Source organism: Streptomyces liliiviolaceus (assembly GCF_018070025.1).
Lineage (GTDB): Bacteria > Actinomycetota > Actinomycetes > Streptomycetales > Streptomycetaceae > Streptomyces > Streptomyces liliiviolaceus.
The window spans coordinates 3,551,011-3,665,411 of record NZ_JAGPYQ010000001.1; the positions used below are offsets into that span (position 1 = coordinate 3,551,011).

At 71.1% G+C, this 114,401-nt stretch carries 103 protein-coding genes and 2 riboswitches (2 of these 105 only partly in view); of the genes, 64 read left to right on the forward strand and 39 right to left on the reverse strand.

The annotated features are described in order from the left end of the window. The 4 genes from sucB to J8N05_RS15515 all read right to left on the reverse strand — a co-directional run. Window positions 1–380 carry the start of a 2-oxoglutarate dehydrogenase, E2 component, dihydrolipoamide succinyltransferase gene (sucB, locus tag J8N05_RS15500; RefSeq protein ID WP_210883319.1) on the reverse strand. It extends 1,459 nt beyond the left edge of the window, so only the first 380 of its 1,839 coding nucleotides appear in the window; its start codon is at window positions 378–380; its stop codon lies off the left edge, out of view. A gap of 66 nt (window positions 381–446) precedes the next feature. After that, complete coding sequence (gene lpdA / locus J8N05_RS15505; protein ID WP_107018272.1) at window positions 447–1,835, reverse strand: dihydrolipoyl dehydrogenase; 1,389 nt, start codon at window positions 1,833–1,835, stop codon at window positions 447–449. Window positions 1,836–2,152: 317 nt separating this feature from the next. Then, window positions 2,153–3,694, reverse strand: a complete 1,542-nt coding sequence (locus J8N05_RS15510) for a leucyl aminopeptidase (RefSeq protein WP_210883320.1) — start codon at window positions 3,692–3,694, stop codon at window positions 2,153–2,155. 321 nt (window positions 3,695–4,015) lie between these two features. Beyond that, window positions 4,016–4,873, reverse strand: a complete 858-nt coding sequence (locus J8N05_RS15515; RefSeq protein ID WP_407699910.1) for an adenosylcobinamide-GDP ribazoletransferase — start codon at window positions 4,871–4,873, stop codon at window positions 4,016–4,018. Window positions 4,874–4,979: 106 nt separating this feature from the next. On the opposite strand from J8N05_RS15515, the gene J8N05_RS15520 reads away from it, so the two are divergent. Next, on the forward strand, window positions 4,980–5,747 hold the full coding sequence (locus J8N05_RS15520; RefSeq protein WP_210883324.1) for a hypothetical protein: 768 nt from the start codon (window positions 4,980–4,982) through the stop codon (window positions 5,745–5,747). 9 nt (window positions 5,748–5,756) lie between these two features. Here the strand turns inward: J8N05_RS15520 and J8N05_RS15525 are convergent, their stop codons facing one another. Further along, on the reverse strand, window positions 5,757–7,529 hold the full coding sequence (locus tag J8N05_RS15525; RefSeq protein WP_210883325.1) for a phosphatidylglycerol lysyltransferase domain-containing protein: 1,773 nt from the start codon (window positions 7,527–7,529) through the stop codon (window positions 5,757–5,759). A 354-nt stretch (window positions 7,530–7,883) separates the two neighbouring features. Next, complete coding sequence (gene cobT / locus J8N05_RS15530; RefSeq protein ID WP_210883326.1) at window positions 7,884–8,984, reverse strand: nicotinate-nucleotide--dimethylbenzimidazole phosphoribosyltransferase; 1,101 nt, start codon at window positions 8,982–8,984, stop codon at window positions 7,884–7,886. A 211-nt stretch (window positions 8,985–9,195) separates the two neighbouring features. Between cobT and J8N05_RS15535 the strand changes: the two genes are divergently transcribed. Further along, window positions 9,196–10,413, forward strand: a complete 1,218-nt coding sequence (locus tag J8N05_RS15535; RefSeq protein ID WP_210883327.1) for a class I SAM-dependent methyltransferase — start codon at window positions 9,196–9,198, stop codon at window positions 10,411–10,413. A 7-nt stretch (window positions 10,414–10,420) separates the two neighbouring features. Here J8N05_RS15535 and J8N05_RS15540 read toward each other — a convergent pair whose 3' ends face one another. Continuing rightward, on the reverse strand, window positions 10,421–11,620 hold the full coding sequence (locus tag J8N05_RS15540; protein ID WP_210883328.1) for a bifunctional adenosylcobinamide kinase/adenosylcobinamide-phosphate guanylyltransferase: 1,200 nt from the start codon (window positions 11,618–11,620) through the stop codon (window positions 10,421–10,423). 228 nt (window positions 11,621–11,848) lie between these two features. Between J8N05_RS15540 and J8N05_RS15545 the strand changes: the two genes are divergently transcribed. Then, window positions 11,849–12,061 (forward strand): hypothetical protein, encoded by a 213-nt coding sequence (locus J8N05_RS15545; protein WP_107018265.1) that lies wholly within the window; start codon window positions 11,849–11,851, stop codon window positions 12,059–12,061. Between the two features lie 168 nt (window positions 12,062–12,229). On the opposite strand, the gene J8N05_RS15550 is transcribed toward J8N05_RS15545, so the two are convergent. Both J8N05_RS15550 and J8N05_RS15555 read right to left on the reverse strand, forming a co-directional pair. Beyond that, window positions 12,230–12,931, reverse strand: coding sequence for a class I SAM-dependent methyltransferase (locus J8N05_RS15550; protein WP_210883329.1), 702 nt, complete (start codon window positions 12,929–12,931; stop codon window positions 12,230–12,232). Window positions 12,932–13,014: 83 nt separating this feature from the next. Further along, entirely contained in the window at window positions 13,015–13,641 is a 627-nt protein-coding gene (locus J8N05_RS15555) for a DUF3043 domain-containing protein (RefSeq protein WP_210883330.1), read from the reverse strand. A gap of 323 nt (window positions 13,642–13,964) precedes the next feature. On the opposite strand from J8N05_RS15555, the gene J8N05_RS15560 reads away from it, so the two are divergent. The 5 genes from J8N05_RS15560 to J8N05_RS15580 all read left to right on the forward strand — a co-directional run bounded on the left by J8N05_RS15560 (window position 13,965) and on the right by J8N05_RS15580 (window position 20,596). Continuing rightward, window positions 13,965–14,762 (forward strand): PspA/IM30 family protein, encoded by a 798-nt coding sequence (locus tag J8N05_RS15560; protein ID WP_210883332.1) that lies wholly within the window; start codon window positions 13,965–13,967, stop codon window positions 14,760–14,762. Between the two features lie 39 nt (window positions 14,763–14,801). Next, the gene (pspAA, locus tag J8N05_RS15565; RefSeq protein ID WP_210883333.1) at window positions 14,802–15,080 is read left to right on the forward strand and encodes a PspA-associated protein PspAA; all 279 of its coding nucleotides are present in this window, start codon (window positions 14,802–14,804) and stop codon (window positions 15,078–15,080) included. 288 nt (window positions 15,081–15,368) lie between these two features. Beyond that, a complete protein-coding gene (locus tag J8N05_RS15570; protein ID WP_210883334.1) occupies window positions 15,369–16,658 on the forward strand; it encodes a sensor histidine kinase in 1,290 nt (429 codons plus the stop codon). Beyond that, window positions 16,655–17,332: a response regulator gene (locus tag J8N05_RS15575; protein WP_210883335.1), complete on the forward strand. Its 678-nt coding sequence runs from the start codon at window positions 16,655–16,657 to the stop codon at window positions 17,330–17,332. The genes J8N05_RS15570 and J8N05_RS15575 overlap by 4 nt, the downstream gene beginning before the upstream one ends. 165 nt (window positions 17,333–17,497) lie before the next feature. Then, complete coding sequence (locus tag J8N05_RS15580; protein WP_210883336.1) at window positions 17,498–20,596, forward strand: efflux RND transporter permease subunit; 3,099 nt, start codon at window positions 17,498–17,500, stop codon at window positions 20,594–20,596. A gap of 73 nt (window positions 20,597–20,669) precedes the next feature. Here the strand turns inward: J8N05_RS15580 and nadA are convergent, their stop codons facing one another. Beyond that, window positions 20,670–21,863, reverse strand: a complete 1,194-nt coding sequence (nadA, locus tag J8N05_RS15585; RefSeq protein ID WP_210883337.1) for a quinolinate synthase NadA — start codon at window positions 21,861–21,863, stop codon at window positions 20,670–20,672. Window positions 21,864–22,193: 330 nt separating this feature from the next. Here nadA and J8N05_RS15590 point away from each other — a divergent pair, with 330 nt between their 5' ends. After that, complete coding sequence (locus J8N05_RS15590; RefSeq protein ID WP_107018256.1) at window positions 22,194–22,550, forward strand: HesB/IscA family protein; 357 nt, start codon at window positions 22,194–22,196, stop codon at window positions 22,548–22,550. Between the two features lie 113 nt (window positions 22,551–22,663). On the opposite strand, the gene J8N05_RS15595 is transcribed toward J8N05_RS15590, so the two are convergent. Beyond that, window positions 22,664–24,235 carry a hypothetical protein gene (locus J8N05_RS15595; protein WP_210883338.1) on the reverse strand — a complete coding sequence of 524 codons (1,572 nt, stop codon included), beginning with the start codon at window positions 24,233–24,235 and terminating at the stop codon, window positions 22,664–22,666. A 205-nt stretch (window positions 24,236–24,440) separates the two neighbouring features. Then, entirely contained in the window at window positions 24,441–24,674 is a 234-nt protein-coding gene (locus J8N05_RS15600; protein WP_210883339.1) for a hypothetical protein, read from the reverse strand. A gap of 183 nt (window positions 24,675–24,857) precedes the next feature. Here J8N05_RS15600 and J8N05_RS15605 point away from each other — a divergent pair, with 183 nt between their 5' ends. Continuing rightward, window positions 24,858–25,832, forward strand: a complete 975-nt coding sequence (locus J8N05_RS15605) for a carbohydrate kinase family protein (protein WP_210883340.1) — start codon at window positions 24,858–24,860, stop codon at window positions 25,830–25,832. A gap of 274 nt (window positions 25,833–26,106) precedes the next feature. Here J8N05_RS15605 and J8N05_RS15610 read toward each other — a convergent pair whose 3' ends face one another. Continuing rightward, a complete protein-coding gene (locus J8N05_RS15610; RefSeq protein ID WP_210883341.1) occupies window positions 26,107–27,501 on the reverse strand; it encodes a cysteine desulfurase/sulfurtransferase TusA family protein in 1,395 nt (464 codons plus the stop codon). A gap of 658 nt (window positions 27,502–28,159) precedes the next feature. Between J8N05_RS15610 and ctaC the strand changes: the two genes are divergently transcribed. The 4 genes from ctaC to J8N05_RS15630 all read left to right on the forward strand — a co-directional run bounded on the left by ctaC (window position 28,160) and on the right by J8N05_RS15630 (window position 32,676). After that, window positions 28,160–29,119: an aa3-type cytochrome oxidase subunit II gene (gene ctaC, locus J8N05_RS15615; protein WP_210883342.1), complete on the forward strand. Its 960-nt coding sequence runs from the start codon at window positions 28,160–28,162 to the stop codon at window positions 29,117–29,119. Then, window positions 29,116–30,852, forward strand: a complete 1,737-nt coding sequence (ctaD, locus tag J8N05_RS15620) for an aa3-type cytochrome oxidase subunit I (RefSeq protein ID WP_210883343.1) — start codon at window positions 29,116–29,118, stop codon at window positions 30,850–30,852. Before ctaC ends, ctaD begins: the two co-directional genes overlap by 4 nt. Continuing rightward, window positions 30,849–31,247 carry a cytochrome c oxidase subunit 4 gene (locus J8N05_RS15625; RefSeq protein WP_210883345.1) on the forward strand — a complete coding sequence of 133 codons (399 nt, stop codon included), beginning with the start codon at window positions 30,849–30,851 and terminating at the stop codon, window positions 31,245–31,247. The genes ctaD and J8N05_RS15625 overlap by 4 nt, the downstream gene beginning before the upstream one ends. Before the next feature lie 130 nt (window positions 31,248–31,377). Next, window positions 31,378–32,676 carry a L,D-transpeptidase gene (locus tag J8N05_RS15630; RefSeq protein WP_210883347.1) on the forward strand — a complete coding sequence of 433 codons (1,299 nt, stop codon included), beginning with the start codon at window positions 31,378–31,380 and terminating at the stop codon, window positions 32,674–32,676. Window positions 32,677–32,775: 99 nt separating this feature from the next. Here the strand turns inward: J8N05_RS15630 and J8N05_RS15635 are convergent, their stop codons facing one another. After that, window positions 32,776–33,177, reverse strand: coding sequence for a response regulator transcription factor (locus J8N05_RS15635; protein ID WP_107017429.1), 402 nt, complete (start codon window positions 33,175–33,177; stop codon window positions 32,776–32,778). 188 nt (window positions 33,178–33,365) lie between these two features. Between J8N05_RS15635 and ctaE the strand changes: the two genes are divergently transcribed. The 6 genes from ctaE to J8N05_RS15665 all read left to right on the forward strand — a co-directional run bounded on the left by ctaE (window position 33,366) and on the right by J8N05_RS15665 (window position 40,811). Continuing rightward, window positions 33,366–33,986 (forward strand): aa3-type cytochrome oxidase subunit III, encoded by a 621-nt coding sequence (gene ctaE, locus J8N05_RS15640; protein WP_107017430.1) that lies wholly within the window; start codon window positions 33,366–33,368, stop codon window positions 33,984–33,986. Between the two features lie 65 nt (window positions 33,987–34,051). Continuing rightward, on the forward strand, window positions 34,052–34,861 hold the full coding sequence (qcrC, locus tag J8N05_RS15645) for a cytochrome bc1 complex diheme cytochrome c subunit (protein WP_210883348.1): 810 nt from the start codon (window positions 34,052–34,054) through the stop codon (window positions 34,859–34,861). Further along, window positions 34,858–35,925: a cytochrome bc1 complex Rieske iron-sulfur subunit gene (qcrA, locus tag J8N05_RS15650; protein WP_210883350.1), complete on the forward strand. Its 1,068-nt coding sequence runs from the start codon at window positions 34,858–34,860 to the stop codon at window positions 35,923–35,925. The genes qcrC and qcrA overlap by 4 nt, the downstream gene beginning before the upstream one ends. Further along, complete coding sequence (gene qcrB, locus J8N05_RS15655; RefSeq protein ID WP_210883352.1) at window positions 35,922–37,580, forward strand: cytochrome bc1 complex cytochrome b subunit; 1,659 nt, start codon at window positions 35,922–35,924, stop codon at window positions 37,578–37,580. Before qcrA ends, qcrB begins: the two co-directional genes overlap by 4 nt. Window positions 37,581–37,696: 116 nt before the next feature. Next, window positions 37,697–38,761, forward strand: a complete 1,065-nt coding sequence (trpD, locus tag J8N05_RS15660) for an anthranilate phosphoribosyltransferase (protein ID WP_210883354.1) — start codon at window positions 37,697–37,699, stop codon at window positions 38,759–38,761. Window positions 38,762–39,134: 373 nt separating this feature from the next. Then, window positions 39,135–39,251: riboswitch (SAM riboswitch) on the forward strand. 180 nt (window positions 39,252–39,431) lie between these two features. Beyond that, the gene (locus tag J8N05_RS15665; protein WP_210883356.1) at window positions 39,432–40,811 is read left to right on the forward strand and encodes an aminotransferase class V-fold PLP-dependent enzyme; all 1,380 of its coding nucleotides are present in this window, start codon (window positions 39,432–39,434) and stop codon (window positions 40,809–40,811) included. Window positions 40,812–40,861: 50 nt separating this feature from the next. Here J8N05_RS15665 and J8N05_RS15670 read toward each other — a convergent pair whose 3' ends face one another. Then, window positions 40,862–41,143, reverse strand: coding sequence for an Lrp/AsnC family transcriptional regulator (locus tag J8N05_RS15670; protein ID WP_107017436.1), 282 nt, complete (start codon window positions 41,141–41,143; stop codon window positions 40,862–40,864). After that, window positions 41,140–41,889 (reverse strand): rhomboid family intramembrane serine protease, encoded by a 750-nt coding sequence (locus J8N05_RS15675; RefSeq protein ID WP_210883357.1) that lies wholly within the window; start codon window positions 41,887–41,889, stop codon window positions 41,140–41,142. Before J8N05_RS15675 ends, J8N05_RS15670 begins: the two co-directional genes overlap by 4 nt. 157 nt (window positions 41,890–42,046) lie before the next feature. Here J8N05_RS15675 and J8N05_RS15680 point away from each other — a divergent pair, with 157 nt between their 5' ends. From J8N05_RS15680 to J8N05_RS15705, 6 genes are all read left to right on the forward strand, one after another. Beyond that, the gene (locus tag J8N05_RS15680) at window positions 42,047–42,286 is read left to right on the forward strand and encodes a hypothetical protein (RefSeq protein ID WP_107017438.1); all 240 of its coding nucleotides are present in this window, start codon (window positions 42,047–42,049) and stop codon (window positions 42,284–42,286) included. A 35-nt stretch (window positions 42,287–42,321) separates the two neighbouring features. Next, complete coding sequence (locus tag J8N05_RS15685) at window positions 42,322–43,671, forward strand: NYN domain-containing protein (protein WP_210883358.1); 1,350 nt, start codon at window positions 42,322–42,324, stop codon at window positions 43,669–43,671. A 353-nt stretch (window positions 43,672–44,024) separates the two neighbouring features. Further along, window positions 44,025–45,056, forward strand: coding sequence for a C40 family peptidase (locus tag J8N05_RS15690; protein ID WP_247706291.1), 1,032 nt, complete (start codon window positions 44,025–44,027; stop codon window positions 45,054–45,056). Window positions 45,057–45,282: 226 nt separating this feature from the next. Beyond that, complete coding sequence (locus J8N05_RS15695) at window positions 45,283–46,293, forward strand: C40 family peptidase (protein ID WP_210883360.1); 1,011 nt, start codon at window positions 45,283–45,285, stop codon at window positions 46,291–46,293. A gap of 32 nt (window positions 46,294–46,325) precedes the next feature. After that, window positions 46,326–47,567, forward strand: coding sequence for a hypothetical protein (locus J8N05_RS15700; RefSeq protein WP_384283039.1), 1,242 nt, complete (start codon window positions 46,326–46,328; stop codon window positions 47,565–47,567). Window positions 47,568–47,673: 106 nt separating this feature from the next. Beyond that, window positions 47,674–47,946: a DUF3253 domain-containing protein gene (locus J8N05_RS15705; RefSeq protein WP_210883361.1), complete on the forward strand. Its 273-nt coding sequence runs from the start codon at window positions 47,674–47,676 to the stop codon at window positions 47,944–47,946. Between the two features lie 23 nt (window positions 47,947–47,969). Here the strand turns inward: J8N05_RS15705 and J8N05_RS15710 are convergent, their stop codons facing one another. Both J8N05_RS15710 and J8N05_RS15715 read right to left on the reverse strand, forming a co-directional pair. After that, a complete protein-coding gene (locus J8N05_RS15710) occupies window positions 47,970–48,914 on the reverse strand; it encodes a LysR family transcriptional regulator (protein WP_210883362.1) in 945 nt (314 codons plus the stop codon). Between the two features lie 97 nt (window positions 48,915–49,011). Continuing rightward, window positions 49,012–50,259, reverse strand: coding sequence for a glycosyltransferase 87 family protein (locus J8N05_RS15715; protein ID WP_210883364.1), 1,248 nt, complete (start codon window positions 50,257–50,259; stop codon window positions 49,012–49,014). 161 nt (window positions 50,260–50,420) lie between these two features. On the opposite strand from J8N05_RS15715, the gene J8N05_RS15720 reads away from it, so the two are divergent. Beyond that, window positions 50,421–51,563: a glycosyltransferase family 4 protein gene (locus J8N05_RS15720; protein ID WP_210890204.1), complete on the forward strand. Its 1,143-nt coding sequence runs from the start codon at window positions 50,421–50,423 to the stop codon at window positions 51,561–51,563. Window positions 51,564–51,868: 305 nt separating this feature from the next. On the opposite strand, the gene J8N05_RS15725 is transcribed toward J8N05_RS15720, so the two are convergent. Next, window positions 51,869–53,665, reverse strand: coding sequence for an AMP-dependent synthetase/ligase (locus J8N05_RS15725; RefSeq protein ID WP_210883366.1), 1,797 nt, complete (start codon window positions 53,663–53,665; stop codon window positions 51,869–51,871). Window positions 53,666–53,961: 296 nt separating this feature from the next. Here J8N05_RS15725 and J8N05_RS15730 point away from each other — a divergent pair, with 296 nt between their 5' ends. The 6 genes from J8N05_RS15730 (at window position 53,962) to J8N05_RS15755 (ending at window position 59,296) form a co-directional block, all read left to right on the forward strand. Then, window positions 53,962–54,789: a metallophosphoesterase family protein gene (locus J8N05_RS15730; protein ID WP_247706292.1), complete on the forward strand. Its 828-nt coding sequence runs from the start codon at window positions 53,962–53,964 to the stop codon at window positions 54,787–54,789. A gap of 161 nt (window positions 54,790–54,950) precedes the next feature. After that, entirely contained in the window at window positions 54,951–55,472 is a 522-nt protein-coding gene (locus J8N05_RS15735; RefSeq protein ID WP_247706293.1) for an SRPBCC family protein, read from the forward strand. Between the two features lie 43 nt (window positions 55,473–55,515). Further along, window positions 55,516–56,718 carry an ArsA family ATPase gene (locus J8N05_RS15740; RefSeq protein ID WP_210883368.1) on the forward strand — a complete coding sequence of 401 codons (1,203 nt, stop codon included), beginning with the start codon at window positions 55,516–55,518 and terminating at the stop codon, window positions 56,716–56,718. A gap of 58 nt (window positions 56,719–56,776) precedes the next feature. Continuing rightward, window positions 56,777–57,313 carry a DUF5304 domain-containing protein gene (locus J8N05_RS15745; RefSeq protein WP_210883370.1) on the forward strand — a complete coding sequence of 179 codons (537 nt, stop codon included), beginning with the start codon at window positions 56,777–56,779 and terminating at the stop codon, window positions 57,311–57,313. 53 nt (window positions 57,314–57,366) lie between these two features. Then, window positions 57,367–58,320: an ROK family glucokinase gene (locus J8N05_RS15750; RefSeq protein WP_107017445.1), complete on the forward strand. Its 954-nt coding sequence runs from the start codon at window positions 57,367–57,369 to the stop codon at window positions 58,318–58,320. 199 nt (window positions 58,321–58,519) lie between these two features. Next, the gene (locus tag J8N05_RS15755) at window positions 58,520–59,296 is read left to right on the forward strand and encodes an endonuclease/exonuclease/phosphatase family protein (protein ID WP_210883372.1); all 777 of its coding nucleotides are present in this window, start codon (window positions 58,520–58,522) and stop codon (window positions 59,294–59,296) included. Window positions 59,297–59,337: 41 nt separating this feature from the next. Here the strand turns inward: J8N05_RS15755 and J8N05_RS15760 are convergent, their stop codons facing one another. Further along, complete coding sequence (locus tag J8N05_RS15760; protein ID WP_210883374.1) at window positions 59,338–60,030, reverse strand: hypothetical protein; 693 nt, start codon at window positions 60,028–60,030, stop codon at window positions 59,338–59,340. After that, window positions 60,023–60,832, reverse strand: coding sequence for an alpha/beta hydrolase (locus tag J8N05_RS15765; RefSeq protein ID WP_210883376.1), 810 nt, complete (start codon window positions 60,830–60,832; stop codon window positions 60,023–60,025). The genes J8N05_RS15760 and J8N05_RS15765 overlap by 8 nt, the downstream gene beginning before the upstream one ends. Window positions 60,833–61,005: 173 nt before the next feature. On the opposite strand from J8N05_RS15765, the gene J8N05_RS15770 reads away from it, so the two are divergent. The 5 genes from J8N05_RS15770 to J8N05_RS15790 all read left to right on the forward strand — a co-directional run bounded on the left by J8N05_RS15770 (window position 61,006) and on the right by J8N05_RS15790 (window position 66,272). Further along, window positions 61,006–61,815, forward strand: a complete 810-nt coding sequence (locus J8N05_RS15770; protein ID WP_210883378.1) for a lysophospholipid acyltransferase family protein — start codon at window positions 61,006–61,008, stop codon at window positions 61,813–61,815. A gap of 37 nt (window positions 61,816–61,852) precedes the next feature. Beyond that, window positions 61,853–63,106, forward strand: a complete 1,254-nt coding sequence (gene macS, locus J8N05_RS15775; protein WP_210883380.1) for a MacS family sensor histidine kinase — start codon at window positions 61,853–61,855, stop codon at window positions 63,104–63,106. A 68-nt stretch (window positions 63,107–63,174) separates the two neighbouring features. Beyond that, window positions 63,175–63,822 carry a response regulator gene (locus J8N05_RS15780; protein WP_107017805.1) on the forward strand — a complete coding sequence of 216 codons (648 nt, stop codon included), beginning with the start codon at window positions 63,175–63,177 and terminating at the stop codon, window positions 63,820–63,822. 143 nt (window positions 63,823–63,965) lie between these two features. Then, window positions 63,966–64,994: a 6-phosphofructokinase gene (locus tag J8N05_RS15785; protein ID WP_107017450.1), complete on the forward strand. Its 1,029-nt coding sequence runs from the start codon at window positions 63,966–63,968 to the stop codon at window positions 64,992–64,994. Window positions 64,995–65,261: 267 nt separating this feature from the next. Next, window positions 65,262–66,272: a 2-hydroxyacid dehydrogenase gene (locus J8N05_RS15790; RefSeq protein WP_210883382.1), complete on the forward strand. Its 1,011-nt coding sequence runs from the start codon at window positions 65,262–65,264 to the stop codon at window positions 66,270–66,272. Here J8N05_RS15790 and J8N05_RS15795 read toward each other — a convergent pair. Beyond that, window positions 66,215–68,110, reverse strand: coding sequence for an anthranilate synthase family protein (locus J8N05_RS15795; RefSeq protein WP_210883384.1), 1,896 nt, complete (start codon window positions 68,108–68,110; stop codon window positions 66,215–66,217). The genes J8N05_RS15790 and J8N05_RS15795 overlap by 58 nt on opposite strands. A gap of 137 nt (window positions 68,111–68,247) precedes the next feature. Beyond that, entirely contained in the window at window positions 68,248–68,310 is a 63-nt protein-coding gene (locus J8N05_RS48120; protein WP_152776879.1) for a trp operon leader peptide, read from the reverse strand. 142 nt (window positions 68,311–68,452) lie between these two features. Between J8N05_RS48120 and J8N05_RS15805 the strand changes: the two genes are divergently transcribed. Further along, window positions 68,453–69,805, forward strand: coding sequence for a class II 3-deoxy-7-phosphoheptulonate synthase (locus tag J8N05_RS15805; RefSeq protein WP_210883389.1), 1,353 nt, complete (start codon window positions 68,453–68,455; stop codon window positions 69,803–69,805). A 170-nt stretch (window positions 69,806–69,975) separates the two neighbouring features. Then, the gene (locus J8N05_RS15810; protein WP_407699911.1) at window positions 69,976–70,221 is read left to right on the forward strand and encodes a (2Fe-2S)-binding protein; all 246 of its coding nucleotides are present in this window, start codon (window positions 69,976–69,978) and stop codon (window positions 70,219–70,221) included. A 78-nt stretch (window positions 70,222–70,299) separates the two neighbouring features. On the opposite strand, the gene bfr is transcribed toward J8N05_RS15810, so the two are convergent. Then, window positions 70,300–70,779, reverse strand: a complete 480-nt coding sequence (bfr, locus tag J8N05_RS15815; RefSeq protein WP_210883391.1) for a bacterioferritin — start codon at window positions 70,777–70,779, stop codon at window positions 70,300–70,302. A 184-nt stretch (window positions 70,780–70,963) separates the two neighbouring features. Here bfr and J8N05_RS15820 point away from each other — a divergent pair, with 184 nt between their 5' ends. Then, entirely contained in the window at window positions 70,964–71,596 is a 633-nt protein-coding gene (locus J8N05_RS15820; protein WP_210883392.1) for a sulfite oxidase-like oxidoreductase, read from the forward strand. Between the two features lie 60 nt (window positions 71,597–71,656). Here the strand turns inward: J8N05_RS15820 and J8N05_RS15825 are convergent, their stop codons facing one another. The 6 genes from J8N05_RS15825 to thiO all read right to left on the reverse strand — a co-directional run bounded on the left by J8N05_RS15825 (window position 71,657) and on the right by thiO (window position 77,443). Beyond that, window positions 71,657–72,115, reverse strand: coding sequence for a DUF4396 domain-containing protein (locus J8N05_RS15825; RefSeq protein WP_210883393.1), 459 nt, complete (start codon window positions 72,113–72,115; stop codon window positions 71,657–71,659). A 112-nt stretch (window positions 72,116–72,227) separates the two neighbouring features. Next, window positions 72,228–73,097 carry a deoxyribonuclease IV gene (locus J8N05_RS15830; RefSeq protein WP_210883394.1) on the reverse strand — a complete coding sequence of 290 codons (870 nt, stop codon included), beginning with the start codon at window positions 73,095–73,097 and terminating at the stop codon, window positions 72,228–72,230. A gap of 71 nt (window positions 73,098–73,168) precedes the next feature. Then, a complete protein-coding gene (gene pknB / locus J8N05_RS15835) occupies window positions 73,169–75,091 on the reverse strand; it encodes a Stk1 family PASTA domain-containing Ser/Thr kinase (protein ID WP_210883396.1) in 1,923 nt (640 codons plus the stop codon). Window positions 75,092–75,233: 142 nt separating this feature from the next. After that, window positions 75,234–76,028 (reverse strand): thiazole synthase, encoded by a 795-nt coding sequence (locus J8N05_RS15840; protein WP_210883399.1) that lies wholly within the window; start codon window positions 76,026–76,028, stop codon window positions 75,234–75,236. A 3-nt stretch (window positions 76,029–76,031) separates the two neighbouring features. After that, complete coding sequence (gene thiS / locus J8N05_RS15845; RefSeq protein ID WP_210883402.1) at window positions 76,032–76,238, reverse strand: sulfur carrier protein ThiS; 207 nt, start codon at window positions 76,236–76,238, stop codon at window positions 76,032–76,034. Next, complete coding sequence (gene thiO / locus J8N05_RS15850) at window positions 76,235–77,443, reverse strand: glycine oxidase ThiO (RefSeq protein ID WP_210883404.1); 1,209 nt, start codon at window positions 77,441–77,443, stop codon at window positions 76,235–76,237. The genes thiS and thiO overlap by 4 nt, the downstream gene beginning before the upstream one ends. Continuing rightward, window positions 77,441–77,554, reverse strand: a riboswitch (TPP riboswitch). (Overlaps the previous gene by 3 nt.) 51 nt (window positions 77,555–77,605) lie before the next feature. On the opposite strand from thiO, the gene J8N05_RS15855 reads away from it, so the two are divergent. From J8N05_RS15855 to J8N05_RS15880, 6 genes are all read left to right on the forward strand, one after another. Then, window positions 77,606–77,950, forward strand: a complete 345-nt coding sequence (locus J8N05_RS15855) for a hypothetical protein (RefSeq protein WP_210883406.1) — start codon at window positions 77,606–77,608, stop codon at window positions 77,948–77,950. 79 nt (window positions 77,951–78,029) lie between these two features. After that, window positions 78,030–79,259, forward strand: coding sequence for an NAD(P)/FAD-dependent oxidoreductase (locus J8N05_RS15860; RefSeq protein ID WP_210883410.1), 1,230 nt, complete (start codon window positions 78,030–78,032; stop codon window positions 79,257–79,259). A gap of 354 nt (window positions 79,260–79,613) precedes the next feature. Next, window positions 79,614–79,985 (forward strand): Rv2175c family DNA-binding protein, encoded by a 372-nt coding sequence (locus J8N05_RS15865; RefSeq protein ID WP_210883412.1) that lies wholly within the window; start codon window positions 79,614–79,616, stop codon window positions 79,983–79,985. Window positions 79,986–80,103: 118 nt separating this feature from the next. Continuing rightward, on the forward strand, window positions 80,104–80,754 hold the full coding sequence (gene thiE / locus J8N05_RS15870) for a thiamine phosphate synthase (protein ID WP_210883415.1): 651 nt from the start codon (window positions 80,104–80,106) through the stop codon (window positions 80,752–80,754). A gap of 134 nt (window positions 80,755–80,888) precedes the next feature. Then, a complete protein-coding gene (gene metF / locus J8N05_RS15875) occupies window positions 80,889–81,812 on the forward strand; it encodes a methylenetetrahydrofolate reductase [NAD(P)H] (protein WP_210883417.1) in 924 nt (307 codons plus the stop codon). Window positions 81,813–81,868: 56 nt separating this feature from the next. Further along, window positions 81,869–82,858: an SCO2102 family sporulation regulator gene (locus J8N05_RS15880; RefSeq protein WP_210883420.1), complete on the forward strand. Its 990-nt coding sequence runs from the start codon at window positions 81,869–81,871 to the stop codon at window positions 82,856–82,858. Between the two features lie 42 nt (window positions 82,859–82,900). Here J8N05_RS15880 and J8N05_RS15885 read toward each other — a convergent pair whose 3' ends face one another. The 5 genes from J8N05_RS15885 to J8N05_RS15905 form a co-directional block, all read right to left on the reverse strand. Beyond that, entirely contained in the window at window positions 82,901–84,415 is a 1,515-nt protein-coding gene (locus J8N05_RS15885) for a phytoene desaturase family protein (protein WP_210883423.1), read from the reverse strand. 70 nt (window positions 84,416–84,485) lie between these two features. Further along, window positions 84,486–85,103, reverse strand: a complete 618-nt coding sequence (locus J8N05_RS15890) for a DUF4126 domain-containing protein (RefSeq protein ID WP_210883425.1) — start codon at window positions 85,101–85,103, stop codon at window positions 84,486–84,488. A gap of 433 nt (window positions 85,104–85,536) precedes the next feature. Beyond that, entirely contained in the window at window positions 85,537–86,178 is a 642-nt protein-coding gene (locus tag J8N05_RS15895; protein ID WP_210883427.1) for a TetR/AcrR family transcriptional regulator, read from the reverse strand. Window positions 86,179–86,189: 11 nt separating this feature from the next. Next, window positions 86,190–88,280, reverse strand: coding sequence for a YhgE/Pip family protein (locus J8N05_RS15900; protein WP_210883429.1), 2,091 nt, complete (start codon window positions 88,278–88,280; stop codon window positions 86,190–86,192). Beyond that, on the reverse strand, window positions 88,252–89,031 hold the full coding sequence (locus J8N05_RS15905; RefSeq protein ID WP_210890206.1) for an ATP-binding cassette domain-containing protein: 780 nt from the start codon (window positions 89,029–89,031) through the stop codon (window positions 88,252–88,254). Before J8N05_RS15905 ends, J8N05_RS15900 begins: the two co-directional genes overlap by 29 nt. Window positions 89,032–89,242: 211 nt before the next feature. Here J8N05_RS15905 and J8N05_RS15910 point away from each other — a divergent pair, with 211 nt between their 5' ends. The 3 genes from J8N05_RS15910 (at window position 89,243) to J8N05_RS15920 (ending at window position 91,628) form a co-directional block, all read left to right on the forward strand. Then, on the forward strand, window positions 89,243–89,863 hold the full coding sequence (locus tag J8N05_RS15910; RefSeq protein WP_247706295.1) for an SAV_6107 family HEPN domain-containing protein: 621 nt from the start codon (window positions 89,243–89,245) through the stop codon (window positions 89,861–89,863). A gap of 257 nt (window positions 89,864–90,120) precedes the next feature. After that, window positions 90,121–90,948, forward strand: a complete 828-nt coding sequence (locus J8N05_RS15915; protein WP_210883432.1) for a class I SAM-dependent methyltransferase — start codon at window positions 90,121–90,123, stop codon at window positions 90,946–90,948. A 275-nt stretch (window positions 90,949–91,223) separates the two neighbouring features. Then, entirely contained in the window at window positions 91,224–91,628 is a 405-nt protein-coding gene (locus J8N05_RS15920; RefSeq protein WP_189779038.1) for a DUF3040 domain-containing protein, read from the forward strand. 308 nt (window positions 91,629–91,936) lie between these two features. Here the strand turns inward: J8N05_RS15920 and J8N05_RS15925 are convergent, their stop codons facing one another. The 4 genes from J8N05_RS15925 to J8N05_RS15940 all read right to left on the reverse strand — a co-directional run bounded on the left by J8N05_RS15925 (window position 91,937) and on the right by J8N05_RS15940 (window position 97,574). Continuing rightward, window positions 91,937–94,435, reverse strand: a complete 2,499-nt coding sequence (locus J8N05_RS15925; RefSeq protein ID WP_210883434.1) for a transglutaminase TgpA family protein — start codon at window positions 94,433–94,435, stop codon at window positions 91,937–91,939. Then, on the reverse strand, window positions 94,432–95,784 hold the full coding sequence (locus tag J8N05_RS15930; protein ID WP_210883437.1) for a DUF58 domain-containing protein: 1,353 nt from the start codon (window positions 95,782–95,784) through the stop codon (window positions 94,432–94,434). The genes J8N05_RS15925 and J8N05_RS15930 overlap by 4 nt, the downstream gene beginning before the upstream one ends. Then, window positions 95,784–96,821 carry an AAA family ATPase gene (locus tag J8N05_RS15935; RefSeq protein WP_210883440.1) on the reverse strand — a complete coding sequence of 346 codons (1,038 nt, stop codon included), beginning with the start codon at window positions 96,819–96,821 and terminating at the stop codon, window positions 95,784–95,786. Before J8N05_RS15935 ends, J8N05_RS15930 begins: the two co-directional genes overlap by 1 nt. A 204-nt stretch (window positions 96,822–97,025) precedes the next feature. Continuing rightward, complete coding sequence (locus J8N05_RS15940) at window positions 97,026–97,574, reverse strand: beta-class carbonic anhydrase (RefSeq protein WP_210883442.1); 549 nt, start codon at window positions 97,572–97,574, stop codon at window positions 97,026–97,028. A gap of 452 nt (window positions 97,575–98,026) precedes the next feature. Here J8N05_RS15940 and rsmH point away from each other — a divergent pair, with 452 nt between their 5' ends. The 14 genes from rsmH to J8N05_RS16010 all read left to right on the forward strand — a co-directional run. Then, entirely contained in the window at window positions 98,027–98,983 is a 957-nt protein-coding gene (rsmH, locus tag J8N05_RS15945; RefSeq protein ID WP_210883444.1) for a 16S rRNA (cytosine(1402)-N(4))-methyltransferase RsmH, read from the forward strand. Between the two features lie 96 nt (window positions 98,984–99,079). Continuing rightward, window positions 99,080–99,646 carry an FtsB family cell division protein gene (locus J8N05_RS15950; protein ID WP_210883446.1) on the forward strand — a complete coding sequence of 189 codons (567 nt, stop codon included), beginning with the start codon at window positions 99,080–99,082 and terminating at the stop codon, window positions 99,644–99,646. Window positions 99,647–99,651: 5 nt separating this feature from the next. Then, window positions 99,652–101,628, forward strand: a complete 1,977-nt coding sequence (locus J8N05_RS15955; RefSeq protein ID WP_282108150.1) for a peptidoglycan D,D-transpeptidase FtsI family protein — start codon at window positions 99,652–99,654, stop codon at window positions 101,626–101,628. An 88-nt stretch (window positions 101,629–101,716) separates the two neighbouring features. Continuing rightward, entirely contained in the window at window positions 101,717–103,393 is a 1,677-nt protein-coding gene (locus J8N05_RS15960; RefSeq protein WP_210883451.1) for a UDP-N-acetylmuramoyl-L-alanyl-D-glutamate--2,6-diaminopimelate ligase, read from the forward strand. Between the two features lie 4 nt (window positions 103,394–103,397). Then, window positions 103,398–104,801 carry a UDP-N-acetylmuramoyl-tripeptide--D-alanyl-D-alanine ligase gene (locus J8N05_RS15965; protein WP_210883453.1) on the forward strand — a complete coding sequence of 468 codons (1,404 nt, stop codon included), beginning with the start codon at window positions 103,398–103,400 and terminating at the stop codon, window positions 104,799–104,801. Further along, a complete protein-coding gene (gene mraY / locus J8N05_RS15970) occupies window positions 104,801–105,871 on the forward strand; it encodes a phospho-N-acetylmuramoyl-pentapeptide-transferase (RefSeq protein WP_210890207.1) in 1,071 nt (356 codons plus the stop codon). Before J8N05_RS15965 ends, mraY begins: the two co-directional genes overlap by 1 nt. Then, complete coding sequence (gene murD / locus J8N05_RS15975) at window positions 105,853–107,310, forward strand: UDP-N-acetylmuramoyl-L-alanine--D-glutamate ligase (RefSeq protein WP_210883455.1); 1,458 nt, start codon at window positions 105,853–105,855, stop codon at window positions 107,308–107,310. Before mraY ends, murD begins: the two co-directional genes overlap by 19 nt. 149 nt (window positions 107,311–107,459) lie before the next feature. Continuing rightward, window positions 107,460–108,818, forward strand: a complete 1,359-nt coding sequence (gene ftsW / locus J8N05_RS15980; RefSeq protein ID WP_210883458.1) for a putative lipid II flippase FtsW — start codon at window positions 107,460–107,462, stop codon at window positions 108,816–108,818. Window positions 108,819–108,824: 6 nt separating this feature from the next. Continuing rightward, window positions 108,825–109,913 (forward strand): undecaprenyldiphospho-muramoylpentapeptide beta-N-acetylglucosaminyltransferase, encoded by a 1,089-nt coding sequence (gene murG, locus J8N05_RS15985; protein ID WP_210883459.1) that lies wholly within the window; start codon window positions 108,825–108,827, stop codon window positions 109,911–109,913. Between the two features lie 23 nt (window positions 109,914–109,936). Continuing rightward, complete coding sequence (locus J8N05_RS15990; protein ID WP_210883461.1) at window positions 109,937–110,740, forward strand: cell division protein FtsQ/DivIB; 804 nt, start codon at window positions 109,937–109,939, stop codon at window positions 110,738–110,740. A 274-nt stretch (window positions 110,741–111,014) separates the two neighbouring features. Next, window positions 111,015–112,211, forward strand: a complete 1,197-nt coding sequence (ftsZ, locus tag J8N05_RS15995; RefSeq protein WP_210883463.1) for a cell division protein FtsZ — start codon at window positions 111,015–111,017, stop codon at window positions 112,209–112,211. After that, window positions 112,208–112,945: a peptidoglycan editing factor PgeF gene (gene pgeF, locus J8N05_RS16000; protein ID WP_210883464.1), complete on the forward strand. Its 738-nt coding sequence runs from the start codon at window positions 112,208–112,210 to the stop codon at window positions 112,943–112,945. The genes ftsZ and pgeF overlap by 4 nt, the downstream gene beginning before the upstream one ends. 6 nt (window positions 112,946–112,951) lie before the next feature. Next, the gene (locus J8N05_RS16005; RefSeq protein ID WP_210883465.1) at window positions 112,952–113,686 is read left to right on the forward strand and encodes a YggS family pyridoxal phosphate-dependent enzyme; all 735 of its coding nucleotides are present in this window, start codon (window positions 112,952–112,954) and stop codon (window positions 113,684–113,686) included. 127 nt (window positions 113,687–113,813) lie between these two features. Beyond that, a protein-coding gene (locus J8N05_RS16010) for a cell division protein SepF (protein ID WP_210883466.1) crosses the window boundary here: on the forward strand, window positions 113,814–114,401 show its 5' portion. Its footprint extends 54 nt past the window's final position; 588 of the gene's 642 nt are visible here — the first part of the coding sequence; the start codon lies at window positions 113,814–113,816; the stop codon falls past the right edge of the window.

Consider the following 114,401-nt stretch of genomic DNA (forward strand, 5'->3'; position numbering starts at 1 on the left):
TCGGCGGTCGGGGCCGGCGCCGGAGCGGCGGCCTCGGCGGACGGAGTGGCCTGCGGGGCCGGCTCCGGAGCCGCGGCGGGCTCGGGAGCGGGGGCAGCCGCGGGCTCGGCGGCCGGGGCGGACTCGGCGGCGGGGGCGCCCGAGCCGTCGTCGATGACGGCCAGCTCGGCGCCGACCTCGACCGTCTCGTCCTCGGCGACCTTGATGGAGGCGAGCACACCGGCGGCAGGGGAGGGGATCTCGGTGTCGACCTTGTCGGTGGACACTTCGAGCAGCGGCTCGTCGGCCTCGACGCGCTCGCCCTCGGCCTTCAGCCAGCGGGTGACAGTGCCCTCGGTGACGCTCTCGCCGAGCGCCGGAAGGGTTACGGAAACCGCCATGGTTTCGGTTGCTCCTTACGAATTGCGGAAGTCTGTGTCGTCGCGTCGTGTGTGACCGAGGGTCGGTCAGTCGTGCGAGTGCAGCGGCTTGCCCGCCAGGGCGAGGTGAGCCTCACCCATGGCCTCGTTCTGCGTCGGGTGCGCGTGGATGAGCTGCGCCACCTCGGCGGGCAGCGCCTCCCAGTTGTAGATCAGCTGGGCTTCGCCCACCTGCTCGCCCATGCGGTCGCCGACCATGTGGACGCCGACCACGGCACCGTCCTTGACCTGGACGAGCTTGATCTCGCCCGCGGTCTTGAGGATCTTGCTCTTGCCGTTGCCCGCGAGGTTGTACTTCAGAGCGACGACCTTGTCCGCACCGTAGATCTCCTTGGCCTTGGCCTCGGTGATGCCCACGGAGGCGACCTCCGGGTGGCAGTACGTCACCCGGGGCACGCCGTCGTAGTCGATCGGGACGGTCTTGAGACCGGCCAGACGCTCCGCCACCAGGATGCCCTCGGCGAAGCCGACGTGCGCGAGCTGGAGCGTCGGGACGAGGTCACCCACGGCCGAGATGGTCGGCACGTTGGTGCGCATGTACTCGTCGACCAGGACGTAACCGCGGTCCGTCGCGACGCCCTGCTCCTCGTAGCCGAGACCGGCGGAGACCGGGCCGCGGCCGATGGCGACCAGGAGGATCTCCGCCTCGAAGGTCTTGCCGTCGGCGAGGGTCACGCGGACGCCGTCCTGCGTGTACTCGGCCTTGTCGAAGAACGTGCCGAGGTTGAACTTGATGCCGCGCTTGCGGAACGCGCGCTCAAGAAGCTTGGAGCTGTTCTCGTCCTCGACCGGGACGAGGTGCTTGAGGCCCTCGATCACGGTGACGTCGGTGCCGAAGGACTTCCACGCCGAGGCGAACTCGACGCCGATGACACCGCCGCCCAGCACGATCGCGGACTGCGGTACGCGGTCCAGCGTCAGCGCGTGGTCGGAGGAGATGATGCGGTTGCCGTCGATGTCCAGGCCCGGCAGCGACTTCGGCACGGAGCCGGTCGCCAGGAGCACGTGACGGCCCTCCACGCGGCGCCCGCCGACGTCCACGGAGGTGGCGGACGACAGACGTCCCTCACCCTCGATGTACGTCACCTTGCGGGAGGCCACGAGGCCCTGCAGGCCCTTGTACAGGCCGCTGATCACGTCGTCCTTGTACTTGTGGACGGCGGCGATGTCGATGCCCTCGAAGGTGGCCTTGACACCGAACTGCTCGCTCTCGCGTGCCTGGTCGGCGATCTCGCCGGCATGCAGCAGGGCCTTGGTGGGAATGCAGCCGTTGTGAAGGCAGGTGCCGCCGAGCTTGTTCTTCTCGATCAGGGCGACGTCCAGGCCCAACTGCGCTCCGCGCAGGGCCGCGGCGTAGCCGCCGCTACCACCGCCGAGGATCACTAGGTCGAAAACGGTGCTGGCGTCGTTCGCCACGTCACGTCCTCCATGCATGTGCGCCGGCGCCGGTCTTCACTGACCGGGCGGCGGCTGGTGTGGCCGCTCTTTCTTCGGCCCTGAGGTGGGCCCTGTCCTGCCGAGAACCCATCTTCGCACTTGTCGCCGCCGCCCGGGACGCCGGGCCGGGCTGTGGGACGTCTGATCGATCACACGAGCCCTTGAAGGGGCGCGGGGCCGTGCCGGTGTGCGGCTCCGCCGCGTGGGCGCGACCGGCCCCCACCGGCCCGCACTCGCCGTACGACGGGTGCGGGCTCGATCGGTGGGCGGGCGTCAGCCCAGATCGCCTACAGCCGTCAGCCCAGATCGCCGACAGCCGTCAGCTCGGCCAGTCGAACCAACGTACGAACGGCCGACCCGGTACCACCCTTGGGCGTGTACCCGAACGGCGCCTGCTCGTTGAAGGCGGGCCCGGCGATGTCGAGGTGCGCCCACGTGATGCCCTCGCCCACGAACTCCTTCAGGAAGAGCCCGGCAACCAGACCGCCGCCGTAGCGCTCGCCCATGTTGGCGATGTCGGCGGTCGGGGAGTCCATGCCCTTCTTCAGGTGGTCCGGCAGCGGCATGGGCCACGCGGCCTCGCCGACCTCCTCGGCGGCCTCGTGCACCGCGGAGCGGAACGCGTCGTCGTTCGCCATGATCCCGAACGTACGGTTGCCGAGCGCCAGCATCATCGCGCCGGTCAGCGTCGCCACGTCGACGATCGCGTCGGGCTTCTCCTCGGACGCCTTGGCGAGCGCGTCGGCGAGCACGAGCCGGCCCTCGGCGTCGGTGTTGAGCACCTCGACGGTCTTGCCGCTGTACATGCGCAGCACGTCGCCCGGACGGGTGGCGGAGCCGGAGGGCATGTTCTCGGCCAGCGCGAGCCAGCCGGTCACGTTGACCTCAAGGCCCAGCCGCGCGGCGGCGACCACGGCGGCGAAGACCGCCGCCGCACCGCTCATGTCGCACTTCATCGTCTCGTTGTGCCCGGCGGGCTTGAGCGAGATGCCGCCCGAGTCGTAGGTGATGCCCTTGCCGATGAAGGCGAGGTGCTTCTTCGCCTTGGACGAGGTGTACGAGAGCTTCACCAGCCGGGGCGCGGACGCGGAACCGGCGCCGACGCCGAGGATGCCGCCGTACCCGCCCTTGGCGAGCGCCTTCTCGTCGAGCACCTGCACCTTGATGCCGTGCTCCTTGGCCGCGGCCTGCGCGACGGCGGCGAAGGCCTCCGGGTTCAGGTCGTTCGGCGGGGTGTTGATGAGGTCGCGGGCGCGGTTCAGCTCCTCGGACACGGCCGTGGCGCGCTCGATCGCCGCCTTGAACGCCTTGTCGCGGGCCTTGCCGCCGAGCAGCGTGGCCTCGGCGAGCGGGGCCTTGCCGTTCTTGGCGCCCTTCCCGTCCTTGGCGGCCTCCTTGTACGCGTCGAAGGCGTACGAGCCCAGCAGCACGCCCTCGCCGATGGCGCCCGCGTCGGCGGCGTCCGAGACCGGCAGGGCGAACGCGGCCTTCTTGGTGCCGGCCAGGGCGCGGGCGGCGACGCCGGCGGCGCGGCGCAGCGTCTCCGCGGAGAAGGAGTCGTCCTTGTCCGGGAGGGCACCGAGGCCGACCGCCACGACGAGCGGTGCCTTGAAGCCGGAAGGCGCCGGCAGCTTCGTCACCTCGCCCTCGCCGCCCGAGGCGCCGAGGGTCTCCAGAACGCCGGCGAGCCTGCCGTCGTACGCCTTGTCCACGGCTTCGGCGCCCGGTGCGACCACCAGGTCCCCGGACTTGGACCCGGTGACCTTGGCGACACCGACGACGATCGCGTCGGTGCGCAGACCGGGCGCCGCGGCGGTGCTGAGAGTGAGAGCAGTCACGGTGGTGAAATCTCGCTTCCGTTGAGTTGCTGTGGCCGGCGGGGTGTGGTCGGCCCGGGGGTTGGAGTCCCGACCCCGAGCCTACGCGCGGTGTCGACGTTCGCTCCTACCAGAGTCCGTCCCCGGGGGCTGCGCCCCCGGACCCCCCTGTCGCGCTGCGCGCTCGTCCTCAAACGCCGGACGGGCTGAAGAGTCGCGGACGGTCCGCGACTCTTTCAGCCGTCCGGCGTTTGAGGACCGGGGGTTCGGGGGCTGGCCCCCGAGTCGGTGACGGGACGGGTAGGGGCGGCGGGGGCGAGGAATCCGCCGCCACGGCCTGTCCTAGGCGAAGAGACAGAACGCGACCAGCGCGACGGTCACGGCGGTCTCTTCGAGCGCGCCGAAGACGTCCCCCGTCACGCCGCCGAACCGCCGCGTGCAGTGCCGCAGCAGTGACTCGGCGGCGGCGCAGGCCAGAAGGACGGCCAGCACGGCGCCGAGGACGCCGTACGCGCCGAGGAGCGCGCCCGCGGCGGCTGCCACGGCCGTGACGACGGCCGCCGCGAGCAGACCGGCCCGCACGGGAACCACCCCCGCCACCACCGCCCCCAGCCCCTCGGGCCGAGCCCCCGGCACCCCCGCCCGCGCGGCCAGCGTCAGCGCCAGCCGCCCGACGGTCGCCGACACGACGGCCGCGAGAACACCCCGCCCCCACGAGTCCCCGTACGCCTGGGCCAGCGCGGCCACCTGCGCGAGCAGGACGAACAGCAGGGTCACGACCCCGAACGGCCCGATGTCCGACCGCTTCATGATGCGCAGCGCGTCCTCGGCGGGCTTGCCGCTGCCGAGCCCGTCGGCGGTGTCGGCGAGGCCGTCGAGGTGGAGGCCGCGGGTGAGGACGGCGGGCACGGCGGCGCTCGCCACGGCCGCGAGGAGGGGGCCCGCGCCGAGCACCAGCAGGAGCAGCCCGGTCGCGGCGGCCGGCACACCCACCGCGAGACCGGCGACGGACGCGAGCGTCATCCCGGTGCGCGCGGCCCCGCGGTCCCAGCGCCGCACGGTCACGGGGAACACGGTCAGCGTGCCGAAGGCGAAGCGGAGTCCGTCGCTCCAGGAGGCCGCCGGCGTCACTGGCGTCGTCGGCGTCTCCGGCCTCTCGGGCGGGGGACCGGGCGACGGGTTCGGCGGGGGCGTGGACACCGGCGCAGAGTACCGGTCGCCGCCCACGGAACGACCGCCGGACGGCCGCCGGGTGACCGCCGGACGACCAGGAGACGCCCACGGCAGCCGCGCATAAAGTACGCATATGGGGCATTGGTGGACGCGGAACATCATCGAGCCGGGAAAGCTCCCGCTGCTGCTGGCGCTGGCCTCCTTCGTCCTCACCTTCGTGATCACCCGGATCGTGGTCCGGCTCATCCGGGCGGGCAAGGGCCCGTTCGGCAACGTGAAGGCGGGCGGCCTGCACATCCACCACGTCGTCCCCGGGGTCGTCCTGACGGTGATCGGCGGCTTCGGCGCGGTGGGCAGCGACCGGCACGGCTTCGGCTCGGCCGTGTCCGCCGTGGTGTTCGGCATGGGCGCGGGTCTGGTGCTCGACGAGTTCGCGCTGATCCTGCACCTCGACGACGTCTACTGGAGCGAGGAGGGCCGCAAGAGCGTCGAGGTCGTGGTGGTCACGGCGGCGCTGGTCGGCCTGATGCTCAGCGGCTTCCTGCCCTTCGGCGTCAACGACCTCACCGAGGACGAACTGCAGGACCGTGCCGGTGTCGTCCTGAGCATCGCGCTCAACTTCGGCGTCGCGCTGCTGGCGCTGAGCAAGGGCAAGACCCGTATGGCGATCTTCGGGGTGATCGTGCCGCTCGTCGCCCTGATCGGCGCGATCCGGCTGGCCCGCCCCACGTCACCCTGGGCCAGGCGCTTCTACCGGCGACGGCCGCGCGCCCGGGCCAGAGCGCGTCTGCGCGCCTACCACCACGACCGCCGCTGGGCGGGACCGCGCCGCAGGTTCCAGGACCTGATCGGCGGCAAACCCGACCCGGAACCCGTACGTTCCCTGCCCGGACGCTCCTGACAGGGCCACCTACCCGTGCGCGTCCAGCCGCTTGCGGTGCAGCCACTTCGGCAGGCCCGGGGCCTCCAGGAAGCCCTCCGCGCGGGCGGCGGCGAGGCCGATGCGCGGCAGGTCGGCGCTCTTCTCGAAGAGCAGGAACCGCGGTTCCCAGATGGGCCGGTACTTGGCGTTGGCGCGGTACAGCGACTCGATCTGCCACCAGCGCGAGAAGAAGCTGAGCAGTGAGCGCCACAGCCGCAGCACCGGCCCCGCACCGAGGCGCGCGCCGCGTTCGAAGACGGAACGGAACATGGCGAAGTTGAGCGAGACCTGCGTGATCCCGATCTCGGGGGCCCGCTGGAGGAGCTGGATCACCATGAACTCCATGAGCCCGTTCTCGGAGTCCCGGTCCCGCCGCATCAGATCGAGGGAGAGCCCGCGGGGCCCCCAGGGCACGAAGGACAGCACGGCCCGCAGCTCGCCTTCACCGTCCCCCTCCTCCCCGCCGCCGTCCCGGCATTCGAGCATCACGCACCGGCCGTCGCCCGGGTCCCCGAGCCGCCCCAGCGCCATGCTGAAGCCGCGCTCGGTCGCCCCGTCCCGCCAGTCGTCCGCGCGGGCGAGGAGGTACGCCATCTCGTCGGCCGGGATGTCCTCGTGCCGCCGGATGCGTACCCGGTAGCCCGCGCGCCGCACGCGGTTGTAGGCCTGGCGGACGGTGCGCATGGCCCGCCCGTCGAGGGTGAACTCGGCGGTCTCGACGATCGCCTCGTCCCCGAGCTCCAGCGCGTCGAGACCGTGCCGGGCGTAGACGGTCCCGGCCTCCTCGCCCGCGCCCATCACGGCGGGGATCCAGCCGTGGGCGCGCGCCTCGGAGAGCCAGGGTTCGATGGCGCCGGGCCAAGCTTCGGGGTCGCCGATGGGGTCGCCGGAGGCCAGTGAGACGCCGCCGACGACGCGGTAGGCGACGGCGGCCTTGCCGGTCGGCGACCACACCACGCTCTTCTCGCGGCGCAGCGCGAAGTAGCCGAGGGAGTCCCGGTCGCCGTGCCGGTCGAGCAGGGCCCGCAGCCGTTCCTCGTCGTCGGCGGTGAGCGGGTCGACGACGCGGCGGGAGCGGAAGGCCGCGTACAGGACGGCGAGTACGAGCAGGGTGCTCAATACGTTGATGGCGACGTTCACCCAGTTGGGAGTGGTGATCCCGGGGAAGCGGGAGTCGTCGGCGGCGACCGAGACGAGCCGCAGGGTGCCGTAGCGCCAGCGGTCGGTGAAGGTCGACAGGTGCGCGTCGTGGGCGTGGTTGGTGACGGTCACCAGGAGCGCGGCCAGCAGGGAGCAGAGCAGGAGGCCGCCGACGCCGACGGCTGCCGCGAGCCTGGGGTTCGAGCGGTCGCCCTTCGCGTAGAACGCGCGGCGGCCGACGATCAGGGACGCCACGAAGACCGCCGTCAGGGCGAGGGAGATCCAGTTCTGCGGGTACCGGCGGACCTCCGGGAAGGCCATGGCGAAGGCGAACAGCAGCAGGAACGCTCCGCTCAGGGCCAGGTTGAGGATCCAGGCGGCTCGCTTGCGCCGTCGCATCGTGATCGCCAGGAACATGGTGAACACGCCTGACGCGAAGCCGGCGGTCAGGAGGTACGGGGTGAAGTAGTCCTCCGTGTTGTGGCGCCGCACGTCCTGGCCGAGGGAGAGCCAGACGGCGCTCAGGAAGTTGAGGAACGCGACGGTGCGGAGGTACCAGACGGCGGTGGCCGCGGCGGCGGTCTCCGGCTTGTGCGCGACGGTGAATCGGGCGCTTCGCATGAAAGTGGATCATATGGGCCACCCACGCGGTTGGGCTGCCGCCCGGGCGGGGCGACCCAACCATGAACTTCACCTGCGGCCCGGTGGGGCTTGCTCGCGCCGTTCCCCGCGCCCCTCAAGGACCTCGGGTGCGGGCCCGGTGGGGGTCACCCGCGCAGTTCCCCGCGCCCCTTGTCGGCGGGGCTGCGCCCCGACCGACCCAGGGGCGCGGGGAACGGCGCAGTCTTTTGCCTTTCAGGGGCGCGGGGAACTGCGCAGTCTTTTGGCTTTTAAGGGGCGCGGGGAACTGCGCGAACGGCCCCCACCGGACCCGCACCCGACCCCCGGGCCGGAGCCCGCCCACCCCCTGGTCGGCTAGTCGGCCTTCTGGCTCTCGGGCTCGTCAGAGGCCGAAGGAGCCGACGGCGCCGAAGGAGTCAAAGGCAACTCCGCCGCCAGCGCCGCAGCCGCCTGCACCAACGGCAGCGCCAGCAACGCCCCCGCCCCTTCCCCCACGGTCACCCCGTGCGAAAGCAGCGGTTCGAGCGCCATCCGGTCGAACGCCTTCGCCTGCGCCGGCTCCCCACTGCTCTGCCCCGCCAGCCACCAGTCCGGCGCCCGGAAGGCGACCCGCTGCCCGACCAGCGCGCAGGCCGCGGACACGACCCCGTCGAGCACGACGGGCGTCTTCCGTACGGCGCTCTGCAGCAGAAACCCGGTGATCGCGGCGAGATCGGCCCCACCCACCGTCGCGAGCAACTGCAACTGGTCCCCGAGAACGGGCCGCGCCCGCCGCAACGCGTCGCGCACCGCCGCGCACTTGCGCATCCACGCGAGGTCGTCGATCGCCCGCCCCCCGCGCCCGGTCACCACCGACGCGTCGGTCCCGCACAGTGCGGCGACGAGCACGGCCGCCGCGGTCGTCCCGCCGACACTCACGTCCCCGAGCACGACGAGATCGGTCCCGGAGTCGGCCTCCTCGTCCGCGACGGCGACCCCCGCCCGGAACGCGGCCTCCGCCTCCTCCAGGGTCAGCGCGTCCTCGACGTCGATCCGCCCGGACCCGCGCCGCACCCGGTGCCGTACGACCTCGTCGGGCAGGCTGTCGGGCTCACAGTCGAGCGCCATGTCCACCACCCGCACGGGCACCCCGAGCCGCCGGGCCAGTACCGACACGGGACTCGCGCCGTCCAGTACGGAGCGCACCAGGTCGTCCGCGCTCCCGGCGGGCCGCGCCGAGACCCCCAGTCCGGCGACCCCGTGGTCGCCCGCGAACAGCACCACGCGCGGACGCTCGATCGCCCGCACCGGCACGGCCGCCTGCGCGGCGGCCAGCCACTCACCGAGTTCGTCCAGGCGTCCCAGTGACCCGGGCGGCACGACCTGGCGTTCCCGGCGGGCCTCCGCGTCACGGCGTACGCCACCGTCGGGGCGCTCGATCAGGTCGGTGAAGTCGTCGAGATTAAGCGAGCTCATTCGCCGAACAGTACCGGCAGTGATCCGGCCGGGATCCGGTCGGGATCCTGACGGGCGGTCAGTGGCCCGCGCGGGGTGGGCGCGTCCAGGGCGTCGATCCCATGTGTGCCGGTTTGCAGTGGATTGTCATACCGGTTTGTATCAACTGGTAGCGGCTCATATCAGCCTCTACAGGGTCTTACCCCGTCGGACCGGCAGGAGCAGACAGACCATGCCCCCCACACCCGTCACACCCCCGACCCCGGCCACACCCCCCACGCCGCCTCCCGCAGCCGTCACGACCGCCGCCCAGCAGCCCACCGCCCAGCAGTCCGTCGCCCAGCAGTCCGTCGCCCAGCGCCGTGCCGTCTATCTGGGGGAGCTGGCCCGGGGCACCGACCGCTTCCACGAACCGCGCAGACCCGACTGCCCCTGGTGCGGCTCGGCGCGGCTGCGCACCCGGCTGCGTACCCCCGACCTGCTCCAGCACAAGCCCGGCACCTTCGTCGTCGACGAGTGCGAGGACTGCGCCCACGCCTTCCAGAACCCCCGCCTGACCGCCGAGGGCCTCGCCTTCTACTACCGCGACTTCTACGAGAACCAGGACGGCGGCGAAGAACGCCAGGAGCACGGCGGCGAGCGTCACGAGCACGAGAGCTTCGCCGAGCGGACCCTGCGCTCCCGGGCCGGCCGCCGCCGTCACGAGGCCGCGGCCCGCGCGATGCTCCCGTTCCCGGAGCCCGAGAGCTGGCTGGACGTCGGCACGGGACACGGCCACTTCCCGGCGGCGGCCAAGGAGTTGTTCACGTACACGTCCTTCGACGGGCTCGACCCCACCTCGCGCGTCGACAAGGCCCTGGCGGCGGGCCGGGTCGAGGAGGCGCACCGCGGCCGGCTGCCCGACCTGGTCGGCCGGCTGCGGGCCCGCTACGACGTGGTCAGCATGTTCCACCACCTGGAGCACAGCCCCGACCCGCGCGAGGAACTGCGTGCCGCGCTCGCCGTACTGCGCCCCGGCGGGCATCTGCTCGTCGAGGTCCCGGACCCGGACTGCGCGTTCGGCGCGCTGCTCGGCAAGTGGTGGGTGTCCTACTGCCAGCCGCAGCACCTCCACCTCATGCCGCTGCGCAACCTGCTCGACGAACTCGACGAACTGGGCTGCTCGGTCGTCTCCACCGACCGCCGCGAGCCCCACGTCCCGTACGACCTGACCGGTGCCCTGGCCCTGGCGATCGGCAACCGGCTGCCCGGCGGGGACGAGCCCTGGCGCCCCGCCCCGCCGACCGACCTCCAGCGCACCCTGCGCACGGCCCTCACCCGGGCCACCGCCCCGCTGCTCGCCTCCGCGTTCGTCCTGGACCACGCCCTGGCCCCGCTCCTGCGCCGCACCCGCTTCTCGAACGCGTACCGGATCATCGCCCGCAAGAACCCGCGCGCGAACCTCCTCTGACCGGGCCTCAGCCCTTCAAGGTCACCGCCTGGCCCGCCACCACCAGCAGCACGTGCTCGCACTCGGTCGCGAACGCCGCGTTGAGGCGGCCCAGTTCGTCGCGATAGCGGCGGCCCGAGGGGGTGGCGGGGACGATCCCGGAGCCGACCTCGTTGGAGACGGCGACCACCGTGCGGCGCGACTCGCGGACGGCGGCCGTCAGCTCCTCGACGCGCGCCCGCAGCACCCGCTCGCCGCCGCCGGCCCACTCGGCGTCGTCCCAGGCGTTCGCGGCGTCCATCGCGTCCGTCAGCCACAGCGACAGACAGTCGATGAGCAGCGCGGGCCCGTCGTCCTTGAGCAGGGGTACGAGGTCGCAGGTCTCGGCGGTACGCCAGGAGCCGGGGCGCCGCTCGCGATGCGCGTGCACCCGGGCCGCCCACTCCCCGTCCCCGTTGCGCGTGCCGCCCGTGGCCACGTACAGCACGTCCGGGAAGGCCTCAAGCCGGCGCTCGGCCTCCACCGACTTGCCCGACCGGGCCCCGCCGAGGACCAGCGTCCGGCGCGGTACGTCGGGCACGTCCTCGTACACCCCGACGGTCAGCGTCCTGCCGTCCGGGACCGTCCGTGCCCCCGCCGCCGCGAGGCGCCGCCGCAGTTCCCGGCCCGGCGGCACGTCGTGGCCGAGGTGCACCGCGATCACATCGGTGGCGGGACCCACCGCGCCCACCAGCCGCAGCCGGGCCAGCGCGTCCGGCCGCCCGACGACGTCGCCGACCACCATGTCGTACGTCTCGGTCGTCTCGTCCAGGCCCGCGGGGGCCGCGCCCGGCGGCAGATAGAGCAGCCGCTGCCCGTCCGGGCCCGTGACCGCGTACCCGGTGCCCGGCGCGTCCATCGCCAGCGCCCGCACCCGATGGCCCGTCAGCAGTGTCAGCTCCCGGCCGTCCGGCACACGCCCCGGCTGCGGCAGCCCCGCCGGTACCTCCACCGCGGGTCCGTCGTGCGGGTGCGACAGCAGGACCTGGCGCACCCCGCTGAGCGAGTGCCCGGCCCGGGCCGCCGCGAAGGCGGCGCCGGGTGTCAGGTCCAGCAACAGCGTGCCGTCCACCAGGAGGGCGGTGGCCGCGCGGGCGTCCGCACCGAGGGCCACCGCGCAGACGGCGCACGAACAATCGGGCCTGGGCAGCCCCATGGGCCCGCCGGTACCAAGCAGAGTCACTTCCACGGGCCCGATTTTCCCGTGCCGGCGCGGCTCCTGCCCGTCAGGGGGGTGCACAAGGGCGCACCTCGTGCGGGGCGCGGGGCGAGCGCGCGTGCGGAGCGCGTACACCCGGCACCGGCACCCCATGGTTCTCGACCTGCACTTTTGAACACCGGACCGGCGGCGGAGCGCCTAGGCTGACGGCGAGAGCCCGATCTTGCTCGGTACTTTGGGAACTTTTGGGAGGCTGACATGGCGGCATGGACGTGGCGGTTCGAGAAGGCCGATGGGACGGAAGTCCAGCCCGCGGTCCAGCCCGAGGAGTTCACCACCCAGGGCGACGCGGAGTCCTGGCTCGGCGAGAACTGGAAGGAGCTGGCCGAGGGGGGAGCGGACCAGGTCCGGATCTTCGAGGACGCCGCGGAGATCTACGGCCCGATGAGCCTGCACGCCGAGGCGTCCTGACCTCGTAGATCCGGACTGCGAGTCCTCGCGGACCCGTACGACCTCGTGGATCCGTACGAGCGCTCGTAGTCCGTACGAGCCCTCGTAGTCCGTACGAGTGAGAGGCCGCGACCGTACGAACCGGTCGCGGCCTTCTGCTGTCCTGCCCCGACGTGCGTCCGGCCTGCTTCAGCCCCGTACGCCGCACAGGTGCAGCAGCGCCGCCACCCGGCGGTAGGGGTCGGTCCGGCCGGCCCGCTCCTCGGCGGCCAGCAGGGCGTCCACGTCGTCCGGCACCGCCGCGTCGTCGGCGGCCGTGTCCGTGAAGACCCGCACCCCGTACCAGGCGTGCAGCGGGGCGCCGATCCCGGCGAGGGTGCCGGTGAGGGTGTCGAGCCCGTCGGCGCGGACGTCGAGCCCGAGCCGGTTCGTGTACGTGCTGGTGTCGAACGCGGTCAGCGTCCCCGCCCAGTCGCCGGCCAGCCCCGGCCGCATGGCCAGCGCGTCGGCGTTGCGCACCAGCAGGGACAGCAGCCCGCCGGGTGCCAGCATCCGGGCGAGCCCCGCGAGCAGCGCGTCGGGCTCCTCGACGTACATCAGTACGCCGTGGCACAGCACCACGTCGAAGCTGCCGGGCAGGAAGTGCACCCCGGTGTCGCGCCCGTCGCTCTCGACGATCCGGACCCGGCCGCGGATGCCCTCCGGCTCGGCGGCGAGGGACTCGCGCGCCACGGCGATCATGGTGCAGTCCTGCTCGACGCCGGTCACCTGATGTCCGGCCCGGGCCAGCCGCAGGGCCTGCGTGCCCTGGCCCATGCCCACGTCGAGCACACGCAGGCGCTGCCCGACGGGGAACCGCCCGGCTATCTGCTCGTCGAGCTGCCGGGCCACCAGCTCCTGCCGTACGACATCACGCAGAGAGCCCAGCTTGTTCAGCCAGGCCTGCGCCGCGCCTCCCGAGAAGGGTGCCGCGCTCAGGGCCGCTCTCCGCGCTTGACCTGCGGCTTCGGCAGCCGGAGGCGACGCATCTGGAGGCTGCGCATCAGCGCGTACGCGACGGCCCCGCGGCGGGGCTCGTCCGGGAAGCGCGCCGCCAGCTGCTTCTTCAGGCGGATCGCGATACCGATCGAGTCGAGCACGATCAGCACGATCACGAAGAGCCACATCAGCAGCGCGACGTTCTGCAGCTGCGCGATGCGGACCATGCTCAGGACGAGGATGACCACGGCGAGCGGCAGGAAGAACTCGGCGATGCAGAACCGCGAGTCGATGAAGTCACGCGCGAGCTTGCGCACCGGGCCCTTGTCACGGGCGGGCAGATAACGCTCGTCACCGCTGGCCAGCGCCTGGCGCTGCTTCTCCATGTGGGCGCGGCGCTCGTCGCGCTGCCGCTTGGAGGCCTCCTTGCGCGACGTCGGCGTATTGGCGACGCTGCGGCGCTGGGACTGGGCCTCACTGCGCTTGGGAGTGGGCCTGCCCTTGGGGGCCTGCGGGTCACGGATCTGAGGGGAGTCGGTCACCGACGCCTTGTCGGCGTGGGCCTTCTCGTCTTTGGCGCGGCTACGGAACACAAAACCCAAGGGTAAGGGGTGCGGAGGCATGGACGTCGGCCGAGTGGGGAACGATCCGGCAACACCGGTCGTCTGTAGGGGGACAGGAGGCCTGAAAAGGGGTGGTGGCGTGCGGGTTGCGCCTGCCGGCCGCGGGACGGCTCCGGAGTCGATCCGGACCGGATCCGGACCGAATCCGGAGCGACCCCTGGGGGGACACGTACTCCCTACGCCGGAGCAAGATCGTCGTCAGTCGTCCTTGGGGATGAGCGCATCCGTCCCCGAACAGTGCGGTAATGGATGCAGGGCCCGTACTGTGGGTTCTGTTGCAGTCGCTGGAGCCGGAGTCCGTCAGAAGGGGGCGCGCGAAGCCCATGAGCGGTGTCATGAAGCGTATGGGGATGATCTTCCGCGCGAAGGCGAACAAGGCCCTTGACCGGGCCGAGGACCCGCGCGAAACCCTCGACTACTCGTACCAGAAACAGCTGGAGCTGCTGCAGAAGGTGCGCCGCGGCGTCGCCGACGTGGCGACCTCCCGCAAGCGCCTTGAGCTGCAGCTGAACCAGCTCCAGGGCCAGTCCTCCAAGCTGGAGGACCAGGGGCGCAAGGCGCTCGCCCTGGGCCGCGAGGACCTCGCCCGTGAGGCGCTGTCCCGCCGGGCCGCTCTCCAGCAGCAGGTCACCGACCTGGAGACGCAGCACCAGACTCTGCAGGGCGAGGAGGAGAAGCTCACCCTCGCCGCGCAGCGGCTCCAGGCCAAGGTCGACGCCTTCCGCACCAAGAAGGAGACGATCAAGGCCACGTACACGGCCGCCCAGGCGCAGACCCGGATCGGGGAGGCCTTCTCCGGCATCTCCGAGGAGATGGGCGACGTCGGGATGGCCATCCAGCGGGCCGAGGACAAGACCGCGCAGCTCCAGGCGCGGGCCGGGGCCATCGACGAGCTGCTCGCCTCCGGCGCCCTCGACGACCACTCCGGGCTCGCCAAGGACGACATCCAGAGCGAGCTGGACCGGCTGTCCGGGGGTACGGACGTCGAGCTCGAACTGCAGCGGATGAAGGCCGAGCTGGCCGGGGGGTCCTCGTCCCAGCAGGCGATCGAGGGCGGTCAGGGGCAGACTCAGTCCCAGCAGCAGTCGAAGTCGGACACCCCGCGCTTCGACAAGCAGTAGTCGCTGGTCGCGCAACCGTCCCACGCCGAGGAGGGCGTCATGATCGTGCGGATCATGGGGGAGGGGCAGGTGAGGCTGGACGACGGCCACCTCGCCGAGCTGAACGAGCTGGACGACGAGCTCCTCGCGGAGACCCGGGCCGGGGACGAGGAGGGCTTCCGGCGGACGCTGGGGGCTCTGCTCGACGCGGTGCGGCGTCTGGGGGCGCCGCTCCCGGACGACTCGCTGGAGCCCTCGGAGCTGATCCTCCCGTCCCCGGACGCGAGCCTGTCGGAAGTCCGCGAGCTCCTGACGGACGACGGCCTGCTCCCCGGCTGACGTCTTTTCTCGCCCCCGCCGCCCCTACCCGTCCCGTCACGTACCTGGGGGCTGCGCCCCCAGACCCCCCTGTCGCGCTACCGCGCTCGTCCTCAAACGCCGGACGGGCTGAGGCACCCAGGGGCGCGGGGAACGGCGCGGCCAACCCCCACGGTCCCGCAGCCGACTCTCCCCGCGAGGCCCCACCCCCTGAGGGGCGCGGGGAACTGCGCAACAACCCCCACCGGCCCGCAGGTGAATGCCACGGCCCCGCCCCGCCCCCGCCAGGGCCCCGTACCGTAAAGAACCGTGAGCACACTGACGCGCGCAAGGGACTGGCTGAGGTCCCACCCCCTCGTCGCCGACGGCACCCTCGCCGCCGCGGTCCTCGCGTGCATGCTGGCCGGCTCCTTCGCGGAGCCGAACGGCCGGCACGGCGGCACGATGTGGGGCACCCGCGCCCCCGACGCCCTCGGCCTCACCCTCATGCTGCTCGCCGCGGCCACCCTGATCCTGCGCCGCAGGTACCCCCTGTGGGTCCTCGCCGCGACCGGCGCCCTGTCCGTCGTGGAGTTCGTGACCGGCGACCCCCGCGCCCCCGTCGCGATGTCCGCCGTCGTCGCCCTCTACACCGTCGCCGCCGCGACCGACCGCCCCACCACCTGGCGCGTCGGCCTGCTCACGATGACGGTCCTGACCGGATTCGCGATGCTCGCGGGCCCCCTGCCCTGGTACGCCCAGGAGAACCTGGGAATCTTCGCCTGGACGGGCATGGCCGCCGCCGCGGGCGACGCGGTCCGCAGCCGCCGCGCCTTCGTGCACGCCATCAGGGAGCGCGCCGAGCGGGCCGAACGCACCCGCGAGGAGGAGGCCCGCCGCCGCGTCGCGGAGGAACGCCTGCGCATCGCCCGCGATCTGCACGACGTCGTCGCCCACCACATCGCCCTGGTCAACGTGCAGGCCGGAGTCGCCGCGCACGTCATGGACAAGCGCCCCGACCAGGCGAAGGAGGCCCTCGCCCACGTCCGCGAGGCCAGCCGCTCCGCGCTCAACGAACTACGCGCCACGGTCGGCCTGCTGAGGCAGTCGGGCGACCCGGAGGCCCCTACCGAACCGGCCCCGGGCCTGCACCGCCTAGAAGAGCTGGTCGGCACCTTCCGCAGCGCGGGCCTGCCCGTCGAAGTGGCCCGCACCGACCAGGGCACGGCCCTGCCCGCCGCCGTCGACCTGGCCGCGTACCGCGTCATCCAGGAGGCCCTCACCAATGTGCGCAAGCACGCGGGCCAGGAGGCGAAGGCCGAGGTCAGCGTCGTACGGGTGGGCCCGAACGTGGAGATCACCGTCCTGGACGACGGCCCCGGCGACGACGCGCCGGCCCGCCTGGAGGAGAACGGCGGCCACGGACTCCTCGGCATGCGCGAGCGGGTCACCGCCCTCGGCGGCACCTGCACCGCGGGACCCCGATACGGAGGCGGCTTCCGCGTGCATGCGATCCTGCCGGTCAAAAGCCGCGCCGGAGCCACCGCGTCCACGACGACCACCGCGTCCACGACGGCCACCGCGTCCACGACCGAGGCAGCCAAGGGGAACCCCGTATGACGATCCGTGTCCTGCTCGCCGACGACCAGGCACTGCTGCGCAGCGCCTTTCGCGTCCTGGTCGACTCCGAGCCCGACATGGAGGTCGTCGGAGAGGCCTCGGACGGCGCGGAGGCGGTCCGCCTCGCCCGCGAGGAACGGGCCGACGTCGTGCTGATGGACATCCGGATGCCCGGCACCGACGGACTGGCCGCGACCCGCCTCATCAGCGCCGACCCCGGCCTCGCCCAGGTGCGTGTGGTCATGCTGACGACCTTCGAGGTCGACGAGTACGTGGTGCAGTCGCTGCGCGCCGGCGCCTCCGGCTTCCTCGGCAAGGGCTCCGAGCCCGACGAACTGCTCAACGCCATCCGCGTCGCGGCGGCCGGCGACGCCCTGCTGTCGCCCGTGGCCACCAAGGGACTGATCGCGAAGTTCCTCGCGCAGGGCGGCGACGACGACCGCGACCCCGCCCGCGCGGAACGCCTCGAAGCGCTCACCGTCCGCGAGCGCGAGGTCCTCGTCCAGGTCGCCGGCGGCCACTCCAACGACGAGATCGCCGAGCGTCTGGAAGTCAGCCCGCTCACCGTGAAGACGCACGTCAACCGGGCCATGGCCAAGCTGGGAGCCCGCGACAGGGCCCAACTCGTGGTGATCGCCTACGAGTCCGGACTGGTACGCCCAAGGGTGGAGTGAGCTCCACCCGTACGTACTGCGGGCGCGGTATGCGCCGTATAAGGAAACGGGACCTGGGGGCGAGGGGAGTGGCCCCACCGATGGCTCAGAGTGATAGGCGGATGCTCACATGAGCCCATCGCGCCGCTCCTTGAAACCAAGCCACAGAAGAGAGACCCGTCACCCATGTCCTGGCTGTCCCGCTTCAGCCTCGCCCAGCGCGCCCTCATCGGGCTGATGTCGATCATCGCGCTCCTCTTCGGGGCGATAGCGATACCGCAACTCAAGCAGCAGCTGCTGCCCACCATCGAACTGCCCATGGTGTCGGTCCTGGCGCCGTACCAGGGCGCGTCCCCCGACGTGGTCGAGAAGCAGGTCGTCGAGCCCATCGAGGACAACCTCGAAGCGGTCGACGGGATCTCCGGCGTCACCTCCACGGCCAGCGAGGGCAACGCCCTGATCATGGCCTCCTTCGACTACGGCAACGACTCCGCCCGGATCGTCGCCGACGTCCAGCAGGCCGTGAACCGCGCCCGCGTCCAGCTCCCGGACGACGTGGACCCGCAGGTGGTCGCCGGTTCCACCGACGACATCCCGACCGTGGTCCTCGCCGTCACCTCCGGCAAGGACCAGCAGGCCCTCTCGGACCAGCTGGACCGTACGGTCGTCCCCGCGCTGAAGGACATCGACGGCGTCGCCCAGGTCACGGTCGACGGCGTACGGGACCTTGAGGTCGCGGTCACGCCCGACGACGCGAAGCTGGCGAAGGCGGGGCTGACCACGGCCGCGCTCGGCCAGGCCCTCCAGGCGGGCGGCGCGACCGTACCGGCCGGGTCCTTCGACGAGGACGGCAACAACCGCACCGTCCAGGTCGGCGGCGGTTTCACCTCGCTCCGGCAGATCGAGGACCTGATGGTCACCGGCGAGGGCGGCAAGAAGCCCGTACGCCTCGGAGCCGTCGCGACCGTCGAGGAGAAGCCCGCCAGGACGGAGTCCATCACCCGCACCGACGGCAAGCCCAGCCTCGCCGTCTCCGTCACCATGGACCACGACGGCAGCGCGGTCGCGGTCTCCGACGCGGTCCAGGACAAGCTGCCCGGCCTGCGCGAGGACCTCGGCTCCGGCGCCACCCTGACGGTCGTCAGCGACCAGGGACCGGCCGTCTCCAAGTCCATCAAGGGCCTGACCACCGAGGGCGCGCTCGGACTGCTCTTCGCGGTCCTGGTCATCCTCGTCTTCCTGGCGTCGGTCCGCTCGACGCTGGTCACCGCGGTCTCCATCCCGATGTCGGTCGTCCTCGCGCTGATCGTGCTCTGGGTCCGCGACGAATCGCTCAACATCCTCACCCTGGGCGCCCTGACCATCGCCATCGGCCGGGTCGTCGACGACTCGATCGTGGTCCTGGAGAACATCAAGCGGCACCTCGGCTACGGCGAGGAGCGCCAGGAGGCGATCCTCAAGGCGGTACGCGAGGTCGCGGGCGCGGTCACCTCCTCGACGCTCACCACGGTCGCGGTCTTCCTGCCCATCGGCCTGACCGGCGGCATGGTCGGCGAACTGTTCGGCTCGTTCTCCCTGACGGTCACCGCGGCCCTGCTTGCCTCGCTGCTCGTCTCGCTGACGGTCGTCCCGGTCCTCTCGTACTGGTTCCTGCGCGCCCCCAAGGACGTGCGCGGGGCCGACCCGGAGGAGGCCCGCCGCAAGGCCGAGGAGAAGGAGGCGCGCAGCCGCCTCCAGCGCTTCTACGTGCCCGTCCTGCGCTTCGCCACCCGCCGCCGCCTCACCAGTGTGGCCATCGCGGTGGTCGTGCTCGTCGGTACGTTCGGGATGACGCCCCTGCTGAAGACGAACTTCTTCGACCAGGGCGACCAGGAGGTCCTCACCGTCAAGCAGGAGCTGAAGCCCGGCACCAGCCTGGCCGCGACCGACGCGCAGGCGAAGAAGGTCGAGCAGCTGCTCGCCGACGTCAAGGGCGTCGAGGACTACCAGGTCACGATCGGCTCCTCCGGCTTCCTGGCCGCGTTCGGCGGGGGCACGGACACCAACCAGGCCTCGTACACCGTCAAGGTCGCCGACTCGGCCTCCTTCGACGACGTCCAGGACGACATCGAGGAGGGGCTCGGCAAGCTCTCCGGGATCGGTACGACGACGGTCGCCGCCGGTGACGGGTTCGGCAGCCAGGACCTGAGCGTCGTGGTGAAGTCCGCCGACGGCGAGGTGCTGCGCGAGGCGGCGGAGAAGGTCCGCGACGAGGTCGCGAAGCTGGACGACGTCACCGACGTCACCAGCGACCTCGCCCAGTCGGTGCCGCGCATCTCGGTCAAGGCCAACGACAAGGCGGCCGCCGCCGGGTTCAACGACGCCACGCTCGGCGCGGCCGTCGGCCAGGCCGTCCGCGGCACCACCAGCGGCAAGGCGATCCTCGACGACACCGAGCGGGACGTCGTCATCAAGTCGGCGAAGCCCGCCGAGACGCTGGCCGAGCTGAAGAACCTCAAGCTCGGCCCGGTGAAGCTCGGCGACATCGCGACGGTGCAGCTGGTCGACGGCCCCGTGTCGATGACCCGTATCGACGGTCAGCGCGCGGCCACCATCACGGCCAAGCCGACCGGTGACAACACCGGAGCGGTCAGCAACGAGCTGACGACGAAGCTCGACAAGCTGAAGCTGCCGGCCGGGGCCACGGCCTCCATCGGCGGTGTCTCCGAGGACCAGGACGACGCGTTCGCGTCCCTCGGCCTCGCGATGCTCGCGGCGATCGCGATCGTGTTCATGCTGCTGGTGGCGACCTTCCGGTCGCTGATCCAGCCGCTGATCCTGCTCGTCTCGATCCCGTTCGCGGCGACGGGCGCGATCGGCCTGCTGGTCGTCACCGGCACCCCGATGGGCGTGCCTTCGATGATCGGCATGCTGATGCTGATCGGCATCGTGGTGACGAACGCGATCGTGCTGATCGACCTGATCAACCAGTACCGCAAGCAGGGGTACGGGGTCGTGGAGGCCGTGATCGAGGGCGGCAGGCACCGCCTCCGCCCGATCCTGATGACGGCCCTGGCGACCATCTTCGCCCTGCTCCCGATGGCCCTGGGCATCACCGGCGAGGGCGGCTTCATCGCCCAGCCGCTCGCGGTGGTCGTGATCGGCGGCCTGATCACGTCGACCCTGCTCACGCTGCTGCTCGTACCGACGCTGTACGCGATGGTCGAACTGCGCAAGGAACGCCGCGCGAAGAAGAAGTCCGCGAAGCGGGCGGCTGCCGCCGAGCGGGAGACCGTGGGGGTTTAGGTCACCGATTGTGCAGTTCCCCGCGCCCCTACCGAGTAGGGGCGCGGGGAACTGCACAGTCTTTTTCGGCTTTCTACGGCAGCGCCAGCATCCGTTCAAGCGCCAGCTTCGCGAACTGTTCCGTCTCGCGGTCGACCTCGATGCGGTTCACCAGGTTGCCCTCCGCCAGGGACTCCAGGGTCCAGACCAGGTGGGGCAGGTCGATGCGGTTCATCGTCGAGCAGAAGCAGACCGTCTTGTCGAGGAAGACGATCTCCTTGTCCTCGGCCGCGAAGCGGTTCGCCAGACGGCGCACCAGGTTCAGCTCCGTGCCGATGGCCCACTTGGAGCCGGCCGGAGCCGCCTCCAGCGCCTTGATGATGTACTCCGTGGAGCCCACGTAGTCCGCGGCGCTGACGACCTCGTGCTTGCACTCGGGGTGCACCAGCACGTTCACGCCGGGTATCCGGGCGCGGACGTCCTCCACCGACTCCAGCGAGAAGCGGCCGTGCACCGAGCAGTGCCCGCGCCACAGGATCATCTTCGCGTCGCGCAGCTGCTCGGCGGTCAGGCCGCCGTTCGGCTTGTGCGGGTTGTAGAGGACGCAGTCGTCGAGCGACATCCCCATGTCCCGCACGGCCGTGTTGCGGCCCAGGTGCTGGTCGGGAAGGAACAGCACCTTCTCACCCTGCTCGAACGCCCACTCCAGCGCCCTCTCGGCATTGGACGACGTGCAGATCGTGCCGCCGTGCTTGCCCGTGAACGCCTTGATGTCCGCGGAGGAGTTCATGTACGAGACGGGCACGACCTGCTCGGCCACCCCCGCCTCGGTCAGCACGTCCCAGCACTCGGCGACCTGCTCGGCGGTGGCCATGTCGGCCATCGAGCACCCGGCGGCCAGGTCGGGCAGGACCACCTTCTGGTCGTCGGAGGTCAGGATGTCCGCCGACTCGGCCATGAAGTGCACACCGCAGAACACGATGTACTCGGCCTCGGGGCGCGCGGCGGCGTCCTTGGCCAGCTTGAAGGAGTCGCCCGTGACATCCGCGAACTGGATGACCTCGTCGCGCTGGTAGTGGTGACCGAGCACGAACACCTTGCTGCCGAGCTTCTCCTTGGCGGCGCGGGCGCGCTCCACCAGGTTCGGGTCGGACGGCGAGGGCAGGTCACCGGGACACTCGACGCCGCGCTCGCTCCGCGGGTCGGCCTCGCGGCCGAGCAGCAGCAGGGCGAGGGGCGTCGGCTGTACGTCGAGTTCCTGGGTCTGGGCGGTGGTCACGACACGCACCCTTTCTGTTCTGCGGCTCGCTTGGACCGTCCGACTGGAGCGATCAAGCAGGACACGCCTTTTCGTCGAAATGACGCTATCTATCATAACCGCTTCACGTCACGTTGACGATGCCCATAGCGTCCATGTGACGTGAATCCCGTGGAGGCCGACGTGGGACCACCGGCGACTGTCCACCGGGGTTGTCCACAGGCCGTTTTCCGCTTCAGGGCGGGTGTGCGAGCATGAAGAGAGAAGACAAAGACTCGACGCCCGGCCCGGAATGAATCCGCGGCCCCGCCGGTTGAAACCGTCGGCAAGCAGTCTCCGTACAACCCGGGAGAGAAGCAGATGTCCGTATCGGACGAGACCACCACCGTGAGCGACGGCATCCTCCTGTCGGACGCCGCCGCGGCCAAGGTCAAGGGCCTGCTGGAGCAGGAGGGCCGCGACGACCTGGCACTGCGCGTCGCCGTCCAGCCCGGCGGCTGCTCCGGCCTGCGGTACCAGCTCTTCTTCGACGAGCGCTCCCTCGACGGCGACGTCGTCAAGGACTTCGGCGGTGTGAAGGTCGTCACCGACCGCATGAGCGCTCCGTACCTGGGCGGTGCCTCCATCGACTTCGTGGACACCATCGAGAAGCAGGGCTTCACGATCGACAACCCGAACGCGACGGGCTCCTGCGCCTGCGGCGACTCGTTCAGCTAGTTGGTCGGCCGTGGCCCCGTAAGCCATGGCGACAGCGAAAGGCGGCGCCCCCTCCAACGGGGCGCCGCCTTTGGCGTTCTCGGACCGGCCGTGGCTGTCAGACCATCAAGCCGTCAGCCTGTCCGGTCGGGCAGGTCCTTCTCCTGGGGCACCGCCTTGCCGTCCGAGCCGACCACCTTGCGGTCCCCGAGCGGCTTGCCGAGGTCGATCTTCTCGTGGAAGACCTTGGCGATCATGATGCAGACCTTGTCCTTGTCCGGCTTGTCGGTGACCTTGACCGTCACCTCGCCGCCGCTCTCGCCCGCCGAGGCCGAGTAGTCGCTGCACACACCGCCGGTGAAGCGCACGGTCAGCTCCTCGCCGTCCGCGCTGTAGCCCTCGACCCGTACGTCCCGGGTCCCGGGGCCGGTGCTCGTACCGCCGCCGGGTTCGCTCGTGCGCGGGCTCGGCGGCCCGGTCGGGCTGCCGCTCGGCTCGGCCTCCGGCGGCTTCGGCGAGGTCAGGTACTTCGGGTCGACCGCGGGATGGGTCACCGTGAAACTGTCGTCGGTCCCCGGGGGCCGTACCTCGAAGAGCCAGGACGGCACCAGCGCCTGCCGGCCGTCCACGAAGTGCGCGGCGAGCCCGAACACCGCGTCCTCCACGACCACCGGATCGGACTTCGGCGCCGTGCCCGACGCCTCGCACGGCTTCTCGTCCCGGTCCTTCAGCGGTACGGGGCTGGCGCAGCCGCCGATGCCCACGCGCCCGTCACCGGTCCCGGACCCGTTCAGCAGACCGAGGGTCTTCTCCGCACTGATGACGGGGTACGTGTCCGTCTTCGCCGGGGCCTTCACCTGGCCGCTGCCGCCCACCACCTGGCCGTCCGGGCCGATCTGCACGCCGGTCGTCCAGCCGTAGGTCGGCAGGCCGCCCACCTCCGGCTCCGCGTTCACCACGCGCACGGCGTCCATCAGCTGGCCGGCGTCGAGCTTCGCGTCGTCCTGGCCGACCGCCTTCAGGACCGGCGCCGCGGCCTTCTTCGCGGCGGCGGCGCTCACCGGGTCCACGTCGGCGCCCTTGGCGCTCTCGCTCCGGCTCCCGCCCGCCGTCCCGCTCCGGCCGGCGCACGTGGTGGTGCCCTTGCAGTTGTCGCTGCCGGGCGCGAAGCGGCTGAACGTCCAGGCGCCGGGCGCCTGCTTGCTCACCCGCAGACCGGCCCCGAAGCCGTCCTTCGTGGCGCCGACCTTCCAGGCGTCGCCCTCCGCCTTCGGGGTGCCCTCCACCCCCAGCGCCTCGGCCAGCTTCGCCACCTCGGCGGCCGTGACCGTGCCCTTGGTCCGGTAGACGGCCGCGGAGGAGGGGCCGTCCGGCAGCTCGCCCTCGGCGCGGTAGGTCACGCCGTTCGGGTCGGGCTCACCGGGCGCGATACCGTCCGTGCCGCCGGAGCCCGCGGTGCCGTTGCCCGTACCGCTCTGCGTGTAGCCGTCGAGGGTGAGCAGCGGCGGGGTCGCTTCGCCACGCGGCGTACCGGATCCCTTTCCTCCGGAGCCGCCGGTCGCGGTGGCGGCGAAGTACGCCCCGCCGCCTCCGACGAGGAGCACGGCGGCCGCCACCGAGGCGACGGCCACTGGCGAACGCCGTCGGCGCGGCCGGTCCTCGTCGGCGGCCTCGGCCGCTTCGTTGTCGGGTCGCTCGGTGTCCACCGCATTGCTCCTTCTGCCACGCCGTCGTCCCACGGGACCCACCCCTGACCGGATCGGGCCGGATCAGGGCAGAGCAGGGTCGTATCCTGCCTCCCCTTTACGGGGGACAGCGATGGGACGCGGCGGGGGAGCGTGCGGTTCCCTTCAGGGGGAGCGGGTTCGAGATCGGCGGGCCGTCGTCGTCCCGCGCGCCGTCGCCGGCCGGTCAGTTGCCGTAGTCGGACATCCCGTCCAGCAGACGGGCGGAGGCCGGCGGCACGGTCACGCCGTGGATGAGTGCCGGGGACACCGGGCGGGCAGTGATTCGGGCGGGGGCCTCCCAGTGCGGGACCATCCGCGCGCAGTCGCCCCGCAGCTCCGCGAGACCGCCTCCGAGGCCTTCGACGGCGGCGGCTTCGAGACCGAGCGGGGTATCGCCATGGATCTTGAGGTTCGTCATAACGGAACCGTATGCACCGGAAGCCGCACGAAAAAGCCCTACTATCGGGTAGTTTTGCCCGCTTCGCAGTTCAGGGCTCCAGTGGACTCCGGTCACAACTCCAGTGGGACCCCACCGTCGGCCGTACGCCGACCCGGTAGCGTGAACTGTCAATCCCCCTCCTCGCAGGAGTGTGTCCTAGCCGTGCGTATCGCTGTCTCGGGCTCCATCGCCACCGACCACCTCATGACCTTCCCCGGCCGCTTCGCCGACCAACTGGTCGCGGATCAGCTGCACACGGTCTCCCTCTCCTTCCTGGTCGACAATCTGGACGTACGCCGGGGCGGCGTGGGCGCGAACATCGCCTTCGGCATGGGCCAGCTCGGCTCGTCGCCCATCCTGGTCGGGGCCGCGGGCTCCGACTTCGACGAGTACCGGGCCTGGCTGGACCGGCACGGCGTCGACACCGAGTCCGTCCGGATCTCCGAGGTGCTGCACACCGCGCGCTTCGTCTGCACCACGGACGCCGACCACAACCAGATCGGCTCCTTCTACACGGGCGCCATGAGCGAGGCCCGCCTCATCGAACTCAAGAAGGTCGCCGACCGGGTGGGCGGGCTCGACCTCGTCCTCATCGGCGCGGACGACCCCGAGGGGATGCTCCGGCACACCGAGGAGTGCCGGACGCGGTCGATCCCGTTCGCCGCGGACTTCTCCCAGCAGATCGCGCGCATGGACGGCGAGGAGATCCGGCTGCTGCTCGACGGGGCGACGTACCTCTTCTCGAACGAGTACGAGAAGGGGCTCATCGAGTCCAAGACCGGCTGGAGCGACGCGGAGATCCTGTCGCGGGTCGGTCACCGGGTGACGACGCTGGGTGCGCGCGGCGTGCGTATCGAGGCCGTCGGGTCCGACCCGATCGAGGTCGGCGTTCCGGAGGAGACGGCGAAGGTCGACCCGACCGGGGTCGGGGACGCCTTCCGGGCGGGGTTCCTGTCGGGGCTCGCGTGGGGGGTCGGGCACGAGCGGGCTGCGCAGGTCGGGTGCATGCTTGCGACGCTGGTCATCGAGACCAAGGGGACGCAGGAGTACCAGCTGCGGCGGTCGCACTTCCTCGACCGCTTCACGAAGGCGTACGGGCATGATGCGGCGGCGCAGGTCCAGGGGCATCTGGCTTAGCCGCTGCGCCGGGGCCGGGCTGGCTCGGGTTGTTTTTCGTCCACGGGCGCGTGGGGGCTGGTCGCGCAGTTCCCCGCGCCCCTGGGGGGTGGGGGTGACTCTGCGTCTTTCCCCGCACGCCGAGGTTCCCAAGGCCAAAGATTGCGCCGTTCCCCGCGCCCCTGACGGGGCGGGGATGGGGCGTAGCCCCTCCCCGAGGGGCGCGGGGAACTGCGCGGCCAGCCACGACGTGGCCGCAGTCGCCGACGTACCGCGCCACCCGAGCTCGGCGGCGCTAGAGGGTCACCCGGCGGATCAGGTACGCCGTACCCTGGGCCGCCGGTTCCGTGCCCGCGTACTCCTGGCCCCGCATCTCGCACCACGCCGGAATGTCCAGCCGTGCCGCCTCGTCGTCCGAGAGGACGCGGACCGTGCCGCCGAGGGGGACCTCGGTGATCACCTTGGCGAGTTCGATCACCGGGATCGGGCAGCGCTTGCCGAGGGCGTCCACGACGAGCGCGTCCGGCGCGCCGGAGGGCGACACCGTGGCCGCGGCCCCCGCGGGAGCGCCCAGCTTCTCGCGGACCGCGGCGACCGCACGGGGCAGGACGGCCAGGAAACGCTCCACCTCCTCCGCCGGAGTGCCCAGCGGCAACGACACCCGCACATTGCCCTCGCTCAGCACCCCCATCGCCGTCAGCACATGGCTGGGCGTCAGCGTGCTGCTCGTGCAGGACGATCCGGACGACACGGAGAACCCCTCGCGGTCCAGCTCGTGCAGCAGTGTCTCTCCATCGACATAGAGACAGGAGAAGGTGAGGAGATGGGGCAGCCGGGTGACCGGATCGCCCACCACCTCCACGTCCGGGACCAGTTCGGGCACCCGCGCGCGGATCCGGTCCGTCAGCTCCCGCAGCCGGACCGACTCGGCGTCGGCCTCGGCCCGTACGGCCCGCAGGGAGGCCGCCGCGGCGACGACGGCCGGGATGTTCTCGAAGCCCGGAGCGCGCCCCGACTCCCGCTCGTCGGCGGGGCCTTGAGGCGCGTACCGCACCCCTTTGCGTACGGCGAGCAGGCCGACGCCCGCGGGCCCGCCCCACTTGTGGGCGCTGCCCGTCAGCAGTGACCAGCCGCCCTCGACCGGCCCCCAGGCCAGCGACTGCGCCGCGTCCACCAGCAGCGGTACGCCCGCCGCGCGGCACGCTTCGGCGACCTCGGCCACCGGCTGGCGCGTACCCACCTCGTGGTTGGCGGACTGGAGGCAGGCGAGCGCGGTGTCGGGGCGCAGGGTTTCCGCGTACGCGCCGGGGGAGACCGCGCCTGTTCGCAGAACGGGCACTTCGGACACCGTTCCGCCGGCTCGGCGGTGCGACTCCGCCGAATGGAGCACCGAAGAGTGTTCGACCGCGGACACGATCAGGTGACGTCCGACGCGGTGCCGTCCGGCGAGCGCGCCGGCGATTCCCGTGTGCACGGCGCGGGTGCCGGACGTCGTGAACGTCAGCTCGTCCGGGCGGCAGCCGATCGCCTCGGCGGCGGCCTCGCGGGCGGCGTCGAGGAGGAGCCTGGCGCGCCTGCCCTCGCGATAGAGGCGGGCGGGGTCCGCCCAGCCTTCGTCCAGCGAGGCGTGCAGGGCCTGGCGGGCCACGGGGTGGAGGGGGGCGGACGACGCGACGTCGAAGTAGGACACGACGTTCACGCTATGCGGTGGCCTCCGGCGGGGGTAGCCGGGGCTGAGGCTGAGGCCGGCACGTCGGCCGCGGGCCGGTGGGGGCCGGTCGCGCAGTTCCCCGCGCCCCTGACGGGGCGGGGTGCGGGCGGCTGCGGTTCGGCTGCCGGCCGGTGGGGGCGGGCCGCGCAGTTCCCCGCGCCCCCAAAAGACCGCCCCGAGGGACGCGGCCAACCACGACGCACCCGCAGTCATCGACGAACCGTCCGTCCCGCCCCGTCAGGGGCGCGGGGAACTGCGCGCCCAACCACGACGCACCCGCACTTATCGACGAACCGTCCGTCCCGCCCCGTCAGGGGCGCGGGGAACTGCGCGACCAGCCCCCACCGGCCCGCGGCCGACGACCGACCGCCCCGCCCCGCCCCGCAGGGACACCGCGAACCCCGGCGTCCCGGAACGCGCACACCCGAACGCCCCGTCACATGCCTCGCAGAGCCACGTATTCCACCCCTTCGGGGTGAGTGGCGGCGCGTTGGGGACCCTCCCCGCGCGACCCCAAAAAGCGTCCAGTAGGGTTTGGTCCGCATAAACATCCAAACCCCTGCCCGACGCAGGGCGGCGACCGACCAGCGAGAAGGCCGCAGCCGACCGCGCGGGCGAGACTCTCGGAAGGCGCTACGTGAGTCCCTACGGCTCCGACCGCTCGCCGCGGCGCCCGATGCGGCGGAAGCTGCTGCAGGCACTGACTGCGGGTCTGGTCCTGGCGACCGCGACCGGTTGCACATACAAGGACTTCCCCCGCCTTGGTATGCCCACCCCGACCACGGAAGAGGCTCCCCGGATCCTCTCCCTGTGGCAGGGCTCGTGGGCCGCAGCACTCGCCACGGGCGTGCTGGTCTGGGGCCTGATCCTGTGGAGCGCGTTCTTCCACCGGCGCAGCCGCACCAAGGTCGAGGTTCCCCCGCAGACCCGGTACAACATGCCCATCGAGGCGCTGTACACGGTGGTCCCCCTCATCATCGTCTCGGTGCTGTTCTACTTCACAGCCCGTGACGAGTCGAAGATCCTCAGCCTCGACAAGAAGCCCGACGTCACGGTCAACGTCGTCGGCTTCCAGTGGAGCTGGGGCTTCAACTACATCGAGAACGTCGACGGCTCGACCGGTGACGCGAAGACCGACAAGAACCTCGACGCGATCCCGGATCGCTTCAAGAAGGACTTCCCGGCGGCCGCCGGCGGGGTCTACGACGTCGGTACGCCCGCCACGAAGAACCCGCAGACGCTCAACCCGGGCCCGACCCTCTGGCTCCCCAAGGGCAAGACGGTCCGCTTCGTCCTCACTTCGCGTGACGTCATCCACTCCTTCTGGGTGGTGCCGTTCCTCATGAAGCAGGACGTCATCCCGGGTCACACCAACTCGTTCCAGGTGACTCCGAACAAGGAGGGCACCTTCCTGGGCAAGTGTGCCGAGCTCTGCGGCGTCGACCACTCCCGGATGCTCTTCAACGTGAAGGTCGTCTCTCCCGAGCGTTACGAGGAACACCTCAAGAAGCTCGCCGAGAAGGGTCAGACCGGTTACGTCCCGGCCGGCATCGAGCAGACGGACCACGAGAAGAACCGGGAGACGAACAACCTGTGAGCATCCTCAATGAACCTCAGGGTGCCGCCGCGGCTGAGGACTCGTACGAGAGCGAGCTGCCCGTACGGCGCAAGCAGCCCGGCAACGTCGTGATCAAGTGGCTGACCACCACTGACCACAAGACGATCGGCACGATGTACCTGGTCACGTCGTTCGCGTTCTTCTGCATCGGTGGCGTCATGGCGCTGCTGATGCGCGCCGAGCTCGCCCGTCCCGGCACGCAGATCATGTCGAACGAGCAGTTCAACCAGGCGTTCACGATGCACGGCACGATCATGCTGCTGATGTTCGCGACGCCGCTGTTCGCCGGCTTCACGAACTGGATCATGCCGCTGCAGATCGGTGCGCCCGACGTGGCGTTCCCGCGGCTGAACATGTTCGCCTACTGGCTGTACCTGTTCGGCTCGCTCATCGCGGTCGGTGGCTTCCTCACCCCGCAGGGCGCGGCCGACTTCGGCTGGTTCGCCTACAGCCCGCTCTCCGACGCGGTCCGCTCGCCGGGCATCGGCGCCGACATGTGGATCATGGGTCTGGCCTTCTCCGGCTTCGGCACCATCCTCGGCGCGGTCAACTTCATCACCACCATCATCTGCATGCGCGCCCCCGGCATGACGATGTTCCGTATGCCGATCTTCGTGTGGAACGTGCTGCTCACCGCGGTCCTGGTGCTGCTCGCCTTCCCCGTGCTCGCCGCCGCGCTGTTCGCGCTGGAGGCGGATCGGAAATTCGGCGCACACATCTTCGACTCGGCCAACGGCGGGGCGCTGCTGTGGCAACACCTCTTCTGGTTCTTCGGCCATCCGGAGGTGTACATCATCGCGCTGCCGTTCTTCGGCATCATCAGTGAGGTCATCCCGGTCTTCTCCCGCAAGCCGATGTTCGGCTACATGGGCCTGATCGGCGCGACCATCGCCATCGCGGGTCTGTCCGTGACGGTGTGGGCGCACCACATGTACGTCACCGGCGGTGTGCTGCTGCCGTTCTTCTCGTTCATGACGTTCCTCATCGCGGTGCCGACCGGTGTGAAGTTCTTCAACTGGATCGGCACGATGTGGAAGGGCTCTTTGTCCTTCGAGACGCCGATGCTGTGGGCTACCGGCTTCCTGATCACCTTCACCTTCGGTGGTCTGACCGGTGTCATCCTGGCCTCGCCGCCGATGGACTTCCACGTCTCGGACTCGTACTTCGTGGTGGCGCACTTCCACTACGTGGTGTTCGGCACGGTCGTGTTCGCGATGTTCTCCGGCTTCCACTTCTGGTGGCCGAAGTTCACCGGCAAGATGCTCGACGAACGCCTCGGCAAAATCACCTTCTGGACGCTGTTCATCGGCTTCCACGGGACCTTCCTCGTCCAGCACTGGCTGGGCGCCGAGGGCATGCCGCGTCGTTACGCGGACTACCTCGCGGCCGACGGCTTCACCGCGCTGAACACGATCTCGACGATCAGCTCGTTCGTCCTCGGACTGTCGATCCTGCCGTTCTTCTACAACGTCTGGAAGACGGCCAAGTACGGCAAGAAGATCGAGGTCGACGACCCGTGGGGTTACGGCCGCTCGCTGGAGTGGGCGACGTCCTGCCCGCCGCCGCGGCACAACTTCCTCACGCTGCCGCGGATCCGTTCCGAATCCCCGGCGTTCGATCTGCACCACCCCGAGATCGCCGCCCTCGACCAGCTTGAGAACGCCGGTCACGGTGAGAAGGCCCTCGCCGGCGGCAAGGAGGCGGGCAAGTGAAGGTCCAGGGCAAGATGTTCATCTGGCTCGCCGTCTTCATCCTCGTCATGGCGATCGTCTATGGCGTGTGGTCGAAGGAGCCGGCCGGCACCACGGCGCTCTTCCTGGGCTTCGGCCTGAGCGTCATGATCGGCTACTACCTGTGGTTCACGGCCCGGCGGGTCGACACGGGCGCACAGGACAACAAGGAGGCCGACGTCGCGGACGACGCCGGTGAGCTCGGCTTCTTCAGCCCGCACAGCTGGCAGCCGCTCTCGCTCGGTATCGGCGGCGCGCTCGCCTTCATGGGCGTCGTCTTCGGCTGGTGGCTGCTCTTCTTCTCGGCCCCGATCATCATGATCGGCCTGTGGGGCTGGGTCTTCGAGTACTACCGCGGAGAGAACCAGAATCAGTAACACGCGCTGAGCGCACGGAAGCCCGGACACCCCGTCAGGAGGTCCGGGCTTCCCCCTTTTGCCACGCGTTCCGTCCCTCGCACGGCTCAATGGGCGAGCCGTGCCGCACCGCGGTTCCTACGCTCGGGACATGAGCCACTCAGCTTCCTCCAGGAGCGCCGAAGCCGGCCCGGCGCGCCCGCGGAACCGTACCGCCGCCGGCTGCACGGCACTGATGGTCGCCATAGGCGTCGGCGTCACCGCCTGCGGCTCCGGCGGCCATCCGCTCTCGGCCGAGCCGTACGACGCGGCGAAGGACCTCTCCTTCAGCGCCGCCGTCAGCGACGGGAAGAAGGCCGACCCGGACAAGCCCCTGGAGATCACCGCCAAGGACTCCGGCGGCCGGATCACCGACGTGACGGCCACGGACGCCTCAGGACGGTACCTGGCGGGCGAACTGACCGCCGACGGAGGCCGCTGGCACAGCACCTCGCCGCTGGCCGCAGGAGCCCACTACACGGTGCGGGTGAGCACCGAGGACGACGACGGCGCGCCCGGCCGCAAGGTCGTCGACTTCGAGACCGGCGTCCCGAAGACCAAGAAGCGGCTCGACGTGACGTTCGGCCCCGACAAGGGCACGTACGGCGTGGGCCAGCCCGTCACCGCCGAACTCAGCGTCCCGGTCAAGGACAGAGCGGCGCGCGCGGTCGTCGAGCGGGCCCTGAAGGTGCAGTCGCAGCCCGCGGTCGAGGGCGCCTGGCACTGGGTGGACGACAAGGAACTGCACTACCGCCCCAAGGAGTACTGGCCCGCCCACGCCACTGTGCGGGCCCACAGCAACCTCGCGGGCATCAAGGTGGCCGAGCGCCTCTGGGGCGGCGCGGCCAAGCCCCTGACGCTCACCACGGGCGATCGTCTGGAGGCCGTGACGGACGCCGCGGCGCACTCGATGACGGTCTACCGCAACGGTGAGGCGATCAACACGATCCCGGTCACCACCGGCAAGCCGGGCTTCGACACCCGCAACGGCGTCAAAGTGGTGCTGGGCAAGGAGTACTTCGTACGGATGCGCGGCACCAGCATCGGTATCGCCGAGGGCACCGCGGACTCCTACGACCTGCCCGTCTACTACGCCACCAGGGTCACCTGGAGCGGCGAGTACGTGCACGCCGCGCCCTGGTCGGCCGGCTCCCAGGGGGCCGCCAACGTCAGCCACGGCTGCACCGGCATGAGCACCGCCAACGCCGAGTGGTTCTTCGAGACGGTCCGCGCCGGCGACATCGTCAAGGTCGTCAACTCGTACGGAGACATGATGGACCCGTTCGGCAACGGCTTCGGTGACTGGAACCTCACCTGGAAGAACTGGCGCAAGGGCAGCGCCCTCACAGCCGACACCCCGGAGGGCCCCACCGCGGAGTCCCGCCTGAGACTCACCCCGGAACCGGCGTAGTCCCCCCGAGGGCCCCGCAGGGGCCCGTCAGGGGCGCGGGGAACTGCGCGACCAGCCACAGCGGACCCGCACCCGCCGTACAGGGGACCCCAATGGCGCTTAAGCGCTTAGGGCGGGCCTGCTGCGAAGAAGCCCCGCCAGGGCGGCGGCGAACTCCACAGGCTCGACCGGCAAGGTCACAGCCGCCTCGGCCCGACTCCACGTCGCGAGCCACGCGTCCTGCGGCCGCCCGATCAGCAACAGCACGGGAGGACAGTTGAAGATCTCGTCCTTGATCTGCCGGCAGATCCCCATCCCGCCCGCGGGAACGGCCTCGCCGTCCAGCACGCACACGTCGATCCCACCGCGGTCCAGCTCCTTGATCACCGCCGCGGGGGTCGCGCACTCGATGAACTCCACCTGGGGGACATCGGTCGCGGGCCTGCGCCCCGTCGCGAGCCGCACCTGTTCGCGGGTGTTGGAGTCGTCGCTGTAGACCAGCACCGTTGCGGTCGGCTGCATTCTTCCTCCGGGACGTCAGCGTCGTAGAGACAGAGACGGACAGGGTCCGATGCGCGGATGCTACTCCCTCGATCACGTCGTCAACACCGGTTCGGACAGGGCTTCGATGGGCCATATGGGCTGGACACACCCCACAGACACCCCGAACGGCACCCCCCAAGGTGAGGGCGGGATAAGCGACCGACATAATGTCGGTCGTGGCGACAGCAACGACAGTAGATACCGGGCACGCGCACCCGTCGGTCAATCGGCCGAACCTCACCAGCGTCGGAACCATCATCTGGCTGAGTTCCGAGCTGATGTTCTTCGCGGCCCTCTTCGCGATGTACTTCACCCTCCGATCGGTGACCGGTCCCGACCATTGGAAGGAAATGGCGTCCGCCCTGAACTTCCCGTTCTCGGCGACCAACACCACGATCCTGGTGCTCTCCTCCCTCACGTGCCAGCTCGGCGTGTTCGCTGCCGAGCGTGGGGACGTGAAGAAGCTCCGGATGTGGTTCATCGTCACCTTCGTGATGGGTGCGATCTTCATCGGCGGCCAGGTGTACGAGTACACCGAGCTGGTCAAGCACGAGGGCCTGTCGCTCTCGTCCGACCCGTACGGCTCGGTGTTCTACCTGACCACCGGCTTCCACGGCCTGCACGTGACGGGTGGTCTCATCGCCTTCCTGCTGGTCCTCGGGCGCACGTACGCGGCCCGCAGGTTCACGCACGAGCAGGCGACCGCCGCCATCGTCGTGTCCTACTACTGGCACTTCGTCGATGTCGTCTGGATCGGCCTTTTCGCCACGATCTACATGATCAAGTAGCCGGGCCAGTTCCCGCGTACATTCCAGAAGCATCGACGCTGAAGATCCTGACACCGGGGTAATCCGTGAAAAAGCTCTCCGCACGACGACGCCATCCGTTGGCGGCGGTCGTCGTCCTACTCCTCGCGCTGGCGGCCACCGGGGGGCTGTACACCGCGTTCGCGCCCGCGGACAAGGCACAGGCCGATACATCCGCCCAGTCCCTCGCCATCGACGAGGGCAAGAAGCTCTACGCCGTCGGCTGCGCCAGCTGCCACGGCACCGGCGGTGAGGGCTCGACCGACGGTCCCAGCCTGGTCGGCGTGGGCGCCGCGGCCGTGGACTTCCAGGTCGGCACCGGCCGCATGCCCGCCCAGCAGCCGGGCGCGCAGGTTCCGAAGAAGAAGGTCATCTACTCGCAGGCGGAGATCGACCAGCTCGCGGCGTTCGTCGCCTCGCTGGGCGCCGGTCCGAACGTGCCGACCGAGGAGCAGTACAACCCCGAGGGCGCGGACATCGCCGAGGGCGGGGAGCTCTTCCGTACCAACTGCGCGCAGTGCCACAACTTCACCGGCAAGGGCGGCGCGCTGACGAACGGAAAGTTCGCCCCGACGCTGGAGGGTGTCGACCCGAAGCACCTCTACGAGGCCATGCAGACGGGCCCGCAGAACATGCCGTCCTTCCCCGACACCACGCTGACGGAGAAGAACAAGAAGGACATCATCGCGTACCTCGACGCGGTCAACGGCGATGAATCGGAGAGCCCCGGTGGCCTGTCGCTGGGCGGCCTCGGGCCGGTCAGTGAAGGTCTCTTCGGCTGGATCTTCGGTCTCGGCGGGCTGATCGCCGTCGCCGTGTGGGTCGCCGCCCGGACCGCAAAGGCCAAGAAGTCATGAGTAGCCAAGACATTCCAGAAGAGAACCTGCCCGCCGAGCGGGCCGCCGACGAGCACGCGCACGGTGACGTGAGCGTGGCGCATGAGAAGGATCCCTTCGCGGATCCCGGTCTGCCGCCGCACGAGCACCGCATCCAGGACATCGACGAGCGGGCCGCCAAGCGCTCCGAGCGCACGGTCGCCCTGCTGTTCACGCTCTCGATGCTCGCCACGGTCGGTTTCATCGCGTCCTTCGTGACGATCCCGGCCGACCGGATCGTCTACATCTTCCCGCTCGGCCACATCAGCGGTCTGAACTTCGCCCTGGGCATGACGCTCGGCCTGGCGCTGTTCTGCATCGGCGCGGGCGCGGTCCACTGGGCCCGCACCCTGATGTCCGACGAGGAGATGGCCGACGAGCGCCACGCCATCGCGGCGGAGCCCGAGGTCAAGGCCAAGGTCCTGGCCGACTTCAAGCAGGGCGCCAAGGAATCCGCGCTCGGCCGCCGCAAGCTCATCCGCAACACGATGTTCGGCGCGCTGACCCTGTTCCCGCTGTCCGGCATCGTCCTGCTGCGCGACCTCGGTCCGCTGCCCGAGGACAAGCTGCGGCACACCCTGTGGTCCAAGGGCAAGCTGCTCGTCAACATGAACACCGACGAGCCGCTGCGTCCCTCCGACGTCGCCGTGGGCTCGCTCACGTTCGCCAAGCCCGAGGGCCTGGAGGAGCACGACCACGACTTCCAGACCGAGATCGCCAAGGCCGCCCTGATGATCGTCCGGCTCCAGCCGGAGAACATCAAGGACAAGCAGGAACTTGAGTGGTCCCACGAGGGCATCGTGGCGTACTCGAAGATCTGCACCCACGTCGGTTGCCCGATCTCCCTGTACGAGCAGCAGACGCACCACGTCCTCTGCCCGTGCCACCAGTCCACCTTCGACCTCTCCGACGGTGCCCGAGTGATCTTCGGCCCGGCCGGTCACGCCCTTCCGCAGCTGCGGATCGGTGTGAACGACGAGGGCTATCTTGAGGCGCACGGCGACTTCGAAGAGCCCGTCGGTCCTGCCTTCTGGGAGCGCGGATGAGCACTACGACCACCCCGAACCCCTCGGACGCCGGCGCGCCGGGACGTTCGCGAGAGAAGGCGCCGGCCGGCGAGAAGATCGCCGACTGGGCCGACGGCCGGCTGGGGATCTACTCCCTGGCCAAGGCCAACATGCGCAAGATCTTCCCGGACCACTGGTCCTTCATGCTGGGCGAGATCTGCCTCTACAGCTTCCTGATCATCATCCTCACGGGTGTGTATCTGACGCTGTTCTTCCACCCCTCGATGAACGAGATCGAGTACCACGGAAGCTACGTCCCGCTCCAGGGGCAGCTGATGTCGGAGGCGTTCGCCTCCACGGTGGACATCAGCTTCGACGTCCGCGGCGGTCTGCTCATCCGGCAGATCCACCACTGGGCGGCGATCGTCTTCCTGGCCGGCATGTTCGTGCACATGATGCGCGTCTTCTTCACCGGTGCGTTCCGCAAGCCGCGTGAGATCAACTGGCTGTTCGGCTTCCTGCTGTTCGTCCTGGGCATGTTCACCGGGTTCACCGGCTACTCGCTCCCCGACGACCTGCTCTCCGGCACCGGTGTCCGCTTCACCCAGGGCGCCATCCTGTCGATGCCGATCGTGGGCACGTACATCTCGATGTTCCTGTTCGGCGGGGAGTTCCCGGGCGGCGACTTCGTCGCGCGGTTCTACTCGATCCACATCCTGCTGCTGCCCGGCATCATGCTGGGGCTCGTGGTCGGCCACCTGATCCTGGTCTTCTACCACAAGCACACCCAGTTCGCGGGTCCCGGAAAGACCAACAAGAACGTCGTCGGCATGCCGCTGCTGCCGGTCTACATGGCCAAGGCCGGAGGCTTCTTCTTCCTGGTCTTCGGGTTCATCGCCATGCTGGCCGCGGTCGCGTCCATCAACCCGATCTGGGTGCTGGGGCCGTACCGGCCGGACCAGGTCTCCACGGGCGCCCAGCCCGACTGGTACATGGGCTTCGCCGAGGGTCTGATCCGTGCCATGCCCGGCTGGGAGATCAACATCTGGGGCCACACACTGGTCCTCGGTGTGCTCATCCCGCTGGTGATCTTCGGTGTCTTCCTGGCGCTCATCGCGCTCTACCCGTTCATCGAGTCCTGGGTCACCGGGGACAAGCGCGAGCACCACATCCTGGACCGCCCGCGCAACGCCCCGACCCGTACGGCCTTCGGTGTCGCCTGGGTGACCGCGTACATCATCATGCTGATCGGCGGTGGCAACGACATCGTCGCGACCCACTTCCATCTGTCGATCAACACGGTCACGTGGTTCGTGCGCATCGGGTTCTTCCTCGGACCGGTACTCGCGTTCATCGCCACCAAGCGGATCTGCCTCGGCCTGCAGCGCCGGGACAAGGACAAGGTGCTGCACGGCCGCGAGTCGGGCATCATCAAGCGCCTGCCGCACGGTGAGTTCGTCGAGGTGCACGAGCCGCTCAGCCAGGAGGCCATGCACACCCTCACGGCGCACGAGCAGTACCAGCCGGCCGAGATCGGCCCGACGGTCGACGAGAACGGTGTCGAGCGCAAGGTGAAGGGCCCGCAGAAGCTCCGCGCCAAGCTCAGCACCGCCTACTTCGGTGAGGACGGCCAGATCCCCAAGCCGACCGCCGAGGAGTACAAGGAGATCACGAGCGGCCACGGCCACCACTGATCACCACCTGTTCGCCACGGCAGGAGCCCCGTCCATTGCATGGACGGGGCTCTTTGCCGTCCCGGGGGCTGGATAGGGTGGACCCACACCCACGAACACGGACCCAGGAGCGGCAGATGAGTGCTGTGACCCCCGCTGGAGGCGACTTCGCGGCGGGCCGTTCCTGGCCCGCCCTGCTGAACGGTCTGCTGGACGGGCGCGACCTGAGCGCCGACGACACGGCCTGGGCGATGGACCTGATCATGCGGGGCGAGGCGACCGACGCGCAGATCGCCGGCTTCGCGGTGGCGCTGCGGGCCAAGGGCGAGACCGTCGAGGAGATCTCCGGCATGGTGCGCACGATGTACGCGCACGCCAATGTGATCGACGTGCCGGGCGACACCGTCGACATCGTCGGCACCGGCGGGGACGGGGCGAAGACCGTCAACATCTCGACGATGTCCGCCGTCGTCATCGCGGGTACGGGTGCCAAGGTCGTCAAGCACGGCAACCGCGCCGCGTCCTCCGCGTCCGGTGCCTCGGACGTGCTCGAAAAGCTCGGCGTCAACCTGGAGCTGACTCCGCGGCGGGTGGCCGAGGTGGCCGAGGAGGCCGGGATCACCTTCTGCTTCGCGGTGAAGTTTCATCCGGCGCTGCGGCACGTGGCGGCTGCGCGCGGGCAGCTGGGGATCCGGACGACCTTCAACTTCCTCGGCCCGCTGACCAATCCGGCCCGGGTGCGGGCCCAGGCGGTCGGAGTCGCGCACGCGCCCATGGCGCCCATCGTGGCCGGGGTCCTCGCGGAGCGCGGCAACTCGTCGCTCGTCTTCCGCGGTGACGACGGGCTCGACGAGCTGACCACCACGGCGACGTCCCGGGTGTGGGTCGTGCGGGACGGCAAGGTGCGCGAGGAGGCGTTCGATCCGCGGGACGTGGGGATCGAGCTGGTGCCCGTGGAGGCGCTGCGGGGGGCTGACGCGTCGTACAACGCGGATGTCGCCCGGCGGCTGCTTCAGGGGGAGCGCGGGCCTGTACGGGACGCTGTGCTGCTGAACTCTGCGGCGGCGCTGGTGGCGCTCGCGCCGGGGCCGGGATCGCTCGCCGAGCAGATCCGCGGCGGGATGGCTCGCGCCGCGGAGGCGATCGACTCCGGCGCGGCGTTGCGGACGCTGGAGGGGTGGGTGGCTGCGACCAACGCGTAGGCGCTGGCGCTGGCGTTTGCGGGGTTGGCTGCGGGTCGGTGGGGGTGGGCCGCGCAGTTCCCCGCGCCCCTGAAAAGCGGGCTGCGCCCAGCTTTTCCCCGGTCCCCGGTCCCCGGTCCCCGGTCCCCGGTCCCCGGTCCCCGGTCCCCGGTCCCCGGGCTCTGGGCTCTGGCCCTAAGCCCCCGTGTCCCTCTCGTCTCCCCGCCCCGTCGGTAGCTTGGGGCGCCGGGGGATGTTTTTAGGGGCGCGGGGAACTGCGCAACGGGGGGTTGGGGGCGGAGCCCCCGGGCAGTGACGGTCACCCCGTATCCGGCTGTCCCGGTATGCGGACAGGGGGGTTGCTGTCCGATCATCGTGTGGCATGATGCTGGCAGGTCATGAGTGACAGTCAACAGGCCCCGGCCGACTGTCCGGCAACCCTCCGTCCGTGGCGGGGTGCCCCGGGTGAAGACCAGGTCGTAGGCAGTGAGGTCTACGGCAAGCGCGGACCCCTCGCCGCTCGTCAGGGCAGATGCACCAGGGGTCCTGGTCGTTCGAGGGAGCCTTTCATGAGCAAGCGAATGCGATAGGGCGCCGAGCCCCACTTCCGCGTACCCCTTTCACCTTTCCTGTGCCGGGCTGCCATGCCCGCCCGCACAGTGATTTCGCCTGCCTCTCACAGGAGCTCGCCATGTCTGTCTCCACCGCTGCCGCCGGCCGGACCGCCCACTGTGACACCGACGCCCCGGGGTCCCTGCCCGTGCTGGGCCGGGACGTCACCGTTCCGCTCGTGACCGGCGGCGAGGTCACCTACGCCGCCCTCGACTACGCCGCCAGCGCCCCCGCCCTCCAGCGGGTCTGGGACGACGTGGCCGCGTACGCCCCGTACTACGGCAGCGTGCACCGCGGGGCCGGCTATCTCTCCCAGCTCTCCACGGATCTCTTCGAGAACGCCCGCCGGACCGTCGCGGAGTTCCTCGACTGCCGTGACGACGACGAGGTCGTCTTCACCCGGTCCACCACCGACTCGCTCAACCTCCTCGCCGCCGCCCTGCCCGCCGACTGCCAGGTCTTCGTCTTCGAGACCGAGCACCACGCCTCGCTGCTGCCGTGGCAGGACGCCCGCGTCACCTACCTCAACGCCCCGCGCACCCCGGGCGAGGCCGTCGCGACGCTGGAGAAGGCACTGTCCGGCCGCGACCCGTACGGTCCGGCGCTCGTGTGCGTGACCGGTGCCTCGAACGTCACCGGCGAACTGTGGCCCGTACGGGAACTGGCCGCCGCCGCCCACGCCCACGGCGCCCGTATCGTGCTCGACGCGGCCCAGCTCGCACCCCACCACCCCGTCTCCGTACAGGAGTTGGACGTGGACTGGGTCGCCTTCTCCGGCCACAAGCTGTACGCGCCGTTCGGCTCGGGCGTGCTCGCGGGACGCTTCGACTGGCTGCGCGAGGCCGACCCGTACCTGGCCGGCGGAGGCGCCTCGCGGAAGGTGTCACGGCGGACGGACGGCGGTGTGGACGTGGAGTGGCACGAGAGCGCCGCACGGCACGAGGCCGGGTCGCCCAACGTCATCGGCGCCTACTCCATCGCCTCCGCCTGCAAGGCCCTCACCGAGGCCGGCTTCGACTCGCTCGTCGCCCGTGAGCAGCAGCTCGTCGCACGGGTTCGCCAGGGCCTCGCCGAGGTGCCCGAGGTCCGGGTGCTTTCGCTCTTCGGCGACGACGCCCCGCGCGTCGGCGTCATCTCGTTCGTCGTCGAGGGCTGGAACAGCTCGCACTTCGCCGCCGCGCTCTCCGCCGAGTACGGCATCGGCGTCCGCGACGGTCTCTTCTGCGCCCACCCGCTGGTCCGTACACTCCTCGGCAGCGACCCGCAGTCCCAGGGGGAGTGCGGTGCTCCCGAGGCCGCCCCCGGCGAGAAGTCCCTGAACGCCATCCGTGTCAGCTTCGGCGTCGGCACCCCCGACGAGCACGTGGAGCGTTTCGTGGGAGCGGTCAAGGAGCTCGTGGCGAACGGCGCGAGCTGGAACTACCGCACGGAGAACGGGCGCTGCGTGCCGGCTGCCTGACGGGCCGCGCCCCTGAAGGATTGCGCCGTTCCCCGCGCCCCTGACCGGGCCTAGTTGTCGCCGCCGATGGCGAACGCCGCCTCCAGGTCGTGCTGCGAGTACGTCCGGAACGCCACATGCGTGTCCGTCCCCTCGACGCCCGGAATCTTGCTGATCATGCCGGGGATGACGTCCGCCAGATCGTCATGGGCCTTCACCCGGACCATGGCGATCAAGTCGTACGTCCCGGTCACGGAGAACACCTCGCTGACGCTGTCCAGCGCCGCGATCGACTCGGCGATCTCGGGAATCCGGTCCACGCTGGTCTTGATGAGCACGATCGCGGTGATCACGGCTGGTTTTCTCCCTCGGTGGCCGTCGCTGGGGATTTCACTCTAGCCGGACGCCCGTACCGCACCCACGCGTAGAGGAACCCGGCGGAGAAGCCCAGCAGGTGCGCCAGATAGGCGACCCCCGGGCCCTGCGAGGCGCGCCCCGCGGCCAGCCACTGCAGGGACACCCAGAACGGGAGCACCACCCATGCGGGGAACCGCAGCGGGAGGAAGAAGAGGAACGGGAAGAGACTGGTCACCCGGGCTTTGGGGAACAGGTACAGAAACGCGCCGAGGACCGCGGAGATCGCCCCCGACGCACCGACGAGGGTCTGCGACGAGTCGGCGTGGGCGACCGCGTACCCCAGCAGGGCGAGGTAGCCGCACCCCAGGTAGAAGAGGGCGAACTCGAAGTGGCCCATCCTCTCCTCGGCCATCGCCCCGAAGACGTAGAGGAAGAGCATGTTCCCCAGCAGATGCAGCCAGCTGCCGTGCACGAACAGCGCGGTGGCCGGGGTGGCGAGGGCCCGCAGTGTTCCCTCGAACAGTTCGACGGGCACCACGCCCCACTGTTCGAAATAGGCCCGCTGCGCGGAAAGAAGCTCGTCACCGGTGCCGTACGAGGGACTGAGCCCCGAGGCCGGACCGATCAGGAAGAGCGCGCAGCACAGCGCGATCAGTCCGTAGGTCACCGGAGCGGGGTGGCTCCGGATCGCCCTGACCGTTCTGACCGTCCTGTTGCCGGGGGCACCCCAGTTGCCGAGCATGAACAGAGCATGACGTAACGGGACCGAACCGCACAGAGCGCCTCGCCGCTGCCGGTGGACGGGCGTCGAGTACCCGCCAGGCCGTAGGGTTACGAGCCACACGCTCCGGGGAATCCGGAGCGGCACGAGGACTTACGGAAAGAGAGCGACTGCCACGATGACGGTTCCCCTCCCGACGGCCGAGACCCGGTGGCGCTGCACGCTCTGCGGCAACCTCACGCGATTCGACGTGACCCGCTCGTCGAAGGTCGTCGAGTACGTGCATCTGGACCTGGCCGGGGAACCCAAGGTCGAGGAACGCAACGTGGTCAGTGAGACCATCGACTCCGTGCGCTGCCGCTGGTGCAACGCGGTGGATCAGGTGGAACTGGTGGACAGGCCGGGCGCCCGCTCCTGACAGGAGCGGGCCCCGCACGGACGATGGGGTGAAGGATGGTGGAGACCACAGGCGGTGAGCCGGACGACGGCGACGCCGAGGTGCTCGACCGTCCGCTGCCCGACGGGGTGCGCCGCAGGGTCGTACAGATCGTGTCGGACGGGTTCGGCGGGCTGACCGTGGCCGAACTGCCCACACAGCTGCGGCAGTACGCCCGGTTCGCCCCCAATCGCCGTGCCAAGTTCGCGGGGACCGCGATGGCGGCGGCCATGGAGACCGATCCGCTGTTCAGACAGCGCATCGCCGAGAAGCTCAGAGATGCCCAGCCCGAGCTGGCCGGCGCTCTCGACTCGGGCTCGCCGCCCCCGGCCGCGGACCCGCTGGACGTGGCGGCCGCGGCCTATGTGCTGCGCCCCACGGGCTGGGTCAAGCTGGTCACCGCCGCCGGCGAGGAGGCCCTGCGGGCGGACGCCGAGCGTGCCGACGAGGAGAGCCGTGTCGAGCTGGAGCGGCTGCGCGAGGAGCTGGCCGAGGCCCGTGGGCAGACCCGGGCCGAGACGGAGCGGCTGCGCACCGAACTCGACGCGGCGAAGAAGGAAGCGGAATCGCTTCACCGCAAGCTGCGCGGGGCCTTCAGCGACGTCAAACGGGGCGAGGCGGCCCTGCGCAAGCTGCGCGGCGAGATGGAGGCCGTACGGGGCGAGGGGCAGGCCCAGGTCTCCGCCGCCGAGAGCGAGAGCCGGCGGCTGAAACAGCGGCTCGGCGAGGTCGAGGGCTCCCTGGAGGCCACCCGCCGCGCGGCGCGCGAGGGGCGCAGTGTCGAGGACATGCGCGTACGGCTGCTCCTGGACACCGTGCTCGAAGCCACGCAGGGGCTGCGGCGCGAACTCGCCCTGCCGCCGGTGTCGGTGCGGCCGGCGGAGACCGTGGACGCGGTCGAGCCGGGCCGGATGACACCGAAGGACATCGCGGCCCGTGCGCTGTCCGACAGCGATCCCGCCGTCCTCGACCAGTTGCTCGCGCTGCCGCAGGCGCATCTGGTCGTCGACGGGTACAACGTCACCAAGACCGGCTATCCGCAGATGCCGCTGGAGAAGCAGCGGCTGCGGCTGCTCGGTCAGCTCTCGCAACTCGCCGCGCAGACCGGCGCCGAGGTCACCTGTGTCTTCGACGGGGCCGAACTGGCCGCCCCGGTGCTGCTCGCCCCGCCGCGCGGGGTGCGGGTGCTGTTCTCCAAGCCGGGTGTCACCGCGGACGAACTGATCCGCCAGCTGGTGCGCGCCGAACCGCCGGGACGGCCCGTCATCGTCGTCTCCACGGACCGCGAGGTGGCCGACGGAGTGGCGAGCGCGGGTGCCCGTCCGGTGGCCTCCGTGGTGCTGCTCAAGCGTCTTTCGAGGGGTTGAGACCCGCCCCGATTGGGCACCCTCGCGGCTTCGGTGATCCATGGTCGCCGTTCTGTCCCGTACGTCCCATAGGTCTCTGACGCACCAAGGGCAACGCATGGTCGTCTTGCCCGACTTGGCGAAACCTTCACGCAACGTAGTGTCAAGAGAGCGTTACTGCACGTGAGTTGATTGTAAAGAATGCGATCGGTGACCGAGATTTTTCCGGGGAGGATTTGAACTGATCACAGGTGGTCACTAGGGTCAGGCGTCGAACCTCCACTCGGGTGATCACTCATTGGGAGTGACGGTGGAGGGGCACCGCCAACCGGCGTCTTCGGTGGGCGGCTGAGGTAATGAAGGAGCTCGCCTCCGTGGCGTCCCACCGTCGACCGAAGCAGCCGAGCCGCACCCGTGTGACCGTGCTCACCACTGCCGCCGCCGCTGCCGTTGCCCTCAGCTCGCAGGCTGCCAACGCCGCGCCCAGCGAGAAGCCCAGCAAGGACGAGGTCAAGAGCAAGGTCGACAAGCTCTACGAAGAGTCGGCGCTGGCCACGGACCGGGCCAACGGCGCCGAGGAGAAGCAGGAGAAGCTGGAGAAGGAGATCGACACTCTCCAGGACCAGGTCGCCCGCGGCCAGGACGATCTCAACTCCATGCGTGACGGCCTCGGTCTGATGGCCAGCTCCCAGTACCGCACGGGCGCCGTCGACCCCTCCGTGCAGCTGTTCCTCTCCTCGGACCCGGACGACTACCTCGACAAGGCGTCCGCCATCGACCAGTTGAGCGCTCAGCAGGTCGAGGCGCTCAAGAAGGTCCAGGACAAGCAGCGGGTCCTCGCCCAGCAGCGGCAGGAAGCGGCCGGCAAGCTCAAGGAGCTCTCCGACACCCGCAAGACCCTGAGCAAGAAGAAGAAGGAGGTCCAGGAGAAGCTCGCCAAGGCGCGCCAGCTCCTGAACACCCTGACGGCCGCGGAGCAGGCGGCCATCAAGACCGCCGACACGCGCGCCAGCCGTGACGCCGGGGACCGTGTCGAGCTCGGCAACGAGGTGCCCGCCTCCGAGCGCGGTGCCGCCGCCCTCGCCGCCGCGAAGACCCAGATGGGCAAGCCGTACGTGTCCGGTGGCAGCGGCCCCAACTCGTACGACTGCTCCGGTCTGACGCAGTGGGCTTACAACCAGGCCGGCCAGTCCATAACCCGGACCACCTACACGCAGCAGAACGACGGCGTGAAGATCGGCCGCGGCGAGCTCAAGCCCGGCGACCTCGTCTTCTTCAACAGCCTCGCGCACGTAGGCCTGTACGCCGGCAACGGTGTGGTCCTGCACGCGCCGAAGCCCGGCGCCGTCGTCCGGCTGGAGTCGATGAGCACGATCGGCTCCTTCCAGTTCGGTGTCCGCGTCTGATCCCAGCGCCTCGGGACTTTCCCGCAGGCAGGTCGCCACGCCGCCCGAACGGGCGAATTCCGGTGACGCCCGCTGACCCCACGCCCCGCCCATGACCTGCGTCTGAGGCGGGGCGTCGCGTTGTGTACACGTATGGGTCTTTGGCCACCGCGTAGTCGCACGACTACTGTCTGGCGCGTTTCCCCCAACTCCGGGGGTCCGTCAGCGGAAGGGAGTGCGGCTTCCTGTGGGGTCCCATCGCCGCCTTGCACCGTCCGGCTTCGACCGGGGCGCCCGAGGCGCCACCCTGTGCGTACTGACCGTCGCCGCCGCGGCCCTCGGCGTCCTGCCGGCCGGCGCCGCGCCGCAGGACGACAACCGCGCGGAGGTGGACCGCCTGTACGAGGAGGCGGAGCACGCCACCGAGTCGTACAACAAGGCCGACGAGCGCGCCGATCTCCTGCGCGACGAGGTGGACAGGGCGCAGGACCGGATCGCCCGACAGCAGGACCGCATCAACACCATGCGGGACGCGCTCGGTTCGCTCGCCGGGGCCCAGTACCGCTCCGGCGGCCTCGACCCCTCGCTGGCGCTGATGTTCGCCGACGACCCCGACGAGTACCTGGACAAGGCCGCCGCGCTCGACCGGATCAGCGCCCGCCAGGCCGGGGAACTGAAGGAACTGCAGACAGCCATGCGCGACCTCGCCCAGGAACGTGCGGAGACGACGAGCAAGCTCGACGAACTGGACCGCAGCCGCGAGGCCGTCGCCCGGCACAAACGCACCGTCGAGCGGAAGCTGTCCAAGGCACGGCAACTGCTCAACTCGATGCCGGACGCCGACCGCGCCGCCTACGACCGGGCCTCCCGCTCCGGCCGGGCCCCCGACCTCACCGGCGCCGTCCCGTCCTCCGGGCGCGCTGCCGCCGCCGTCGCCGCGGCCCGCTCCGCGGTCGGCCGCCCGTACATCTGGGGCGCCAACGGGCCCTCCGGCTTCGACTGTTCGGGCCTCACCCAGTGGTCGTACGCGCAGGCCGGTGTCGGTCTGCCGCGCACCTCGCAGGCCCAGGCGCACGCCGGACGGCAGGTGCCGCTCTCCCAGGCGCAGCCCGGTGACATCGTCACCTACCGGGACGACGCCAGCCACGTCGGCATGTACGTGGGCAACGGCCAGGTGGTCCACGCGCCCTACCCGGGCGCCGCGGTCCGCTACGACCCGGTGGGCATGATGCCCGTCTCGGCCGTGACGCGCCCCTGACCCGTCGCACCCCGCGCCGTACGATCAGGATCGTGGCTGGTCGTGGACGTGCGCCGAAGAGGGTCATGGGGCTGTTGCTGGCGGGCCTGACGGGTCTGGCGGGGCTGACGGGACTGGTCGGCTGCGGCGGCTCCGCCGGGACCGACGCCGCGTCCGCCGAGGTCCGCCAGGTGCTGGACCGGCGGGCGGCGGCGGTGCGCGACGGCAGCGAGAAGGCCTTCGTGGCGACGGCGCCGCCCGGCTCCGTCGCCGCCGCCGAACGGGCCGGGGCGCGCACGGAGTTCAGGAACCTGCGCGCGGTCCCGCTGACCGACTGGTCGTACCGCGTGACCGGCTTGCACCGCTCGGGCGACCGCGCCACGGCCGACGCGGAGCTGCGCTACCGCATCGACGGCTACGACCGGGCGCCCGTCGTCACCCCGCGCACGCTGAGCCTCGTCCGCGCCGGGGGACGCTGGTACGTGAGCGCCGACCGGCCCGCGGGCGACGCGAGCCGGCAACTGTGGGAGCAGGGGCCCGTGCTGGCCGTACGCGGCGAGCACAGCCTCGTCCTGGGGGTCGGGCAGTCCCGCGGCACGCTGCGCGGTTACGCGGACCTCGCCGACCGCGCGGTGCCCGCGGTACGGGAGGCGTGGGGCGGGAAGTGGCCGGGGAAGGTCGTCGTCCTCGTACCGAAGTCGCTGGAGGGCATGGCGGAGCTGCTGGGGGCGCCCGCGTCCGGGTACCGGGGGATCGCCGCGGTCACCACGGGCGAGGCGGGCGGTTCCGGCAAGGCGCCCGCCGACCGGATCATCGTGAACCCGGACGCGTACGGGGTGCTGGGTTCCTTCGGGCGGCAGGTCGTGCTCACGCACGAGACGACCCATGTCGCGACCCGCGCCTCGACCTCGGCGGCGACCCCGCTGTGGCTGTCGGAGGGGTACGCGGACTGGGTCGGCTATCTGGGCACCGGGCGCACCGCGCCACAGGTCGCGCCCGAGCTGACGCGCGCGGTGCTGGACGGACGGGTGCCGGACGCGCTGCCGAAGGACGGGGACTTCGGGTTCGGCGGGGACGCGGCGAAGCTGGCGCGGGCGTACGAGAGCGGGTGGCTGGCCTGCCGGATGATCGCCGAGCGGTGGGGCGAGGTGCGGCTGGGGGAGTTCTACCGGACCGTGGGCGCGCACGAGAAGCGCGCGGGGGCGGTGGAGGCGGGGCTGCGGGAGGTCCTGGACACCTCGCCGGAGGAATTCACGGCGCTGTGGCAGACGTATCTGCGTGACCGGCTCGTGTGACGGGGGCTCGTGCGAGGCGGGTTCGCGTGACGAGGGAGGGGGCGCCTGTCGGGTGTTCCTCCGTGCCGCGCTGGCCGTGCGGTGCGCCCGGTGCGACGCTGGCGGGGTGACGGAGAGCGGACGGCGGGACGACCGGCGCCTGGAGCGGGCCATCCTGGAGTTGCTGGAGCGCCGTGCCCCGACCGCGACGATCTGCCCCTCGGACGCCGCGCGGGCGGTGTACACGGGCGACGGCGACGGCTGGCGCGCCCTCATGGAACCCGCCCGCCGCGCTGCCGGACGGCTCGTCGAGGCCGGCGAGGTGGAGATCACCCAGGGCGGCCGGGTCGTCGAGCCGGCGAAGGCCCGCGGCCCGATCCGGATCCGCCGCGTGCGCTGAGACGTTCAGGGTGACGGCGGCCGTCACGGGCCCGGTGTCACGCCGTCGGTGGCGGCGCACGCCTCGTGCAGGGCGGTACGGGCGTGCCGGCGCAGCCAGGTGTGGGCGGGGTCGTTGTCGTAGCGCTGGTGCCAGGCCAGCTGGACGGGGACCTCGGGCATGGGCAGCGGCAGTGGCCGGACGCACAGGCCCAGGCCGTCCAGCAGCGGGCGGCTGATCAGCCGGGGCACCGCGGCGACCAGGTCGTGGTGGCGGACGAACTGCAGGGCCGTGGCGGCGGTGGGGGCGGCGGCCACGACCCGACGGCTCAGTCCCCGGGCCTCCAGTACGTCGTCGATGGGGTCGCGCAGCCGTCCCCGGCGGGAGACGGTGATGTGCTCGGCACTCACGTAGTCCTCCAGGCCGAGCGTGCCGTCGCCGCCCTCTCTCCCGTCGCACAGCGGGTGGGTGGGGCGCAGGGCCAGGACCAGCCGGTCGTGGCCCACGACCTCGTGACGGATCTCGGGCGAGGAGGGCTCGCTCGCGCCGGCTTCGAGGTCGATGTCCCCCCGGCGAGGGTCATGGGTGTCGGTACTGGCCTCCGCCAGGAAACGCAGCCGGACCCCGGGTGCCTCGGCGTGCAGGGAGCGGATCAGGTGCGGGCCGGCCGCCGCGGCGAGCGCGTCGTGCCATTTGAGGATGAAGGTCCGCTCCAGGGCCGCCAGATCGACCTCCGTGTCGGGGGACAGGACCGTCCGGGCCTGCTGGACCAGCTCGTGCACGGTCGCACGCAGGGCGAGGGCGCGGGGTGTGGGTGTCATGGTGCGGCCGGTGCGCACCAGGATCTCGTCGCCCGTGGCCCGGCGGATCCGGCCCAGGGTGCGGCTCATCGCGGGAGTGGACACATGCAGGCGGGCGGCGGCGTCCGTCACGCTGCCCTCTTCGAGCAGGGCGTCGAGCGCGGTGAGCAGATTCAGGTCCAGTTGCATGCGGGTGAATCTAGTGGCCGTGAAATTGCGTGTGAAGCAAATCCCCGTGATGCACGTGATGCACGTGATGCACGGGGTGCCGGTGGGCCCCGTGGCATCAGGAGGTCAGGGATTCCTCGTCGGCGGGCTCCGCCCGGCCGGGCGCCGGGGCCGGATCCGCGTACGACACGGTGTCGCGCCACAGGAGCACCCCCGCGGTGACGGTCGCCGCGACCAGCAGGCCGTTGCGGATCACGAGCAGTTCGATGCCAAGGTCGGTGCTGGCGACGACGTCCGCGAAGAAGATCGGGAACTCCAGGACGGTGAAGAGGCACGCCGCCAGCACCATCACCGCCGGCCACCCCATCCGGCTGCCGCGGAAGAGCAGGCACACGGCGGCCAGCCCGACCAGCCACACCAGGTACTGCGGGCTGATGACCCGGCTCGTCGTGGTGAACAGCAGGACCGCCATGAACGCGGCGTCGGCGGCCGTGTGCACCAGGAAGCGGGTCGCGCACAGCCGCCACAGGAGCAGCCAGCCGAAGGCGAGCCCGGTCAGCATCAGCGCCACCGTGCTCACCACGTCGACGTACGGGCCGAGGAATTCCACCGAGCCGTAGTTGAGCAGGACCTGGCCCTCCCAGCCGTGGTGCCGGGCGATGTGGAAGACCAGCGAGCCCAGCGACTCGACCTCGGTCCCGCGGTCGCGCTGGAAGGTCAGGAACGCGAACGCGCCCGGCATCGACACGACGAACACCAGCGCGATGGCCGCCGCGGCGGCCGCGGCCGCGCCCCAGGCCTTGCGTCCGGTCGTGCCCACGAGCAGCAGCACCGGCCACACCTTCAGCATCGCGCCGATCGCCGCGAGGACGCCCATCACCTTCGGGTGCCGCACGCCCGCGAGCAGCGCGGCCACGGCGACGGCGGTCACTATCACGTCGTAGCGCGCGTACACGGTCGGCCCGAGCAGGGGGACGCCGATCACCCACACCCAGACGCCGCGCACCGACACCGGCGCCGGTCCGTCGGTGCGCAGGGCCGCGTACAGGAGCAGGCCGAAGGCGATCAGGTCCGCGGCGCAGGCGAGGACGAAGAACGCCTGCGTGTAGGCGAGGAAGGGCAGGAGCGCGGGGGAGAGGATCGCGAGCGCGGCGGCCGGCGGGTACTGCCAGGTGACGTCGTTCAGTGGGAACGTGCCGGTGCGCAGGACCTCGTACCAGTTCTGGTAGGTCACCGAGACGTCGCTCGTGACGTCCGGGCCGGGGAAGACGAACACCTTGAAGACGAAGAGCAGGAGCAGCAGTCTGGTCAGGCCCCAGGTCGCCAGCAGTGCGTACGGGAACCTCGGCCCCCTGGCTGCCGCCATGCCCACCTGCCCTTTGTTCCGTACGGATCCGCCGTGCCGCTCCGCCGCCGCCTCACCTGTGCGGTCATGATCCCCCGTGCGGCTGTGCGAGAGCCGTGAAGCGCGGCCGGGCCGAGCTGTGGGGTACGGGTTCGGTACTGTCGACGGCGATGCGCGAGACCATGCACAAGACCCTGATCGTGACCAACGACTTCCCGCCGAGACCGGGCGGTATCCAGGCCTTCCTGCACAACATGGCGTTGCGCCTGGACCCCGAACGGCTCGTCGTCTACGCCTCCACGTGGAAGCGCGGCCGGGAAGGTGCCGAGGCCACAGCGGCCTTCGACGCCGAACAGCCCTTCGTCATCGTACGCGACCGAACAACCATGCTGCTGCCCACTCCGAGGGTGTCCCGGCGGGCCGTCGGGCTGCTGCGGGAGCACGGCTGCACCTCGGTGTGGTTCGGTGCGGCGGCGCCGCTCGGGCTGCTCGCGCCCGCGCTGCGCAAGGCGGGCGCGGAGCGGCTCGTGGCCACCACGCACGGGCATGAGGCGGGGTGGGCGCAGCTGCCTGCCGCGCGTCAACTCCTGGGCAGGATCGGGGAGTCGACGGACACGATCACGTATCTCGGGGAGTACACCCGGTCGCGGATCGCCACCGCGCTGACGCCCGAGGCGGCGGGTCGGATGGTGCAACTTCCGCCCGGGGTCGACGAGAAGACGTTCCACCCCGGGTCGGGCGGGGACGCCGTCCGGGCGCGGCTCGGTCTCACCGACCGGCCGGTGGTGGTGTGCGTCTCGCGGCTGGTCCCGCGCAAGGGGCAGGACACGCTGATTCTCGCGATGCCGCGCATCCTGGCGAGCGAGCCTGAGGCCGTGCTGCTGATCGTGGGGGGCGGGCCGTACGAGAAGGAACTGCGCCGGCTCGCGTACGAGACCGGTGTCGCCGATTCCGTCCGCTTCACCGGGGCGGTGCCCTGGTCCGAACTCCCGGCCCACTACGGGGCGGGTGACGTCTTCGCCATGCCGTGCCGGACGCGGCGCGGGGGGCTGGACGTGGAGGGGCTCGGCATCGTCTACCTGGAGGCTTCCGCGACGGGCCTTCCCGTGGTCGCGGGTGACTCCGGGGGTGCGCCGGACGCGGTGCTCGACGGGGAGACGGGGTGGGTGGTGCGGGGTGGCTCCGCGGAGGACGCCGCGGACCGGATCGTCACGCTCCTCGGCGATGCGGAGTTGCGGCGGCGGATGGGGGAGCGGGGGCGGGAGTGGGTCGAGTCCCACTGGCGCTGGGACCTCCTGGCGGAGGGGTTGCGGGGGTTGCTGTAGCGGGGGCTGGGGGCTGGGGGCCGGCGGGGGCGCGCGTAAAGGACTGCGCAGTTCCCCGCGCCCCTGAAAGCGCGGGCCGGTGGGGGCCGACCTAAAGGATTGCGCCGTTCCCCGCGCCCCTGAAAAGCACGCGCCGCGACGTGTGCGGGCCGGTGGGGGCTGGCCGCGCAGTTCCCCGCGCCCCTGAAACGTGCCCTGCGGGCGTTTCAGCAGGGGCGGAGCCCCGCTTCTCAGGGGCGCGGGGAACTGCGCAATCGTTCAGGCGCGCCCATCGCCGGGGCGCAGGTGCAAGGAGCACGCGGGCCTCAGGCCTGATAGATCGCTTCGATCTCCGTCGCGTAATCCTTCGCCACAACATTCCGCTTCAGCTTCAGCGACGGGGTCAAGTGCCCCGAATCCTCCGTGAACTGGTGCGACAGCACACGGAACTTCCGCACGGACTCCGCCTTCGACACCGCCGCGTTCCCGTCGTCCACCGCGCTCTGGAGCGCCGCGAGCAGATCCGGGTCGAGTGCCAGGGACGCCGCGGTCGACCCGGCAGGCTTCCCGTGGTCCTCGGCCCAGCGCCCCAGGAACTCCTCGTCGATGGTGACGAGCGCGCCCACGAACGGCCGCCCGTCGCCGACGACCATGCACTCCGCGACCAGCGCGTGCGCCCGGATGCGGTCCTCGATGACGGCAGGGGCGACGTTCTTGCCGCCCGCCGTGACGATGATCTCCTTCTTGCGGCCGGTGATCCGGAGGTACCCGTCCTCGTCGAGCGTGCCGATGTCACCGGTGTGGAACCAGCCGTCGGCCAGCGCCTCCTCGGTCGCGCCCTCGTTGTTCCAGTACCCCTTGAACAGGTGCTCGCCGTGCAGCAGCACCTCGCCGTCGTCGGCGATGCGGATCACCGAGCCCGGCAGCGGCTGCCCGACCGTGCCGATCTTCTGCCGGTCCCACGGGTTGAACGCGGTGGCCGCGCAGGACTCGGTCAGCCCGTACCCCTCAAGGACCGTGAAGCCGATGCCGCGGAAGAAGTGGCCGAGGCGCTCGCCCAGCGGCGCGCCGCCCGAGATCGCGTACTCGCCCTTGCCGCCGAGCACCGCGCGCAGCTTGCTGTAGACGAGTTTGTCGAACGTCTTGTGTTTGATCCGCAGGCCGATCGACGGCCCCGCCGGGGTGTCCAGCGCGCGGCTGTACGCGATCGCCGTGTCCGCCGCCTTGTCGAAGATCTTGCCCTTGCCGTCGGCCTGCGCCTTGGCCCGCGCCGAGTTGTAGACCTTCTCGAAGACGCGCGGCACACCGAGGATCAGCGTCGGCCGGAACGAGGCCAGTTCGTCGGTGAGGTTCTTGATGTCCGGGACCATGCCCAGCTTGATCGGCGCCATCATCGGCGCGACCTGCACGAGCCGTCCGAAGACGTGCGCGAGCGGCAGGAAGAGGAGCACCGAGCACTCGCCGGTACGGAACAGCGGCCGCAGCCGCTCCACGATGTTGCCGCACTCGGCGAAGAAGCTGCGGTGGGTCAGCACACAGCCCTTGGGGCGCCCGGTGGTGCCGCTGGTGTAGACGATCGTCGCCGGGTCGTCGGCCTTGGCGAGCGAGCTGCGCTCCTCGACCGCGGCGTCCGAGACGTCCTTGCCGGCGCGGTCGAGCTCGTCGATCCCGCCGCCCTCGATCTGCCAGACGTGCTTGAGGTGCGGCAGCCGGTCGCGCACGGACTCGACGGCGGCGGTGTGCGCGTCCAGCTCCACGACGATCGCGATCGCTCCGGAGTCGCCGAGGATCCACTGCACCTGCTCCGGGGAGCTGGTCTCGTACACCGGTACGGTGACGGCGCCCGCGCTCCAGATGGCGAAGTCGAGCAGCGTCCACTCGTACCGCGTGCGGGACATCAGGGCGACGCGGTCGCCGGGCTGGACGCCCGAGGCGATCAGGCCCTTCGCGGCGGCCTGCACCTCGGCGAGGAAGGCGGTGGCCGTGACATCCGTCCAGGTACCGCCGACCTTGCGGGCGATGACCGCGACATCGGGATGCTGCGCGGCGTTTCTGCGGACGATGTCGGTCAGATTGCCGTCCGCAGGGACCTCGTACAAAGCCGGAAGGCTGAACTCGCGCAAGACTGCTGCTCCTCATAGGGCGCCGACGCCACGACTTCGTGTGATGCGACGGAGCGGTCCAAGGCTCGGGCAGGTGCTCCGGGAGTCGGTTGTTGAAACCCTGAGCACGACTGGACTGCCCGGACGTTACCCGCCGGTAGTGCCTCTACGACAGGGGGGTCCGGCGAGATGTTCCCCGCGTCACACGTGTTGGCGTTCCTTGGCGCAGAGTAGTCCAACCCGTTACTGACTGGGTAGTAACCGCAGGTCCGCCCGCGTCTACACACCTTTGCTCCACAGGCCTACCCTTGATCGCCATGGCAGGTACACAAGGCGGCGGCGACAGCGGCGGCGAGCGAGAGACCGCGGGGGCGTCCCCGAGAACCCGGATCCACGTCGTGAGCGACGTGCACGGCAACGCCCGTGACCTGGTCAAGGCGGGTGAGGGCGCGGACGCCCTGATCTGTCTGGGCGACCTAGTCCTCTTCATCGACTACGCCGACCACTCCCGCGGCATCTTCCCGGACCTCTTCGGCACCGAGAACACGGACCGGATCGTCGAGCTGCGCACCGCCCGCCGCTACGACGAGGCCCGGGCCCTGGGTGCCCGGCTGTGGGCGGGCGTCGACCGCGGCCCCGCCATCGAGAAGGCCGTACGCAAGCAGTACGCCGAACTCTTCGCCGCGTTCCCCACTCCGACGTACGCCACCTACGGCAACGTCGACATCCCGTCCCTCTGGTCGGAGTACGCCGGACCCGGCACCACCGTGCTCGACGGGCAGCGCGTCGAGATCGCCGGCCGCGTCTTCGGCTTCGTCGGCGGCGGACTGCGTACCCCCATGCGCACGCCGTACGAGATCAGCGACGAGGAGTACGCGGCGAAGATCGAGGCCGTCGGGGAGGTCGACGTGCTCTGCACCCACATCCCGCCCGAGGTGCCCGAGCTGGTCTACGACACGGTGGCGCGGCGCTTCGAGCGGGGCAGCCGGGCGCTGCTGGCCGCGATCCGGCGCACCAGGCCGCGTTACTCGCTCTTCGGGCACGTCCACCAGCCGCTCGCCCGGCGGATGCGGATCGGCGCCACGGAGTGCGTGAACGTGGGCCACTTCGCCGGGACGGGCAAGCCGTGGGCGCTGGAGTGGTGAGGGGCGCCGGGGCCACCGGCGGTCGCGGGGCCGGGGGCGGCGGGGCCTTCCCAGCGCGGTAGCGTTCACGCTGCGCACACAGGTAGAAAGCGTTCGTACCCCGCAGAAGCCTCGTGCCCGCAGAACCCCCTGTCCGGACCGCATCTGGAGGAGCCACAGCGATGGCGGAAAACACCAGTTCGAGTATCACGATCGAGGCGGCACCGGCCGACGTCATGGCGGTCATCGCCGACTTCGCCCGCTACCCCGACTGGACGGGCGAGGTGAAGGAGGCGCAGGTGCTCGCGACGGACGAGAAGGGCCGCGCCGAGCAGGTGCGTCTCGTCATGGACGCGGGCGCCATCAAGGACGACCAGACCCTGGGCTACACCTGGACCGGCGACCACGAGGTCTCCTGGACCCTGGTCAAGTCCCAGATGCTCCGCTCGCTCGACGGCTCGTACATCCTCAAGCCGGCCGGTCTGAGCGCCACCGAGGTCACCTACCGGCTGACCGTCGACGTCAAGATCCCGATGCTCGGCATGATCAAGCGCAAGGCGGAGAAGGTCATCATCGACCGCGCGCTGGCGGGCCTGAAGAAGCGCGTGGAGTCGGGCGACGCCGCCGAGGAGGCCGACAAGGCGGCCGGTGAGGAAGCGGAGTCGGGGGACGCCGGCAAGAAGGCGGGGCCGGGCGAGAAGTAGCGGCCCGTCGCGGGCGCCGCCGCACCACGTACCGTTCACCTCCATGCGCACCATCCTGATCACCGGCCCCGGCGGTTCCGGCCGCACCACCGTCGCCGCGGCCACCGCTCGGGAGGCCGCCCGCCGGGGCACCCGCACCCTGGTGCTCTCCGCGGACCGCACCGACACCCTCGGTGCCGCCCTGGGCGCTCCCACCGGCTCCGCGCCCGTCGAGGCCGCTCCCGGGCTCACCGCCTGGCGGCCGGACGCGGGCGAGAGCTTCCGGGCCGACCTCCTGGCCCTCCAGGAACAGGCCTCCACCGCCCTCGACCTGCTGGGCTCGGCCCGGCTGGACGCCGAGGAGCTCACCCCTCTGCCCGGCGCCGAGGAGCTCACCCTGCTCCGCGCCCTGCGCGACGCGGCCGCCGCGGACACCTTCGACCTGCTGGTCGTCGACCTGCCGCCGGTCGCCCAGGCACTCGCCCTGCTGGCCCTCCCGGAGCAGCTGCGCCGCTACCTGCGCCGTCTGCTGCCCGCGGAACGCCAGGCCGCCCGCGCTCTGCGCCCCGTCCTCGGCCGCCTGGCCGGCGTCCCCATGCCGACGGACCGGCTGTACGAGACGGCGGCCCGCTGGGACGTCGAACTGGCCGCGGTCCAACTGGCCGTCGAGGACCCGGCCACGACGGTACGGCTGGTCGCCGAGCCGGGACCCGCGGGCGCCGACGCCGTACGGTCGGCCGTCACCGGGCTCGCCCTGCGCGGTCTGCGCACCGACGCCCTGATCGGCAACCGCGTCCTGCCCGAGACGTCCCCCGACACCTGGCTGGCCGCCCTCGCCGTCCAGCAGCGCAAGTCCCTCGACGGATGGCGTGACGAGTGGGGCTCCGCCGGGACGTGCGCGGTGCACGAGGTGCCCCACCTCGGCCGCGACCCGCGCGGTGCCGAGGACCTGGCCCTGCTTCCCGTGCCCGTCCCCGAAACCGGTCCGGGCACCGCCGCTTGCCGACCCCTCGTGTGGCCCGTCGTCGACCGGCTCGCCGACGACGGCGTGCTCGTCTGGCACATCCCGCTGCCCGGCGCGATACGCGAGGAGCTGGACCTCGTACGCCGCGGGGACGAACTCGTCGTCACCGTCGGGCAGTTCCGCCGGATCGTCGCGCTCCCGTCCGCCCTGCGCCGCTGCGCGGTCGACGGTGCCTCCCTGCGCGAGGGCGAACTGCGTGTCCGGTTCACGCCCGACCCGGATCTGTGGCCACGGACACGGTGAACGGCCTACCCCGTTCGGGTAACGTCGAGAGACACAGAGCCGATGCTTGGAGTCCGCCATGAGCGATGAGCGCCCCACGTCCGACGCGGGGGAGGACGCGCTCGACCCGGTGCAGGACGGCACGGTGCGCGGCGAGGAGCGCGACGACCAGCGCGACGAGGTCCGGGCGACCGACGACGACGCCTGGGCGAAGGCGTGCGCCGAGGACCTCGCCGCCGAGAAGGCCCGCCGCCGCACCCAGTACGGCCAGCCGCCCGGCTCGGCCGCCGAGGAACTGCGCAAACTCGTCGACGCCGTCGCCGACAAGCTGTCCGGACTGCAGTCGCCCCTGCTCGGCGCGGTCGCGGGCGGCGCCGCCCAGCAGATGGTGAACCAGGTCGTGCAGCAGGCCAAGGCCGCCGTCGAGCCCGTCATCGAGCGCAACCCCGATGTGTTCGACCACCTCGCGAGCGCCGGCTCCGAGCTGCTCGCCGCGTACCGCTCCGCCGTCGAGGCGCAGGAGCGGCGCTGGACCGCCCGTGACACCGCCGCGCGCCCGCGGGACGAGGGCACCGGCAAGGGCACCGGTAGCGGTGAACACATCGACCTCGACTGAAGTCGCTCGGGTACGGTTGGCCATAGCGGGGCTCGACCGAAACTGAGGGATTCATGGGACTCACCATCGGCGTCGACATCGGCGGCACGAAGATCGCGGCCGGGGTGGTCGACGAGGAAGGCAACATCCTCTCGACCTTCAAGGTGCCGACCCCCACGACGCCGCAGGCGATCGTGGACGCGATCGCCGCGGCCGTCGAAGGCGCCAGGGCCGGGCACGAGATCGTCGGCGTGGGCATCGGTGCCGCCGGATACGTCAACCGGCAGCGCTCGACGGTCTATTTCGCGCCGAACATCGACTGGCGGCAGGAGCCCCTGAAGGAAGCGGTGGAGGCCCGGGTGGGCCTGCCGGTCGTGGTCGAGAACGACGCGAACGCGGCGGCCTGGGGCGAGTACAAGTTCGGCGCGGGCAAGGGGCACCGCAACGTCATCTGCATCACGCTCGGCACCGGCCTGGGCGGCGGCATCATCATCGGCAACAAGCTGCGCCGCGGGCACTTCGGGGTGGCCGCGGAGTTCGGGCACATCCGGATGGTCCCGGACGGCCTGCTGTGCGGCTGCGGCTCGCAGGGCTGCTGGGAGCAGTACGCGTCCGGCCGTGCGCTCGTCCGGTACGCGAAGCAGCGGGCCAACGCGACGCCGGAGAACGCGGACATCCTGCTGTCGCTGGGCGACGGCTCGCCCGACGGCATCGAGGGCAAGCACATCTCGATGGCGGCGCGGCAGGGCGACCCGGTGGCGGTGGACTCGTACCGCGAGCTGGCTCGCTGGGCGGGGGCCGGTCTCGCCGACCTGGCCTCGCTCTTCGACCCCTCCGCGTTCATCGTCGGCGGAGGTCTCTCCGACGAGGGCGAACTGGTCCTCGACCCGATCCGCAAGTCGTACAAGCGGTGGCTGGTGGGCGGGAACTGGCGTCCCGTCGCCGATGTGATCGCCGCGCAGCTGGGGAACGAGGCGGGGCTGGTGGGCGCGGCGGACCTGGCTCGCGAGCCCGACCCGATCATGTAGCGGATCGCTCCGTGGGGTGCGGGGACGTGCGTCGTCTGCGGCCGAGTGGGGGTCGCCCGCGCAGTTCCCCGCGCCCCTGAAAAGCGGGGCTGCGCCCCTGCCTTTCATCTTTTAGGGGCGCGGGGAACTGCGCGGCTAGCTCCCACCGGCCCGCGGGTGAACGACAAACCGGCACGCTCCAGCCGATACCTTGATCCCTATGTCGACCATTCCGGCAGGAAACCCGCTGCCCAGTTCCCGCACGGAGCCCGACGGTTCGGTCGTCGTCCGGGTCCTCAGTTACAACATCCGGTCCCTGCGGGACGACACCACCGCCCTCGCCCGGGTGATCGCCGCCTGCGAACCGGACCTGGTCCTCCTCCAGGAAGCCCCCCGCTTCTTCCGCTGGCGCAAGAAGCTGGCCCGCCTGGCGGCCGCCTCCGGCCAGGTCGTCCTCTCCGGCGGAGCCACCGCCTCCGGCCCCGCCCTCCTGTGCTCCCTGCGCGCCACGGTCGAACGCACCGAGGACGTGCTCCTGCCCCTCACCCCCGGCCTGCACCGGCGCGGCTTCGCGACCGCCGTCGTACGGTTCGGCGGGGCGGACGGCCCCCGCGTCGGCGTACTGAGCTGCCATCTCTCGCTCCAGAAGGACGAGCGCCAGGAGCAGGGTGCCCTGCTCCTGGACAGCCTCGCCGCCCTGGACACCCCGCACGCCATCGCGGGCGGCGACCTCAACGAGCGCCCGAGCGGCCGGACGTTCAAGCGCCTCGCGGCAGCGCTGCAGGACGGCTGGGCGGTGGCCCCCTGGGGCGGGGAGCACACCTCCACGCCGAGCGACCCGCACCAGCGCATCGACGCGCTCTTCGCCACCGCGGGCGTGGAGATCCTGGGCTGCGGCGTACCCCTGGACCAGCCCGGAGTGAGCGAGACGGACCTGAGGGCCGCCACGGACCATCTCCCGGTCCTGGCGGCCCTCAGAATCCCCAGCGCTCGATAAGGCCGGACGTCAGAAACGCCGGACGTCGGAAACGCCGGGCGTCAGACGACCGCGCCGCGCCCCGGATCGTCCTCGTCCTCCTCGTCGCCCCGCATCCGCCCCACCAGCGTGGCGAACCCGCCGAGGAAGCCGCCGATGCCCAGCGTGGCGAGGTACCACGTCATCTCCCACCCGAGCAGCACCGCGAGCAGCAGCAGCACCGGCCCGCCGATCACGCCCAGCCAGGCGAACTTGGCCGTGGCGTCGGCGGCGGGCAGCGGGGGCGGCTCGGGCGGCACGAAGTGGCCCTCGTCGTCCTCGTCGAAGTCCTCCTCGGCCGGTTCGGACACCGAGAAGTCACGGGGACCGGCGACACCGGGCGCGAACGCCACGGAACTGCCGAGCGGCTTCCCCGCGCCGGGCTCGTCCTTCGGGCCGGTCTTCGCATCGGTCTCCGGGTCGGCCTCGGGGCCCGTGGTGTCCGTACCGCCCTGCTTGCCCTTGGCGCCCTTGGGCGTCGCGGAGCTCTTGCCGCCGGAGTCGCCCGCGCCGCCGGCGTCGTTCGTCTCGGGCTCCAGGAGCGCCAGGTCCTCCACGGACTTGAAGGGCTTCGCGCCGGGCGGGTCCGGCGGTTCGTCGCCGTATCCGGCCACGATGGCCTCCCAGGCCGCGGTCTCGTCGAACGACGGGCCCTGCTCCCCGCCGGGCGCCGCGTCCTTCTCGTCGGGCTCGCGGTCCGCGTCGTGCTCAGCCACCAGTGGCCGTCCCTTCCTGCTGACTCGCCTGACCCGCGCCGGCCTCCTTGCCGGCACCGGGTGCGAGCCGGGAGACGAAGGCGAAGCTCTCCTCGAAGATCCGGTCCGCGTCGTGGTCCAACGTCGCGACGTGGTAGCTCTGTTCCAGAAGTATCTCCGTGACATCCACGGACGACACCCGACTGAGGATGCGGGCCGAGTCGGCGGGCGGCACGACATGGTCCTGCGGGCTGTGCAGGAGCAGCATCGGCTGGGTCACCTGCGGCAGTTCACCGTCGACCAGCCGGTAGAAGTTACGCATCGAGTGGGCCGCGTGCAGGGGCACCTTGTCGTAGCCGATCTCGATACCGCCGTCCTTGGCGATGTCGCTGGTGATGCCGTCCACCGTCCTGACGAAGTGACGGATCAATGGCAGTGCGTACGCCGCGAGGCCGTGCACCTTGTTCGCCGGGTTGACGACCACTGTGCCGCTGATCTCGTCGCCGTGCTTGGCGGCGAGCCGCAGGGTGAGCGCACCGCCCATGGAGAGGCCGAAGACGAAGACCTGTGAGCAGCGCTCGCGCAGGGCGCGCAGCTCGCGGTCCACTTCCGCGTACCAGTCCTGCCAGCCCGTGAGCTGCATGTCCTCCCAGCGGGTGCCGTGCCCGGGCAGCAGCGGCAGCGAGACGGTGAGACCGCGCTCGGCGAGATACTCCGCCCAGGGGCGCAGCGACTGCGGGGAACCGGTGAAGCCGTGGCAGAGGAGGACCCCGACCTCTCCCCCCTCATGGTGGAACGGCTCAGCTCCGGGAAGGACCGGCACCTTCGGTCTCCTGTTCGTTCAAGGGCGACGCGACGATCACCCCGAAGCTTCGAGGCGTACTTCACCGTACGCGACGGCACTGACACCGACCAGGGCCGTCGGGCCCATTGACGGTGCTCCGGGTTAAGGTCTGATCGACAGACACAGGAGGCACACGGGTGATCTACGGCGCAATGAAGTTTTCCATCGGAGGGCCCCTGAAGCTCGCCTTCAGGCCCTGGGTGGAAGGCCTCAGGAACATTCCCGCCGAGGGCCCGGCCATCCTGGCGAGCAACCACTTGTCGTTCTCGGACTCGTTCTTCCTCCCCGCGGTCCTCGACCGCAAGGTCACCTTCATCGCGAAGGCGGAGTACTTCACCACGCCCGGCGTCAAGGGCCGGATGACCGCCGCCTTCTTCAAGGGCGTCGGCCAGCTGCCGGTGGACCGTTCCGGCGGCCGGGGCGCGGGCGAGGCGGCGGTCAGGAGCGGGATCGACGTCGTCGAGCGCGGCGAGCTCTTCGGTATCTACCCGGAGGGCACCCGCTCGCCCGACGGCCGCCTCTACCGGGGCAAGCCCGGCGGACTCGCGCGCGTGGCGCTGGCCACCGGGGCGCCCGTCATCCCGGTCGCCATGATCGACACCGAGAAGATCCAGCCGCCCGGCAAGGTGATGCCCAAGCTGATGCGCCCGGGCATCCGCATCGGGGAACCGCTGGACTTCAGCCGCTACAGCGGCATGGAGCACGACCGTTTCGTGCTGCGCGCGGTGACCGACGAGGTCATGTACGAAATCATGAAGCTCTCCGGACAGGAGTACGTCGACATCTACGCGACGGCCGCCAAGCGGCAGATCGCGGAGGCGGCGAAGGCACAGAAGCAGGCCCAGAAGGAAGCACAGAAGGAAGCACAGAAGGACGTTCAGAAGGACGTCCAGAAGGAAGCCGACCGGGCGCGCGAGGCAGGGGACCAGGAGCGGGCCGACAAGGAGCAGACCGGCTCGTAGACCTGGACGCGGCCGCGGGGGATGGGGTACTGGGGACATGGCCAAGCGCGAGAGAGTCATGAGGATGTCGGTCGAGCAGCCGCTGTGGCGCGCGCTCACGGGGTACCGCGTCCTGACGCTGTTCTACGCGATCGGTCTCTTCGTGGCGAAGAACGACGAGTTCGTCCGCCCCGAAGTGGCCATCGGCTACTACGTGCTGCTCGCCGCCTGGACCTTCGCCACCCTGCCCAAGGTGGCCAACGCGCAGAGCTGCACCAAGCCCTTCCTCGCCGCCGATCTGACCGTCGCCCTCACCGGCATCCTGCTCACCCCGGTCGCGGACGCCCACGAGCGGATCGTGGCGGGCGGCCCGACCCTCCCCTCGATATGGACCGCGGGCGCGGTGCTGGCGTTCGCCATCAAGGGCGGCTGGCGCTGGGCGGCCTTCGCCTCGGCGCTCGTCGGCGTCGCCAACGTCCTGCAGCGCGGCGCGCTCAGCGAGGACACCCTCCACAACGTGCTGCTGGTCTGGGTCGCCTCCATCGCCATCGGATACGTCGTCGAGGTCGCCCGCGCCTCCGAGCGCACCCTGGCCCGCGCCCTGGAGATCGAGGCGGCGACCCGCGAACGCGAGCGGCTCGCCCGTGACATCCACGACGGTGTCCTACAGGTGCTGGCCATGGTGCAGCGGCGCGGCTCCGCGATCGGCGGGGAGGCCGCCGACCTGGGCCGTCTTGCCGGCGAGCAGGAGGTCGCGCTGCGCACCCTGGTCTCCGGCGGACTCGTACCCGTCTCGCGGCTCTCCGAGGACGAGGCCGAAGGCGCCGTCGTACGCACGGTGGACGAGCCGGACCCGCAGGACGACCTGGCCCCCTGTGATCTGCGCCCGCTGCTCGCCCCGTACGCCACCGCGAAGGTGACGTTCTCCGAACCGGGCACACCGGTGGCGCTCCCGGCCGGGGCCGCGAGGGAACTGGCCGCGGCGGTCGGCGCGGCCCTCGACAACGTCCACCGCCACGCGGGCGAGGACGCCCGGGCCTGGATCCTGGTCGAGGACGAGCCGGACGAGGTGATCGTGACCGTACGGGACGACGGCCCCGGCATCCCCGAGGGCCGGCTCGCCCAGGCCGAGGGGGAGGGGCGCCTCGGGGTGGCCCTGTCGATCCGGGGACGGCTGCGCGAGATCGGTGGCACCGCCGAACTGATCTCGGTGCCGGGCCAGGGCACGGAAGTGGAACTGAAGGTACCGAAGCAGGCACCGAAGGCCCCGAAGGGGCCCAAGGGCACACGGGGGAAGGCGGAAAAGGCATGACCGAGGGACAGGGACCGGGACGGGGAGAGGCAACGGAGCAGGGGCAGGGACAGGGCCCGATCAGGGTCATGGTGGTCGACGACCATCCCATGTGGCGCGACGCCGTCGCCCGGGACCTCGCCGAGTCCGGGTTCGACGTGGTCGCGACCGCGGGCGACGGCGAGCAGGCGGTGCGCCGGGCCCAGGCCGCCGGACCCGACGTCCTCGTGCTGGACCTGAACCTGCCCGCCAAACCCGGTGTGCAGGTCTGCAAGGAACTCGTCGGCCTCAACCCCGCGCTGCGCGTGCTGGTCCTCTCCGCGAGCGGCGAGCACGCCGACGTCCTGGAGGCGGTCAAGTCCGGCGCCACCGGCTATCTGCTCAAGTCGGCCTCCACGGAGGAGCTGATCGACGCGGTGCGTCGCACGGCCGTCGGCGACCCCGTCTTCACCCCGGGCCTCGCGGGCCTGGTCCTGGGCGAGTACCGCAGACTCGCCTCCGACCCCGGTCCCGCCACCGGCGGCGACGAGCCGAGGGCCCCGCAGCTCACCGACCGGGAGACCGAGGTGCTCCGGCTGGTGGCCAAGGGCCTGAGCTACAAGCAGATCGCCGAGCGTCTCGTGATCTCCCACCGCACCGTGCAGAACCACGTCCAGAACACCCTGGGCAAGCTCCAGTTGCACAACCGCGTGGAGTTGGTGCGCTATGCCATAGAGCGGGGCCTCGACGACGCGTAAACCCACCGATACACACCAACGAGTGATGACGGGTGATCAACTCCCGCACATTGCATCGGAATTGACCTTCCGCCCTCTCCTGGAGTGACCTGGATCACTATTAGCGTGAGTTCCATCAGCCAACCATGGCGAAGGGACTTTCCATGCGGGTCGGAGTACTGACCGGAGGCGGCGACTGCCCCGGGCTCAACGCCGTCATCCGGGGCATCGTCCGCAAGGGCGTGCAGGAGTACGGCTATGACTTCACCGGCTTCCGGGACGGCTGGAGGGGTCCGCTGGAAGGCGACTTCGTCCGGCTCGACATTCCCGCCGTGCGGGGCATCCTGCCCCGCGGCGGCACCATCCTCGGCTCCTCGCGCACCAACCCCCTCAAGGCCGAGAACGGCATCCGCCGGATCAAGGAGAACCTCGCCAAGTGCGAGGTCGACGCCCTGATCGCGATCGGCGGGGAGGACACCCTCGGGGTCGCCGCGCGTCTCACCGACGAGTACGGGGTGCCCGTCGTCGGCGTACCGAAGACCATCGACAACGACCTGTCCGCCACCGACTACACCTTCGGCTTCGACACCGCCGTCGGGATCGCGACCGAGGCGATCGACCGGCTGCACACCACCGCGGAATCGCACATGCGCGTACTGGTGTGCGAGGTGATGGGGCGGCACGCGGGCTGGATCGCGCTCCACTCGGGACTCGCCGGCGGCGCGAACGTCATCCTCATCCCGGAGCAGCGCTTCGACGTCGACCAGGTGTGCGCCTGGGTGACCTCGCGCTTCAAGGCCTCGTACGCGCCGATCGTGGTCGTCGCGGAGGGGGCGATGCCCAAGGACGGCGACATGGTCCTCAAGGACGGGTCGCTGGACTCCTTCGGGCATGTGCGGCTGTCGGGTGTGGGGGAGTGGCTGTCCAAGGAGATCGAGCGGCGTACGGGGAAGGAGGCGCGGACGACCGTTCTCGGGCATGTGCAGCGAGGTGGTACTCCCAGTGCGTTCGACCGGTGGCTGGCCACGCGGTTCGGGCTGCATGCGATCGAGGCCGTGCGGGACGGGGACTTCGGCAAGATGGTCGCGCTCCAGGGGACCGACATCGTGCGCGTCCCGATCGCGGAGGCGACGGCCCGCCTGAAGACGGTGGATCCACGACTGTACGAGGAGGTCGGCGTCTTCTTCGGCTGACTTTCCCTCGCCCCCGCCGCCCCTACCCGTTCCCGTCCACGCATGGGGCTGCGCCCCTCGCCCCCTTATCGCGCTTCGCGCTCGTCCTCAAACGCCGGACGGGCTGAATCGTTTTCAGCCCGTCCGGCGTTTGAGGACCGGGGGTTCGGGGGCTGGCCCCCGAGTCGTGGACGGGAACGGGTAGGGGCGGCGGGGGCGAGAACCGGTCGGGGTTCGTATATTCGGCGGGGTACGCCAACAAACACCCGCCAACCCCCGGAGGGCCCCGTGGAGATCCTCGCCTTCGGCGTCCAGGCCGATGAGAAGCCCCTCCTCGAAGAGGCCTTCCGGGCGGAGGGCCACCACGGCGTCCGCTGCCTGGACGTCTTCCTCAACGAGGACACCGCCCCCATCGCCGCCGGCTACGAGACCGTCTCCACCAGCGTCAACTGCGAACTGGGCAGCCCCGTCCTGCAGACCCTCGCGACCGGCGGCACCCAGCTGGTCGCCCAGCGCTCCACCGGCTTCAACAACATCGACCTCCAGGTCGCCGAACGCCTCGGCATGACGGTCGCCCGGGTCTCGTACTACTCGCCGCACTCCGTCGCCGAGTTCGCCTGGACCCTCGCCATGGCCGTCAACCGCCGCATTGTCCGCGCCTCCAACCGCACACGCGACTTCGACTTCCGGCTCGACGGGCTGATGGGCCGCGACCTGCACGGCCGCACCGCGGGCATCCTCGGCACCGGCAAGATCGGCGAGGCGTTCACCCGTATCGCCCATGGCTTCGGGATGAACCTGCTCGGCTGGGACGCCGCCGAGAACCCCGCCTGCGTGGAACTGGGCATGAAGTACGTGTCCAAGGAGCGGCTCCTCGCCGAGTCCGACCTCGTCAGCCTGCACGTACCGCTGCTGCCCGAGACCCAGCACCTGATCGACGCCGCCGCCCTGCGCACGATGAGGGACGACGCGATCCTGGTGAACTCCAGCCGCGGCGGCCTCATCGACAGCCGGGCCCTCGTCGCCGAACTGCGCGCCGGCCGCTTCACCGGCGTCGGCCTCGACGTGTACGAGGCCGAGGCCGGACTCTTCTTCCTCGACAAGTCGCTCGAAGTGGTGGACGACGACACCCTGGCCCGCCTGGTCACGTTCCCGAACGTCGTCGTCACCTCCCACCAGGCGTACTACACCGTGGACGCGGTCGGCCAGATCATCGGGACCACGGTGCGCAACGTCCTGGACTACCTGGCGGGCCGCCGCTCCGAGAACGTGCTGGTGCCCGCCCCGGCCCGTACCTGAACCAGCAGCTCCCGTACGACGTCCGTGCCGCGCAGGGTCAGTACCGACTCGGGGTGGAACTGCACCCCGGCGAAGCCCGGCCCGCGCAGCGCGTGCACCTCCTGGCCCCGGCTTCTGGCGACCTCCACGCCGTGGGCCGCCAGTTCGAGCGCGGCCTCGTCGTCGCAGCGCGCCACGAAGCTGTTGTAGAAACCGACGGTCTCGGTCCGCCCGAACAGCTCGATGTCCGTCTGGGCGCCCTGGTACGGAATCTCCTTGCGCACGGTCTCCAGACCCAGCTCCGCCGCGATCAGCTCATGGCCCAGGCACACACCCAGGACGCCGTGCCGGTGCCCGCGCAGCACCTCCGCGGTGAGGCCGCGCAGGAAGGCCATCTTCGGGTCCGCCAGGTCGGACGGATCGCCGGGGCCGGGGCCCAGCACCAGCGGGCCCTCATGGGCGAGGACGGCCTCCCGCAGGCCCGCCTCGTCGTACCGCCGCACGGTCACCGCGAGTCCGCACGAGCGCAGCAGATGCGCGAGCATCGCCGTGAAGGTGTCCTCCCCGTCCACGACGAGCGCATGGCCCGACAGCTCGGCGGACGGCTCCTGCATCCGCAGCCAGAACGGCGCCAGCGAGGCCCGCCGCCCGTCGAGCGCCGCCCGCACCCGCGGATCGTCCGCGAGGGGCGCCCGCGCCTTCTCCCCGCCCGGCCGCCCGGGGCGTACGCCGAGAGCGGCCAGTACGCCCGCCGCCTTCGCGTGCGTCTCCGCGACCTCGCCCGCCGGATCGGACCCGCGCACGAGCGTCGCGCCCACCGGTACGCGCAGCCGTCCGCCGCCGTCGATGTCGGCGGTCCGGATGAGGATGGGGGAGTCGAGGGTCTGGGCGCCGCCCGGGTCGCGCCCGATGAGGGCGAGGGCCCCGGCGTAGTAGCCGCGTCCGCCGACCTCGTGCCGCTCGATCACCCGGCACGCGTTCTGCACCGGCGACCCGGTGACGGTCGCGGCGAACATGGTCTCCTTCAGCACCTCGCGCACGTCCAGCGACGATCTGCCGCGCAGCTCGTACTCGGTGTGCGCGAGATGGGCCATCTCCTTGAGCCGCGGCCCGATCACGACCCCGCCCATGTCACCGACCGTGCACATCATCTTGAGCTCCTCGTCGACGACCATCGAGAGCTCCTCGATCTCCTTGCCGTCGGCCAGGAACTCCAGCAGGTCCTCGGGCGTCGGCCCCTCGGCGGGATAGCGGTACGTCCCGCTGATCGGGTTCATCACGACGGTCCCGCCGGACATCCGCACATGCACCTCGGGGCTCGCCCCGACCAGCGTCCGCTCCCCGGTGTGCACGACGAACGTCCAGTACGCCCCCCGCTCGCCCACCAGCAGCCGCCGGAAGAGCGCCAGCGCGTCGGACCGTCCGAACCCGGGGACCGACCCCTCGTACGTCCGCCGGATGACGAAGTTCGCGCCCTCGCCTCGCCCGATCTCCTCCCGCAGCACCCGCCCGACGATCCGCGCGTACTCCTCGTCCGCGACGTCGAAGCCGCCGTCCTCGACCCGCACGTCGTGCGCGGGCAGCTCCGCCAGCACCTGCTCCAGGGAGAACTCGTACGACTCCTCCGGGACGAGCACCGACAGGGGGGTGCCGTCGTCGTGGACGTCGAAGCCGCGCTCGCGGATCTGGCGGTACGGGACGAGGGCGAGGCCCTCGGGGAGGTCGGCCAGCCGCTCGTGCTCCGTGACGGGGCCGAGCAGCAGCTCGACGGTGTCGGCCTTCTCGGCGGGGCGGCCCGGCGTGCGGCGGCGCAGCAGGGCGAACGGGCGGGGATCGTCCAGCAGATCGAGCAGGTTCATGGGTCCCTGTTCCTTCTCGGCGTCTCGGCTTCTCGGCGGATGAGAGGTGGGCGAGAGGTCGTGAGGAACGGTCCCGGTCGCGAAAACACCGAAGGCCGCCCCTCGGGCGGCCTTCGCGAAGTCTTGCGTACGCGCAGTCAGTGGGCCGCCGGGTGAGCGGTCCACCACCAGTTCTGGTTCTGGGTCGGATGCGCGAACATGCGCCGCACCCTACCCCACGCCGGATCCGCCGCAGGATCGGTCCGGACGGTGGCCGGTTCGCGGCGCTTCGATCGAGCGCGATCCGTCTCAATTGATGAGCATGGGGAGGGATGCCCGACACGACCCCGTAATGTTGACGCCGTGACCGTGAACGCTAAGTCCAGCGCGAGCGCTGGCAACACCTGGCGAGACCTGCCCGCGGCGCAGCAGCCCGAGTACCCCGATGCCGAGGCTCTGCGCGAAGTGATCGCGGACCTTGAGTCGTATCCGCCGCTCGTCTTCGCCGGCGAGTGCGACCAGCTGCGCGCCCGGTTGGGAGCTGTCGCCAAGGGCGAGGCGTTCCTTCTCCAGGGCGGCGACTGCGCCGAGGCCTTCGACGCCGTGTCCGCCGACCACATCCGCAACAAGCTCAAGACCCTGCTCCAGATGGGCGCCGTCCTCACGTACGCGGCGTCCGTGCCGGTCGTGAAGGTCGGCCGGATCGCCGGCCAGTACTCCAAGCCGCGCTCCAAGAACACCGAGACCCGCGACGGCGTGACCCTGCCGACATACCGCGGCGACTCGGTCAACGGCTTCGACTTCAACGAGAAGGCCCGGGTCCCGGACCCCGAGCGGCTGAAGCGGATGTACAACGCCTCCGCCTCCACGCTCAACCTGGTCCGCGCCTTCACCACCGGCGGCTACGCCGACCTGCGCCAGGTGCACGCCTGGAACCAGGACTTCGTACGGACCTCGCCGTCCGGTCAGCGCTACGAGCAGCTGGCGCGCGAGATCGACCAGGCGCTGCACTTCATGAACGCCTGCGGGGCGGACCCCGAGGAGTTCAGGACCGTCGAGTTCTACGCCTCCCACGAGGCGCTGCTCCTCGACTACGAGTCGGCGCTGACCAGGGTCGACTCCCGCACCGGGCACCTGTACGACGTCTCCGGCCACATGGTGTGGATCGGTGAGCGCACCCGGCAGCTGGACGGCGCGCACATCGAGTTCGCCTCGAAGATCCGCAACCCGATCGGGATCAAGCTGGGCCCGACGACCACGGCCGAGGACGCGCTGCAGTACATCGAGCGGCTCGACCCGGAGCGCGAGCCGGGCCGGCTGACCTTCATCGTCCGGATGGGCGCCGACAAGGTCCGCGACAAGCTGCCCGAGCTGGTCGAGAAGGTGACCGCCTCGGGCGCGACCGTCGCCTGGATCACCGACCCGATGCACGGCAACACCTACGAGGCGGCCTCCGGTCACAAGACCCGCCGCTTCGACGACGTGCTCGACGAGGTCAAGGGCTTCTTCGAGGTCCACAAGGGCCTCGGCACGCACCCGGGCGGCATCCACGTCGAGCTCACCGGTGACGACGTCACCGAGTGCGTGGGCGGCGGCGACGAGATCTTCGTCGACGACCTGCACCAGCGCTACGAGACGGCCTGCGACCCCCGGCTGAACCGCAGCCAGTCGCTCGACCTGGCATTCCTGGTCGCGGAGATGTACCGGGACCAGTAGCGGACCAGCAGCTGTTCCGGCTGTTACAGGCGTGTGCGGTGGGGCGCGGATCACAAACGATCCGCGCCCCACCGCACTTTTGCGGCTCGGACTCGGCGGGTAAGGTTAGGTTAGCCTCACCGATCCTCGGGATGGCACGACCTACGAATCCCGTCGGGAGGTGGAACCGCGTGTTCGTCTGCAACTGCTTCGGAGTGACCGAGGCACAGGTGAAGAAGCACGCGGCGGACGGCGCCTGCACCCCCCGGCAGATAGCGTCCGCCTGCAAGGCGGGCACCGACTGCGGATCCTGCGTCCGGCGCATCCAGGCACTGCTGGGCCGGGGCGCCCTCCCCGGCCGGGACGCGGCCAAGCGGGACATGCCGGCGCTCGTGGAAGCGGGTCGCCGCGAGGGGCGGCTGGACGAGGCGGCCTAGCCCGTCCGGCCCCGGCTCCGTCACGGCTCTGTTCCGTCCCGGGTTTCCGAAGTTCTCGGGCTCCCCGACTCCCTGGTCCTAGCTCTCCGGCTGCTCGATGAGCTGTGCGATATAGAGCGCCTCGCCGAGCTTCTCCACCAGCTCCAGCTGGGTGTCCAGATAGTCGATGTGGTGCTCCTCGTCGGCGAGGATCGACTCGAAGATGTTCGCGGACGTGACATCGCCCTTGGCCCGCATCAGGTCGATGCCGCGCCGGAGCCGGTCGATCGCCTCGACCTCGACCTGGCGGTCCGCCTGGAACATCTCGGTGACCGTCTGGCCGACCCGGACGTGGAAGAGCCGCTGGTAGTTCGGCAGGCCGTCCAGGAAGAGGATGCGGTCGGTCAGCAGCTCCGCGTGCTTCATCTCGTCGAAGGACTCGTGCCGCGTGTACTTCGCCAGCTTCGTCCAGCCGAAGTTCTCCTGCATCTTCGCGTGCAGGAAGTACTGGTTGATCGCGGTGAGCTCGGCGGTCAGCTGCTCGTTGAGGAATTCGAGAACCTCGGGGTCGCCCTGCATCGCGAAGGCTCCTTCCAGGCGTGGGGAACTGGTGGGTTGCGCCGCATGATTGCACCGGCGTTGAAGATCGTCCAGTAAGTGCATGCTTAGTAAGTAAGTACTGGCTTAGTCCCAGTTGTCGCGATTGACCGAGTGGGTGCGGACCTGGTCATGTCCACCTTTCCGGGTCTGTCAGGATGGAGTCATGGGTCAGCCGGTGGGTCGTGAATCTGGGGAAGCAGCGCAGTCGGAGCTTCCGCCGGGGCAGCGACTGCAGCGGGGCTGGCCGGTCACGCACTACGGGCCCGTACCCAAGTTCCGCCCCGAGCGCTGGGAGTTCAGGATCTTCGGCGCCACCGCCGACAGCGAGAAGTACTGCTGGACCCACGACGAGTTCACCGCACTGCCGTACGCGACGGTCGTGGCCGATCTGCACTGCGTCACCAAGTTCAGCATGATCGGCGCGGAGTGGGGCGGGGTGCCGACCAGGACGATCCTGGAGATCGCCCCGCCGGCGCCCGCCGTCACCCATGTCATGGTCTGGGCGGAGTACGGCTTCAGTTCGAATCTGCGCCTCGACGACTTCGCGTCCGAGCGCTCGATCTTCGCCACCCACAAGGACGGCGAACTGCTCACCGCGGAGCACGGCTTCCCGCTGCGTCTCGTCGTGCCGCAGTTGTACGCCTGGAAGGGCCCCAAGTGGGTCCGCGGCGTGGAGTACATGACGGCCGACCGCCGCGGCTTCTGGGAGGAGCGCGGCTATCACAACGTCGGCGACCCCTGGCGCGAGCAGCGCTACTCCTACCAGGAGGAGCCCGGGGACGGCCCCGAGCTCTGACCGTCCGGGCTCCCGTCCGTTCCGGTTTCCGCCCGCCCTGGCTTCCGCTGTTTCGCCTGGTCAGTGGTGGTACTGGTGCACCACGGCGTGACCCTTGCCGCGGCCGATCATCCACTTGTTGACCGGCGTCGTGACCACGAACGCGGCGGCCAGCGCGATCGCCAGCACCCACCAGAACAGCGCGTCCCCGAGCCCGGCGTCCATCGCGCCCGGCCAGACGACGATCACGCCGTTGTCGATCAGCTCCATCACGGCGATGGAGAGCGTGTCCGCGGCGAACGCGACCCGGATCGCGGCCCTGAGGTCGACACCCGCCTTCAGGACGCCGCGCAGGGTGAGCGCGTAACCGAAGAAGAAGGCCAGGGCGATCGCCAGGACCAGTGTCGGCACGGAACCCCAGCCGAGCGCGGTGCCGATCACCATGCCGAGCACCTCGCCGATGGCGCATCCGGTGAGGCAGTGCAGAGTGGCCCTCACGGCCATGGACCAGCTCGCGTGCGGGTGTCCGTCGTGCTGCATCAGAGCCCCCAACGGTGAGTGACGGTTCCTGTCCCAGGATCGGAACCATATACCCCCCGGGGGTATTCCCTCAAGGGAGTTCACCCGCCGGGGGGGAGCGGGGTGTGTCCGCTCAGCCGTCCCTGAGCTTCTTCAGACGCTCCACGTCCGCCGCGTGCCCCTCCTTGCCACCGGGCGTCTCGATGACCAGCGGTACGCCCTCGGTGGCGGGGTGGGTCATCAGGGCGCGGAACGGGTCCTCGCCGATGTGACCGGCGCCGATGTTCTCGTGGCGGTCCTTGTGGGCGCCCGCCACGTCCTTGGAGTCGTTGGCGTGGATCAGCTTCAGCCGGCCCTCGCCGACCGTGTCCACCAGCAGATCGAGGGTCTGGTGCATCCCGCTGGGCCCGGTGAGGTCGTGGCCCGCGGCGAAGATGTGGCACGTGTCCAGGCAGACACCGAGCTTGGGATGGGAATCGAGCGCCTCGAAGTACGGCCCGAAGTCCCAGGTCCGCGAGCAGAGCGAGGAACCCTGGCCGGCGGTCGACTCCAGGAGCAGGAACGGGTCGTCGTCGTGGGTCAGCTCGTCGAGCAGCGGCAGCAGACGCTCGCGCACCTGCCGGAGCGCCACCGAGCGCTCCCGGCCGCCGGTCGCCGAGCCCGTGTGCACGACCACGCCCAGCGCCCCGATCGCCCGCCCCCGGCGCAGCGAGTGCCGCAGCGACTCCACCGACTTCTCCACCGTCGCCTCGGTGTGCGAACCGAAGTTGATCAGATAGGGCGCGTGGACGTACGCGGGAATGGACTCCTCGGCGCAGGCGGCGCGGAACTGCTCGTCCTGGGCCGGGTTCCCGGGCGGTGTCGCCCAGCCGCGCGGGTTGGCGACGAAGACCTGGACGGTCTCGGCGGCCAGCTCACGCGCGTACGAGAGGCCGACGGAGGCGAGGCCTCCGGCGACGGGGACATGGCCGCCGACGGGGTTGCGGGACTGCTGAGTGCTCACCCTCCAAGGGTGTCACGCGGTCCCGGCAGCCCCGTCGGCGGCCATGTCCCCGGAAGCCCGACGAGCCGGGCTCAGCGGATCTTGATGGTGATCTTCGATCCCTTGGGCGCCTGCTCGCCGCCCTCGACCGACTGGCTGTCGACCGTGTCACCGAAGAGCCCGAGCAGACCGCGGTCCTCCTCGACCTCGAACCCGGCGTCCTCCAACTCCTGCTTGGCGTCGTCGACGCTGTCGCCCACGACGTCCGGGACCTCGACCAGCGGCGGGCCCTTGGAGACCGTCAGCTTGACGGTGGCGCCCTGTGCCACCTGCTTGTCCGGAGCGGGCGTCTGCTCGGCGACCTGACCGGCCTCGTAGTCCGAGGTGATCCGCCCGGAGGCGACCTCGACCGTCAGACCCGCCTCCTCCAGCTCCTGCCTGGCGTCCTCCACGTCGTCGCCGCGCACGTCGGGCACGTCCACCGGGCTGCCCTTGCTGACGACGAGGGCGATCGCCGAACCGCCGCGGCGCTCGGTGCCCGCCCCCGGCTTCGTGCTGATCACCTGGCCCACCACGACGTCCTCGCTGAAGGCCTTGGTGACCATGCCGGCCGCCAGCCCTTCCTTCTCCAGCCGCTCCTTGGCCTTGCTGAGCACGAAGCCCTTGAGGTCCGGGACCCGCACGGTGTTGGGGCCCTTGGAGATCGTCAGCGTCACGGAGCCGTTGTCGCGGATGCGGGTGGTCGGCTTCGGGTCGGTGCTGATGACCCTGCCGAGCTTGACGGTGTCGCTGTACGCCTTCTTCGTCCTCACGTCGAGGCCGGCGCCCTCGATGCTCTTCCTGGCCTCGGCCTCCGTCTTGTCCAGCACCGCGGGGACCTCGGTGAACTGACCGGAGTTGATGTACCAGACCCCCGCGCCGACGCCGAGGATCAGCAGTACCGCGGCGACGATCGCGAGCACACCCCGTCGGGGCGCCCTCATACGGACGCGCCGGGGCGGCTCGGGAGGCGGGGACGGCAGGAAGCTCGTGCGGTGCAGCTCCGCGTCGTCCTCGTTCACCGGGAGGAGCCGGGGCACCGACAGAGAGCGCGGGATCACGCTCGTACGGTTGTCGGCGCCGGACCGGTCCCCGGCGAGGGCGCCCGGCGGCACGGCGTCCAGCTGGTCGTCGCTCAGGGCGTTGCGCGCGTCCAGGGTCAGGGCGAGCAGCGCCACCGCGTCGTACGGGCGGACCCCGGGGTTGCGCGCGGTCGCCGAGGTGACCAGCTCGTCGAGTTCGTAGGCGAGGTCCGGCACGAGCGCCGACGGGGCGGGCACGTCCTCGTGGAGGTGCTTGTAGAGCACCGCGGCGGGCGAGTCGCCCGAGTGCGGACGGTCGCCGGTCAGCATCTCGTAGAGGAGGATGCCGCACGCGTACACGTCCACGCGGGGGTCGGCCGTGCCGTGTTCTATCTGCTCCGGCGCGAGATACGACACCGTGCCCAGGACGGCGCCCGTGGTGTGGGTGACCGTGTCCACGGCCCGTACGAGACCGAAGTCCGCGACCTTCACCCGGCCGTCGTCCCCTATCAGGACGTTCTCCGGCTTCATGTCGCGGTGTACGAACCCGGCGCGGTGCGCGGCGCCGAGCGCGGCGAGGACCGGCTCCAGGATGTCCAGCGCGGCCCGCGGCTGGAGCGCCCCCCGCTCGCGCAGTACGTCACGAAGGGTGCATCCGGCCACGTACTCCATCGCCAGATAGACGTACGGGCCGTCGGTCCCCTGGTCGAAGACCTGCACCACGTTCGGATGGGCGAGCCTGGCCACCGACTTGGCCTCGCGGATGAAACGGTCGACGAACGAGACGTCGGCCGCCAGGGTCGGATGCATCACCTTGAGCGCGAGCACCCGGTCGAGACGGGTGTCCACGGCCCGGTAGACCGTGGCCATCCCGCCGACCGCGATGCGGGCGTCGACGCGATACCGACCGTCGAGCACATGCCCGACCAAGGGGTCTTGAAGGGTCGTATCCACGCAGGTGAGTGTACGAGCCACCACTGACGGAGCCGCCCGTGCGGGCGATTCCGGGGCGGTACTGAAGCCGACCTGTGACGCACCTCGCACCGGCCGCACCGCCCTGCGGCGCCTTGATACGGACGGATGTTCAGGCCAATGGTCAGAAAGCGGGTCGTTCCGGGTCGAGCCGCGCGATTCCGTCCGTCGGGGACGAGGCCTCGGCGAAGTGACGGCGCGGAATCCGCCCCGCCCGGTACGCCAGGCGCCCGGCCTCGACCGCGTGCCGCATGCCCTCGGCCATGAGGACCGGCTCCTGCGCCCGGGTCACCGCCGAGGCGAGCATCACCCCGGCGCACCCCAGCTCCATGGCGAGCGCCGCGTCCGACGCCGTGCCCGCCCCCGCGTCCAGGATCACCGGCACGCGCGCGTGCTCCACGATCAGCTGGAAGTTGTGCGGGTTGCGGATCCCGAGCCCCGAGCCGATGGGCGACCCGAGCGGCATGATCGCGGCGCAGCCCACGTCCTCCAGCTTCCGGGCGAGGACCGGGTCGTCGTTCGTGTACGGGAGGACCGTGAAGCCGTCGTCCACGAGGGTCTCGGCGGCGTCGAGCAGCTCGATCGGGTCGGGCAGCAGGGTGCGCTCGTCGGCGATGACCTCCAGTTTGACGAGGTCCGTGCCGAGCGCCTCGCGCGCGAGACGGGCCGTCAGGACGGCCTCCCCGGCGGTGAAACAGCCCGCGGTGTTGGGCAGTACGCGGATGCCGAGCCGGTCGAGCACGGACAGCACCGAGCCGTGCGACCCGGGGCTCACACGCCGCATGGCGACCGTCGTCAGCTCCGTGCCGGACGCGACGAGCGAGCGTTCCAGGACGTCGAGGCTGGGGGCACCGCCGGTGCCCATGATCAGACGGGACGTGTAGGACGTACCGCCGAGGACGAAGGGGTCGTCGGCCATGGGTCAGCCTCCTTGGACGGCGGTGAGGACTTCGACGCGGTCTCCCTCGCGCAGGAGGGTCGTCGGCCACTGCGTGCGCGGGACGACGGTCTTGTTGAGGGCTGCGGCGACACCGGAGGGGGCCGCGCACAGAGCGGTCACGAGGGCGTCGAGAGCGGTGTCGGCGGCCAGTTCCCGCCGCTCCCCGTTGACGAGGACGGTCACGCTCATACGGGCTGCTCCGTGAGTGCGGCGGCGTCGAACCGGCCCGGGGTGAACGGACGCGCCACCTCCGGGAGTTCACCGGTGGTCAGGGCATGCGCCAGGGCGTCGCCGGTGACCGGGGTGAGCAGCACGCCGTTGCGGTGGTGGCCGGTGGCGAGGAGCAGCCCGGGAAGCCCGGTGGGACCGAGCAGGGGCGCGTTGTCGGGGGAGCCCGGGCGCAGTCCGGCGCGTGTCTCGGTGAGCGGCAGCTCGGTGATGCCGGGGACGAGTTCGTGGGCGTCCCGCAGCAGTTCGTACACACCGCCCGCGGTCACCGTGGTGTCCCAGCCCAGCTCCTCGCTGGTCGCGCCGACGACCAGCTCGCCGTTCTCGCGCGGCACGAGATAGACGTGGCTGCCGCGGACCACGGCGCGCACGGTCCGGCTCAGGAAGGGCGCGCTCGGGCCCTTCGACGTGGGGGCGGGCTCCGGCATGGCCAGCCGCAGCACCTGCCCCTTCACGGGCCGCACCGGCGGCAGTACGTCCTCGGGCACCCCCGCGAGACGTCCGCTGAGGCTGCCCGCGGCGAGGACGACCTGCCCCGCGGACAGTCCGGTGCCGTCCGTTGTGACGACTCCGGCCGCGCGGCCCCCCGCGACGGTCAGGCGCTCGGTCCACGTCCGGTGGAAGGCCACTCCGGCCCGTTCGCAGGCCGTGACCAGGGCCGCGGCGAGCCTTCGCGGATCGATCTGGTGGTCGCCGTCCACCCGCAGTCCGCCGCGCACCCCGGGCGCGAGCATCGGCTCCAGACGGCGGCACTCGCGGCCGCTCAGCCACTCCGACTCCAGGCCCGACCGGCTCTGCAGGGTGTGCAGTTCGCGCAAGTGGGCGCGGTCGTCGGCGTCGAGCGCGACGGTCAGCGTGCCGCACCTGCGGTAACCGAGGTCCTGGCCGGCCGCCTCGGTCAGCTCCGCGACGAAGTCCGGATAACGCTGCGCCGAGGCCAGGTTGAGGCCGAGCAGGGTCTCCTCGCCGTAGTGCAGCTCGGTGACGGCGGCCAGCATCCCGGCTGCGACCTGCGCGGCGCCGCCGCCGGGTTCGGGATCCACCAGCGCGGTCGTCAGCCCGCGCTGCGCGGCCCGCCAGGCGGTGACCAGACCGATGATCCCGCCTCCGACGACCAGGACGTCGGTGGTCGGGGTGCTCGGGGGTGCTTGCGGTGTACGCGACATGGGCGTCCAGCCCCTCCCTTCGCCGGCATGACCCGGATCAGGTTCGTACGGTCGGAGGCCGTCCCAGCCTCCCTCTCAGCCCGGTGCGCCCGGGCTCCCGCGAGTGCTTTACGTTGGCCACCCTAACTCTTCGTCCCGCACCCCAGTAGGGAGCCTCACGGCATGGCCCGCTCGCTCGACGGACTCGTTCTCGCCCCCGTGGCCGACCAGGCACCGGGCCAGGTGGGTACCCGCACCCGGTTCTCGTACCACGAGCAGGGCGGCGTGATCTGGGCCGAGTACACGGGCGGCGACGTCGTGCGCGGCCACCTCGTGGGCACCCGCGCGGGCGACCGGCTCGACTTCCGGTACGTACAGCTGAAGACGGACGGAACCACCTCGTCCGGACACTGCGCGTCCCAGGTCGGCGAGACCTCCGACGGCCGGGTGCGGCTGACGGAGACCTGGGAGTGGGAGTCCCAGGAGGGCAGCGGGACGAGTGTGGTCCAAGAGGTCGCCCCGGGCTGACGCCGTGATCCGGCGTTGTGCAACAGCTCACCGACCGCGCCCCTGACCGACGATTTCACCGACTGTCTATGGTGACCGAGTGAGCGAGCTGACACAGGAAACGGGCCCGGCGGCGCGCGTACGCGTCGTGATCGTCGGCGCCGGCATGGCAGGGGTCCAGACCGCCGTCGCCCTGCGGGAACAGGGATTCCCGGGCAGCGTGACCCTGATCGGCGCGGAACCCCACCAGCCGTACGACCGCCCGCCGCTGTCCAAGGCCGTCCTGCTCGGCAAGGCCGAGGGATCCGCCTTCGACGTCGACTTCGAGACCCTCGACGTGGAACTGCGCCTGGGCCTCGAAGTGACCGGCGTCCGCCCGGACGCCCGCGAACTCGACACGGCCGGGGGACGCGTCCCGTACGACGTCCTGGTCCTCGCCACCGGAGCGGAACCCGTCCGGCTGCCGGGCGCCGACGGCGTACCCGGGGTCCATCTGCTGCGCACCCTCGACGACGCCGAACGGCTGCGGCCCGTCCTCGCCCGGCAGCACGACATCGTCGTGGTGGGCGCCGGGTGGATCGGCGCGGAGTTCGCCACGGCGGCGCGTGAGGCGGGCTGCTCGGTGACCGTCGTCGAGGCCGCCGGCCGACCGCTCGTGGGAGCGCTGCCGGAGGAGGTGGCCGCGCCCATGGCCGCCTGGTACGCCGACAGCGGGGCGTCGCTGCGCACCCACGCGCGCGTGGAGCGCGTCGAGCCCGGCGCGGTGGTGCTGGACGACGGCTCGCGGCTGCCCGCGGGCGCCGTGGTCGTCGGGATCGGGGCGCGGCCCGCCACGTCCTGGCTGGCCGGTTCGGGGATCGAGCTCGGCGCCCACCGGGAGGTTGTCGCGGACGACCATCTGCGCACCTCCCTGACGGACGTGTACGCGGTCGGCGACTGCGCGTCGTTCCCGTCGGGCCGGTACGGGGAGCGGCTGCTGGTCCACCACTGGGACAACGCGCTCCAGGGGCCGCGCACGGTCGCGGCGAACATCGTGGGGGAGACGCCCGCGCCGTACGACCCGGTGCCGTACTTCTGGTCCGAGCAGTTCGGCCGCTTCGTCCAGTACGCGGGGCACCACGGGGACGCTGACGCGCTGCTGTGGCGGGGGGATCCGGCGGGGCCCTCCTGGTCGGTGTGCTGGCTCCGGGAGGGGCGGCTGGTGGCGGTCCTGGCGGTGGGGCGGCCGCGGGACCTTGCGCAGGGGCGCCGGCTGATCGAGTCCGGCACCCGAATGGACCCGGACCTCCTGACGGACCCGTCGCGCCCCTTGAAGCGGGCGGCGCTCTAGCCGACGGTTCGTCGTCCGCGGCCCCGGTGGGGGCGGGCCGCGCAGTTCCCCGCGCCCCTGAAAGGCGGGGCTGCGCCCCGGCCTTTCGTTCTTGGGGGCGCGGGGAACTGCGCGCTCAGCCCCCACCGGGCCGCAGACGACGAGCGACCGGGGGTTGAGGGGCGCGGGGAACTGCGCGCTCAGCCCCCACCGGGCCCGCGGACGGCGAACGACCGGGGGGTTAAGGGGCGCGGGGAACTGCGCGACCGGCCACGGACGGCCCGTACCCGACGAGCCGCCGTTGAGCCGCCCGGTCCAGGGCCGGGCGGACCGCCCGGGTACCGGCTGTCAGTGGGAGATGGCAGGCTTGTACCCGTGACCGAGATTGACGCAAAGATCGATGCTCTCGTCCCCGCCTGGCTCACCCTCCCCGACATCGCCGAAAAGTTCGGCGTCGAGGTGACGCGCGTCCGGCAGCTGGTCAGGGAAGGCCAGCTGATCGCCGTACGCCGTGGTGAGAACCGCGCGCTGCACGTCCCCGCCGCATTCATCGACGTGGACGAACAGAAGGTCGTCAAGGGCCTCTCCGGCACCCTGACGCTCCTGCGGGACGACGGCTTCAACGACGAAGAGATCCTGGAATGGCTCTTCACCCCCGACGAGAGCCTGCCCGGCACCCCCGCGCAGGCTCTGAGTGAGAATCGCGGCACGGAGGTGAAGCGCCGCGCCCAGGCGCTCGCCGTCTGACCCGAGGACACCGCACAACCGCAACGCCGCACGGCGTACGGGCCGCGGGCCGCGGGCCGTGAAGACAGGACCGGGCCCGCGGCCCGTACGCCACCGACACCACACGGGGGACCCACGCATGCCCGAATCCACCGCACGCGCGCAGCTCGCCGACGCCCGGGTCTACCTCTGCACGGACGCCCGCAGGCGCCAGGGCGACCTCGCCGCCTTCCTGGACGCGGTCCTCGCGGGCGGCGTGGACATCGTGCAGCTGCGGGACAAGGGCATGGAGGCGGCCGAGGAGCTGGAGCACCTCGCGGTGTTCGCGGACGCCTGCCGCCGGCACGGCAGGCTCCTCGCGGTGAACGACCGCGCCGACGTCGCCCACGCCGCCGGAGCCGACGTCCTGCACCTCGGCCAGGGAGACCTCCCCGTCCCCGCGGCCCGCGCGATCCTCGGCGACGAGGTCCTGATCGGCCGCTCCACGCACGCGGGACCGGAGGCCTCGGCCGCCGCCGTCCAGGACGGCGTGGACTACTTCTGCACCGGCCCCTGCTGGCCGACCCCCACCAAGCCCGGCCGCCACGCACCGGGCCTCGACCTGGTCCGGCACACGGCCGCGCTCGGCACGGACCGCCCCTGGTTCGCCATCGGCGGGATCGACCTCGGCAACCTCGACGAGGTGCTCGAAGCGGGCGCCCGCCGCGTCGTCGTCGTACGGGCGATCACCGAGGCCGACGACCCCGGCGCGGCGGCGGCGGAGTTCGCCAAGCGGCTCCGGGCGGCGTGAATCGCACGCTCCGTGCCCGCCGATCCAGGATCGGTCGAGCGCCGGTTGTCCGAGGAGTGGACAACAAGTCGACAAATCGGGCAAATTCTCCACATCCGGTTGGGGGACCGTCTCCCCCTGGCTAACCTGCGGGTATGGCCCTCGGATCTGCTTCCACCAGGACTGACCGCGCACGCACCGTGCGCGACATGCTCGCGACCGGCAAGACGACCTTCTCGTTCGAGTTCTGGGCGCCGAAGACCGAAAAAGGCGAGCGGAACCTGTGGAACGCGCTGCGCAGGGTCGAGGCGGTCGCCCCCAGCTTCGTCTCCGTGACGTACGGCGCGGGCGGCACCACCCGCGCCGGCACGGTCAAGGCGACCGAGCAGATCGTCGCCGACACGACGCTCACCCCGGTCGCCCACCTCACCGCGGTCGACCACTCCATCGCGGAACTGCGCAACATCATCGGCCAGTACGCGGACGCCGGGATCCGGAACATGCTCGCCGTGCGCGGCGACCCGCCCGGCGACCCCATGGCCGACTGGGTGGCACACCCCCAGGGCCTCACGTACGCGGCCGAACTGGTCCGGCTCATCAAGGAGTCCGGCGATTTCTGCGTGGGCGTCGCCGCCTTCCCGGAGATGCATCCGAGGTCCGCGGACTGGGACGCGGACGTGACGAACTTCGTCGACAAGTGCCGGGCCGGCGCCGACTACGCGATCACGCAGATGTTCTTCCGCCCGGACGCCTACCTGCGACTGCGTGACCGGGTCGACGCGGCGGGCTGCGATACGCCGGTCATCCCCGAGGTGATGCCGGTGACCAGCGTGAAGATGTTGGAGCGATTGCCTCAACTCAGCAACGCCTCGTTCCCGGATGCCCTGAAAGAGCGGATCCTCACAGCCAAAGACGATCCGGCGGCTGTACGCTCCATTGGCATCGAGTTCGCCACGGAGTTCTGCGCGACGCTGCTGGCCGAGGGAGTCCCCGGACTGCATTTCATCACGTTGAACAACTCCACCGCGACGCTGGAAATCTACGAGAACCTGGGTCTGCATCACCCACAGCAGGCCTAGACCGGTCGCATCGTGATACGACACACTGCGTAGCGGCATCTGGGAGAGGGGCGTACATGGGCTGGACGGTCCTCTACATCGCATTCGGCATCGTCGCGCTGTGGCTGCTGGGCGAGGTGCTGCTGCAGTACAAGGCGCGGCTGCGCTGGCGGCTGCTGGCCTTCGGCGGCTTCCTCGGGGTGGTCCTCGGTGTCCTGATCCCGTCGGTGGTGGTCATCGGTCTCGGTGCTGCCGCCTTCGCCGTCGGGCAGACGTACGTCACGCTGTCGTTCCGCAGCGGCTTCGCGGCCGGCTGGGCCGTCGCCGGACGGCCGGGCATCACCAAGCGCCGCCGCGGCGAACCCGACCGCCAGGAACCGACCCTGGAAGTCACGGACCTCCAGGCGGGACAGAGCGGAACGTATCCTCAGGACGACTTCGGCCGCGGCGAGAGCTTCGGCGCGGACGACGCCTTCGGGCGCGAGGAATCGGTTTTCGGGCAGCGCCCGACGAACGCCGCCGAGTCCACCGCCGTCTACGAGCCGCAGCCGCTGCCCGACGAGACCGGCCAGTACGGCGTCTACAGCGAAGCCGCCTACGCGGCGGCCGCCGACGCCGCGTACGCCGCCTCCGCCCAGGCACAGGCGCAGGGCGGCCAGACCGACCAGGGCCAGTCCCAGGACCAGTTCGCCCAGAACTACGGGTACGACGGCTACTCGGGCTACGACCAGCAGCAGTACGGCTACGACACCGGACAGCAGCAGTACGCCGCCTACTCCGACCCGTACGTCGGCTCGCAGTCCTACGACGCCGCCTCCTACGGCCAGTCCTACGACAGCTCGCAGCAGCAGTACGGGCAGCAGGGACAGCAGGGCTACGAGCAGGACCAGTACGCGGCGGGCGCCTACAACGGCGGCGAGAACACTCCGCCCGGCGGGGTCTGGGTGCCGCAGCAGCGGACCACCGAGGACCCGTACGGCGGCGAACTTCCGCCGGAGCAGCCGTATCCGTACGAGGGCAACGGCCAGCAGCAGGGCGGGTACGACGGGCAGCAGTACCGGTACTGACTCCCGTACCGGTGCCGTCTCAACCGGGCGGCACCGCCACCGTCACTGCGAACCCCTGAAGTCCGGCCCCTCCACGATCAGTCCGGCGACCAGCGACCCCGACATCCCGGCGTGCGGAAGCCCGCCGCCGGGGTGCGCCCAGCCGCCGACCGCGAACAGCCCCGGTATGCGGGTGGTGTTGCCCGGCCGCAGGCGTGCGCCGCCCTCGCCGGCCAGCGCGGGAGCGGGCACACCGCCGCCCCGGGCTCCGGTCTCCCGCTCCGTGTGCAGGGGCGTCCGTACCTCGCGCCACAGCACACGCCCGCGCAGCTCCGGCACGGCCCGCTCCGCGGCGGCGACCATACGGTCCGCGAAGGCGTCGGCGGCACCGGCCGCCGCCCAGTCGTGGTGCGCGAGGGACGGCACCGTCGCCGTGAGCACCACGGACTCGTGGGCGTAGTCCGGGCGCAGCAGCGGATCGTCCGGGCGGTCCACCCACACCGTGGGCCGCGGCGCCGCCGCACCTGCCGTGAAGGTGTGGTCCAGCTCCTCGGCCCGGTCCGGTGCGTGCACGACCGTGCGGTGCGCGGCGCCCGCCTCGCGCTGGCCGCGCAGGGCGAGGCAGACCACGACCTTGCCGCAGGACGGGGGCGCGGGCCGCGGCCCGGGTGCCTCGCCCCCGTGCAGATCGTCGCGGCCCGTCAGGCTCTTCAGCAGCTCCGGCGGACCGCCCACCACGAAGTCCGCCTCGGTGACGGTGCCGTCGCGCAGCTCCACGCCGGTCGCCCGGCCGTCCTTCTCGGTGACCGCGGCGACCTCGGCCCCGAAGACGAACTCCACCCGCCGGGCCACGCACCGCTCGTGCACGGCCCGTGCCAGCTCGCGGATCCCGCCGCGCACGTACCACGCGCCGAAGGCGTGCTCCATGTACGGCAGGACGGCCGCGCTCGCAGGGACCGCGCGCGGGTCGAGGCCGTACGCCAGCGCGTAGCTCTCCAGGAGGGCGGCGAGGCGGGGGTCGCCCAGCTCCCGGGCGCCGACCTCCGCGAGCCGGGTCGCCGTACGGGTACGCAGCAGGCGCCGCTGCCGCAGCGCGGGGTAGGGCTCGCGCTCGCCCAGCACCTGCCAGTCGGCCCACAGCGGCTCTTCCAGGAGCGGTCTGCGCGTCCGGTCCCAGGCCTCGCGGGCCCGCACCAGGAAGTCGCCCCAGCGCTCACCCGCGCCCGCGCCCAGGGCCCCGTCCAGGGCCGAGACGACGCCCGCGCGCGAGGCGTTGGGCAGCGAGACCTCCGTGCCGTCGGCGAAGACGTGCCGCGCCGCCGGGTCGACCTGGACCAGGTCGACGCACGCCTCCAGGGGCTCCTTGCCGGTCTTCACGAACAGATCGCGGTAGACCGCGGGCAACTGGAGCAGCCCGGGGCCCGTGTCGAAGGAGAACCCGTCGCGCTCGAAGCGGCCCACCGCTCCGCCGTACGTCGCCGCCCGCTCGTACACCGTCACCCGGTGGCCCGCGACGGCCAGCCGGGCAGCGGCCGCCATCGCGCCCATCCCGGCGCCGATCACCACAATCCGTGCCATGCCAGGGACTTTATCGGCCGCCACCGACAACGGGCCCGCGGCCCCGGGAGCCCGCCGGGATCGGCCGGGGTCAGCCGGGCGGTGGCGGCCCGAGCCGGTCCACGAGCCGCTTCTCCTCGCGGCGCTGGGCCCGGCGCCGCAGGAACCGTTTGATCCGCGAGACCAGGAAGTAGAGCACCAGCAGACCGGCCAGCAGCAGGACACCCGCGATGATCGCCGCGGCCTCGGGGTGGAACATCGCGAAGGTCAGGATCCCGGCGACCCCGAGATCCTCCGCGGTGCTCATCACGACATTGCTGAACGGTTCCGGCGAGGTGTTGATCGCCATCCGCGTCCCGGCCTTGACGGTGTGGCTGGCGAGGGCGGAGGAACCGCCGATCGCCCCGGCCGCCAGCTCGGACAGCGAACCGCTCTGCCCGGCGAGCAGCGCCGCGACGACGGCTCCCGACACCGGGCGGATCACCGTGTGCACGGTGTCCCACACCGAGTCCACGTACGGGATCTTGTCGGCGAAGGCCTCGCAGACGAACAGGACGCCGGCCACGACGAGGACTTCAGGACGCTGCAGCGACTCGGGGACCTCGTCGGTCAGGCCGGTCGCGCCGAAGAGGCCGAGGAGCAGCACCACCGCGTACGCGTTGACACCGCTGGCCCAGCCGCTGGTGAACACCAGGGGGAGTACGGACACGGACGCGATCGTAACCAGTCGGCAACGGCGCGTCCTGGGCATGAGCGCGCAGGGCTGAGTACGCGTACCTAGGGAGTGAGTTGAGTACGCGCGCGGATGGGTTCCCACCTGCGCGAACGAGAGAGTGGAGGCACGGAAAGGGGCGCGGCTCCGGTACCGCCGACACGGGGCGGCGGAACGGCGCGGCGCCCTCTACCGCTCCTTCCGCCGATCACTCGGCGGGAGCGAGGCACGGGGGGCCCGAGGGAGACCGGAACGGGGGGAACCGTCGGGGACCACCGGGGGATGTACGGGGGGAAGCACGGGGGAGCACAGGAGGGGCGCCGGTCAGGCGTGGCCCGCGGGGGACGCGGCCACTCCGGACTGGCGCCCCTCCTGTTGCTGCCGTCTCCGCCGTGTCTGCTGTCTCGGCCGTGTCCGCCGTGCCGCTGTGTCACCCGGGTCCGAGGCGCCCGCCGCCGACCCTTCCCTGGAGCAGCAGGGACAGCGCCGCGTGGACGTCGTCCAGGGTGCGCTGCGGCTGGAACGCCTGCCAGTCCAGAGCCGCCACCAGCACCATGCCGACCAGCGCCGCCGCCGTCAGCGGGGTGTCGATCTCGTCGCTCAGTTCACCGCTCGCGATCCCGTCGCGCAGGACGTCCTCGACGACCGCGACGGCCTGCTGCCTGACCACCATCAGCGTGGACTGCCAGGCGCGGTTGGTGCGCCACAGCTCCGCCACGTACAGCTGGGTGAAGGCCGGGTAGCGGCCGATGAAGACGAGACCCGCCCGGATCATCGCGTCCAGTGCGTCGACCCGGCTGCCGCCCTCCTCGTCGGTCCTCTCGACCGCCTCCCGCAGCGAGGCGGTGAGCAGTCCCACCCCGTGCCGGAGCAGCTCTTCGAAGAGGACGGACTTGCTCGCGAAGTTGTAGTAGACCGTGCCCTTCGCCACTCCGGCACGCTCGGCGATCTCGTCCACGGTGGTGGCGGAGAAGCCCTGTTCGGCGATGAGGGTCACCGCCGCCTCGTAGAGCTTCTGCCGGGTCGCCTGCCGCCGGCCGCCGCCGCTGTCCACCGTCCTGCTGCTTTCCATGGCCCCGATTGTCACAGGCTCAGCTCCGGGTGAAGTCGATCCAGGGTCCACACCTGCCGGCGCCGCGCGGACACCGCGGTGAGCGCGAGGGCCCCCAGGGTGAAGGCGACGAGGACGGCGCACGCCTGCCAGACCGGTCCCAGACCGCCGCCCGTGATGAGTCTCCTCAGGGCGTCGACGACGTGACTCATCGGCATGAAGGGGTGGATCGCGTTGAAGAAACCCGGGCTGGTCTGCACGGGATACGTGCCGCCGGCCGAGGTCAGCTGGAGCATCAGGAGCGCGAGCACGAGGATCCGCCCGGCCGCTCCGAAGCGTGCGTTGAGCCACTGCACGATCGCTGCGAAACAGGCCGTCACCAGGAACAGGAAGGCCACCGTCCCGGCCGCCCGCACCGCCTCCAGACCGATCGCCCAGTGCAGTACGGACATCAGCGCGACCGTCTGCAGCACTCCCAGGGCGGCCACCGGCAGCCAGCCCGCCAGCGCGATCCGCCAGGCGGGGGCGCCCGCGGCGAGCGCGCGCCGGTTGAGCGGCGGGATCAGCATGTAGGCGACCATCGCACCCACCCACAGGGAGAGCGGAATGAAGTACGGGGCGAAACCGGTGCCGTAGTTGGGCGCCTTGTGCAGGTCCTTCGAAGCGAGCTGCACGGGGTCGGCCATGACCCCGGTGCGCTGATCACGGTCCTTCTTGTCGTAGTCCGGGATCTTCCCCGCGCCGTCGTGGAGGCCGCCCGCGAGCTTCCCCGAGCCGTCGGTGAGCTTGTACATGCCCCCTTCGAGGTCGCTCGCTCCCGTCCCGAGCCGGCCGATCCCGCTGTCGAGGTCGGTCGCGCCCTTCTTGGCCGTGCCGAGCCCCGTGTGCAGGGTCTCGGCCCCCTTGGCGACCTTCCCGGCCCCCTTGTTGAGCTGGTTGATCTTCGAGACGGCCGTGGCGAGGTCCTCGGACAGATGCGGGGAGCGGTCGGCCAGCGCCCGCGCCTGCTTCTCCAGGGTGGCCAGATGCTTGTCCAGCGTCTTCAGGTCGCCGTTCTGCCCGGCCACCAGGGTGTCGACGTCGTCGGCGACCTCCGCCACGTCCGCCGCCGCGTCCCTGGCCTTCTTCAGGTCCGGGCAGGCGGTGTCGGGCAGCGGCAGGTCCTGGTCCTCGCAGCGCGCCTCGTAGACGCCGTTCAGCGTGTCGGAGGCGGTGTGCGCACTCCTGGCGGCGGTCGGCGCGGTCCTCGCCAGCGTGTCGAGGTTGTCGCGGACGACCGAGGCGGAGTCCGCGACGAGCCGGGCGGTGTCGCCGATCTCCTTCTCGTTGTCCTTCAGGAAGGGCCCCACCTCGTCCGCGACGCCGTTGACCTTGTCCGCGAGGGTCTGCGTGCCCTCGGAGACCTGCCGTGAGCCGTCCTCCAGGTCGCCCGCTCCCGTGTCGAGCTTCTTCAGCCCGGCGGCGAGCCTGCCGCTGCCCTTCTCGGCGTCCGCGAGGCCGTCCGCGAGGTCCTTCGAGCCCTTCTTCGCCTTCCCGATGCCACCGGAGAGGGTGTCGGCCCCCTCGGCGGCCTTCTGGGTCTTGCCGTGGAGGTCGGAGAACGAGATGTAGATCTTGTCGAGGAACGACCGTGCGGCCTTGGTCGAGGCGGCCGTGCGCACCTCGCTGAAGACCGTCCGCGAGATCTGCCCGACGATGTAGTTGTTCGCGTCGTTCGTACGCACCTGGAGGGCGCCCGTCTCCGGGGAGTCGCCCGAACTGGAGGCGATCCTCCTGCTGAAGTCGGACGGCATGGTCAGCGACAGGTAGTAATCGCCGTTCTCGACCCCCTCACGGGCCTCGGCCGCGCTCACCTCGTGCCACTCGAAGGTGTCGCTCCTGCGCAGCCCCTTGGTGATCTCGTCGCCCAGCACGACCTTCTCGTCGGCGGCGGTGGCTCCCCGGTCGTCGTTCACCAGCGCCACGGGGATGCGGTCGAGACGGCCGTACGGGTCCCAGAACGACCACAGGTAGAGGGCGCCGTACAGCAGGGGCAGCAGCAGGAGCGCGGCCAGCGCCGCGCGCGGGAGCCTGCCCCTGCCGAAGCGCCTGAGCTCAAGCGCGGCCAGTTTCGGCGAGCGCATCCACCGTCTCCTTGTCGTGGTCGTCGGGCCGGTCCAGGTCGTGGGCCGGTGTGTCGGCGGATCCCGTGGACACCACGACCGCGCCTTCGGGGGCCTCGCTGCACACCGCCACGACCGTGGTCCCGGCCTCGGTCAGGGACCGCAGCAGCGCCCAGACCTCGGTCCGTTCGGCGTCCGGGAGCTTCAGGTCGGTGTCGTCGATGCCGAGCAGCCGGGGGCGGCCGATCAGGGCGAGGGCCACGGACAGCCGCAGCGCCTCCAGGCGCTCCAGGTCCCGAACGGCGGTCCTGGAACCCTTGGGCAGGGTCGCCGGGTCGAGTCCGGCGGCGGCCAACGCGGTGTCGACCCGCAGCCGGGCCTCCGTCAGCCGCTCCTGCCGCGGTCGCAGCAGCCCGCGCACGGAGCCGCCGAACCGCCGTTGCAGCAGTGCGCGCTCCCGGAGGTGCTCGGCGACGGACAGCGCGGGCTCCAGGTCGGTGACGCCGGGCACATGCGCCGGCGCGCTGACCCGGCGGACCGCCGCCATCTGCTTCGGCAGCTCGAAGAGCCCCACTCTCGCGTGTCCCTCGGTGGGCTTCATCCGTCCGGTGAGCGCCAGCAGCAGACACGTACGGCCCGAGCCCGACGGTCCCTCGACCGCGATCAGCGAGCCGGGCTCCGCGTCGACGTCCACGCCGCGGAACGCCCAGCCGCGGGGTCCCCTGAGCCCGAAGTCCTCGGCCGTGACGCCGAGTCCGTGCGGACCGTCCACAACTTCCCCCACCCTCCGGGTCCTTCGGCCGTTTCTCGCACCGGCCGAAGCGCAAAGTTTTTGAACTGACTGGTCAGTGCAAAAGCTACTCCGAACCTTTGAGCGAAGCAAAAGCGCAGGTCAGAACGGATTGTCAGTGGCATACCGCACGATAAGCACATACGGCATCTCCCGTCGGAGTGTGCCGTCACACGACGACAGGAGGTTCGTCATGGCCAGCTCATCCGCAGCCGCCGCCCGTCGGCGCCGCGCCACCGGCCCTGCCCCCTCACTGACCGGACCGGCGAGCGACGTGCATCCCGTGCTCCGCCGTTCCACGGCCCCGCCCGCCGCCCTCGATCTGCTCGCCCAGGCTCGCGCCGGACTCGACGAGGCGGCCCTGCTGGAAATGCCGAACGACCGGTACGCGACGGCCCATCTGGCCGCCCTGCGCACCGCCGCGGCCGTGCTCGCCGCCCGCGGCCGGCCCGAGACCACCGAGAGGCGCCGGGCCAAGATCCGGAGCGCTTGGGAAGTGCTGCCCGAGATAGCGCCCGAACTCGCCGAGTGGAGCGTGCTGTTCGCCTCGGGAGCCCGCCGCCGGGCCCGCGCGGAGGCCGGCATCCAGGGCGCCGCCAGCATCCGGGACGCCGACGACCTGCTGCGTGACGTGGCGATGTTCCTCCGCCTCGTCGAACGCATGCTGGTGCTCCAGCCGGTGCTGCCGCAGCCGCGGCACGAGGGCGGGCAGGGAGGGCAGGGCGGGCATGGTCTCCAGGGCGGTCAGGCCGCCCTGGAGACCCGGATCGTGCCGGGGCCCCGGGACGTGACGGACGTCCCGGACGCGGGCTGATGACGATGAGGGGGCCTGGACCCGGACCCCGTCCGGCTGTCCACCCGGCTGCCCAGCCGTGGTTCCCGGCCGGATGCCCGCCGGGGCGTCCGGGCCGGTGAGGGGCGTGCGTCCGGCGCGCGAGACGGGGGGCCGGGCAGCGGGCGTGAGGCAATAGGGTTGGGATGCCTGAATCTCCCCGGCGCCGGACACGGCGGGGGAGGTATGCCCATCGCTCCGCCGTACCGAGGCGGTGCCGCGCCGAGGAGTCAACTGCCGTGTCGGACCCGATGCGCCCGCCCGTCTCCCACCGCCGCCCTGAATCGGCGTCGCCGCGCTCCGGCCCCTCCAGTCCCCGTGCCTCGCTCCGTACGGCCGTGGTCTGGGACGTTCTGAAGGACGCCCTCGACCGCCGGGTCAAGGCCACGGGCCGGGAGTCGCTGGACGTGCTCGACACCGGAGGCGGCAGCGGCAACTTCGCGGTGCCCGTGGCCCGGCTCGGCCACCGCGTCACCGTCGTGGACCCCAGCCCGAACGCGCTGTTCGCACTGGAGCGCCGGGCCGCCGAGGCGGATGTCGCCGACCGCGTCCAGGGGGTCCAGGGCGATGCCCACGGCCTCTTCGACGTCGTCGAGCGCGGCGGCTACGACGCGGTGCTGTGCCATGGCGTCCTTGAGTACATGGACGACCCCGCCGAGGGCCTGCGCAACGCCGTCGGCGCGCTGCGTGCCGAGGGCGTGCTGAGCCTGCTCGCCGCCGGACTGGGCGGCGCCGTGCTCGCGCGGGCCCTCGCCGGACACTTCACGGAGGCCCGCCAGGCCCTCAGTGACCCGGACGGCCGCTGGGGCGAGGGTGATCCTGTTCCGCACCGCTTCACGGCCGACCAGCTCACCGCTCTGGTCGAGGCCGCGGGCCTCGGCGTGGCCTCGGTGCACGGCGTCCGGGTCTTCGCGGACCTGGTCCCCGGGGTCCTCGTGGACACCGAGCCGGGCGCCCTGGACGCCCTGCTGAAACTGGAGACCGCGGCCGCCGAACTCGCCGCCTTCCACTCTGTTGCCACGCAGCTTCATGTGCTCGGTGAGACGCGGGAGTCGCACGAGGGGTGAGCCGCCACCCGCGTCGCACCGCTGATCAGGGGCGCGACAGCAGATGGAGTACGCCACAGGCCCCCCGATCGGGCGCTCGGAGCCGTATGATCGGGGGAGACCGTCCGGCATGACGGGCCGGTCGCTGGGGAATCTACGCCTCAGTGGATCGGAAAGCCATGGCGGGTTCCGGTTGGCGAATTGGCGCAGAGGGGCGGGTTTCACGGGGGCGATTCCCTGCCTATCCTGAAGGGGACCCCCGGTCGCCCCGGCGACTGCACGATGAGGAGGACGCCGTGCCGCTCTCGGAGCACGAGCAGCGAATGCTCGAGCAGATGGAGCGAGCGCTGTACGCCGAAGATCCCAAGTTCGCGACAGCGCTTGAGGGAAGCGGGCTGCGTACGTACACCCGGCGACGGGTCTACCAGGCGGTCGCCGGCTTCCTCGTAGGTATCGCGCTCCTCATGGCCGGAATGGTCGCACAGCAGATCTGGGTCAGCGTGGTGGGTTTTCTCGTCATGCTGGGCTGCGCGGTGCTCGCCGTCACCGGTTGGCGCAAAGCCCCCAAGCCGGGTGAACAGCCCGCGGCGGGTGCGCCGGGTGCTCCGCAGGCCCGTCGTCAGGGTCGGCAGCGGCGCTCCATGATGGACCGCATCGAACAGCGCTGGCAGCGGCGCCGTGACGAGCAGGGCGGCCAGTAGCCCACCGGGTTCAGGCCGAGCAGACGCACGCAAGAAGGGGTGACCACCGCCGAGGTGGCCACCCCTTCGGCGTGCCCGCCGCCGGTGTGGCCGGCCGCCCCGCCCCGACGGTCGGCGTGAAGCCGCCCGGCTTCCGTGCCGCCCAGCGCCAAGCCGCCCGGCGAGACAGCCGGCCGAACGCCGCGCCCGCCCGGTGAGACAGACCGCCCACCAGCGCCGGGCCCGCCCGGCGCGGAGCCGTGACGCGAGGAGGGGCGCCGACCCGGTCCGGGTCGGCGCCCTCCTCGCTGCCTCGGTTCGGCAGTCGGTCAGCCCCCGCTGCCGCCCTGTTCCGACGGGCGGCGGAGCAGGGCCGTCCAGCGGGCCGCGGCGCGGTACTTCAGCGCGTGCCACCTCGCGGAGGCCGCCCACACCACCCGGACGGACGAGCGCGGTGCGAGCAGTGCGCGCAGGCGCGTGCCGCGGCTGGCGGTGGCCCGCAGGCCCTGGGTCATCCGGCGGACATCGGCGCTCAACCCCGGGGTCGGCCGGGGGGCAGGCGCGTACAGGACCTGCTCCACCGCGTCGGCGATCCGGTGGACGGAGGCCGCGGCCTCCGGCTCCAGATGCCCGACGCGGACGATCCGCGCCGCCGCCTTGCGCGGAGTCTGCGACTCGTCGGGCGGAATACCGAAGTCCCACGCCGTGTCACTGACCTCCTGCCAGGCCTCCAGCGCGACGGCCGCGGTACGGGCCTCGCCCCGGCCGTGCGATTCGAGCCGGACGTCCCGCGCCCCGCCGGCACCGTCGTCCTGCCCGGCCGCCGACGCGGCCCCTCCGGTGTCCGCGGTGAGCCAGTTGTGCGAACCGAGCCGCACCGACCGGGTCCGCATCCGCCACAGCATCGGCAGCAGCGGCAGCGTGCCCACGGCGAGTCCGCCCGCGAGCCACAGGAGCAGGGACAGCCACCACGGCGGATCGTCGTTCGTCGCGCCGAACGCCGCCTGCGGGGAGTCGCTGGCGCAGGGCTGCTCCAGCTTCTTCTCGGCCGCCGAGCACTCCTCGCTCCCCGAAGGGGCGGCGGAGGGCGCCGTGGACGAGGAACGCGACGGCGCGTCCGGGTCGGGGACGGTCGCGCCGGGCGTGTCCGTGCGGGTGTACTCGGGGACCGAGCCCCGGTTCGGCGTCGGCTCGAAGCGGGTCCAGCCCACGCCCTCGAAGTACAGCTCGGGCCAGGCGTGCGCGTCCCGCAGGCCCACCGACATCGTGCCGTCCGACTTGGGCGAACCGGGCGTGAAGCCCACCGCGACCCGGGCCGGTATGCCCAGCGTGCGGGCCATGGAGGCCATCGCGAAGGAGAAGTGGACGCAGAAGCCCTCCTTGTCCCTGAGGAAACGCGCTATCGCCTGGGAGCCGCTGCCGACCTTCACCTCCGTGTCGTACGTGAAGCCGCCCTCCAGGGCGAACCAGTCCTGCAGCTTCACCGCGCGCTCGTAGTCGTTGGCCGCGTCCGCCGTGATCTCCCGTGCCGTCGTGGCCACCACCGGCGGCAGCGAGTTCGGCACCTTGGTGAACTCGCGCCTCAGCACCTCCGGCGCCTCGGGCGCGTTCGCGAGCTGATCCGCGGTCGGCTGCACGATCAGGCTCTTGACCGTGTACTCCTGGCCGCGGGTCGTCTGGCCGTGGTCGCCGACGAGCGTGCGGCCCACCGGCTCGAAGCGCCACTTGCCGTTGATGCCCACCTGGCTGGCCGGGTAGGGCAGCGGCAGCCAGTCCTGCGCGTACCAGTCGGCCGCCGAGATCCTCGTCTGCACCTCGGTGCGCTGGACGTCGTCACTGAGGCCGGGCGGTGTCGGGAACGACCCCGGCACGTCCTCGACATGACGCTTCGCGGGCTTCCACGCCGTGCCGTCGAACTCGTCGAGCGAGACGATCCGCAGATAGAGGTTCTGCGTCTCCTCGGAGTTGGTGCGGTAGGACATGACCTCGCGGTCCTCGTCCACGTTCAGGCTGTCGCTGAGCGAGACCAGCGGGTTCACCGCGGAGATCGTGTTGCCCCCGCCGGAACCCGCGGCGACGCCCGTGCGAGCGGCGTCCAGCAGCCCGCCGTCGAGCGCGGGCAGGGCGAGCGGGACGACCAGTGCGACGCCGAGCGCGACGGCGCCGATGCGCCGTCCCGTACGGACCGGCGCGGTCGGGCTGCCCGAGGGATCCCCGCCCGGTGTGCGGGGCCCGCCGCCGAAGACGCGCCCCCACTGCGAGAGCCGGTCACGTCCCTCGGCCAGCAGCAGCACCAGATATCCGGTGGCCGCCAGCAGGAACCAGATCCATCCGGCGCCGCCGTCCGCGAGACCCGCGGCGACGGAGTACAGCGCGAGCAGCGGCAGCCCGGCGGGGGCGGCGCTGCGGAACGTCACCGCGAGCGCGTCCACCGCGAGGCCGATCACCACGACCCCGCCGACCATCATCAGACGGATGCCGTCGGAGAGCGGCGCCGGGATCGAGTACCTGCTGACGTCGTCGGCGCCCGCCTGCAGCAGCTCGCCGAAGTAACGGAAGACATCGGGGCCGGGCAGCAGCCCGGCTATGGCGTGCTCCCGGGCGAACGACAGGGTCAGCAGCATCAGGGTCACGAGTGCCTGGACCGCGATCGTCAGCGGCCGTGCGAGCGGCACCCGCCGGGCCGCCGCGCCCACCGCGGTCTGCACCGCGACCAGGAACGCCGCCTGGAGGAACCAGCTCGCCGGATCGACCAGCGGCAGCAGCGCGCAGGACGCCATCAGGGTCGCCGCCGCGGCGCACAGCGCCAGTCGCGCGCGCCCGCTCATGAGAGACCGCCTCCCGCCGTGCTGCCCGTGGACGCGACCCCGTTGCGCTGTCGGTCCGCCTCCCGCCACAGGTCGGCCAGGCCGACGCCCGGTGGGACGGCCACAGCGGTCCAGCCCGCCTCACGCAGCATCCGAAGCCACTCCTCGCCCTGTTCGTCGGGGGTGCCCCGCACCCATGCCCCGCTGTCCAGCAGGAAGGCGATCGCCCCGCCACTGCGCTGGCGCATCTTGGCGAGCACCGACGCCTGCTCCTCGTCCAGGTCGCCGAGGAAGGCCACCAGCAGTCCTTCGTTGCCGCCGCGCAGCACTTCGTACGCCCGGGACAGGCCCGTACCGTCGGAGTGGTCGATCACCGCGAGGGTGTCCATCATCAGCCCCGCCGCGTCCGCCGACTCCTGGCTGGCCCCGGCGAACCCGTCGGCGCCCTCGCCGGGCACCGAGGTCCCGGTGTCGGTCAACAGACGTACCGAGAAGCCCCGTTCGAGCATGTGCACCAGCGTCGACGCGGTGCCGGAGACGGCCCATTCGAAGGCCGAGTCGGGGCCCGCGCCGTCGAAGGCGATGCCCCGGGTGTCGAGGAGCACCGTGCAGCGGGACCGCTGCGGCTGCTCCTCGCGGCGCACCATCAGCTCGCCGTACCGCGCGGTCAGCCGCCAGTGGACCCTGCGCAGGTCGTCGCCGTAGCGGTACCCGCGCGGGATCACGTCGTCCTCGCCCGCCAGCGCGAGCGAGCGCTGCCGCCCGTCGCCGTACCCCTTCGCCTCGCCGGTCAGCCGGACCGGCGGCAGGGGCTCCACGCGCGGGACGACGGTGAGGGTGTCGAAGGTGGAGAAGGAACGGGTCAGCTCGCACATGCCGAAGGGGTCGCTGAGCCGCAGTTGCAACGGGCCCAGCGGGTAGCGCCCGCGCAGGTCCGAACGCACGCGGTACGACACCTCGCGCCGGCCGACCGCCTCGACCCGGTCCAGGACGAAGCGGGGCCGCGGCCCCAGCACGTACGGCACCCGGTCCTGGAGCATCAGCAGCCCGGTGGGCAGCCGCGAGACGTTGTCCATCCGCAGATGGACCCGTGCCTCGGAGCCGGCCGGCACCCGCGCGGGGGAGAGCCGGCGGCTGCCGGCGACCCGGTAGCGCGTGCGGTACAGCACGGCCGTGCAGATCAGCGGCAGGACGGCGAGCAGGAGTCCGACCCGGAGCAGATCGCTCTGCCCCAGGACGTACGCGCAGACGGCGGCCGCGATGCCGGCGGCCAGGAACGACCGCCCGCGGGTGGTGAGCCCGGCGAGAGCCGTGCGCATCCCGCCCCGGTCCTCCTCCGCGGACGCCGCGGGCATCCCCCCGCCCGTCATCACAGCCTCCGGGGCGGCTGCTGGCCGAAGGCGGACGTGCCCCGGCCCATCGCCGGGCCGCCCGGCGCCGGGGGCGCCGCGGGCACGGCCGTGCGCTGGAGGATCTCCAGGACGACCTGCTCGGCCGTACGACGGTTCAACTGGGCCTGGGCGGTGGGCAGCAGCCGGTGTGCCAGGACCGCCACGGCGAGAGCCTGCACGTCGTCCGGCAGTGCGTAGTCCCGGCCGCTCAGAGCGGCGGAGGCCTTCGCGGCGCGCAGCAGATGGAGCGTCGCGCGCGGCGAGGCGCCGAGTCTCAGGTCCGGGTGGCTGCGCGTGGCACCGACCAGGTCGACCGCGTACCGGCGGACCGGTTCGGCGACGTGGACCGTGCGGACCGCGTCGATGAGCTTGACGATCTCGTGCGCGTGCGCCACCGGCTGCAGGTCGTCCAGCGGGGAGGCCCCGCCGTGGATGTCGAGCATCTGCAACTCGGCGTCGGCGCTGGGATAGCCGATGGAGACCCGGGCCATGAATCGGTCCCGCTGCGCCTCCGGCAGGGGATAGGTGCCCTCCATCTCGACCGGGTTCTGCGTGGCCACCACCATGAAGGGGCTGGGCAGCTCGTAGGTGTGCCCGTCGATGGTGACCTGGCGCTCCTCCATGGACTCCAGGAGCGCCGACTGGGTCTTGGGCGACGCGCGGTTGATCTCGTCGCCGATCACGATCTGCGCGAAGATCGCCCCCGGTTTGAACTCGAACTCCCTGTTCTGCTGGTCCCAGATGGACACCCCGGTGATGTCCGAGGGCAGCAGGTCGGGCGTGAACTGAATACGTCGCACCGAGCAGTCGATGGACCGCGCGAGTGCTTTGGCCAGCATGGTCTTGCCGACGCCGGGGACATCCTCGATGAGCAGATGTCCCTCGGCGAGCAGTACGGTCAGCGAAAGCCGTACGACCTCAGGCTTGCCCTCGATCACTTCCTCCACCGAACTGCGGACTCTCTCCACAGTGGCGGTCAGATCTGTGAGGCTCGCTCGATCGTCATAGGTCGTCACCCGGCCCTCCTCGGCCCGTTCTTTCTCCGGGCCGACACGCTGCGATGCGAACCGGCCCACCCCGAACACGGACGCCACGCGTGAAAAGTTCCGCGCGACGCCACACACGCATTCTTGTTGCCGTTACCGGTTCGTGTCATCCGCCTGTGGATAACTGGCCGTGATATGTCGGCTCTTGCGCTTTATGGCCGGGTCCCACTGGCGTCAGGTGGGGTCTATCTCACTCAGGAGGCCCGTCTTCACGTCGAACACAAAACCACGTACGTCGTCGGAGTGCAGAAGGAACGGGGAGGTCCGCACGCGCTGCATGGACTGCCGGACGTCCTGTTCGACGTCGCGGAACGCCTCGACCGCCCACGCCGGGCGCTGGCCGACCTCCATCTCCAGATCGTGGCGGAACTCCTCGGTGAGGGACTCCAGGCCGCAGCCGGTGTGATGGATGAGCACGACGCTGCGGGTGCCGAGCGCGCGCTGGCTGATGGTGAGGGAGCGGATCACGTCGTCGGTGACGACGCCTCCCGCGTTGCGGATGGTGTGACAGTCGCCGAGCTCAAGGCCGAGTGCGGCGTGCAGGTCGAGCCGGGCGTCCATGCAGGCCACGACCGCGACGCGCAGGACCGGCCGGGCGTCCATGCCCGGATCGGTGAACGCGTCGGCGTACCTCCCGTTGGCGTCGACCAGGCGGTCCGTGACGGTGCCGGGGCGGGCCGTGGCGTCCTCGGGCTCGGTGGGAACGGATGCGGAAGTCGTCATACCTATGACGGTAAGGGGCACGTGCCGTTCGGGCCCGTTGTGAGAGGGGACAAAGAACATCAATGAGCGTTGTTGTGAGGTAACCCACAAGGGTGGACCGAGTGCACCCGTTCGGGTGGAAAACACCAGGTTTTCGCTTGATCGCGGGTGAGAGCCGCGACGCGCAGGCCGGTTCATTGACCGCGAGACACCGTGGACTAAAGTGACGCGAAGCGGGAGGCGAGTTGTCCTCCCTGCTGGACTGCTAAACCCCGGAGGCCCGGCGACATGCCGGGATCTCCCCGCGTGCGCGGCGCGTACGTACGGCTCGGCCTCCTCCCGCTTCCGGTCGGCTGACGCTTCCGGCGCCGGCAGGCCTTCCCCTCGGCAAGCCGGGGGGCGTCACCCGTGACGGTCGCGGGCGGGCGGGGACCCGGCGGTGCGTACCGGCCGCGCGGACCTGAGAGGGCCCCTTGAGCCAGAGTCGACATGTCCCGGTGATGCTCCAGCGGTGCCTGGACATGCTGGCCCCCGCACTGGAGGCACCGGGAGCCGTGGTCGTCGACTGCACCCTCGGCCTCGGCGGCCACAGCGAGGCCCTGCTCGCCCGCTTCCCCGAGGCCCGTCTGATCGCCCTCGACCGCGACAAGGAGGCACTGCGCCTCTCCGGAGAACGGCTCGCGCCCTTCGGCGACCGGGCCGAGCTGGTGCACGCGGTCTACGACGAACTCCCCGACGTGCTCGACCGCCTGGGCCTCGCGAGCGTCCAGGGCGTCCTGTTCGACCTGGGCGTCTCCTCCATGCAGCTCGACGAGGCGGACCGCGGCTTCGCCTACGCCCAGGACGCGCCGCTCGACATGCGCATGGACCAGACGACCGGGATCAGCGCGGCCGAGGTGCTCAACACGTACGCGCCCGGCGAACTCGTACGGATCCTGCGGGCGTACGGCGAGGAGAAGCAGGCCAAGCGGATCGTGTCCGCGGTCGTCCGCGAGCGCGACAAGGAGCCGTTCACCAACAGCGCGCGGCTCGTCGAGCTGATCCGCGACTCCCTGCCGCAGGCGGCCAAGCGCACCGGCGGCAACCCCGCCAAGCGCACGTTCCAGGCGCTGCGCATCGAGGTCAACGGCGAACTCACCGTCCTGGAGAGGGCGATCCCTGCCGCCGTGAAGGCGCTCGCCGTCGGCGGCCGGATCGCCGTGCTGTCGTACCACTCCCTGGAGGACCGGCTGGTCAAGCAGGTGTTCGCGGCGGGCGCCGCCACCACCGCGCCGCCCGGACTGCCGGTCGTCCCCGAGCGCTACCAGCCCCGGCTCAAGCTCCTCACGCGCGGTGCCGAACTCCCCACCGAGGAAGAGGTCGCGGAGAACCGGCGGGCCGCTCCCGCGCGGCTGCGCGGGGCGCAGCGCATCAGGGAGGACGCCGAGTGACGGAACGGCGCGTGAGGTGGACGACCGAACTCACCGGGCACAGGGGCCGGAAACCCGGACCCACCGGCCAGGAACCCGAACTCACCTGGAGGGTGAGTGAATAGGAAACCCGAACTGAGGGGGAGAGCGGCCCGGCTCGCGCGGCTCTTCCCGACCGGCTCCGGACAGGCCGCCCGTACCCCCTTCGTCCTCCTGGTCGTGCTGCTGCTCGGCGGCGGCCTCATCGGGCTCCTGGTGCTGAACTCCGCCCTCAGCGAGGGATCGTTCCAGCTCGACGACCTCCAGAAGGACACCAAGAGCCTCACCGACGAGGAACAGGCGCTCCAGCGTGACGTGGACGCCTACTCCGCCCCCGACGCCCTCCAGCGCCGCGCCCGCGAACTCGGCATGGTGCCCGGCGGCGACCCGGCCTTCCTGAATCCCGACGGCACCGTCCGCGGTGTCCCCAGCGCGGCCGCCGAGCAGTCGTCCGTGCGCGTGCCCGTGATCCGGCCGCCCGAGGCGCTCACCCCGGAACCGGCCGCGACGTCCCCGGAGCCCGCCTCGACGGCCACCGAGCCCGACTCGACGGCCACCGAGCCCCCGGCGGGCACCGGGGAGCCTGAGCCGGCCACGGAGACCGCCGCGCAGCCCACGCCGACCTCTACGACCCCCGGCAGGTGACGGAAGTGTCCGACAGGGAACCCCCGCGCCGCAGGGTGCCCGCGCCCGCCCGGTCCTCGAAACCCGGCGGGTCCGCCCGCCCCGCCAAACCCGGCAGCCAGCGCCGCCCCGGACCCGGCGCGCGGCCCGCCCGCCGCCCCGCGCAGCCCCGCACCAAGGCGCCGCGCGTCATCCGGCTGGGCAGCCCCCGCCCGCGGCTGCGCCTGGTCAGCCTCGCCCTGGCCCTCGTACTGATCGCCTTCGTCGTGCGGCTCCTCCAGGTGCAGGCGGTCGACGCGAGCGAGTACACCGCCAAGGCGGAGAAGAACCGGTACCTCAGCCGCACCCTGGCCGCCGCGCGCGGCGGGATCACCGACCGCAACGGCGTCGACCTGGCGATCAGCGTGGACGCCAACGACATCACCGCCGACCCCACGCTCTTCACGAAGAAGGCGACGAAGACCGGCGACGCCCCCGAGCAGGCCGCCGCCCTGCTCGGCCCGATCCTCGGCAAGGACACCGACGAACTCGCCGCCAAGCTCCGGACGAAGAAGACCCGCTACGTAGTGCTCGCCCGCCGCCAGACCCCCCAGGTCTGGACGCAGATCAAGGACCTCAAGAGCACCCTCGCCGAGAAGGCAGGCGAAGGCGGCCCCGCGAACATCCTGGCGGGCGTCCTCCAGGAGCCCAGCAGCAAGCGGGTCTACCCGAACGGCGATCTCGGCGCCGGGATACTGGGCTGGGTCAACGCCGACGGCAAGGGCGGCGGCGGCATCGAGCAGCAGCTCAACGGAGACCTGTCCGGCAAGGACGGCGAGATCCGCTACGCCCAGTCCGGCGGACGGCAGGTCCCGACCGCCGGTTCCACCGAGAAGCCCGCGGTGGCCGGCTCGGAGGTGGAGCTGACGATCGACCGCGACATCCAGTGGGCCGCGCAGCACGCCATCGCCGAGCAGGTCGGGAAGTCCAAGGCGGACCGCGGGTACGTCATAGTGCAGGACAACAGGACCGGCGAGATCCTCGCGATGGCCAACTCGCCCGGCTTCGACCCGAACGACCTGTCCGAGGCCGACGGGGGAGCCCTGCACAACTGGGGCCTGGAGGACGCGTACGAGCCCGGCTCCACCGCCAAGGTGATGTCGATGGCAGCCGTCCTGGAGGAGGGCGCCGCCACCCCCGGCACGCACGTCACCGTGCCCAACCGGCTGCACCGCGGCGACCGGCTCTTCAAGGACGACATCGACCACCCGACCTGGTACCTGACGCTCAACGGCGTCCTCGCCAAGTCCAGCAACATCGGCACCATCCTGGCCACCGGACAGCTCGGCAAGACGCAGGCGGCGGCCAACAAGGTCCTCTACTCCTACCTGCGCAAGTTCGGCATCGGCGGCTACACCGGCCTGGACTTCCCCGGCGAGACCAAGGGCATCCTCGCCCCCGCCGACCAGTGGTCGACCTCCCAGCAGTACACGATTCCTTTCGGCCAGGGCGTGTCCGTCAACGCGATGCAGGCGGCCTCCGTCTACTCGACGATCGCCAACGGCGGCGTACGCGTGGAACCGACGCTCGTCCGCGGCACGAAGGGAGCCGACGGACGATTCACCCCGGCCGCCGAGCCAAAGAAGACAAGAGTCGTCAGCGAGAAGACTGCGAAGACCCTGGCGCACATGCTGGAGTCCGTCGTGGACGACGAGGAGGGCACCGGCACCAAGGCGCGTATCCCCGGCTACCGCGTGGCGGGCAAGACCGGCACGGCCAACCGTGTGGATCCGGCCACCGGCCGCTACCGCGGCTACACCTCGTCCTTCGCGGGATTCGCGCCCGCCGACAACCCCCGCGTCACCGTGTACTGCGCCATCCAGAACGCCACCAAGGGCAGCTACTTCGGCGGCCAGATCTGCGGACCCGTCTACAAGGAGGTCCTGGAATTCGCACTGAAGACCCTCCAGGTACCGCCCACCGGCGACACCGCCGACAGACTCCCCGTCACCTTCACGCCCTGACCGACGCCGGCCACGCCTTCACCGGCACCCCTCGGCACTGCCCGGGACACCCCGTGCACCGCCCGGAACACCGACCAGGAACAAGCTCGTGACAACGATCACTCCCGACTCCGGCAACGACGGCCCGCCGTCCGCCCCGCCACGCCCCTCGCTTCGCTCCGGCGGGGGTGTGCCCGGTACGCTCACCGCCGTGCCACACGCCGATCAGTCCCAAACCACCCAGAAGGGCGTCCCTGTGACATATCCGGGGCCGCCGCGACCGGTTCAGAACCCCGCCACACCCCTCGCGGAGCTCGCCGGTCAGCTGGGTGCGGACCACCCAGGAAGCGCCGCGGACGCCGCCGGGGTCACGGGCATCACCCATGACTCCCGCGCCGTCCGGCCGGGCGACGTCTACGCCGCGCTGCCCGGCGCCCGGATGCACGGCGCCGACTTCGTGACGCAGGCCGCCGGCCTCGGCGCCGTCGCCGTGCTGACCGACCCGACGGGAGCCGACCGGGCCCGCGCCACCGGCCTGCCGGTCCTCGTCGTGGACGACCCGCGCGGATCGATGGGCGAGCTGGCCGCCTCCATCTACGGCCACCCCGGCCGCGACCTGCTGCAGATCGGCATCACCGGCACGTCCGGCAAGACCACCACGGCGTACCTCGTCGAGGGCGGCCTCAAGGGCGTCCGCAGCACCGGTCTGATCGGCACCGTGGAGATGCGCATCGGTGACGAGCGCATCAAGTCGGAGCGCACCACCCCCGAGGCCACCGACCTCCAGGCGCTGTTCGCGGTCATGCGCGAGCGCGGTGTCGAGGCGGTCGTCATGGAGGTCTCCAGCCACGCCCTGGTCCTCGGCCGGGTCGACGGCTGCGTCTTCGACATCGCGGTCTTCAACAACCTCAGCCCGGAACACATGGAGTTCCACTCGGGCATGGAGGACTACTTCCAGGCCAAGGCGCAGCTGTTCACGCCGGAGCGCAGCAGGCTCGGCGTGGTCAACCTCGACGACGAATACGGCCGCAGGCTCGTCAAGGAGTCCGGCGTCCCCGTGGTGACGTTCTCCGCGGAGGGGCACCCCGACGCCGACTGGCGCGCCGAGGACGTCCGGGTCGGCCCGATGGACTCGGTCTTCGTCGCGGTCGGCCCCAAGGACGAGCGCATCACCGCCAAGTCGCCGCTCGCGGGCACCTTCAACGTGGCCAACACGCTCGCCGCGATCGTCGCCCTCGCCGCCGCCGGGATCGACCCGCAGACCGCCGCCGACGGCATCGCCGCCGTACCGGGCGTGCCCGGCCGCCTGGAGCGCGTGGACGCCGGACAGCCGTACCTCGCGGTCGTCGACTACGCGCACAAGACGGACGCCGTCGAATCCGTCCTGAAGGCCCTGCGTAAGGTCACCGAGGGCAGACTGCACATCGTCCTCGGCTGCGGCGGCGACCGGGACAAGACCAAGCGGATGCCGATGGGCGCCGCCGCGGTCCGGCTCTCCGACACCGCCACGCTGACCTCGGACAACCCGCGCGGCGAGGACCCCCTCGCCATCCTCGCCACGATGCTCGCGGGCGCCGCCGAGGTGCCGGCGCACGAGCGCGGAGAGGTCCAGGTCTTCGAGGACCGGGCCGCCGCGATCGCCGCGGCCGTCGCCCGCGCACAGCCGGGCGACACCGTGCTGATCGCCGGCAAGGGCCACGAACAGGGCCAGGACATCGCCGGGGTGATCCGTCCCTTCGACGATCGCCAGGTGCTCCGCGCAGCTATCCAGAAGACCCAGGGATGAACTTGTGATCGCCCTCTCTCTCGCCGAGATCGCCTCAGTCGTCGGCGGGCAGACCCACGACATACCGGATACGTCGGTCCAGGTCACCGGACAGGTCGTCAGAGACTCCCGGGAAGCCGGGCCAGGCAGTCTCTTCGTCGCCTTCGCGGGCGAGCGCGTTGACGGCCACGACTTCGCCGCGGCCGTCGTCGAGGCGGGCGCCGTGGCCGTTCTGGCCTCCCGGCCCGTCGGGGTGCCCGCCATCGTCGTGGACGACGTCCAGCGGGCGCTGGGCGCCCTCGCGCGCCATGTCGTGGAGCGGCTCGGCGCGACGCTGGTCGCGCTCACCGGCTCCGCGGGCAAGACCAGCACCAAGGACCTGATCGCCCAGGTGCTGCGCACCAAGGCGCCGACCGTCTTCACGCCCGGCTCGCTCAACAACGAGATCGGACTGCCGCTCACCGCGCTCAGCGCCACCGAGGAAACACGTTTCCTCGTCCTGGAGATGGGCGCCCGCGGGATCGGCCACATCCGCTACCTCGCGGATCTGACGCCCCCGAAGATCGGCCTCGTCCTCAACGTCGGCACCGCCCACATCGGCGAGTTCGGCGGCCGCGAGCAGATCGCCGAGGCCAAGGGCGAGTTGGTGGAGGGCCTCCCGGAGGACGGAACCGCCGTCCTGAACGCCGACGACCCCCTCGTACGGGCCATGGCCTCGCGTACGAAAGCACGCGTGCTCCTCTTCGGAGAGTCCGACGAAGCGGACGTACGGGCCGAGAACGTGCGGCTCACCGGGAACGGACAGCCCTCGTTCAGCCTTCACACACCCACCGGGTGCAGCGAAGTGACCATGCGCCTGTACGGTGAGCACCACGTGTCGAACGCGCTCGCCGCCGCCGCCGTCGCCCATGAGCTGGGCATGTCCGCAGACGAGATCGCCACCGCGCTCTCCGAGGCGGGCTCCCTCTCCCGTTGGCGGATGGAGGTCACCGAGCGCCCGGACGGCGTGACGGTCGTCAACGACGCCTACAACGCGAACCCCGAGTCCATGCGAGCCGCCCTGCGGGCGCTCGCGGCCATGGGCAAGGGGCGGCGGACCTGGGCGGTGCTCGGTCAGATGGCCGAGCTCGGGGACGAGGCGCTCGCCGAGCACGACGCGGTCGGACGGCTCGCCGTCCGGCTCAACGTCAGCAAGCTCGTCGCGGTCGGGGGCAGGGAAGCGTCCTGGCTGCAACTGGGCGCATATAACGAGGGTTCGTGGGGTGAGGAGTCGGTGCACGTGTCCGACGCACAGTCGGCGGTCGACCTGTTGCGCAGTCAGCTGCGCCCGGGAGACGTCGTACTCGTGAAGGCGTCCCGGTCGGTCGGTCTCGAACGGGTCGCGCAGGCGCTCGTCGAGGGCACCGAGGGTGAGGTCGCCGTCCGATGATGAATCAGATCCTGTTCGCGGGAGTCATCGGTCTCTTCCTGACCCTGATCGGTACTCCGCTGCTGATCAAGCTGCTGGCCCGCAAGGGCTACGGCCAGTACATCCGTGACGACGGCCCGCGCGAGCACCACGCCAAGCGCGGTACGCCGACCATGGGCGGTATCGCCTTCATCCTGGCCACGCTGCTGGCGTACTTCCTCAGCAAGGTGATCACGGGGAAGCCGCCGACCTTCTCGGGACTGCTGGTGCTCGGCCTGATGACGGGCATGGGCGTGGTCGGCTTCCTGGACGACTACATCAAGATCGTCAAGCGGCGTTCGCTGGGCCTGCGGGCCAAGGCGAAGATGGCCGGCCAGCTGATCGTCGGCATCGGCTTCGCCGTCCTCGCCCTGCAGTTCGCGGACAACCGCAACAACACCCCGGCCTCCACCAGGCTCTCCTTCGTGCAGGACTTCGGCTGGTCCATCGGCCCGGTGCTGTTCGTGGGCTGGGCGCTGTTCATGATCCTCGCGATGTCGAACGGCGTGAACCTGACGGACGGTCTGGACGGCCTCGCCACCGGCGCCGCGACCATGGTGTTCGGCGCCTACACGTTCATCGGCGTCTGGCAGTTCCAGGAGTCCTGCGCCAACGCGCAGACCCTCACCAACCCGGGCGCCTGTTACGAGGTGAGAGACCCGCTCGACCTCGCGGTCGTCGCCGCCGCCCTCATGGGCTCCTGCTTCGGCTTCCTGTGGTGGAACACCTCGCCCGCCAAGATCTTCATGGGGGACACCGGTTCCCTGGCGCTCGGCGGCGCGCTCGCCGGCCTCGCGATCTGCTCCCGCACGGAGATCCTGGTCGCCCTGCTCGGCGGCCTCTTCGTCCTCATCACCATGTCGGTGGTCATCCAGGTCGGCTCCTTCAAGCTGACCGGCAAACGCGTCTTCCGGATGGCACCGCTGCAGCACCACTTCGAACTCAAGGGGTGGTCCGAAGTCCTTGTGGTGGTCCGCTTCTGGATCATCCAGGGCATGTGCGTCATCGTCGGACTCGGCCTCTTCTACGCGGGATGGGCAGCCAAGAAGTGACCACCGCTTCCGCCTGGCAGGGCATGAACATCACCGTCGCCGGTCTCGGCGTGAGCGGCATCAGCGCCGCCCGCGCCCTGGCCGGCCTCGGCGCGTCGGTCACGGTCGTCGACGGCGGCGACTCCCCGGCGCACCGGGAGCGGGCCGTCCCCCTCGAACAGCAGGGCATCGCGGTACGCCTCGCGGACGCCGACACGCTGCCCGAGGGCACCGACCTGGTGGTCACCTCGCCCGGCTGGAAGCCCGGCAGCCCCCTCTTCGAGGCCGCCGCGGAGGCGGGCGTGGACGTCGTGGGCGACGTCGAGATCGCCTGGCGACTGCGCGGCCACGACGGCAGGAAGGCCGCCCCCTGGCTGGCCGTCACCGGCACCAACGGCAAGACCACCACGACCCGGATGCTCGCCTCGATCCTGGCCGCCGCGGGCCTGCGTACGGCCGCGGTGGGCAACATCGGCACACCGATCGTCGACGTCGTGCTGGGCCTCGACGAGGAGTACGCCGACCTCGACGTGCTCGCCGTCGAACTGTCCAGCTACCAGCTGCACTGGGCACCCTCGCTGCGCGCCCACTCCGCGGCCGTCCTGAACCTCGCACCCGACCACCTCGACTGGCACGGCTCCATGGAGGCGTACGCCGCCGACAAGGGCCGCGTCTACGAGGGCAATCAGGTGGCCTGTGTCTACAACGTGGCCGACAAGGCCACCGAGGACCTGGTGCGCGCGGCGGACGTCGAGGAGGGCTGCCGGGCCGTCGGCTTCACGCTCGGCACCCCCGGCCCCTCCCAACTCGGCGTCGTCGACGGCATCCTGGTCGACCGCGCCTTCGTCGAGGACCGGCACAAGCAGGCCCAGGAACTCGCGGAGATCGCGGACGTCGACCCGCCCGCCCCGCACAACATCGCCAACGCCCTCGCGGCGGCGGCCCTGGCCCGCGCCTTCGGAGTGCCCCCCAAGGCCGTCAGGGACGGTCTGAGGGCCTTCCGGCCCGACGCCCACCGCATCGAGCACGTGGCCGATGTGGACGGCGTCGCCTGGGTCGACGACTCCAAGGCCACCAACACGCATGCCGCGGAAGCGTCGTTGGCCGCGTACGAGTCGATCGTGTGGATCGCGGGCGGCCTCGCCAAAGGCGCGACCTTCGACGAACTCGTCGTCCGGTCCGCGAAGCGGCTGCGGGGCGTCGTGCTCTTCGGCGCGGACCGGGCCCTCATCCGGGAAGCCCTCGCGCGACACGCGCCCGAAGTACCGGTGGTCGAGCTCGACCGGACCGACACTGGTGCGATGCCCGCGGCGGTCCAGGAGGCGGCACGACTCGCCCGCGCCGGCGACACGGTGCTCCTGGCACCGGCCTGCGCTTCCATGGACATGTTCGCCAACTACAACCAGCGCGGTGACATGTTCGCGGAAGCGGTCCGCGAACTCGGCGCCGCGGGCGCCTGACGGCAGGCCCCTGGCCGGCCCGGGCGCCCGGGATCCTTGGGAGCGACACGTGACGCCATCGTGGTCGGTGGACCGACAGCCCTCTGCCCGTGGCACCGCGCCGTGCGGTCCCGCACCCGTGCGCCCTCCCGTCCCGAGGGGAGACCGTCGTGCCCACTAGCCGTACAGGCCGTCCTCCCGTCCAGCGGGCCCCCCGGCGGCCCCCGGCCCCCCGCCCGCCCCGCGACAACCCCGTGGTGCGCCTCTACGGCCGCGCACGCCGTGCCTGGGACCGGCCGCTGACGGCGTACTACCTGATCCTCGGCGGCAGCCTGCTGATCACCGTGCTCGGCCTGGTGATGGTGTACTCCGCCTCCCAGATCACCGCGCTCCAGCTGTCGCTGCCGGGAAGCTACTTCTTCCGCAAGCAGTTCCTCGCGGCCGTGCTCGGCGGCCTGTTGCTGCTGGCCGCCTCCCGGATGCCGTCCAAGCTGCACCGGGCGCTCGCGTACCCGATGCTGCTCGGCTCGGTCTTCCTGATGATCCTCGTCCAGGTGCCGGGGATAGGAGTCGCGGTCAACGGCAACCAGAACTGGATCTCGGTCGGCGGCCCCTTCCAGCTCCAGCCCAGCGAGTTCGGCAAGCTCGCCCTCGTCCTGTGGGGGGCCGACCTGCTCGCCCGCAAGCAGGACAAGCGGCTGCTGACCCAGTGGAAGCACATGCTGGTGCCGCTCGTCCCCGTGGCGTTCATGCTGCTCGGGCTGATCATGCTCGGCGGCGACATGGGCACGGCGATCATCCTCACCGCGATCCTCTTCGGCCTGCTGTGGCTCGCGGGGGCACCGACCCGGCTCTTCGGCGGCGTCCTCGCCATCGCGCTGACCCTCGGCGTGATCCTCATCAGGACCAGCCCCAACCGTATGGCCCGCCTCGCCTGCCTCGGCGCCACCGAACCGGGGCCCGGCGACTCCTGCTGGCAGGCCGTGCACGGCATCTACGCCCTCGCCTCCGGCGGCCTCTTCGGCTCGGGCCTGGGGGCGAGTGTGGAGAAATGGGGTCAACTCCCCGAGGCCCACACCGACTTCATCTTCGCGATCACAGGTGAGGAACTCGGTCTGGCGGGGACTCTGTCGGTACTCGCACTCTTCGCGGCTCTAGGCTATGCGGGTATCCGCGTGGCCGGACGCACGGAGGACCCCTTCGTGAGGTACGCCGCGGGTGGCGTGACCACCTGGATCACGGCCCAGGCCGTGATCAACATCGGTGCGGTGCTCGGTCTGCTGCCGATCGCCGGAGTCCCGCTCCCGCTGTTCTCCTACGGGGGTTCCGCCCTGTTGCCGACCATGTTCGCCATCGGGCTCCTGATCGCCTTCGCGCGTGAGGATCCCGCTGCGCGGACGGCACTCGCGATGCGGCAACCCCGCTTTGGCAGAAAGCGGGCTGCGGTGAGAGGCTCCGCTGTCCGGGGGCCTCGGAAGTGGAACACGATGCGACGGCGTGCCTCGGCGCGTTCGTCCGGAGAGCGGTGAATTTCGGTGCATGTCGTACTCGCCGGTGGGGGGACCGCCGGCCACATCGAGCCCGCGCTCGCCCTCGCGGACGCCCTGCGCAGGCAGGACCCGACCGTGGGAATCACGGCCCTGGGCACGGAGCGCGGACTTGAGACCAGGCTCGTACCGGAACGGGGCTACGAACTCGGGCTGATCCCCGCGGTACCGCTGCCGCGCAAGCCCACCCCCGAGCTGATCACCGTCCCCGGACGGCTGCGCGGCACGATCAAGGCGGCCGAGCAGATCCTGGAGCGCACCAAGGCGGACGCGGTCGTCGGCTTCGGCGGCTACGTCGCCCTGCCCGGCTATCTCGCGGCCAAGCGCCTCGGCGTCCCGATCATCGTCCACGAGGCCAACGCCCGCCCGGGACTCGCCAACAAGATCGGTTCCCGGTACGCGGCCCAGGTCGCCGTCTCCACCCCGGACAGCAAGCTGCGGGGCGCCCGCTACATCGGCATCCCGCTGCGCCGCTCCATCGCCACGCTCGACCGGGCCGCCGTGCGCCCCGAGGCCCGCGCCGCGTTCGGGCTCGACCCCTCCCTGCCGACGCTGCTGGTCTCCGGCGGCTCGCAGGGCGCCCGCCGCCTCAACCAGGTGATCGAGCAGACCGCCCCGTACCTCCAGCAGGCCGGTATCCAGATCCTGCACGCGGTCGGCCCGAAGAACGAACTGCCGCAGGTCCACCAGATGCCCGGGATGCCCCCGTACATCCCGGTACCGTACGTGGACCGGATGGACCTCGCGTACGCCGCGGCCGACATGATGCTCTGCCGCGCGGGTGCGATGACCGTCGCCGAACTCTCCGCCGTCGGGCTCCCCGCCGTCTACGTCCCGCTGCCCATCGGCAACGGCGAACAGCGGCTGAACGCCCAGCCGGTGGTCAAGGCCGGCGGCGGACTGCTGGTCGACGACGCGGAACTGACGCCGCATTGGATCCAGGGCAATGTCCTGCCCGTGCTCGCCGATCCGCACCGGCTGTTCGAGATGTCCCGCGCGGCCTCCGAGTTCGGCCGCAGGGACGCCGACGACCTGCTCGTCGGGATGGTGTACGAGGCGATCGCGTCACGCCGCTAGCGCGTGGCAGAAGGCAGGGGAGCGTGGCCGGAGCGACCACCGCCGAACGCGGCGAACGGCGAGACCGACAGGATCCGGCCTCCGGCCCGCCCCGGCCGCCCCTTCTCCAGAGGCTGAAGAGGCCGCCGAGGCCTCGTACGCTCATTGTTGTGATGGTCTGTCTGGCCCTGCTCGCCGCGGGCGGGGTCTGGATCCTCTACGGCTCCCAGTGGACGCGCGTGGAGCGGGTATCGGCCACCGGGACGCGGGTCCTGACGGCCGGACAGGTCGTCGAGGCGGCCGACGTCCCGATCGGATCACCACTGATTTCAGTCGACACCGATGAGATCGAGGCAGTACTGCTCCGGAAATTGCCCCGAATTGACTCGGTTGACGTCGTCCGTTCCTGGCCCCATGGAATCGGGCTGAAAGTAACTGAGCGTAGGCCGGTCCTGATTGTCGAAAAGGGCGGAAAGTTCGTCGAAGTGGACGCCAAGGGTGTGCGATATGCCACGGTCCCGCGTGCTCCGCAGGGCGTACCCGTACTGGAATTGACGGCGTCCCACTCGGCGGGTCTGCGCCGCTTCGGCACCGACCGGCTGGTGCGCGAGGCGGTGCTCGTGGCCAGTTCTCTTCCGGCCGCGGTCGCCCGCGCCACCCAGGTCGTCAAGGTGCGTTCGTACGACTCCGTCACGCTGGAGTTGAGCGGCGACCGCACCGTCGACTGGGGCAGTGGTGAGAAGGGCCGCGCCAAGGCGCATACGCTCATTGCTCTCATGAAAGCCGCTCCAGGGGCGGGACACTTCGACGTGAGCGTTCCCACCGCCCCTGCGTCATCGGGGAGTTGACGCACATCTGCGCAGGCCAGCACCCTGGTTGGGCAGTGACATGGCTGATCACATAGGGTGAAAAGAAAAACGGGAGGTTCGGCGTGTTCGTTGAACGTGCGCCACTTGTCGACTTAGTGTCCTGTTCGGAAGAGTCCAGGGAACAGGCACACTGGTAACCCTAAACTTCAGCGTTAGGGTTCGGGTCGGCGTTCGGACCGTCCCATTCGGCATCAGTCGTCGGATCGCGACCGTGCGAGGCGACGACACGTAATCGAGGCGAGAGGCCTTCGACGTGGCAGCACCGCAGAACTACCTCGCAGTCATCAAAGTCATCGGTGTCGGCGGCGGTGGTGTCAATGCCATCAACCGGATGATCGAGGTCGGTCTCAAGGGTGTCGAGTTCATCGCCATCAACACGGACGCCCAGGCGCTGTTGATGAGCGACGCCGACGTCAAGCTCGACGTCGGCCGCGAACTCACCCGCGGACTCGGCGCCGGAGCCAACCCGGCCGTCGGCCGCAAGGCCGCGGAGGATCACCGCGAGGAGATCGAGGAGGTCCTCAAGGGGGCCGACATGGTCTTCGTGACGGCCGGCGAGGGCGGCGGCACCGGCACCGGCGGCGCGCCGGTGGTGGCCAACATCGCCCGCTCGCTCGGGGCACTCACCATCGGCGTGGTCACCCGCCCCTTCACCTTCGAGGGCAGGCGCCGCGCCAACCAGGCAGAGGACGGCATCGCGGAACTCCGCGAAGAGGTCGACACCCTCATCGTCATCCCGAACGACCGGCTGCTGTCCATCTCGGACCGCCAGGTCTCCGTCCTCGACGCGTTCAAGTCGGCGGACCAGGTCCTGCTCTCCGGTGTCCAGGGCATCACCGACCTCATCACCACCCCCGGTCTGATCAACCTCGACTTCGCCGACGTCAAGTCCGTGATGTCCGAGGCCGGTTCGGCCCTCATGGGCATCGGCTCGGCCCGCGGCGACGACCGCGCGGTGGCGGCCGCCGAGATGGCGATCTCCTCACCGCTCCTGGAGGCCTCCATCGACGGAGCCCGGGGCGTGCTGCTCTCCATCTCCGGCGGCTCCGACCTCGGCCTGTTCGAGATCAACGAGGCCGCCCAGCTGGTGAGCGAGGCCGCGCACCCCGAGGCCAACATCATCTTCGGCGCGGTCATCGACGACGCGCTCGGCGACGAGGTACGGGTCACCGTCATCGCGGCCGGGTTCGACGGCGGTCAGCCCCCGTCCAAGCGGGACACCGTGCTCGGCTCGTCCTCCGCCAAGCGCGAGGAGCCCGCGCCCGTGCGGGCGAGCGACAGCCGGCCGTCCTTCGGGTCGCTCGGCAGCGTCACGCCCAAGGAGGCGCCGGAGCCCGCTCCGGAGCCGGCGAGCAACGAACTGCCGCCCGTCTCCCCGCCGGTCCCGCCGTCGCGGACGTACTCCGACAGCGCGGCGGAGGAGCTGGACGTGCCGGACTTCCTCAAGTGATAGGACGGCGCTCCTCCGTGAGCACCGTGAGCGGCGCGCACTTCGCCTTCACCGACCGGTGGGGCGGGGTGAGCGCCGTTCCGTACGAAGAGCTCAATCTCGGCGGGGCGGTCGGCGACGACTCCGGGTCCGTGCGGACCAACCGTGAACTGGCGGCCAAGTCGCTCGGCCTCGACCCGGCGCGGGTCGTCTGGATGAACCAGGTCCACGGACCCGACGTGGCCGTCGTCGACGAGCCCTGGGGCGAGCGCCCGGTGCCGGAGGTCGACGCCGTCGTCACCGCCCGCCGCGGCCTCGCGCTGGCCGTGCTCACCGCGGACTGCACCCCCGTGCTGCTCGCGGACCCCGTCGCCGGGGTCGTGGCCGCCGCCCACGCGGGCCGGCCGGGCATGGTCGCGGGCGTCGTGCCCGCCGCCGTCGGGGCCATGGTCGAACTCGGCGCCGAACCGGCCCGGATCGTCGCCCGCACCGGCCCCGCGGTCTGCGGCCGGTGCTACGAGGTGCCGGACGCGATGCGGGCCGAGGTCGCGGCCGTCGAGCCCGCGGCGTACGCCGAGACCACCTGGGGTACGCCGGCGGTCGACGTGACCGCGGGGGTGCACGCGCAGCTGGAGCGGCTCGGGGTGCGCGACCGGGAGCAGTCGCCGGTCTGCACGATCGAGTCGGACGACCATTTCTCGTACCGTCGGGACGGCATCACCGGCCGGCTCGCGGGCTATGTGTGGCTGGACTGATCGGGAATGACGGACCGCAGGAGCGAACTCGCCGGGAATCTGGCGGACGTGGAGGAGCGGATCGCCGCCGCATGCAAGGCGGCCGGACGCAAGCGCGAAGAGGTGACCCTGATCGTGGTCACCAAGACCTACCCCGCCGAGGATGTGCGGATCCTGTCGGAACTCGGTGTGCGGCACGTCGCCGAGAACCGTGACCAGGACGCGGCGCCCAAGGCCGCGGCCTGTTCCGATCTGCCCCTGTCCTGGCACTTCGTGGGCCAGTTGCAGACCAACAAAGTGCGTTCCGTGGTCGGTTACGCGGATGTCGTGCAGTCGGTCGACCGGGCCAGGCTCGTCACCGCCCTGTCCAAGGAAGCGGTACGGACCGAGCGCGAGGTGGGCTGCCTCATCCAGGTTGCGCTCGACGCGGAGCAGTCCGCGACGGGAAAGGGTGGACTGGGGGAGCGCGGTGGTGTAGGGGTCGAAGGCGTCGAGGAGTTGGGCGAACTCGTCGCCCGGGCGCCGGGTCTGAGGCTCGACGGACTGATGACCGTCGCTCCGCTCACCGGGCCGTACGCGGGGCGCGAACAGGCGGCGTTCGAGCGCCTGATGGATTTGTCGACTGACCTGCGCAGCGCCCATCCGGCTGCCAACATGGTCTCGGCAGGGATGAGTGCGGACCTCGAACACGCGGTGACGGCCGGAGCGACACATGTACGCGTCGGCACCGCGGTACTCGGCGTCCGCCCCAGGCTCGGGTAACGTCGCCAAGAAGTCGGACCACAGCAGAAAATATGGTCATTACCGCCGCTGGCGGGCAGACGACCTCGTGGATCGCGGGCACTTGGCAACAGTCAGCCGATCCACCACAGAGCGGAGGACTCAGAGCATGGCCGGCGCGATGCGCAAGATGGCGGTCTACCTCGGCCTCGTGGAGGACGATGGGTACGACGGCAGGGGCTTCGACCCCGATGACGACTTCGAGCCCGAGCTTGACCCGGAGCCCGAGCGGGACCGCCGACGGCATGAGCCGTCGCATCAGTCGCACCAGGCACACCAGTCCCAAAGGGACGAACCGGTACGAGTGGTGCATCCACCGGTGCAGCGCGAGCCCGTGTCCCATTCCGCTTCGCTGGGCGCGGAATCCGGCCGCCCGGCCCGCATCGCCCCCGTGGCGTCCATCACACAAGAACGCCAAAGCCTGGAGAAGAACGCACCGGTGATCATGCCCAAGGTCGTGTCGGAACGAGAGCCGTACAGGATCACCACGCTGCACCCCCGGACCTACAACGAGGCCCGTACCATCGGGGAACACTTCCGTGAGGGCACCCCGGTGATCATGAATCTGACCGAGATGGACGACACGGACGCCAAGCGACTTGTCGACTTTGCGGCCGGTTTGGTGTTCGGTCTCCACGGGAGCATCGAGCGGGTGACGCAGAAGGTGTTCCTGCTGTCTCCTGCTAACGTCGATGTC

What these genes read in the sequence shown, in the direction of transcription:
- J8N05_RS15720 (WP_210890204.1), top strand. Translation starts at nt 50,421, where the DNA reads ATGCACAAGACCCTGATCGTGACCAACGACTTCCCGCCGAGACCGGGC.
- J8N05_RS15880 (WP_210883420.1), top strand. Translation starts at nt 81,869, where the DNA reads ATGGGCTGGACGGTCCTCTACATCGCATTCGGCATCGTCGCGCTGTGG.
- thiS (WP_210883402.1), bottom strand. Translation starts at nt 76,238, where the DNA reads ATGAGCGTGACCGTCCTCGTCAACGGGGAGCGGCGGGAACTGGCCGCC.
- J8N05_RS15795 (WP_210883384.1), bottom strand. Translation starts at nt 68,110, where the DNA reads ATGAACCTGCTCGATCTGCTGGACGATCCCCGCCCGTTCGCCCTGCTG.
- metF (WP_210883417.1), top strand. Translation starts at nt 80,889, where the DNA reads ATGGCCCTCGGATCTGCTTCCACCAGGACTGACCGCGCACGCACCGTG.
- murD (WP_210883455.1), top strand. Translation starts at nt 105,853, where the DNA reads ATGGGCAGCCAAGAAGTGACCACCGCTTCCGCCTGGCAGGGCATGAAC.
- cobT (WP_210883326.1), bottom strand. Translation starts at nt 8,984, where the DNA reads ATGAGCTCGCTTAATCTCGACGACTTCACCGACCTGATCGAGCGCCCC.
- J8N05_RS15555 (WP_210883330.1), bottom strand. Translation starts at nt 13,641, where the DNA reads ATGCCTCCGCACCCCTTACCCTTGGGTTTTGTGTTCCGTAGCCGCGCC.
- J8N05_RS15580 (WP_210883336.1), top strand. Translation starts at nt 17,498, where the DNA reads ATGTCCTGGCTGTCCCGCTTCAGCCTCGCCCAGCGCGCCCTCATCGGG.
- J8N05_RS15715 (WP_210883364.1), bottom strand. Translation starts at nt 50,259, where the DNA reads ATGGCGGCAGCCAGGGGGCCGAGGTTCCCGTACGCACTGCTGGCGACC.
- J8N05_RS15600 (WP_210883339.1), bottom strand. Translation starts at nt 24,674, where the DNA reads ATGACGAACCTCAAGATCCATGGCGATACCCCGCTCGGTCTCGAAGCC.
- J8N05_RS15675 (WP_210883357.1), bottom strand. Translation starts at nt 41,889, where the DNA reads ATGCTCGGCAACTGGGGTGCCCCCGGCAACAGGACGGTCAGAACGGTC.
- J8N05_RS15730 (WP_247706292.1), top strand. Translation starts at nt 53,962, where the DNA reads ATGGCAGGTACACAAGGCGGCGGCGACAGCGGCGGCGAGCGAGAGACC.
- J8N05_RS15665 (WP_210883356.1), top strand. Translation starts at nt 39,432, where the DNA reads ATGTCTGTCTCCACCGCTGCCGCCGGCCGGACCGCCCACTGTGACACC.
- J8N05_RS15560 (WP_210883332.1), top strand. Translation starts at nt 13,965, where the DNA reads ATGAGCGGTGTCATGAAGCGTATGGGGATGATCTTCCGCGCGAAGGCG.
- J8N05_RS15755 (WP_210883372.1), top strand. Translation starts at nt 58,520, where the DNA reads ATGTCGACCATTCCGGCAGGAAACCCGCTGCCCAGTTCCCGCACGGAG.
- J8N05_RS15825 (WP_210883393.1), bottom strand. Translation starts at nt 72,115, where the DNA reads ATGCAGCACGACGGACACCCGCACGCGAGCTGGTCCATGGCCGTGAGG.
- J8N05_RS15750 (WP_107017445.1), top strand. Translation starts at nt 57,367, where the DNA reads ATGGGACTCACCATCGGCGTCGACATCGGCGGCACGAAGATCGCGGCC.
- J8N05_RS15710 (WP_210883362.1), bottom strand. Translation starts at nt 48,914, where the DNA reads ATGCAACTGGACCTGAATCTGCTCACCGCGCTCGACGCCCTGCTCGAA.
- J8N05_RS15635 (WP_107017429.1), bottom strand. Translation starts at nt 33,177, where the DNA reads ATGCAGCCGACCGCAACGGTGCTGGTCTACAGCGACGACTCCAACACC.
- J8N05_RS15680 (WP_107017438.1), top strand. Translation starts at nt 42,047, where the DNA reads ATGACGGTTCCCCTCCCGACGGCCGAGACCCGGTGGCGCTGCACGCTC.
- J8N05_RS15685 (WP_210883358.1), top strand. Translation starts at nt 42,322, where the DNA reads ATGGTGGAGACCACAGGCGGTGAGCCGGACGACGGCGACGCCGAGGTG.
- J8N05_RS15575 (WP_210883335.1), top strand. Translation starts at nt 16,655, where the DNA reads ATGACGATCCGTGTCCTGCTCGCCGACGACCAGGCACTGCTGCGCAGC.
- J8N05_RS15820 (WP_210883392.1), top strand. Translation starts at nt 70,964, where the DNA reads ATGGGTCAGCCGGTGGGTCGTGAATCTGGGGAAGCAGCGCAGTCGGAG.
- J8N05_RS15780 (WP_107017805.1), top strand. Translation starts at nt 63,175, where the DNA reads ATGGTGGTCGACGACCATCCCATGTGGCGCGACGCCGTCGCCCGGGAC.
- J8N05_RS15630 (WP_210883347.1), top strand. Translation starts at nt 31,378, where the DNA reads ATGAGCCACTCAGCTTCCTCCAGGAGCGCCGAAGCCGGCCCGGCGCGC.
- J8N05_RS15535 (WP_210883327.1), top strand. Translation starts at nt 9,196, where the DNA reads ATGCCCCCCACACCCGTCACACCCCCGACCCCGGCCACACCCCCCACG.
- J8N05_RS15900 (WP_210883429.1), bottom strand. Translation starts at nt 88,280, where the DNA reads ATGCGCTCGCCGAAACTGGCCGCGCTTGAGCTCAGGCGCTTCGGCAGG.
- J8N05_RS15910 (WP_247706295.1), top strand. Translation starts at nt 89,243, where the DNA reads ATGGCCAGCTCATCCGCAGCCGCCGCCCGTCGGCGCCGCGCCACCGGC.
- J8N05_RS15925 (WP_210883434.1), bottom strand. Translation starts at nt 94,435, where the DNA reads ATGAGCGGGCGCGCGCGACTGGCGCTGTGCGCCGCGGCGGCGACCCTG.
- J8N05_RS15940 (WP_210883442.1), bottom strand. Translation starts at nt 97,574, where the DNA reads ATGACGACTTCCGCATCCGTTCCCACCGAGCCCGAGGACGCCACGGCC.
- J8N05_RS15590 (WP_107018256.1), top strand. Translation starts at nt 22,194, where the DNA reads ATGTCCGTATCGGACGAGACCACCACCGTGAGCGACGGCATCCTCCTG.
- J8N05_RS15855 (WP_210883406.1), top strand. Translation starts at nt 77,606, where the DNA reads ATGGCCCGCTCGCTCGACGGACTCGTTCTCGCCCCCGTGGCCGACCAG.
- J8N05_RS15545 (WP_107018265.1), top strand. Translation starts at nt 11,849, where the DNA reads ATGGCGGCATGGACGTGGCGGTTCGAGAAGGCCGATGGGACGGAAGTC.
- J8N05_RS15895 (WP_210883427.1), bottom strand. Translation starts at nt 86,178, where the DNA reads ATGGAAAGCAGCAGGACGGTGGACAGCGGCGGCGGCCGGCGGCAGGCG.
- pspAA (WP_210883333.1), top strand. Translation starts at nt 14,802, where the DNA reads ATGATCGTGCGGATCATGGGGGAGGGGCAGGTGAGGCTGGACGACGGC.
- J8N05_RS15740 (WP_210883368.1), top strand. Translation starts at nt 55,516, where the DNA reads ATGCGCACCATCCTGATCACCGGCCCCGGCGGTTCCGGCCGCACCACC.
- J8N05_RS15745 (WP_210883370.1), top strand. Translation starts at nt 56,777, where the DNA reads ATGAGCGATGAGCGCCCCACGTCCGACGCGGGGGAGGACGCGCTCGAC.
- macS (WP_210883380.1), top strand. Translation starts at nt 61,853, where the DNA reads ATGGCCAAGCGCGAGAGAGTCATGAGGATGTCGGTCGAGCAGCCGCTG.
- bfr (WP_210883391.1), bottom strand. Translation starts at nt 70,779, where the DNA reads ATGCAGGGCGACCCCGAGGTTCTCGAATTCCTCAACGAGCAGCTGACC.
- J8N05_RS16005 (WP_210883465.1), top strand. Translation starts at nt 112,952, where the DNA reads ATGACGGACCGCAGGAGCGAACTCGCCGGGAATCTGGCGGACGTGGAG.
- J8N05_RS15840 (WP_210883399.1), bottom strand. Translation starts at nt 76,028, where the DNA reads ATGGCCGACGACCCCTTCGTCCTCGGCGGTACGTCCTACACGTCCCGT.
- J8N05_RS15930 (WP_210883437.1), bottom strand. Translation starts at nt 95,784, where the DNA reads ATGACGGGCGGGGGGATGCCCGCGGCGTCCGCGGAGGAGGACCGGGGC.
- thiE (WP_210883415.1), top strand. Translation starts at nt 80,104, where the DNA reads ATGCCCGAATCCACCGCACGCGCGCAGCTCGCCGACGCCCGGGTCTAC.
- ctaE (WP_107017430.1), top strand. Translation starts at nt 33,366, where the DNA reads ATGTCGGTCGTGGCGACAGCAACGACAGTAGATACCGGGCACGCGCAC.
- qcrA (WP_210883350.1), top strand. Translation starts at nt 34,858, where the DNA reads ATGAGTAGCCAAGACATTCCAGAAGAGAACCTGCCCGCCGAGCGGGCC.
- J8N05_RS15785 (WP_107017450.1), top strand. Translation starts at nt 63,966, where the DNA reads ATGCGGGTCGGAGTACTGACCGGAGGCGGCGACTGCCCCGGGCTCAAC.
- qcrB (WP_210883352.1), top strand. Translation starts at nt 35,922, where the DNA reads ATGAGCACTACGACCACCCCGAACCCCTCGGACGCCGGCGCGCCGGGA.
- J8N05_RS15885 (WP_210883423.1), bottom strand. Translation starts at nt 84,415, where the DNA reads ATGGCACGGATTGTGGTGATCGGCGCCGGGATGGGCGCGATGGCGGCC.
- thiO (WP_210883404.1), bottom strand. Translation starts at nt 77,443, where the DNA reads ATGTCGCGTACACCGCAAGCACCCCCGAGCACCCCGACCACCGACGTC.
- J8N05_RS15520 (WP_210883324.1), top strand. Translation starts at nt 4,980, where the DNA reads ATGGGGCATTGGTGGACGCGGAACATCATCGAGCCGGGAAAGCTCCCG.
- J8N05_RS15525 (WP_210883325.1), bottom strand. Translation starts at nt 7,529, where the DNA reads ATGCGAAGCGCCCGATTCACCGTCGCGCACAAGCCGGAGACCGCCGCC.
- mraY (WP_210890207.1), top strand. Translation starts at nt 104,801, where the DNA reads ATGAATCAGATCCTGTTCGCGGGAGTCATCGGTCTCTTCCTGACCCTG.
- J8N05_RS15735 (WP_247706293.1), top strand. Translation starts at nt 54,951, where the DNA reads ATGGCGGAAAACACCAGTTCGAGTATCACGATCGAGGCGGCACCGGCC.
- trpD (WP_210883354.1), top strand. Translation starts at nt 37,697, where the DNA reads ATGAGTGCTGTGACCCCCGCTGGAGGCGACTTCGCGGCGGGCCGTTCC.
- J8N05_RS15770 (WP_210883378.1), top strand. Translation starts at nt 61,006, where the DNA reads ATGAAGTTTTCCATCGGAGGGCCCCTGAAGCTCGCCTTCAGGCCCTGG.